Annotated in this window: 98 protein-coding genes and 1 tRNA gene (2 of these 99 only partly in view); 57 read left to right on the top strand and 42 right to left on the bottom strand. The window is 62.0% G+C overall.

The genetic code is table 11. The features are described from left to right. The 3 genes from ACQY7R_RS03455 to ACQY7R_RS03445 all read right to left on the bottom strand — a co-directional run. Positions 1-648 carry the 5' portion of a hypothetical protein gene (locus ACQY7R_RS03455; RefSeq protein ID WP_428304206.1) on the bottom strand. The gene continues 168 nt to the left of window position 1, outside the view, so only the first 648 of its 816 coding nucleotides appear in the window; its start codon is at positions 646-648; the stop codon falls past the left edge of the window. Positions 649-743: 95 nt separating this feature from the next. Beyond that, positions 744-1,571 (bottom strand): hypothetical protein, encoded by an 828-nt coding sequence (locus tag ACQY7R_RS03450; RefSeq protein ID WP_428304205.1) that lies wholly within the window; start codon positions 1,569-1,571, stop codon positions 744-746. A 207-nt stretch (positions 1,572-1,778) separates the two neighbouring features. Then, positions 1,779-2,123: a hypothetical protein gene (locus tag ACQY7R_RS03445; RefSeq protein WP_428304204.1), complete on the bottom strand. Its 345-nt coding sequence runs from the start codon at positions 2,121-2,123 to the stop codon at positions 1,779-1,781. Between the two features lie 392 nt (positions 2,124-2,515). Here ACQY7R_RS03445 and ACQY7R_RS03440 point away from each other — a divergent pair, with 392 nt between their 5' ends. From ACQY7R_RS03440 to ACQY7R_RS03425, 4 genes are all read left to right on the top strand, one after another. After that, the gene (locus ACQY7R_RS03440; RefSeq protein WP_428304203.1) at positions 2,516-3,628 is read left to right on the top strand and encodes a lipid-binding SYLF domain-containing protein; all 1,113 of its coding nucleotides are present in this window, start codon (positions 2,516-2,518) and stop codon (positions 3,626-3,628) included. A gap of 265 nt (positions 3,629-3,893) precedes the next feature. After that, a complete protein-coding gene (locus ACQY7R_RS03435; protein ID WP_428304202.1) occupies positions 3,894-4,616 on the top strand; it encodes an NAD(P)-dependent oxidoreductase in 723 nt (240 codons plus the stop codon). Positions 4,617-4,690: 74 nt separating this feature from the next. Continuing rightward, a complete protein-coding gene (locus ACQY7R_RS03430) occupies positions 4,691-5,197 on the top strand; it encodes a hypothetical protein (RefSeq protein ID WP_428304201.1) in 507 nt (168 codons plus the stop codon). A gap of 131 nt (positions 5,198-5,328) precedes the next feature. Next, positions 5,329-5,691 (top strand): hypothetical protein, encoded by a 363-nt coding sequence (locus tag ACQY7R_RS03425; protein WP_428304200.1) that lies wholly within the window; start codon positions 5,329-5,331, stop codon positions 5,689-5,691. Here ACQY7R_RS03425 and ACQY7R_RS03420 read toward each other — a convergent pair. The 5 genes from ACQY7R_RS03420 to ACQY7R_RS03400 all read right to left on the bottom strand — a co-directional run bounded on the left by ACQY7R_RS03420 (position 5,688) and on the right by ACQY7R_RS03400 (position 10,272). Further along, on the bottom strand, positions 5,688-6,218 hold the full coding sequence (locus tag ACQY7R_RS03420; protein WP_428304199.1) for an AAA family ATPase: 531 nt from the start codon (positions 6,216-6,218) through the stop codon (positions 5,688-5,690). The two genes, ACQY7R_RS03425 and ACQY7R_RS03420, sit on opposite strands and share 4 nt — an antisense overlap. Positions 6,219-6,687: 469 nt before the next feature. Further along, entirely contained in the window at positions 6,688-7,671 is a 984-nt protein-coding gene (locus tag ACQY7R_RS03415; RefSeq protein ID WP_428304198.1) for an ABC transporter substrate-binding protein, read from the bottom strand. 56 nt (positions 7,672-7,727) lie between these two features. Next, the gene (locus ACQY7R_RS03410) at positions 7,728-8,519 is read right to left on the bottom strand and encodes an ABC transporter permease (RefSeq protein WP_428304197.1); all 792 of its coding nucleotides are present in this window, start codon (positions 8,517-8,519) and stop codon (positions 7,728-7,730) included. Next, complete coding sequence (locus tag ACQY7R_RS03405) at positions 8,516-9,334, bottom strand: ABC transporter ATP-binding protein (RefSeq protein ID WP_428304196.1); 819 nt, start codon at positions 9,332-9,334, stop codon at positions 8,516-8,518. The genes ACQY7R_RS03410 and ACQY7R_RS03405 overlap by 4 nt, the downstream gene beginning before the upstream one ends. Positions 9,335-9,405: 71 nt before the next feature. After that, entirely contained in the window at positions 9,406-10,272 is an 867-nt protein-coding gene (locus tag ACQY7R_RS03400; RefSeq protein WP_428304195.1) for a GGDEF domain-containing protein, read from the bottom strand. Positions 10,273-10,818: 546 nt separating this feature from the next. On the opposite strand from ACQY7R_RS03400, the gene ACQY7R_RS03395 reads away from it, so the two are divergent. From ACQY7R_RS03395 to ACQY7R_RS03315, 17 genes are all read left to right on the top strand, one after another. Next, positions 10,819-11,931 (top strand): sugar transferase, encoded by a 1,113-nt coding sequence (locus tag ACQY7R_RS03395; RefSeq protein ID WP_428304194.1) that lies wholly within the window; start codon positions 10,819-10,821, stop codon positions 11,929-11,931. A 24-nt stretch (positions 11,932-11,955) separates the two neighbouring features. Then, the gene (locus tag ACQY7R_RS03390) at positions 11,956-13,290 is read left to right on the top strand and encodes a glycosyltransferase family 4 protein (protein WP_428304193.1); all 1,335 of its coding nucleotides are present in this window, start codon (positions 11,956-11,958) and stop codon (positions 13,288-13,290) included. Further along, positions 13,287-14,861: a GumC family protein gene (locus tag ACQY7R_RS03385; protein WP_428304192.1), complete on the top strand. Its 1,575-nt coding sequence runs from the start codon at positions 13,287-13,289 to the stop codon at positions 14,859-14,861. The genes ACQY7R_RS03390 and ACQY7R_RS03385 overlap by 4 nt, the downstream gene beginning before the upstream one ends. A gap of 54 nt (positions 14,862-14,915) precedes the next feature. After that, positions 14,916-16,343: an O-antigen ligase family protein gene (locus ACQY7R_RS03380; protein WP_428304191.1), complete on the top strand. Its 1,428-nt coding sequence runs from the start codon at positions 14,916-14,918 to the stop codon at positions 16,341-16,343. Positions 16,344-16,383: 40 nt separating this feature from the next. Further along, positions 16,384-17,274 carry a glycosyltransferase family 2 protein gene (locus tag ACQY7R_RS03375; RefSeq protein ID WP_428304190.1) on the top strand — a complete coding sequence of 297 codons (891 nt, stop codon included), beginning with the start codon at positions 16,384-16,386 and terminating at the stop codon, positions 17,272-17,274. An 87-nt stretch (positions 17,275-17,361) separates the two neighbouring features. Beyond that, on the top strand, positions 17,362-18,705 hold the full coding sequence (locus ACQY7R_RS03370; protein WP_428304189.1) for a lipopolysaccharide biosynthesis protein: 1,344 nt from the start codon (positions 17,362-17,364) through the stop codon (positions 18,703-18,705). Then, complete coding sequence (locus tag ACQY7R_RS03365; RefSeq protein WP_428304188.1) at positions 18,702-19,982, top strand: glycosyltransferase; 1,281 nt, start codon at positions 18,702-18,704, stop codon at positions 19,980-19,982. Before ACQY7R_RS03370 ends, ACQY7R_RS03365 begins: the two co-directional genes overlap by 4 nt. Positions 19,983-20,041: 59 nt before the next feature. Continuing rightward, complete coding sequence (locus tag ACQY7R_RS03360) at positions 20,042-21,121, top strand: NAD-dependent epimerase/dehydratase family protein (protein WP_428304187.1); 1,080 nt, start codon at positions 20,042-20,044, stop codon at positions 21,119-21,121. Further along, the gene (locus ACQY7R_RS03355) at positions 21,118-21,924 is read left to right on the top strand and encodes a WecB/TagA/CpsF family glycosyltransferase (RefSeq protein ID WP_428304186.1); all 807 of its coding nucleotides are present in this window, start codon (positions 21,118-21,120) and stop codon (positions 21,922-21,924) included. Before ACQY7R_RS03360 ends, ACQY7R_RS03355 begins: the two co-directional genes overlap by 4 nt. A 46-nt stretch (positions 21,925-21,970) precedes the next feature. Then, positions 21,971-22,840, top strand: a complete 870-nt coding sequence (locus tag ACQY7R_RS03350; protein ID WP_428304185.1) for a glycosyltransferase family 2 protein — start codon at positions 21,971-21,973, stop codon at positions 22,838-22,840. A gap of 59 nt (positions 22,841-22,899) precedes the next feature. Then, on the top strand, positions 22,900-24,135 hold the full coding sequence (locus tag ACQY7R_RS03345) for a DegT/DnrJ/EryC1/StrS family aminotransferase (RefSeq protein WP_428304184.1): 1,236 nt from the start codon (positions 22,900-22,902) through the stop codon (positions 24,133-24,135). A 5-nt stretch (positions 24,136-24,140) separates the two neighbouring features. Next, positions 24,141-25,154, top strand: a complete 1,014-nt coding sequence (locus ACQY7R_RS03340; RefSeq protein WP_428304183.1) for a Gfo/Idh/MocA family protein — start codon at positions 24,141-24,143, stop codon at positions 25,152-25,154. A 130-nt stretch (positions 25,155-25,284) separates the two neighbouring features. Further along, entirely contained in the window at positions 25,285-25,938 is a 654-nt protein-coding gene (locus ACQY7R_RS03335; protein ID WP_428304182.1) for an acyltransferase, read from the top strand. After that, a complete protein-coding gene (locus ACQY7R_RS03330; protein ID WP_428304181.1) occupies positions 25,935-27,365 on the top strand; it encodes an NAD(P)/FAD-dependent oxidoreductase in 1,431 nt (476 codons plus the stop codon). Before ACQY7R_RS03335 ends, ACQY7R_RS03330 begins: the two co-directional genes overlap by 4 nt. Then, a complete protein-coding gene (locus ACQY7R_RS03325; protein ID WP_428304180.1) occupies positions 27,328-28,314 on the top strand; it encodes a polysaccharide deacetylase family protein in 987 nt (328 codons plus the stop codon). The genes ACQY7R_RS03330 and ACQY7R_RS03325 overlap by 38 nt, the downstream gene beginning before the upstream one ends. 21 nt (positions 28,315-28,335) lie before the next feature. Beyond that, a complete protein-coding gene (locus tag ACQY7R_RS03320; RefSeq protein ID WP_428304179.1) occupies positions 28,336-29,352 on the top strand; it encodes a sulfotransferase in 1,017 nt (338 codons plus the stop codon). A 27-nt stretch (positions 29,353-29,379) separates the two neighbouring features. After that, positions 29,380-30,894, top strand: coding sequence for a glycosyltransferase family 39 protein (locus tag ACQY7R_RS03315; protein WP_428304178.1), 1,515 nt, complete (start codon positions 29,380-29,382; stop codon positions 30,892-30,894). Positions 30,895-30,896: 2 nt separating this feature from the next. Here the strand turns inward: ACQY7R_RS03315 and ACQY7R_RS03310 are convergent, their stop codons facing one another. Beyond that, on the bottom strand, positions 30,897-32,003 hold the full coding sequence (locus ACQY7R_RS03310) for an FAD:protein FMN transferase (RefSeq protein WP_428304177.1): 1,107 nt from the start codon (positions 32,001-32,003) through the stop codon (positions 30,897-30,899). A 120-nt stretch (positions 32,004-32,123) separates the two neighbouring features. Here ACQY7R_RS03310 and sucC point away from each other — a divergent pair, with 120 nt between their 5' ends. The 5 genes from sucC to ACQY7R_RS03285 all read left to right on the top strand — a co-directional run bounded on the left by sucC (position 32,124) and on the right by ACQY7R_RS03285 (position 38,489). Then, entirely contained in the window at positions 32,124-33,314 is a 1,191-nt protein-coding gene (gene sucC / locus ACQY7R_RS03305; protein ID WP_428304176.1) for an ADP-forming succinate--CoA ligase subunit beta, read from the top strand. Positions 33,315-33,461: 147 nt separating this feature from the next. Continuing rightward, the gene (gene sucD, locus ACQY7R_RS03300; RefSeq protein ID WP_428304175.1) at positions 33,462-34,349 is read left to right on the top strand and encodes a succinate--CoA ligase subunit alpha; all 888 of its coding nucleotides are present in this window, start codon (positions 33,462-33,464) and stop codon (positions 34,347-34,349) included. Positions 34,350-34,977: 628 nt separating this feature from the next. Beyond that, a complete protein-coding gene (locus ACQY7R_RS03295) occupies positions 34,978-35,766 on the top strand; it encodes a hypothetical protein (protein ID WP_428304174.1) in 789 nt (262 codons plus the stop codon). Positions 35,767-35,821: 55 nt separating this feature from the next. Then, positions 35,822-36,883 carry a DUF3592 domain-containing protein gene (locus ACQY7R_RS03290; protein WP_428304173.1) on the top strand — a complete coding sequence of 354 codons (1,062 nt, stop codon included), beginning with the start codon at positions 35,822-35,824 and terminating at the stop codon, positions 36,881-36,883. A gap of 22 nt (positions 36,884-36,905) precedes the next feature. Then, positions 36,906-38,489: an alpha/beta hydrolase gene (locus ACQY7R_RS03285; protein WP_428304172.1), complete on the top strand. Its 1,584-nt coding sequence runs from the start codon at positions 36,906-36,908 to the stop codon at positions 38,487-38,489. A 118-nt stretch (positions 38,490-38,607) separates the two neighbouring features. Here ACQY7R_RS03285 and ACQY7R_RS03280 read toward each other — a convergent pair whose 3' ends face one another. Continuing rightward, positions 38,608-38,973, bottom strand: a complete 366-nt coding sequence (locus ACQY7R_RS03280) for a rhodanese-like domain-containing protein (protein ID WP_428304171.1) — start codon at positions 38,971-38,973, stop codon at positions 38,608-38,610. 424 nt (positions 38,974-39,397) lie between these two features. On the opposite strand from ACQY7R_RS03280, the gene ACQY7R_RS03275 reads away from it, so the two are divergent. After that, on the top strand, positions 39,398-39,925 hold the full coding sequence (locus ACQY7R_RS03275; RefSeq protein ID WP_428304170.1) for a putative signal transducing protein: 528 nt from the start codon (positions 39,398-39,400) through the stop codon (positions 39,923-39,925). Between the two features lie 46 nt (positions 39,926-39,971). Next, entirely contained in the window at positions 39,972-40,502 is a 531-nt protein-coding gene (locus tag ACQY7R_RS03270; protein ID WP_428304169.1) for a putative signal transducing protein, read from the top strand. A 14-nt stretch (positions 40,503-40,516) separates the two neighbouring features. Here ACQY7R_RS03270 and ACQY7R_RS03265 read toward each other — a convergent pair whose 3' ends face one another. The 3 genes from ACQY7R_RS03265 to ACQY7R_RS03255 all read right to left on the bottom strand — a co-directional run bounded on the left by ACQY7R_RS03265 (position 40,517) and on the right by ACQY7R_RS03255 (position 44,455). Next, positions 40,517-41,770: a DUF6268 family outer membrane beta-barrel protein gene (locus ACQY7R_RS03265; RefSeq protein WP_428304168.1), complete on the bottom strand. Its 1,254-nt coding sequence runs from the start codon at positions 41,768-41,770 to the stop codon at positions 40,517-40,519. Continuing rightward, on the bottom strand, positions 41,767-42,987 hold the full coding sequence (locus tag ACQY7R_RS03260) for a hypothetical protein (RefSeq protein WP_428304167.1): 1,221 nt from the start codon (positions 42,985-42,987) through the stop codon (positions 41,767-41,769). The genes ACQY7R_RS03265 and ACQY7R_RS03260 overlap by 4 nt, the downstream gene beginning before the upstream one ends. Before the next feature lie 280 nt (positions 42,988-43,267). Continuing rightward, positions 43,268-44,455: an SAM-dependent methyltransferase gene (locus ACQY7R_RS03255; RefSeq protein WP_428304166.1), complete on the bottom strand. Its 1,188-nt coding sequence runs from the start codon at positions 44,453-44,455 to the stop codon at positions 43,268-43,270. 195 nt (positions 44,456-44,650) lie between these two features. On the opposite strand from ACQY7R_RS03255, the gene msrB reads away from it, so the two are divergent. Continuing rightward, positions 44,651-45,043, top strand: a complete 393-nt coding sequence (msrB, locus tag ACQY7R_RS03250; protein ID WP_428304165.1) for a peptide-methionine (R)-S-oxide reductase MsrB — start codon at positions 44,651-44,653, stop codon at positions 45,041-45,043. A gap of 130 nt (positions 45,044-45,173) precedes the next feature. Here the strand turns inward: msrB and ACQY7R_RS03245 are convergent, their stop codons facing one another. Then, a complete protein-coding gene (locus ACQY7R_RS03245) occupies positions 45,174-47,516 on the bottom strand; it encodes an ATP-dependent helicase (RefSeq protein ID WP_428304164.1) in 2,343 nt (780 codons plus the stop codon). A gap of 586 nt (positions 47,517-48,102) precedes the next feature. On the opposite strand from ACQY7R_RS03245, the gene ACQY7R_RS03240 reads away from it, so the two are divergent. Beyond that, entirely contained in the window at positions 48,103-48,372 is a 270-nt protein-coding gene (locus ACQY7R_RS03240; protein ID WP_152098897.1) for a DNA-directed RNA polymerase subunit alpha C-terminal domain-containing protein, read from the top strand. Between the two features lie 833 nt (positions 48,373-49,205). After that, a complete protein-coding gene (locus ACQY7R_RS03235) occupies positions 49,206-50,360 on the top strand; it encodes a hypothetical protein (RefSeq protein WP_428304163.1) in 1,155 nt (384 codons plus the stop codon). 421 nt (positions 50,361-50,781) lie between these two features. Here ACQY7R_RS03235 and ACQY7R_RS03230 read toward each other — a convergent pair whose 3' ends face one another. Beyond that, positions 50,782-51,105: a hypothetical protein gene (locus tag ACQY7R_RS03230; protein ID WP_428304162.1), complete on the bottom strand. Its 324-nt coding sequence runs from the start codon at positions 51,103-51,105 to the stop codon at positions 50,782-50,784. Positions 51,106-51,279: 174 nt separating this feature from the next. Here ACQY7R_RS03230 and polX point away from each other — a divergent pair, with 174 nt between their 5' ends. After that, complete coding sequence (polX, locus tag ACQY7R_RS03225; RefSeq protein ID WP_428304161.1) at positions 51,280-53,013, top strand: DNA polymerase/3'-5' exonuclease PolX; 1,734 nt, start codon at positions 51,280-51,282, stop codon at positions 53,011-53,013. On the opposite strand, the gene ACQY7R_RS03220 is transcribed toward polX, so the two are convergent. The 3 genes from ACQY7R_RS03220 to ACQY7R_RS03210 are packed head-to-tail and all read right to left on the bottom strand — an operon-like array spanning position 53,010 to position 55,925. Then, positions 53,010-53,318, bottom strand: coding sequence for a DUF167 domain-containing protein (locus ACQY7R_RS03220; protein ID WP_428304160.1), 309 nt, complete (start codon positions 53,316-53,318; stop codon positions 53,010-53,012). The genes polX and ACQY7R_RS03220 overlap by 4 nt on opposite strands. A 3-nt stretch (positions 53,319-53,321) precedes the next feature. Continuing rightward, entirely contained in the window at positions 53,322-54,026 is a 705-nt protein-coding gene (locus ACQY7R_RS03215; RefSeq protein ID WP_428304159.1) for a YggS family pyridoxal phosphate-dependent enzyme, read from the bottom strand. 15 nt (positions 54,027-54,041) lie between these two features. After that, positions 54,042-55,925, bottom strand: a complete 1,884-nt coding sequence (locus tag ACQY7R_RS03210; RefSeq protein ID WP_428304158.1) for a hypothetical protein — start codon at positions 55,923-55,925, stop codon at positions 54,042-54,044. A 282-nt stretch (positions 55,926-56,207) separates the two neighbouring features. Here ACQY7R_RS03210 and ACQY7R_RS03205 point away from each other — a divergent pair, with 282 nt between their 5' ends. Then, complete coding sequence (locus tag ACQY7R_RS03205) at positions 56,208-56,975, top strand: YdjY domain-containing protein (protein WP_428304157.1); 768 nt, start codon at positions 56,208-56,210, stop codon at positions 56,973-56,975. Between the two features lie 205 nt (positions 56,976-57,180). Here ACQY7R_RS03205 and ACQY7R_RS03200 read toward each other — a convergent pair whose 3' ends face one another. Further along, positions 57,181-58,470: a PQQ-binding-like beta-propeller repeat protein gene (locus ACQY7R_RS03200; RefSeq protein WP_428304156.1), complete on the bottom strand. Its 1,290-nt coding sequence runs from the start codon at positions 58,468-58,470 to the stop codon at positions 57,181-57,183. A gap of 255 nt (positions 58,471-58,725) precedes the next feature. Between ACQY7R_RS03200 and ACQY7R_RS03195 the strand changes: the two genes are divergently transcribed. Next, positions 58,726-59,013, top strand: a complete 288-nt coding sequence (locus tag ACQY7R_RS03195) for a DUF5076 domain-containing protein (RefSeq protein WP_428304155.1) — start codon at positions 58,726-58,728, stop codon at positions 59,011-59,013. A 149-nt stretch (positions 59,014-59,162) separates the two neighbouring features. Here ACQY7R_RS03195 and ACQY7R_RS03190 read toward each other — a convergent pair whose 3' ends face one another. From ACQY7R_RS03190 to ACQY7R_RS03170, 5 genes are all read right to left on the bottom strand, one after another. Then, positions 59,163-59,894, bottom strand: a complete 732-nt coding sequence (locus ACQY7R_RS03190) for a Bax inhibitor-1/YccA family protein (RefSeq protein ID WP_428304154.1) — start codon at positions 59,892-59,894, stop codon at positions 59,163-59,165. 190 nt (positions 59,895-60,084) lie between these two features. Next, on the bottom strand, positions 60,085-61,011 hold the full coding sequence (locus tag ACQY7R_RS03185) for a DUF1338 domain-containing protein (protein ID WP_428304153.1): 927 nt from the start codon (positions 61,009-61,011) through the stop codon (positions 60,085-60,087). 298 nt (positions 61,012-61,309) lie between these two features. Then, positions 61,310-62,788: a matrixin family metalloprotease gene (locus tag ACQY7R_RS03180; RefSeq protein ID WP_428304152.1), complete on the bottom strand. Its 1,479-nt coding sequence runs from the start codon at positions 62,786-62,788 to the stop codon at positions 61,310-61,312. A 195-nt stretch (positions 62,789-62,983) separates the two neighbouring features. Beyond that, positions 62,984-63,778 carry a hypothetical protein gene (locus ACQY7R_RS03175; protein WP_428304151.1) on the bottom strand — a complete coding sequence of 265 codons (795 nt, stop codon included), beginning with the start codon at positions 63,776-63,778 and terminating at the stop codon, positions 62,984-62,986. Between the two features lie 192 nt (positions 63,779-63,970). Continuing rightward, positions 63,971-64,906: a hypothetical protein gene (locus ACQY7R_RS03170; protein ID WP_428304150.1), complete on the bottom strand. Its 936-nt coding sequence runs from the start codon at positions 64,904-64,906 to the stop codon at positions 63,971-63,973. A gap of 27 nt (positions 64,907-64,933) precedes the next feature. Between ACQY7R_RS03170 and ACQY7R_RS03165 the strand changes: the two genes are divergently transcribed. From ACQY7R_RS03165 to ACQY7R_RS03150, 4 genes are all read left to right on the top strand, one after another. Next, positions 64,934-65,206, top strand: coding sequence for a hypothetical protein (locus tag ACQY7R_RS03165; protein ID WP_428304149.1), 273 nt, complete (start codon positions 64,934-64,936; stop codon positions 65,204-65,206). Positions 65,207-65,390: 184 nt separating this feature from the next. Further along, positions 65,391-66,083, top strand: coding sequence for a sigma-70 family RNA polymerase sigma factor (locus ACQY7R_RS03160; protein ID WP_428304148.1), 693 nt, complete (start codon positions 65,391-65,393; stop codon positions 66,081-66,083). After that, entirely contained in the window at positions 66,073-69,048 is a 2,976-nt protein-coding gene (locus ACQY7R_RS03155) for a protein kinase domain-containing protein (protein ID WP_428304147.1), read from the top strand. Before ACQY7R_RS03160 ends, ACQY7R_RS03155 begins: the two co-directional genes overlap by 11 nt. A 123-nt stretch (positions 69,049-69,171) precedes the next feature. Then, on the top strand, positions 69,172-70,500 hold the full coding sequence (locus tag ACQY7R_RS03150; protein ID WP_428304146.1) for a hypothetical protein: 1,329 nt from the start codon (positions 69,172-69,174) through the stop codon (positions 70,498-70,500). 15 nt (positions 70,501-70,515) lie between these two features. Here the strand turns inward: ACQY7R_RS03150 and ACQY7R_RS03145 are convergent, their stop codons facing one another. Next, positions 70,516-70,935: a hypothetical protein gene (locus ACQY7R_RS03145; protein ID WP_428304145.1), complete on the bottom strand. Its 420-nt coding sequence runs from the start codon at positions 70,933-70,935 to the stop codon at positions 70,516-70,518. A 2-nt stretch (positions 70,936-70,937) separates the two neighbouring features. Next, entirely contained in the window at positions 70,938-71,738 is an 801-nt protein-coding gene (locus ACQY7R_RS03140) for a hypothetical protein (RefSeq protein WP_428304144.1), read from the bottom strand. Between the two features lie 759 nt (positions 71,739-72,497). On the opposite strand from ACQY7R_RS03140, the gene ACQY7R_RS03135 reads away from it, so the two are divergent. Beyond that, positions 72,498-74,489, top strand: a complete 1,992-nt coding sequence (locus ACQY7R_RS03135; RefSeq protein WP_428304143.1) for a glycoside hydrolase family 97 protein — start codon at positions 72,498-72,500, stop codon at positions 74,487-74,489. Positions 74,490-74,508: 19 nt separating this feature from the next. On the opposite strand, the gene ACQY7R_RS03130 is transcribed toward ACQY7R_RS03135, so the two are convergent. Continuing rightward, positions 74,509-76,809: a DUF2961 domain-containing protein gene (locus ACQY7R_RS03130; protein WP_428304142.1), complete on the bottom strand. Its 2,301-nt coding sequence runs from the start codon at positions 76,807-76,809 to the stop codon at positions 74,509-74,511. Between the two features lie 425 nt (positions 76,810-77,234). On the opposite strand from ACQY7R_RS03130, the gene ACQY7R_RS03125 reads away from it, so the two are divergent. The 5 genes from ACQY7R_RS03125 (at position 77,235) to ACQY7R_RS03105 (ending at position 83,958) form a co-directional block, all read left to right on the top strand. Beyond that, positions 77,235-78,617, top strand: coding sequence for a hypothetical protein (locus ACQY7R_RS03125; protein WP_428304141.1), 1,383 nt, complete (start codon positions 77,235-77,237; stop codon positions 78,615-78,617). 124 nt (positions 78,618-78,741) lie between these two features. Next, entirely contained in the window at positions 78,742-80,700 is a 1,959-nt protein-coding gene (locus tag ACQY7R_RS03120; protein ID WP_428304140.1) for a beta strand repeat-containing protein, read from the top strand. A gap of 114 nt (positions 80,701-80,814) precedes the next feature. Continuing rightward, complete coding sequence (locus ACQY7R_RS03115) at positions 80,815-82,413, top strand: PQQ-dependent sugar dehydrogenase (protein WP_428304139.1); 1,599 nt, start codon at positions 80,815-80,817, stop codon at positions 82,411-82,413. Between the two features lie 39 nt (positions 82,414-82,452). Next, complete coding sequence (locus tag ACQY7R_RS03110) at positions 82,453-83,472, top strand: DUF1559 domain-containing protein (RefSeq protein ID WP_428304138.1); 1,020 nt, start codon at positions 82,453-82,455, stop codon at positions 83,470-83,472. 327 nt (positions 83,473-83,799) lie between these two features. After that, on the top strand, positions 83,800-83,958 hold the full coding sequence (locus ACQY7R_RS03105) for a hypothetical protein (protein ID WP_428304137.1): 159 nt from the start codon (positions 83,800-83,802) through the stop codon (positions 83,956-83,958). Between the two features lie 379 nt (positions 83,959-84,337). On the opposite strand, the gene ACQY7R_RS03100 is transcribed toward ACQY7R_RS03105, so the two are convergent. Next, complete coding sequence (locus tag ACQY7R_RS03100; protein WP_428304136.1) at positions 84,338-86,608, bottom strand: CotH kinase family protein; 2,271 nt, start codon at positions 86,606-86,608, stop codon at positions 84,338-84,340. A gap of 93 nt (positions 86,609-86,701) precedes the next feature. On the opposite strand from ACQY7R_RS03100, the gene ACQY7R_RS03095 reads away from it, so the two are divergent. Continuing rightward, on the top strand, positions 86,702-87,151 hold the full coding sequence (locus ACQY7R_RS03095; protein WP_428304135.1) for a hypothetical protein: 450 nt from the start codon (positions 86,702-86,704) through the stop codon (positions 87,149-87,151). 189 nt (positions 87,152-87,340) lie between these two features. On the opposite strand, the gene ACQY7R_RS03090 is transcribed toward ACQY7R_RS03095, so the two are convergent. Further along, entirely contained in the window at positions 87,341-87,982 is a 642-nt protein-coding gene (locus tag ACQY7R_RS03090; protein ID WP_428304134.1) for a DUF4145 domain-containing protein, read from the bottom strand. 122 nt (positions 87,983-88,104) lie between these two features. Between ACQY7R_RS03090 and ACQY7R_RS03085 the strand changes: the two genes are divergently transcribed. Together ACQY7R_RS03085 and ACQY7R_RS03080 are read left to right on the top strand one after the other, a co-directional pair. Then, entirely contained in the window at positions 88,105-88,449 is a 345-nt protein-coding gene (locus ACQY7R_RS03085) for a hypothetical protein (protein WP_428304133.1), read from the top strand. Positions 88,450-88,474: 25 nt separating this feature from the next. Further along, a complete protein-coding gene (locus ACQY7R_RS03080) occupies positions 88,475-88,936 on the top strand; it encodes a hypothetical protein (protein ID WP_428304132.1) in 462 nt (153 codons plus the stop codon). Positions 88,937-89,301: 365 nt separating this feature from the next. Here the strand turns inward: ACQY7R_RS03080 and ACQY7R_RS03075 are convergent, their stop codons facing one another. Continuing rightward, positions 89,302-89,496 carry a hypothetical protein gene (locus ACQY7R_RS03075; protein WP_428304131.1) on the bottom strand — a complete coding sequence of 65 codons (195 nt, stop codon included), beginning with the start codon at positions 89,494-89,496 and terminating at the stop codon, positions 89,302-89,304. Positions 89,497-89,671: 175 nt separating this feature from the next. Further along, on the bottom strand, positions 89,672-90,754 hold the full coding sequence (locus tag ACQY7R_RS03070) for a PEP-CTERM sorting domain-containing protein (protein ID WP_428304130.1): 1,083 nt from the start codon (positions 90,752-90,754) through the stop codon (positions 89,672-89,674). A gap of 283 nt (positions 90,755-91,037) precedes the next feature. Here ACQY7R_RS03070 and ACQY7R_RS03065 point away from each other — a divergent pair, with 283 nt between their 5' ends. From ACQY7R_RS03065 to ACQY7R_RS03050, 4 genes are all read left to right on the top strand, one after another. Beyond that, positions 91,038-91,334, top strand: a complete 297-nt coding sequence (locus ACQY7R_RS03065; protein ID WP_428304129.1) for a hypothetical protein — start codon at positions 91,038-91,040, stop codon at positions 91,332-91,334. Next, positions 91,301-91,510, top strand: a complete 210-nt coding sequence (locus ACQY7R_RS03060; protein ID WP_428304128.1) for a hypothetical protein — start codon at positions 91,301-91,303, stop codon at positions 91,508-91,510. The genes ACQY7R_RS03065 and ACQY7R_RS03060 overlap by 34 nt, the downstream gene beginning before the upstream one ends. A 16-nt stretch (positions 91,511-91,526) precedes the next feature. Then, positions 91,527-91,820: a hypothetical protein gene (locus ACQY7R_RS03055; RefSeq protein WP_428304127.1), complete on the top strand. Its 294-nt coding sequence runs from the start codon at positions 91,527-91,529 to the stop codon at positions 91,818-91,820. Between the two features lie 403 nt (positions 91,821-92,223). After that, entirely contained in the window at positions 92,224-93,384 is a 1,161-nt protein-coding gene (locus ACQY7R_RS03050) for a tyrosine-type recombinase/integrase (RefSeq protein ID WP_428304126.1), read from the top strand. Between the two features lie 72 nt (positions 93,385-93,456). Here the strand turns inward: ACQY7R_RS03050 and ACQY7R_RS03045 are convergent. Both ACQY7R_RS03045 and ACQY7R_RS03040 read right to left on the bottom strand, forming a co-directional pair. Then, positions 93,457-93,530, bottom strand: a tRNA-Arg gene (locus tag ACQY7R_RS03045). Between the two features lie 226 nt (positions 93,531-93,756). After that, positions 93,757-95,061, bottom strand: a complete 1,305-nt coding sequence (locus ACQY7R_RS03040) for an MFS transporter (RefSeq protein ID WP_428304125.1) — start codon at positions 95,059-95,061, stop codon at positions 93,757-93,759. Between the two features lie 342 nt (positions 95,062-95,403). Between ACQY7R_RS03040 and ACQY7R_RS03035 the strand changes: the two genes are divergently transcribed. Beyond that, the gene (locus ACQY7R_RS03035; protein ID WP_428304124.1) at positions 95,404-97,689 is read left to right on the top strand and encodes a DPP IV N-terminal domain-containing protein; all 2,286 of its coding nucleotides are present in this window, start codon (positions 95,404-95,406) and stop codon (positions 97,687-97,689) included. Positions 97,690-97,707: 18 nt separating this feature from the next. On the opposite strand, the gene ACQY7R_RS03030 is transcribed toward ACQY7R_RS03035, so the two are convergent. The 9 genes from ACQY7R_RS03030 to ACQY7R_RS02990 all read right to left on the bottom strand — a co-directional run bounded on the left by ACQY7R_RS03030 (position 97,708) and on the right by ACQY7R_RS02990 (position 108,479). Continuing rightward, entirely contained in the window at positions 97,708-99,825 is a 2,118-nt protein-coding gene (locus tag ACQY7R_RS03030; protein WP_428304123.1) for a hypothetical protein, read from the bottom strand. 154 nt (positions 99,826-99,979) lie between these two features. Continuing rightward, positions 99,980-101,677, bottom strand: a complete 1,698-nt coding sequence (locus ACQY7R_RS03025; protein ID WP_428304122.1) for a pilus assembly protein TadG-related protein — start codon at positions 101,675-101,677, stop codon at positions 99,980-99,982. Positions 101,678-101,695: 18 nt separating this feature from the next. Continuing rightward, on the bottom strand, positions 101,696-102,148 hold the full coding sequence (locus ACQY7R_RS03020) for a TadE family protein (RefSeq protein ID WP_428304121.1): 453 nt from the start codon (positions 102,146-102,148) through the stop codon (positions 101,696-101,698). A gap of 22 nt (positions 102,149-102,170) precedes the next feature. Further along, positions 102,171-102,593, bottom strand: coding sequence for a TadE family protein (locus ACQY7R_RS03015; RefSeq protein ID WP_428304120.1), 423 nt, complete (start codon positions 102,591-102,593; stop codon positions 102,171-102,173). After that, positions 102,590-103,519, bottom strand: coding sequence for a type II secretion system F family protein (locus tag ACQY7R_RS03010; protein WP_428304119.1), 930 nt, complete (start codon positions 103,517-103,519; stop codon positions 102,590-102,592). The genes ACQY7R_RS03015 and ACQY7R_RS03010 overlap by 4 nt, the downstream gene beginning before the upstream one ends. Positions 103,520-103,534: 15 nt before the next feature. Continuing rightward, positions 103,535-104,476 (bottom strand): type II secretion system F family protein, encoded by a 942-nt coding sequence (locus tag ACQY7R_RS03005; protein WP_428304118.1) that lies wholly within the window; start codon positions 104,474-104,476, stop codon positions 103,535-103,537. Then, positions 104,476-105,825, bottom strand: a complete 1,350-nt coding sequence (locus ACQY7R_RS03000; RefSeq protein ID WP_428304117.1) for a CpaF family protein — start codon at positions 105,823-105,825, stop codon at positions 104,476-104,478. Before ACQY7R_RS03000 ends, ACQY7R_RS03005 begins: the two co-directional genes overlap by 1 nt. 40 nt (positions 105,826-105,865) lie before the next feature. Next, positions 105,866-107,065 (bottom strand): AAA family ATPase, encoded by a 1,200-nt coding sequence (locus tag ACQY7R_RS02995; protein ID WP_428304116.1) that lies wholly within the window; start codon positions 107,063-107,065, stop codon positions 105,866-105,868. 358 nt (positions 107,066-107,423) lie between these two features. Further along, positions 107,424-108,479: a LacI family DNA-binding transcriptional regulator gene (locus ACQY7R_RS02990; RefSeq protein ID WP_428304115.1), complete on the bottom strand. Its 1,056-nt coding sequence runs from the start codon at positions 108,477-108,479 to the stop codon at positions 107,424-107,426. A 408-nt stretch (positions 108,480-108,887) separates the two neighbouring features. Here ACQY7R_RS02990 and ACQY7R_RS02985 point away from each other — a divergent pair, with 408 nt between their 5' ends. The 5 genes from ACQY7R_RS02985 to bglX form a co-directional block, all read left to right on the top strand. Continuing rightward, positions 108,888-110,117, top strand: coding sequence for a hypothetical protein (locus ACQY7R_RS02985; protein WP_428304114.1), 1,230 nt, complete (start codon positions 108,888-108,890; stop codon positions 110,115-110,117). 221 nt (positions 110,118-110,338) lie between these two features. Continuing rightward, positions 110,339-111,349, top strand: a complete 1,011-nt coding sequence (locus tag ACQY7R_RS02980) for a DUF1559 domain-containing protein (protein ID WP_428304113.1) — start codon at positions 110,339-110,341, stop codon at positions 111,347-111,349. 162 nt (positions 111,350-111,511) lie between these two features. After that, positions 111,512-111,907 carry a hypothetical protein gene (locus ACQY7R_RS02975; protein ID WP_428304112.1) on the top strand — a complete coding sequence of 132 codons (396 nt, stop codon included), beginning with the start codon at positions 111,512-111,514 and terminating at the stop codon, positions 111,905-111,907. A gap of 48 nt (positions 111,908-111,955) precedes the next feature. Beyond that, entirely contained in the window at positions 111,956-113,611 is a 1,656-nt protein-coding gene (locus tag ACQY7R_RS02970) for a family 16 glycosylhydrolase (RefSeq protein ID WP_428304111.1), read from the top strand. Next, on the top strand, positions 113,608-115,343 hold the 5' portion of the coding sequence (gene bglX, locus ACQY7R_RS02965) for a beta-glucosidase BglX (RefSeq protein ID WP_428304110.1). The gene runs 760 nt beyond the window's last position; the window shows 1,736 of its 2,496 coding nt (coding positions 1-1,736); the start codon lies at positions 113,608-113,610; its stop codon lies beyond the right edge, outside the window. The genes ACQY7R_RS02970 and bglX overlap by 4 nt, the downstream gene beginning before the upstream one ends.

Below are 115,343 nucleotides of genomic sequence, written 5' to 3'. Positions count from 1 at the left end.
TTCCGCCGGCACGCCCGCAGCGTCCGCGTCGGCCTTGGCGTTCGTGAGGAACGCCCGTAGTTCGTCGTCGGTCACCTGATTCTTCAATTGGAAGTTGCCGTTCTTGTCTTTCGTCGAGACCGGCTCCATCGCCTTGTCCATTTGCGCTTGAGTGATCTTTTTGTCGATCGATCCGCGCATGAACCGCTGAATCGTCACCCTCGCCTCAGCCTTTTCTTCGTCGCTGAGACCCGACGGCGTGATGTACTTCTTGTCGATCACCGACATCACCAGCGTCGTCAGCAGCGGCGATTCGACGAGCTCCGTGAAGAATGCCTCAATTTGATCGCCGGAGACTTTTCCGGCCTTCGCGGCCGTCGCCAAGCGATCGATCTGGAAATTAATGTCAGCCTTCTCCTCGGCCGGCAATTCAGTCTGATTGATCACTTCCTTGGCGAACGTCGAACCGAGCGAAGCGGCTACCGTTCCGATGTTTTTGTACAACCACCAGATGGCGATGACGCCGAGCACCAGCGAAACGACGAATACAATCAAGCAGCCCGTCAGGCAGGTCGCGAACGCGCTGCGCTTCTTCGGCGGCTCCGGCGCGTACGCCGCGCCTTCGAACCGATCATCCTGAACGCGAAACTGCTGCGGGTCGTTGGCCATCGTGCGAAACCTTCAACGTCGTGTTGCTTGGGAGATTCAAACGATCGGCTAAAGAGTAGCAGATCGCCAGAAAATCTGAAGATTGCCGGCGGCAATTATTTCGAATCCGGCGGGCTAACTAGCTTGTTCTTGCGGCTGACTCTCCACCCTGAAGGAAGGCCTGTATTTGAAACCGTCCCCCAACCAGTCGCCGGTTGTGGCGTCACATTGGTTGCCGAGTCATATTTGTCGGCGATTTCGCACTTCGGCATCGCCGAGCGCAGTCGCGCCAAGTCGGCGTCGCTAAGCCCTGTCTCTTGCAAGTAGAGCCGACGCAGCGACTGGCAGCCTGCCAAGTGCAGCACGTCGTTGACGTCGAGTTGATACCGTTTAATCCACAGCAATTCCAGGTTCGCCAAGGTCGCGATTTCTTGCAGTCGAACGCCGTCTAGGCGTACAGCGTTCAACCCAGGACTCCACAGGAACATGGTGCGCGCTTGCCCGAGCGACGACAAAAATGTCGGCGGCAGCGAGCAATGGAAATGAAAGTCGATCGCAGCGGGCCACTGGGGCAGGGCATCGCGAAATCGCAGCACTTGGTTTGGCGAGATCCGTTGGCCCCACAGGTCAATCACCTGTACCTGACGGAATCGATGCCCATGGTCGCAGAAGGCTTCCACTTGCTCATCGTTGTGAGTGTAGACCTCGAGCACGTCGGCATCGGGACGCAGCTTCGCTGTGTCGCCGGCGAGGTCGACCATCCATTCCGGCAACTCCGCGGCAGCCGTCGTCGCCAGCGGCTTGGCCGGCTCAACTGCGTAGTCTCGCTGGAGATAAATGGAATACTCCAGCTTGGCGCCTGATTGGAGTAACCGTTGGCTCCCGCGCCGCTCTTCAAAGAAGCGGTAAAGCGGATTGACGAGGAAGCACAAGATCAGCGCCATCGCCGTCGTGCTGAGCAGAATAGTTCGGATGCTGAACCGAGGCCGAGGAATGCGCATCGTCTCGCTGCAGCGGAGAAAGAGCGTTCATGCCACACAACGCGAAGAGTATAGCAGAGAGAGGAGGAGCAGTTGTCAGTTGCCGAAGAACATAGGTTCATGCCCCTGCGACAGCCGCCATTGACCACTGCCCACTGGCGCCTGGTATCGTCAGGCCGAATCTTCCCCCATCAGCAGCCCAATCACCTTCATCACCGCCAGCATCCGCAGTGGTTGCTGCACCGTCTGCCGCGAGAGGAACTGCCAGGTGCTGCGGGCGTAGCGGAGGTATTCAGAACGCGATTCGGCGACCACTTCGGGTCCCAATTCGGCCACCGCTTCGCGCCAGAGCGGCTCGGAAGCTTCGACGGCCGTCATGTCGCCGTCGATCGCCGGAAAAATAACGTCGTCCAGCGTTTCGAGTTTCGCCACAGCCGCCGGCGACAAGTTTACAACGTCGCCGACGCCAACGAGCCTTAACTCAGGCCCGCGGCCCGCACTTTCCGGTTCACCCATCGCGAAATCTCCCTGCTACGGATTTCCCCCAGAAATCGAGCCGTCCCCTCTGTACGGATGGGGGGCGCCAGTTGGTTCGGCGGTGACAAGAAATTAAGATTCGGCCGGAAAACGCTCTAAAAACCGCCAATCTCGCGCATCCCAAACCACCCAACTAGGCTAAATTTGCCGCTAGTCAGTGGTCCGTCGTCAGCTGTCAGTCGTTAGTGGCGGTCGGCAGTGAGCAGTTGCGGGAGCAGCGCCCGCCAGAACCGTCATTCCGAGCGGAGCGAGGAAATCGAGCCGCCAGATCCTTCGCTCCTCTCAGGATGACGGCACCGCCCACTGCCGACCGCCCACTGCCCACTACTAAACGACAACGGACGTCCCTCAGAAACGGAGTTCAACCCAACATGCCCCGCCTGCTCATCCTGATCGCGCTTGCATCAGCCTCGCTCGCCTCCTTCGCCCCCGTCCGGTTCGCGGTCGCCAACGATCCGAACGTCACGATCCGCGATGCCGAGCAAGTGCTCGCCGAGCAACTCGCCATCCCCGTCCGTCGCATCCCGCAAAAGATGCTCGCCGAAGCTCAAGCGATCGCAATCATCCCGCGCGTCATCAAGGTCGGCTTCATCGCCGGCGTCCGTCGCGGCCACGGCGTCGTCCTGATTCGCGACGCCGACGGCGAGTGGAGCCTGCCGCAGTTCATCACGCTCACCGGCGGCAGCATCGGTTGGCAAGCCGGCATCCAAGGAACCGACGTCGTCCTCGTCTTCCGCACCCGCACCAGCGTCGAGAACCTGATGCGCGGCAAGTTCACCATCGGCGCCGACGCCGCGGCCGCCGCCGGTCCGGTTGGCCGCAACGCTTCCGCCGCCACCGACGCGCAGCTCCGCGCCGAGATTCTTTCTTACTCACGCAGCCGCGGCTTGTTCGTCGGCGTCTCGCTCGACGGCACCGTGCTTGAACTCAACCAAACGGCCAATACCGCCTTCTACGGCGCGCCGAGCACGCAAATGCCGCTAATCGTTCCGCAGACGGCGTACGATCTCCGCGCGTACCTTAACGAACTCACCGGCGGCGCGACGGCCGTCGGCGCTCCGCCCGCCGCAGTGGCCGGCGGCCCGCCGACCCCTCCGCCCGGCACAGTTTCGGTCGCCCCGGGCGTAGCAGTGCCGACCACTCCGCCAACCGGCGTCGTGCAAACCTCGCTCGTTACGCCGACGCGACTCGAAGCGATCCAAAGTGCGCTCTACTCCGAAGGCGCACAGCTCCACGCGGTTCTCTCGCCCGAGTGGCAGAAGTTCCTCGCGCTCCCCGCCGAAGTCGAACCAGCCACCGCGATCGACCGCAACGCCCTCGCCTCGGTCTATGCCCGCTTCAACCGCGTGAACGCTTCGAACGAGTTCAAGGAACTCACCAGCCGGCCCGAGTTCCAAACAACGCTGCAACTCCTCACCGAGTACAGCGCCGCCCTCGACGCGAACCCCACGGTCCTCCGACTCCCGGCCCCGCCAACGGAGTAACGCGTCGTGCGTCGGTGCGCTCCCCTAGCCCCTGGCTCCGCCAGGGGGTCGGCCACCACACCGATCGGCATCACCCCGCGAGAACGGCTGGAATAAGGCTAAGTGAATAGCTCCTCCTGAAAAAGAATTTTCTGGCTCCCTACCCCTGGAGGGGAGGGCTGGGGGAGGGGGGCGAACCCTGGTACCCGCTGCACTCACCCCTCCCTAACCCACTTCAATTGGAGGGGACCTCACAGTCTATTATTCTGAGCGCCCAACTCCCCACATGATCATCGTCCTCGGAGCCACAGGCGCCACCGGCCGACTCGTCGTCGCCGAACTCCTCGACCGCGGCGAATCCGTCCGCGCCGTCGTTCGCCCCGGTTCAAAACTCCCCGACGCGCTCGCCCATCGCGAGCGGCTCAGCGTCACGCGCTGCGACCTCCTCAAGCTCAGCGAGTACGAATTCGAAACCCTCGTCGCCGGCGCCACGGCGATCGTCTCCTGCCTCGGCCACCATATGTCGCTCCACGGCATCTTCGGCCCGCCGCGCCGCTTGGTCGCCGACTCGCTCCGCCGCGTCTGCCGCGCGATTCAAGCGCAACCTCAATCGACTCCCGTGCGCATCGTTCTGATGAACACCGCCGGCGTCTCGAACCGCGACGTCGGCGAGCAAGTCTCGCTGCCGCAGCGCGTCGTAATCACGCTACTGCGACTCTTTCTCCCGCCCCACGCTGACAACGAACTCGCGGCCAACTACCTCCGCCTCATGTTCCCTTCCGGCGACGCCGCGCTCGAATGGGTCGTCGTCCGCCCCGACACGCTCCACAACGACGCCGAGAGCGCGGCATACGAGCTTCACGCCTCACCCACCCGCAGCGCGATCTTCAACGCCGGTAAGACGAGCCGCCCCAACGTTGCCCGCTGCATGGCCGACTTGCTAACGAACGCAGCGCTCTGGCACGAGTGGAAAACGAAGATGCCAGTCATCTACGACGCCGCCTCTTAGCCGGACCGCCACGCGGTCCGGTTGGCGCCACGAACGAAGTAACAACCTTCTCCACCATCTAGTCTTGAGGTTCTATGAAAGTGGAACTCCTGCCCGGATTGCCGAGTTCTGGCCCCGCTGCGATCCACTGCTTCATCGAGCATCCTACGCCATCGTCCGAAGGAGTTGTTGTGAAGGTGACTGAACTCACACGCCCCGATTGGATTGCGAATCTGCAAACGGGGTGGGGATATGCGTCGCAGATCGTCGAATGGCCCGCCGCATCTGCCGCGATCGTGATTGTTAAGGGCGCCGTCTACCTACTGCGAGGAGAGATGCCGGAGCAGTGGCATTGCTGCGACTCGCTTGGCATCGAATGCGTTCTTGCGCCTAATGGACGCAGCGCAGTGATCTCGACGTACGAAGATTTGCTGCAGCTTGACGTCAATGGCGAAGTCATGTGGCGTCGTACGCTCGCCGTCGACGGCATTGAAATCCAGCAAGTTAGCGATGAGGTGATTCGCGGTCGATATTGCGAGGATCCGCCCGATCTGTGGTTCGATTTCAAGGTCAGCGGCGCCGATGGCCGTGACGTTGAGTGAGTGAAGGCAGGGCGGATATCCCAGTTTTCGCTCAGGCGGCAATTGGGGCTACCCGGTTCATTGCATGTGGATATCATGCAGAGTGGGTCGGCCATGAGATTACAGTTGTCCCAGTCCGGAATACACGCTCGATGCATGGATTGTCCACCAGCGATTTAATTCACCTTCAGCAGCTCTGCGGACAAGTCGTTACGCAGGTCGGCGTTGGAGAATATCAGATTTACTTCGCAACCCATCCCGCAACCAATCTTGGTATTTGCGTTGAAGGGAGGTGCGAACTCATGGACGCGACCAATAGAATCGTCGACGTTTGGGATCGTGGGCAGCGATCGGCTGATTTTCGATTCTTTGATCTCCTCGGCGACACGATTGAAGTTGTAACAATTGATTCTGAAAAATCGTTCACTGCCAAGTTTGATTCGGGCGTTTGTTTGAGGGTTGTTGACGACAGCGATCAGTACGAGTCGTTTTCGGTCGGCGGACTCTGTGTTTAGGGAATAAACTCCCTCAACTCCCGCATCGAGCGAATGACGATCACGCGCAAATGCGCGTATTCCGGAGTTGAGAATAGCGCCGCGTACTCCCGTCGCCGTTCGCGATACGTCCGCAGTACCCACCACGGGATCCAGTACGAGTGCAGGAACCCTAGCAGCGGTTCGCGGTTGCCGTTGAAGAGTTGTTCGCGAGTGACAAGCCGCCAGAAGGTGCGGCGGACGGCCCGAGACCAGAGCGTGCGCAGCGGCAGGTCGAGCCAGATCGCCGCCGTCGCTCGCTGCAATACGAGCGCTCGCGTCGCGGCGTAGTTGCCGTCGACGATCCACCGCTCGCCAGAAGTCGCTCGGTCGACGCTGTCGGCAAACTCTTCCGCGGGCCGCGCCGTCCAGTTCGGGCCCCAGAACAACTCGTCGAGATTGACGTGCGGCGCGCCGGTCCGCTCGCTCAGTTCCCGCGCGAGCGTCGACTTCCCGGCGCAACTCGTGCCGACGATCGCGATCCGTTTGAGCGAGTCGTCCAATGTCACGTCCTTGTTTCACGCCTCGCGCCAGACAGCATGTCAAGCTGGCAGATTCGGCCAGCTCCACAAATCGGATGGACGCGAGGATAATGAACGACGCTCAGAGTTCCAACGCGACCGTTAGAAAGCTGGAGGCGTCGCGAGTTCATCAAAGCCACCGGCTCCGCCGGTGGACGAAGTGCGAGTTGGCCCTGTCCTAGCTGCGTCCACCGGCGGAGCCGGTGGCTTGGATTGTCATTCGGCATTGCCGCGGACCGGCTTAGTGTCGCCTAAAACACGACAACACGACACATGCGACACGACATCACACGACCCGATGCGACATCAAGCGACATGAACTTGCACCGCCGCCGTGCATCGCAACCATCAACCCAGCAGCAACTTACTCCACACGACCGCGACGCAACCGCAAATCAAAGACTTTAGATGTCGCCTAAAACAGCAAAAGCGACACAGACGACAGATGCGACACGACTCACTCGACGCCGACCCCTTTATTCACAAACTCCGTCGTCACGGCCCGCGCCGGATCGATTGTCGTTTTCTCATACATCCCCGCCGCCACCATCTTGGCGTAAAACGATTTCACTCGCTCCGCGTCGATCGCCCCAATCCCTTGCTTGCGGGCGTCGCCGCCGCGCAGCAGCTCCAGCTCGCCCATCTTCCGTCGCGAGAACTTGATGAGGTCGTCGCTCATCGACGGGTTGTCCTTCTTAATGAGCGCGTCCGCCGCGTCGGTATCTTCGGCGTCGAGATAGGTGTTCCAGCCGACGATCGAAGCGTCGACGAATCGCTGGACGAGGTCGGGGTTCTTCGCGATGAGATCGTCGCGCGTTTCGAGCACCGTCGAGTAGCTGTTCCAACCATGGTCGGCCAGCAAGAAGACCCGCGGCTCCTTACCGCCGGCCAGCCGAATTCTTTCAGGCTCGGCGGTCGCAAACCCTTGCATCGCCATCTGCTTGTCGTTCAAAAATGGCGCGAGGCTGTGGTTGTAGGGCCGCAAGTTCGCCCGCGGAAATCCATAGGCGTCGTGCATCCACAAGAAAAACGTCTGCCGGCCCGAGTTGCCCATCAGCAGCGGCGCTTGCTTCAGATCGTCCCACGTCTTCCACGGCCCGTCGGCGTGCGCGAGCATGCACTGCGGATCTTTCTGAAAGAACGCCGCGACCACCCGCGTCGGAATCTGCTGCTTCAGCGCGTCGAACGGCTGAATGAGATTCGTCCCAATGAGAAAGTCGACTTTCCCGAATGCGAGCAGCGGCCGGTTATTGATCAACGGCCCGCCCGGCTTGATTGTCACCTCGAGTCCATGCCGGGCGTACGTGCCGTCGGCGAGCGCTTGGTAGAACCCGCCCAGCTCCGGCTGCGCCAGCCAATTGGTGGCAAGCGTCACTTTGTCGGCAGCATGAGAGCAAGCTGCGACGTTCAGCAGAAAGATAAAGAGAAATGCACGCCGCATGTAAATGACTCCAGCTGTTTTCTCTTACCCACCGATCACGGATCACCGCTCCCCGATCACCCACCCCCCACCGCACTCGCATGCCACCGCCGCAGCAGCAACCAACTCACCCACTCCATCGCAAAGAAGGTGACAATTCCCGTGAGCGAAATGAGCGCGAGGGCCGCGAACATCAGCGGCGTGTTGGTATTGAGTTGACTCGTAAAGATCGTCGACGCCAACCCCGGATTCTCGACTTGCGATCCGATGACGAACTCCGCCACCACGGCGCCGACCAGGGCGAGGTTCGCCGAAACTTTGAGGCCCGCCAGGAAGTAAGGGAGAGCCGACGGCGCGAGCAACAACCGCAACCGTTGCCAAGGAGACGCGCCGTAGAGCGCGAACAAATCGCGCAAGCCGCTGTCGGCGCTTCGCAAGCCGACGGTCGTATTCGCCAAGATCGGAAAGAACGCGACGATCCACGCGCACACCAGTTGCGTCAACCAGATCCGCTCCCAACCGACCCAAATGACGATGAACGGCGCCACCGCGACGAGCGGCGTCACTTGCAAGATCACCGCGTAGGGGTAGAGGCTCGTTTCGATGAGACGCGACGAAGCAAACAGCGCGGCCGCCGTGACGCCGAGCACGACCGCCGCGGCGAGCGCGACGAGCATCGTCTTCAGCGTCACCCACCACGCCGGCGCGAGCTGCGACCACTCGGCGGCAATCGTTGAGGCCACGGCGCTCGGCGCCGGCAGCAGGTACGCCGGCACTTGCGCATACCGCACCCATGCCTCCCAAGCGCCAAGCAACAAGACGCCCAGCAGCACCGGCGCGCCGATGCGAAACGCGAGCCGATCGCTCATGCCGACCTCCCCGCGCTCGCGCCGCCGACCATCGCTCGCTCGAGCGCCTGCGATGCCTGCCGGCAGAGCTCGTTGTAGCGCACGCTCGTGCGCAGCTCGGCCGATCGTTCTTCCGGCAGGTCGACGACGATCTCTTCGACGATGCGGCCCGGCCGCGACGACATCACCAGCACGCGATTCGAGAGGTAAACCGATTCAAACACGCTATGGGTAATGAACAAGGCGCCCCACCGCCGTTGCCGCCAGAGGTGGTGAAGGTCGTCGTTGAGGCGAAAGCGAGTGATCTCGTCGAGCGCGGCAAACGGTTCGTCGAGCAAGAGGAGCTGCGGCTCGGTGACAAGCGCTCGCGCGACCGAGGCCCGCATCTTCATGCCCCCCGACAGTTCGCGAGGATACGCCTGTTCGAACCCTTGGAGCCCAACGAGCTTGATCGCTTCCTCCACCCGCGACTTCGCCGCCGCCCGGCCAACGCCGCGCAACCGCAGAGGTAAATAAATGTTGTTCCAGACTGAACTCCACGGTAGCAGCGTCGGCTCTTGGAAGACGCAACCGACGGGATGCGCCCAACTGACGCGGCAATCGCGCCCGGCGGTCAGCTGCGGCGCGGCGTCCCACGCGCGGGTCACGCGGCCGGTCGTCGGGGCAGTGAGGTCGGCAATCAACCGCAGCGCTGTGCTCTTGCCGCAACCAGATGGGCCGAGCAGGCTGACGAACTCACCTCGACGGATCGAGAGACTAGCTCCCGCGAGCGCGACGGCGCCGTTGGAAAACGTCTTCCCGACGTCGGCGAGTTCAACCAAAGGCGCGGCATCCATGGCGGGCAGTGGCGGAGTGACGGTAGAGATAGGTGCAGCAGGGCAGGGGAGCGATCGCCGCTTAACTTACCCTATTTCGGCCGAGGATGCTGCGGCGCTTCTGCCTTCTGCGCGTACATATCGGCATCGGCGGCGGCGATCAGCCCTGCCGGTTCGTTCCCATCGCGTTCACTCAGGGCCGCGCCGATGGTGACCGAGAGTTGCACCGCAACGCCTCCGACCTCGATCGGCGCGAGCGTCGCCTTGCGTAACCGCTCGACGATCGGCGCCGCTTCGCCACGGGTGCGAATGCCGCTGAGCAGCAGGACGAACTCATCGCCGCCGTATCGCGTGAGCAGGTCGCCTTCGCGGATCGCAGCGGACCAACGCTCGGCGAGCGTGCTGAGCACCTCGTCGCCTACCGCATGGCCATGCTGGTCGTTCACTTGCTTGAACTCGTCGAGATCGAGGAACAGCACCGCAAACGGCGCGACCGCGCCATTGCCGCCGCGCCGTCGCGCGGCGATCCAAGGTTCGACCGCGTCGCGATCAGCAAGCCCCGTGAGCGGATCGCAACGCCCGAGTTCGCCGGTTGCCGAAGGACGGACGATCGCTAGCAGCAGCGGCCCATCGGCGCCTTCCAAGCGGCGGAGTTCGACCTCAAAGGGCGGCTCTTCGTCCACCTTACCGGCGAGCGTTGCTACGATCCGATTGGCCGACTGTTGGGAGAGCAACTCCTCCAAAATCAGCTCTGCCCGCGGCTCTCCCACCAAGTCCCGCAGCGAAGCGACTCCTCGCGGGCCGTCTGGGCAAACCGTGGCCGCCCACGACGCCGCCGTGGGATCGGCCGCCACCAGCCGGCCCAAGCTGTCGAAAACGTAAGTCCCCCCGGCCGCCCCCACGCCGTCTGCCGGGGGCTGCTCTGGTGCATCGGCGATGTTTGCAACTCGTTTCAGCATGGGAGATTGCGGCTGGCGGAAGGAGCGGAGATAAAGCCCAGGTCCGATCGTAACGGCCCATCGCGGCTCCCCGCAGGCCCTGGATGCGGGAAAAGTCCCCGCTTTTCGTTCGACTCGTTAACTTCCCTCATTATAATCGACACCGTGCGTGTTGCCCCCGCGGCAGCACGTGGCGAGGTTCCGGAGCGATGCGCGTCCGGAGCAGAGTGAGTCGCCGACGCCGCACACGTCACATTGAGCATGGATACCCGCCCGCACGCGCACGCCCGCCCCATCGATGAACGCTTGGTTCGTAGTCGCGTCATGAACCTCGCGATAATGCATCGCTTTTTTGGTTAGTAATAGGCGATTTCGAGGAAAGTCTGCGCTCTGCTTGTTAGCGCCGCAGGCGATCGTCGAGGCCGCCGTCAGGATGGCAGCGTCTCCTCCAGGGTCGAGGGAGGAGCCGTTCAGTTTGGTTCCGCGCGCTCACGTCGCGTGGCGTCCGACTGTCAGGATGATTCTGCAACTTTGAATTAGCACCGCAGCAGGATAGTCGACACCAAGATGCCACAGGACACCGCTGTGCGCCGGCTCCATGCCCGCGTGCTTGCTCGGCGAAGCGCGCCCGCGCCGAGCTTCCTACTTAATGACGAAGAGTTCCGCTTCGCCGCGGATTGCGAGCGGATGCGCGTCGACCGGAATGGTTCGGTCTTGTCGTTGCTGCTTATTCGCCTGCCGCGCGGGCATGCGGCGACGACCGACGTGACGTTCATGGCCCGCTTGCTCGAGGGGCGGCTTCGCCTCACGGATACGCCGGGCGAACTGAGCGACGGCCGCATCGCGGTCCTATTGCCCGATACGCCGAGCGAAGGCGCCTGGAAAGTCGCCACCGACCTCAGCGAAGTCTACCCGCCCGGCCCCACGCGGCCCGAGTGCGACGTCCTCGTCTACCCGCCCCACCGCAAGCTTGGCGATGATGACTCCGAACTGGAGGAAGAAGCCAGCGAAGCGGCGACCGAGCTCGCCAGCGAAGGCGAAGCAGTCGAGCCGACCGACAGCGAATTCTTCTTCGCGAAGAGCACGCCCCCGTGGAAGCGGGCGATCGACGTCCTCGGCGCCATCGTCGGGCTGACGCTGGCCAGCCCGGTGATCCTCACCGCGGCGGCAGCGATCAAAGCGACCTCGCCGGGCCCCGCCTTCTTCGTGCAGAAGCGCGAAGGCCTTGGCGGACAGTCCTTCCAGATGTGGAAGCTGCGCACGATGCACCAGGGCGCCGACGATCTCAAGGAGCAACTTCTTGAGCTAAGCCAGCAAGATGGCCCGGCGTTCAAGATGCGCAAGGATCCCCGCACCACACGGCTTGGCCGGCTGCTGCGGTGGACCAGCATCGACGAACTGCCGCAATTCTGGAACGTCCTCCGCGGCGAGATGTCGCTCGTCGGGCCGCGGCCGCTCCCCGTGGCTGAATCGCAGGCCTGTGAGACATGGCATCGCCGCCGGTTGTCGGTGAACCCTGGCATGACCTGCACTTGGCAAGTCTCGGGTCGCGGCGCCGTGAGCTTCGACGAGTGGGTCCGGATGGATCTTCAGTACGCCCGCAATCGGAGCGTGTGGCAGGACGTCAAGTTGATTGTCACGACGCTCCCCGCGCTGTTGTTTCATCGCGGCATGCGGTAACGAATTGCTCTCTCCTCTTCACTCATGCGTATGACTCCTTCGACTCCAGAATTGGCGCCGCGGCGGAGGCTGTTGATCACGGCCTACCACTACGACCGCCTGTATTCGATGGAATCTCGCCTCTCGTGGCAGCGGGCCGAGCAGGCTGCGCTCGAGTACGACGTCACCATGTTGTGCGCCAGGGCGCCGATGGATTGGGATGGCCGCAAGTCGGAAGCTTCCGCCTCGTCGCGTGGCGTGCGATTGGAACTCCTACCGCTTAACTGGCTTGAACGGCGGTTGATGCGGACGCCGGGGATGTACTATATCGGCTACCGGATGTGGCATCGTCGCGCTCTGCGGCGCGCGCAAGGCCTCCACCGCGAGCAACGCTTCGCCTTGGTTCACCATGTGAGCTTCTGCGGATACCGCGAACCAAGCGAAATGTGGCGGCTCGATGCACCGTTCGTTTGGGGTCCGGTGGGCGGTACGCAACCGCTGCCTAGTGCGTTCCTCGGCGAACTCTCGACGCTCGACGCCCTTCGTGAGCGGATTCGCGCGGCGGTCGACGCCATTCAAATTCGCTTTGATCGCCGGGTGCGGCGGGCCGCTCAACATGCCAAGTGCTTGCTGGCCGCAAATCAAGCGGTTGCCGCAGACTTGGCGCGGGCGCTCCAAGTAAAACCGATCGTGCAGTTGGAAACCGGCGTGGAACCGATAGCGGGCGCCCAGCCGCGCAGCGCCGACGGCGCTCAGCCGTTACGCATTCTGTGGTCGGGCCGACTGCAGGCTTGGAAGGGATTGTCGCTGCTGCTGAAAGGTTTGGCGGCGCTTCCCGCCGATGTCCGCTACGAAGTCCGCATCATGGGGCAGGGTCCTTGCGAGGCGCGTTGGCGGCAGCTGGCGGAGCAACTCGGCGTCGCGGCGAACATCCAATGGATTGGCTGGCCCGACTACGACGGCCAGCTTCCCCACTACCAGTGGGCCGACGTCTTCGCCTTCACGAGCCTCCGCGATACCTCGGGCACGGGATTGCTCGAAGCGCTCGCGGCCGGCGCCGTGATTGTCGGGCTCGATCACCAAGGCGCCGCCGACGTGATGACCGGCAACTGTGCGATTCCGGTCGTCGCCGATTCGCCGACGACGGCGATCGAAGGCTTCCGCTGGGCGATTGCGCGGTTGGCGAACGATCGCCAACTGCTCGCCGAACTTAGTGCCCACGCCATCGAGCGGGCCCGCGAGTTTACGTGGGAACGCCAGTGGAACGTGACTCAAGAAATTTACACCCAGGCCCAGCGGCGAACCGCTGCGACGGCAACCGAGGCGGCCATTCCCGAACCGCTTGTTCGTGAACTTCAGTTAGTCGAGACCTTTTCATGATGAACCACTCTTCCGACCGCACCGCGACCAACTTCTTTGGCCCGATGGAACTGCTCCGCACGTTCTATCGCCACAAGAAGAAAGCGATTTTCTGTGTCGCCTCGATTTTAGCGTTGGCCACGCTCGTGCTGCTCTACGCGCCGCGGACCTACCGTTCGGAAGCGAGGCTCTTCCTGCAAGTGGGGCGCGAAAGCGTGCGGCTCGATCCGACGGCGACGACCGGCAAGACGATCGCCCTGCAGCAAAGTGGCCGCGACAACGAAATCGCCACGGCGATCGAAGTGATGAAGAGCCGGGCGATCGTCGAAAAGGCGGTCGACCAGCTGACGCCTGAAGTGGTTCTCGGCTGGGGCGGCGGCGGCGGCGACGGCAAAAGCGAGCCGAACCAGGTGGCCGACACCGTGATGGCCCCGTTGCACTATGTGATCGGCGCTATCAAGAGCATCGACCCGATCTCGCCGCGGGAGGAAGCGATCATCCAGATCATGCGGAATCTGGAAGTTGAAGCCGAGTTCGACTCGACGGTGATCGTGCTCACCTACGACGCCGAAACGCCTCAACTGGCCCAGCAGGTGATGACGTCGGTGGTCGATGCCTTCCGCACCGAGCATGTGCGGCTCCACCGCACGAGCGGCTCGAAGCCCTTCTTTGAAGAACAACGGGCGTCCCTGGAAACCTCGCTCAAGCAATCGGAAGAGAAGCTCCGCGACGCCAAGAATAAGATGGGGGTCGCGTCGATCGACGCCCGACGTTCGACGCTCGAACAGCATTTGAGCACGATCGAATTGCGGCGGAACTCGGCGATTCAGCAGATCGCGGCGGCTGAAGCTCGCATCAAGTCACTCCAAGCGCATACCGACTCGATGCCCGAGCGGCTTCACACGTCGACCCGTAAGATGCCGAACACCGGCACCGACGCTCTGCGGTCGCAACTCTATACGGTGCAGGTGAAGCTGCTCGACCTGGAATCGAAATACAGCGCCGATCACCCGCTCGTCACGTCGGCCCGCGCTCAGATGAAAGAGGCGGAAGAGATGCTCAAGGGCGAGGTCGCCGAACGCGAAGAGACGGTCGACAGCCTCAACGAGAACCATCGCACGCTGACGCTCGATCTGGCCCAAGCGGAGAGCCAACTCGCTGGCCTCGAGGCTGAGATGACCGAGCTCAATTCTCAGCGCGAGCAAGCCGTCGGCGATCTCAAGCAACTGAACGAGTTCGAGGTCGAACTCGATCAGCTGGAGCGCGATCGCACGCTCGCGAAGACCAACTTCTTCCTCTACGCCGAAGCGCTGGAGCAGACGCGGATGGATGAAGCGCTCGACGCCCAGTCGATTTCGAACGTCAACCAGGCCCAGGCGCCGACGCTGTCGGAGAAGCCGGTCAGCCCGTCGAAGCTGATGGTCGGGGCGCTGTCGCTGATGTTCGCCGCCACCGGAACGACCGCGCTGGTGTTGGGCTGCGAGAAGCTCCGGACCGACAAGGTGCAGCGGCAGCAGGGCGAATCGCCGGCGGCTCAGGTCAACGGGGTTCGCACCGAACGGCACGAGTACGTTCCCGCCAACCCTCGTTAGTCCGTAACATTTTCCCCCACAGAGACCTAAGGCTCGCAGGCCGATAGGCAGTTGATGACACCAGACTGGCACTACCCATCGTCGACGCGGCCTGCCGCGTGGAACGCCCGCTTAGCGGCGGCGGCGACGATCGTGCTGTCGTTTTGGGTCGTCGGCCACTCGTTGACGCAAAGCCGGACGCTCTTCCAAGAGAGCACGCTCGATGCGAATCGCGTCGAGAACCGCTTCGCGGCGCAACAGCGCGGGACGACGACCAGTTCCGCGGTCGGCTTCTTCCTGCTCGGCGGGATGGGGCTCGCGTGCTGGGCGACTTCGTCATCGGCGGGGATCAACTGGCGCCACCCACTGATGCTCTTCTGTGCAGCGTACGTCGGCTGGTGCGTCTTGAGCCTCGCGTGGTCAGTCGATTCGGCTCAAACCGTTCGCAAGCTTGCGATCCTGGCGTTGATGCTCATTGGCGCCTACGGCGCGGCGACGCGGTTCGATTTCGACGACCTGCTCGCAATCACCATGCTCGCGCTCGGCGGGCTAGTGGGCGTCGGCTTGCTGGCGGAGCTTGCCCTCGGCATGTTCCGGCCATGGCGAAGCGATTACCGCTTTTGCGGCACGTGCCATCCGAACGATCAAGCCGTGCAATGTGCGCTACTCGCGCTTGCCGCAGCCGGGGCGACGTGGCTGAAGCGAGATCACGTTTGGCTGCGCCGGCTGATCATCGCTGGCGGATTGGTCGGCCTCGCGCTGACGAAGTCGCGGACGACGCTGCTCGCGCTGATTGTGGCCGCGGCGATTGCCGCCGTGCTGAGCGCGAAGGGACTGCACCGCTGGCTGGTACTCTGCGGGGGTATCGCGCTCCTCTGCCTAGCGGGCATCGCCTCGAACTTCATTTCGGTGTCGGATATCGACCGCTCGATGGACGTTGCCTCGATGGGCCGACGCGAAAATGTGAGCTCGCTCACCGGACGGTTGCCGCTATGGAACGAACTTTGGAAGTCGGCGGTCAAGGAACCTGTCGTCGGCCATGGATACGGCGGGTTCTGGGGCGAGCGGAACGTGCTGAAGTACTCGGCGATTTTCGCGTGGCATATTCCGCACGCTCACAACGGCTATCTCGACTTGATGTTGGCCATCGGCGTCATCGGCGCCGTGCTGTACGTCGCGTGGGTGGTCGCGACGGCGGCGGTGGCGGCGTGGCGGTTTGAACGCTCCGGCTGGGCGGCGGAACTGGCGGTCGTCTGCTTACTGGCGTTCTCGCTGATCCACGCAGTGACGGAATCGAAGTTCCCCGGCGCCGGCATCGGCGCTTACTTCGTGCTGATGATGATGGCCGCGGTCGCGATTCGTCGGCCGGTGGTAAGCGGTGCACTCGGCGCCCTGCAATCGAGCCATTCATTCGGCAACGACGGAGCGCACCATGCGTGGCCGCTGGGGATGAACCCTGCGTCCATCATTAGCGCCCATCGCGGCGATCAACTTAGCAACTAGCAAAAGAGCTCGAAGCGTGTCAGAGATTTCCACTTTGCCGATGGCCGCTGTCGCAACGCAAGACGTTGCCGTGCTGCTCACGTGCTTCAACCGTCGCGAGACGACGCTCCGCTGCTTGCGAGCGCTCTACCAGCAAGAGTTGCCGCCCGGCGTGGCGTTGCGCGTCGTGCTCACCGATGACGGCAGCTCTGACGGCACTGGCGATGCGGTGCGCAGCGAGTTCCCGGCAGTGACGGTGCTGCGAGGCGACGGCAACCAATACTGGGTCGGCGGCACGATGATGGCCTGGGAAGCAGCGCGGCCCGCGGCGTTCTACCTCTGGTTGAACGACGACGTGAAGCTGCGTCCCGGCGCCATTCGCAAGTTGATCGAGGTGCAAGCCGCGTCTGGCGACCCGGCGACGATCGCCGTCGGCGCCACGTGCGACCCCGACGAAGGGAAGACCTGCACGGGCGGCATGGAGCGTCGCGGTTGGTACGACGTCCGCGTCATGGAACCGACCGACCAGCCGCAAATGTGCGACAGCATCAACGGCAACATCGTGCTCATTCCGCGCGTCGCCGAAGAGCGGATCGGCGCCCTCGACATGGCCTACACCCACTTCTTCGCCGACGGCGACTACGGCATCCGCGCTCGCCAGCATGGCATTCCGGTACTGCTCGCGCCGGGGCATCTCGGCGAGTGCAAGTTGAACCCGATCGCCAATTCGTCGTTCGACGCCAAGCTGCCGCTGCGGCAACGCTGGCGGCGGATGCTCGGCCCGAAGGGGTACCGTCCGCCACGGCAGTGGTGGGCGTTCGTGCGGACCCACGCGCCGCGGCCGAAGACGGCGTACTGGTTGGCGCCTTACGTGTTGTTTGGTTTGGAGAGCATTACCGGCGGCCGGATGCGGCTGCGGCGGAATGTTCGCCGGCCGATGAAGGTGACCTAGCCCGCGGCCTCGCATTGGCCGCGTCGTGGCGAGCCGCTGGCGTCAGCAACTTGCCTTTCCGCTTTGAAAGAACTTGTTACCGACTTGATGAGACTTCCTCGCTTCAATCTCGCAACCGCTTCGCTCGCCGGCACGGCGATCGTCGAGCGTGCGCTGTTGGGAGCGACGACGTTTGCGGTAACGATTCTGCTCGGGCGTTGCGGCGGGCCGGCTGAGTTGGGCCTGTTTAGCATTTTCTTCCCGCTGCTTTTCATCGCGATCGCGGTGCAGGAGTCGCTGATCACGGCGCCCTATACCGTCTATTCGGCGAACCATACCGACGCGCAAGCGCGCCGCGGTTATCTCGGCGGCGTGTTGACGCACACGTTGCTGCTGAGCTTCGTCACGACGGGGGCGTTTGCGGTCGGCGCCGCGGCGATGTTCGCGATTGGCAAGTCGCAATTTGCGTGGGTGTCGGCGGCGCTCGGCGTGGCGGCGCCCTTTATTTTGCTGCGGGAGTTCGCCCGTCGTGTCGTCTACGCGGAACTGAATCCCATGGCGGCGGTCGCGATCAGCGGCAGCGTGAGCTTGCTCCAACTCGCGATGATGGCCGCCCTTCACTGGAACGGCAATCTGAACGCGGCGTCGTGCTTCGCCGCGATGGGAGCCTCAAGCGCCATCGTCGGCGGGTTCTGGTTCGTGATGAACCGGCGGCTGATCCAGTTCCGCAACGCACCCGCCGCGGCTGCCTTTCGGCAGAACTGGAGCCTTGGCAGCTGGAGCGTTGCGACGCAAATCGGCGAAATTGTACGGACGCAGATGTTCCCGTGGTTGCTGGCGATCGTGGCAAACGATGCGACCGCGGGGCTGTTTGGCGCCTGTGCGATCGTCGCCGCGCTGCCAACGCCCCTGCATGTGGCGCTCAGCAACATTCTACTGCCGCAGTTTGCACGCGAGTTGAAGGAGCGTGGCCCCGCCGGAGCCGATGGGCTCATGTGGCAAGCGACCGGCTGGCTGAGCGGCGTGATGGCCGTTTACTTTGCGATCATCGTGGCGACGAGCGCGTGGATTGTGCCAGCGATCTACGGCGCCGATTACCAGGGGACGCAGCACGCCCTGATCGTGCTCACGCTGGCGCAAGTCTTCGCCGGGGCGTCGCTGCCGGCGGCGCGGGCGTTGTTCGTGCTCCATCGGCCCGAGCAGGTGTTTTACGCCCATCTCGTGGGGATTGTGATCAATCTCACGCTTGGCGTGGCGTTCGTCCACTCGTGGGGCATCACCGGCGCGGCGTATGCAACGCTGGCGGGCGCGGTCTTCAAGGCCTGTCTCGGCCTGTGGTGGTACCTCGTCGAGGCGCGGCGCCAGTTGAAAGAGCAAGGCATGGGCGAATTACGGCCGCATGCGTTCGGCGGCATCGGCGTCACGGAAGCCGCGTTGGAGGAGACCGCATGAGAGTCCTCCTCTGCCACAGTTACTACACGCAACGCGGCGGCGAAGATCGCTCGTTCGAGGAAGAACGCGAGTTGCTGCAGGCCAACGGCCACGAAGTGATCGAATATGTCCGCCGCAACGAGGAACTCGTTGGCCGTGGCAAGCTCGCCGCCGCGACGACGACGCTATGGAATCGGCAAGCGGGGCGTGAGGTTGCGGAACTGATTGAGCGCCATCGGCCCGACGTGCTGCACGCGACGAACACCTTTCCGCTGATCTCGCCTTCGGTCTGCGACGTCGCTCATCGCGCCGGCGTCGCCGTAGTGCAAGCGCTGCGGAACTATCGGCTGCTCTGTGCAAACTCGTACCTGATGCGCGACGGCCAGCCGTGCGAGGCATGCATCGGTAAGGCCGTTCCGTTGCCGGCGATTCAGCACCGCTGCTATCGCGATAGCGCCGCGGCAAGCACCGTCGTGGCAGCGATGCAGGTGTACCACCGCACGGTTGGCGTCTGGCGTAATCGGGTCGATGCGTTCTTTACGCTGACGCACTTCGCGCGGCAGAAGTTCGTCGACGCCGGACTGCCGGCCGATCGCGTCCATGTGAAGTACAACTCGGTGTCGCCCGACCCTGGCGTTGGCGAAGGCAGCGGCGGGTATGCCGTGTTCGTCGGCCGGCTGTCGCCGGAGAAGGGCGTCTCAACTGTTCTCGCCGCTTGGCAAGCGAATCGAGAGTTACCTCCGCTGGTGATTGTCGGCGACGGCCCGCTGCGTGCCGCCGTTGAAGCGGCCGCTAGCCGCGATGCTCGCATCACCGTTCGCGGCGAGCTCTCGAATGCCGAGGCCCAACGCGTCATCGGCGACGCGAGCCTGCTAGTGATGCCGTCGCTCTGGTACGAAACGTTCGGCCGCACGATCGCCGAGGCCTACGCCACCGGGACGCCAGTCGTGGCCTCGCGGCTCGGAGCGATGGCTGAACTCGTTGAAGAAGGAGTCGCTGGCTCGTTGTTCAAGCCAGGCGATGCGGCCGACCTTGCTCAGCGGGTTGCCGAAATCACGATGCGGCCTGCCGACGAACAGCAAGCGATGCGTGGCCGCGCGCGGCAGGCGTACGAAAAGCAGTTTACCCCCGCGCACAACTACCGCCGTTTGCTCGAAATCTACGAAATCGCCCTGACCAGTGCTCGTGCGCGTTGCGGGGCGCCGTCGCACGCCGCCAGAGCCCCGCAACCGACTGAGTTGAGTGAAATGAAGGCCCAGGCCGTCGAACCGCTGAAACATCCAATGGCCGTTGGATAACCGTACGAAGTAAGTCTCACTGACACCGCACCGTTTGAATTGCACCTGAAGACACCGCTATGAGCATCGCCATTGTTACCGGCTCGGCCGGCCTGATCGGCTCGGAAGCCGCCCGTTATTTTGCTGAGAAAGGCATGGAAGTCGTCGGCGTCGACAACGACATGCGACGCCGCTTCTTCGGCGACGAAGCCTCGACGCTCTGGAACCGCGATCGGCTGCAAGCTGACCTTGGCCAGCGCTACGAGCACGCGTCGCTCGACATCCGCGACGATGACGCGATTGAGGCCCTCTTCGCTCGCTATGGCAGCGCGATCGAGCTGGTGATCCACACCGCCGCGCAGCCGTCGCACGATTGGGCCGCCCGCGAACCGAAGACCGACTTCTCGGTGAACGCCAACGGCACGCTGAATCTGCTTGAAGCGGTGCGAAACAACTGCCCCGACGCGACGTTCATCTTCACCTCGACGAACAAAGTCTACGGCGACGCCCCGAATCGCTTGCCGCTCATCGAACAGGCGACCCGCTGGGAGATCGATCCGACGCACCAGTACGCCGACGGCATCGGCGAAGATTTTTCGATCGACCAGTCGATGCACAGCCTCTTCGGCGCTTCGAAAGTCGCGGCCGACATGCTCGTGCAAGAGTATGGCCGCTACTTCGGCATGAAGACGGTCTGCTTCCGCGGCGGCTGCCTCACCGGTCCGAGCCATTCCGGCACGCAGCTCCACGGCTTCCTTGCCTACCTGATGAAGTGCATTGTCACCAGCCGGCCCTACACGGTGTTCGGCTACGGCGGCAAGCAAGTGCGAGACAACATCCACAGCCTCGACCTCATCCGGGCGTTCGAAGCGTTCCACGCGAACCCCCGCAGCGGCGCCGTCTACAACATTGGCGGCGGCCGCGAGAGCAACTGCTCGATGCTCGAAGCAATCGGCCTCTGCGAACAAATCTCCGGCCGCGAAGCGCAGTGGACCTACGCCGAAGAAAACCGCGCCGGCGATCACCAGTGGTGGATCAGCGGGCTGCAGCGGTTCAAGGCCGACTACCCCGGCTGGCGGTTGGAGTACGACGTCGCCGAGATCTTGCAGGAAATCTACGACGCCAACGTCGAACGTTGGACGGAGGCGGCCGTCGCATGATCGATCGCGGGAAGCACAACTTACTTGGCGTGGGGATCGACGCCGTCGATTACGACGGCGCGGTGAACCGGATCATCACGGCGGCGCGCGAGCGGCGGCCGCTGGCGGTGTCGGCGCTCGCCGTGCATGGCGTGATGACCGGCGTCCTCGACGCGGAACATCGCTATCGCCTCAACAAGCTCGACCTCGTCTGTCCCGACGGCCAACCGGTGCGGTGGGGACTCAACCTGCTCCATCGCGCGGGGCTTAACGAGCGAGTCTATGGCCCGAGGTTGATGCTCGAAGTCTGCGGCGCCGCGGCCGAGGCAGAACTGCCGATCTTTCTGTTCGGCGGCGACGAGACGCTGCTCAACACGCTGTCGCAGAGTTTGCTAGAACGCCACCCGGCGCTACAGATTGCCGGCATGCGTTCGTCAAAATTCCGTAAGCTCGACGCCGCCGAGTGGGACGAATTGATGAGCGAAGTCCGCGACAGCGGCGCCCGCATCTTGTTCGTCGGTCTCGGCTGTCCGCGGCAGGAGGTGTTTGCGTTCGAGGCGCGCGAAGCGGTCTCAATGCCGACGCTCGCCGTCGGCGCGGCATTCAACTTTCACAGCGGCTTGTTGCCGCAGGCCCCGCCGCTCATGCAGCGGTGGGGGCTCGAGTGGCTCTTCCGCCTCGTGCAAGAACCGCGTCGTTTGTGGCGGCGCTACGTGCTGCTCAATCCAGCGTATGTCACGCTGCTCGTCGCCCAGAAGCTCGGGCTGCGGCGGTTCGATCGCGAGTCGCTCGAACCGCCCGAGAACAGCGTCCTTTACGGCTAACCGTTAACCCCGGCGACCGCACTCGCCCACGAAGTTTCTAGATGCAATGCAGTCACTACCCAACCAGCATGCGAGTTCGACGCCAACGCCTGTGAGCGTCGTCGTGCCGATGTTCAACGAGCGCGAGTGCGTGGCGAGCCTCATGGCGTCGCTCGCCGGCGTCGAAGCGCAGTTGGGTGATCGCTATACGTTCGAATTCGTCCTGGTCGACGACGGTAGCCGAGACGAGACAGTCGCGCTGTTAAACGCTACGATTGTCGGCCGATCGAATTACCGGCTCGTCGAGCATGGCGTCAATCGCGGCATCGGCGCCGCGATCGGCACCGGCATCGCTGCGGCGTCGCACGAGGTGGTCGTCTCGATGGATTGCGATGGTTCATACGATCCGCTCCTCATGGGCGAGTTGCTGCCGCTGCTCGCGGAGGGAGTCTCTCTCGTCACCGCCTCGCCATACCACCGGGCCGGCGGAGTCGAGAACGTGCCGCTGTGGCGGCTGCGGCTCTCGCGGCTGGCCTCGCAGCTATACGGCCTAGCCTGCCGCCACAAGCTTTCGTGCTACACGAGTTGCTTCCGCGTCTACCGCCGCTCGGCCGTCGTCGACCTGCAGCTGGAAAACCCTGGCTTCGTCGGCGTGGCCGAATTGCTCTGCCAAGTGCTGCAGCAAGGCGGCGTCGTCGTCGAGCATCCCGCCATGCTGCGGTCGCGCGTCGCCGGGCATTCGAAAATGCGGGTCGTCCGCGCGTCGCTCGGCCACCTCCGCCTGATTGGAAAGGTCGTCGCGGCCCGCTTAGGTTCGGTCGAGAACGCCGCGACGGACGCTGCAGAGAATGCAGAGCAAACGCTTCATCAACTCCGACCAGCCGAAACATCCGCAAATCACACCACTGAAGAAACTCCAGCCGTTCAGCTTGCCTGACGGCTTCCTGTTCCATTTGCATCTCTGATTCACCTCTTTTGACACCAGGAACCAGATTCGTGGCCACTGACCTGAAAGCTCCTCTCGAAAAGATCCAACTCCCCTCCGATCAAGACGCGACCGGTCGCGAGCTCGGCGACGACGAAATGGTCGCGCTGGCCGAAGCGATCGAAAGCGGCACGCTTACGAGCACCAAGGGCAAGTTCGTCAAGCGGCTCGAGGAAGAGTTCGCCGCCTACATGGGCGTCGAATCGGCGTACGCCTGCTCGCACGGCACCGCGGCGCTCCACACGGCGCTCGCCGCGATCGATCCCGAGCCGGGCGACGAAGTGATCACCACCGCGATTACCGACATGGGCGCACTCACGCCGATCCTCTACCAATCGGCGATCCCCGTCTTTGCCGACGTCGATCCGCTCACCTACAACCTCACCGCCGAAACGATCGAGAAGGCGATCAGCCCGAAGACGAAGGCGATCATGGTCACGCACCTCTTCGGCAACCCGGCGCGGATGGGCGAGATCATGGAACTCGCTCGCAGCCGCAACATTCCGGTGATCGAAGACTGTGCCCAAGCCTTTGGGGCCGAGCTCGACGGCGTCAAAGTCGGCGCTTGGGGCGACATCGGCTGCTTCAGCCTGCAACAAGGCAAGCACATCACCACTGGCGAGGGCGGCATCGTTACCTCGAACGATCCCGACCTGGCCCGGCGCATGTACCTGTTCATCAACAAGGCGTGGGGCTACGGCGATGCGAAGCCGGATCACTACTTCCTGGCCATGAACTACCGCATGAATGAGCTGACCGGCGCCGTCGCGGTCGCTCAGCTGCAAAAGCTCGGCGACTTCGTCGAGCGTCGCACGCGGATGGCGTCGATGCTTACCGCTGGTTTGTCGGATCTTCCCGGCATCAGCACGCCGGCGGTCGATTCGAATGCGAAGCACACCTATTGGAAGTACTGCCTCCGCATCGAAGGCGACAAGTTCGAAGGGGGTATCGACGGTCTGGCGAAGGGGCTCCGCGAGCGCGACATTCTTTGCGCGCCGCGGTATATCCAGAAGCCGGCGTTCGAATGCCAGGTGATCCGCGACCAGCGGACGTTTGGCAACAGCCGCTTTCCGTTCACGCTGGCTCGGCCCGAAGCGGTCGACTACAGCCGCGACAAGTTCCCGGGCACGTACGAGGCGCTCGCTTCGGTCCTGGTCTTGCCGCTGAACGAGAAGTACACCGATCAGCACGTCTCTTACGTCATCGACTCGATTCGCGACGCCGCGACTCAACTCTTCAAGGGCTAACATCCATGAGCAACTCCCAAGAACCAGTCCGTTTCGGCTTGGTCGGCGCCGGCGCGATCGCGCAAGCGTACGCCCAGGCGTTTACGCAAACCACCGCGGCCAAATTGGTCGCGGTGGCCGACTCGCGCCGCGAAGCGGCCGAGAAAATGGCCGATGCCGCCCAGTGTCAGGCGTTCACCGACGCCGAGTCGATGGCCGACGCCGTCGAACTCGACGCGGTCCTCGTCTGCACGCCGCCGTCGACGCATCGCGAAATCTGCTGTGCGCTGCTGGAACGCGGCATTCACGTACTGTGCGAAAAGCCGCTCGCCATTTCGAGCGCTGACGCGGAAGCGATGATCGCCGCCGCCGAGGCTCGCGGCCTGCACTTCACGATGGCGTCGAAGTTCCGCTACGTCGCCGACGTGCAAAAGGCGAAGGAACTCATTGCCAACGGCACGATTGGCGAGGTGGTGCTGTTCGAGAACGTCTTCACCGGCCGCGTCGACATGAGCACTCGCTGGAATTCGAACCCCGAGATCGCCGGCGGCGGCGTGCTGATCGACAACGGCACCCACTCGGTCGACGTCGCCCGCTTCTGCCTCGGCGAACTCGCCGAGGTGCAGGCGATGGAAGGGAATCGCATCCAACTGCTGCCGGTTGAAGACACGGCGAAGATGTTCATCCGCAGCCGCAAGGGTGTCCTCGGCAGCATCGACCTGTCGTGGAGCGTCAGCAAGGAGCTGCCCTACTTCATCGCCGTCTACGGCAGCGAAGGGACGATCCTCGTCGGCTGGCGGGAATCGAAATTCCGCCGCGCCGGCGACGCCGAGTGGACGATCTTCGGCGCCGGCTACGACAAGTTCGCGGCGTTCCGCGGCCAGATCGAAAACTTCGCCGGCGTCGTCCGCGGCGAGGAATCGCTCGTCGTCACGCCGGAGGACGCGCTGGCGTCGGTGCAGGTGATCGAAGCCGCGTATCGCTCGCTGGCGCGCGGCGCTTGGGAGCCGATCACGGAACCGACTGCTGAACTGGCGTAGCGCCTTCCCAGCCCCTGGCTCCGCCAGGGGGTAGTTGTCCACTCCGGAAAAGTTTGTCCTGCGTAGTGCAACCCCCCGGCGGAGCCGGGGGCTAGTTGGAAAGGAATGCCAGTCCCGAAGCGAGCCGACTATGGCAGCAAACGAAGAAGTTCGCATTCACCCCACCGCCATCATCGAGGCCGGCGTGACGTTCGGTCGCGGGACGAGCGTGTGGGACAACGTGCACATCCGCCGCGATACCCACCTCGGCGAAGAGTGCATCGTGGGCGAGAAGACCCACATCGCCTATGAGGTGCGCATCGGCCATCGGGTGAAGATCAACGCGATGGTCTACATTTGCTACGGCGTGACGATCGAAGACGGCGTGATGATTTCCGCCGGGACGATCTTCACCAACGACGTTTTCCCGCGGGCGACGACGCCCGACCTCTCGCAGCTGCGCTCCTCCGATCCTGACGAAGAGACGCGCGAGACGCTCGTCGGCGCCGGGGCGACGATCGGAGCCGGCTGCACGATTGGCAGCAACCTGCGGATCGGCCGGTTCGCGATGGTCGGCATGGGGAGCGTCGTCACTCGCAGCGTTCCCGATTTTCATTTGGTCGTCGGCAATCCGGCCCGCTCGGTCGGCGCCGTTTGCCGTTGCGGGCATCCGATCGCCCGGTGGCAATCCGGCGAGACGCCGCGCGACGCGGACGTGACGTGCCAGAAGTGCGAAGCGCTCTATCGCCTCGCGGCCGGGACGGTGAGCGAACTGGCTCCTCAACCTGAAGCGGTGAACGCATGACGGAGTCTAGCGAATCATCGAGCTTGCGCTGGGCGGTAGTCGGCGGCGGCATGCTAGGGCTGACGCTTGCGCATCGCTTGCGGCAAGCGGGCCAGCAGGTGACGCTCCTCGAAGCGGGCCCCGAAATTGGCGGCCTCGCCGGCGCTTGGCAGATCGGCGATGTCACGTGGGATCGCCACTACCACGTGACGCTCCTCTCCGATCTGCGGCTGCGGGGGCTGCTGAAAGAGCTCGACCTCGAAGCCGACATGCGGTGGGTCGAAACCCGCACCGGTTTTTATACCGACGGGCAGCTGTACTCGATGTCGAACACGGTCGAGTTCCTCCGCTTCCCGCCGCTCGGGCTGATCGACAAGCTGCGGCTCGGGGCGACCATCTTCATGGCCTCCCGCCGTAAAGATTGGCAAGCGCTCGAACGTATCCACGTCGCCGATTGGTTGCGGCGTTGGTCCGGCAAGCGGACATTCAACAAGATTTGGTTGCCGCTGCTCAAGGCAAAGCTCGGCGAATGCTATCGTTGCACGTCGGCGTCGTTCATCTGGGCGACGATCGCGCGGATGTACGCCGCCCGCCAGAGCGGCCTCAAAAAGGAAATGTTTGGCTACGTCTCCGGCGGCTACGCGACGATCTTGCGGCGGTTTGCTGAGTCTCTGTCGGCGGCCGGCGTGACCCTACAAACGAATGCCGCGGTCTCGCGCGTCGCCGCGGGAAAAGATGGTACGGTAACGGTTCATTCAAACGCCGGCGAGCAGCAGTTCGATCGCGTCGTCCTCACGGCCCCGTCGCCGATCATCGCGAAGCTTAGCCCGCACCTTGGCGCTGAGGAACAGCAGCGCCACGAAGCGATCGAGTACCTCGGCATCGTCTGCGCGTCGGTGCTGCTGAAGCGGCCGCTCGCCAGTTACTACGTGACGAACATCACCGACGAGGGCCTGCCGTTCACCGCGGTGATCGAGATGACGACGCTCGTCGACCCGGCGGAACTCGGCGGCCATTCGCTCGCCTACCTGCCGCGGTATGCGGCCGCGGATGACGAAATTTGGACGCTCAGCGACGCCGAGATCGAAAAGCGGTTCCTCGCGGGGCTAGAGCGGATGTACCCCGACTTCACCCGCGACGACGTGGCGGCGTTTCGCATCTCGCGGGCCCGTCATGTGATGGCGCTGCCGACGCTTGAGTACTCCACCAAACTTCCGCCGCTGCAAACGGCCATGCCGGGCGTGTTCGCGGTGAACTCGACGCACATCGTCAAGGGCACGCTCAACGTCAACGAAGTCGTCACGCTTGCCGAGACGGCGCTCAATGACGTGCTGCTGCCGTCGATTGCCGCTGCAGACGCCGCGAACGTCGGTGCCAATGTTTCTGCTCAACTTCCACCCTCCGACAACCATGAAAAAACCACTCGCGAGCTTGTCGCTCGATCTTGATAACCAGTGGTCTTACATGAAGACCCATGGCGACGCGGGGTGGGAGGCGTTTCCCAGCTACCTCGATATTGTCGTGCCGCGCGTGCTCGAACTGCTCGCCCGCCGCAACTTGAAGATCACCTTCTTCGTCGTCGGGCAGGACGCCGCGCTCCAGCAGAATCGCGCCGCGCTGCAATCGATCGCCGACGCTGGGCATGAAGTGGGGAACCACTCGTTCCACCACGAGCCGTGGCTCCACCTTTACTCGCCGGAGCAGATCGCCGAGGAACTCGCCGCCGCCGAAGAGGCGATCGCCGCGGCGACCGGCGCGCGGCCGACTGGTTTTCGCGGCCCCGGTTTTAGTTTCTCGCCCGACGTGCTCGCGGAACTTGCCCGCCGCGGCTACGACTACGACGCCTCGACCTTCCCGACGTTCCTCGGCCCCGTCGCGCGACTCTACTACTTCTTCACCAGCAGCCTCTCGCGCGAGGAGATGGCCGACCGCAAGCAACTGTTCGGCAAATTCTCTGAAGGGTTCCGCTCACTGAAACCGTACGTCTGGCGGGAGTTCTCGCGGCCGCTGATCGAGATTCCGGTGACGACGATGCCGATCTTCAAGCTGCCGATCCATGTGAGCTACCTGCTCTACCTCGGGCAGTACTCGCCGGCGCTCGCGGCATTTTACTTTCGGCTGGCGCTCACGCTTTGCCGGATCATGCGCGTCGAGCCGTCGATCTTGCTCCACCCGCTCGATTTCCTCGGCTGCGACGATGTGAGCGAGCTGTCGTTCTTCCCCGCGATGGGGCTGCCGGCGGCGCGGAAGCTGGCGATTGCCGAGCGGGCGATCGATCAGCTCGCTGCCAGTTACGAGATCGTCACGATGGAGCAGCATGCCGCGGCGATTCGCCGGCGGCTGGGAGTTCGCGAGGAACGCGAAGCGTCGTCGCCTCGAGTCCCCACCGCCGTCTAGACCTGAAAGCTACAGATAGTCGTGAGCCGCATCCTCCGACGTTATGTGCCCGGACACTTTCGCCAACCATGGCGATTGGCCGGCCGGCTGCTGCAAACGCGCGATCCGGCGGCGTTCGCGGCGATGTCGTTTGCGGCGCTCGGCGTGGCGTTCTCGCCGTTCGATTTGTTGCTGTCGCTACTCGAGTCGAGCGGGCAGGGTGCCGTCGCCGGAGAAACGGGGCCGCTATTGTTCATCTGCGGCGCCCCGCGCGTGGGAACGACGCTGGTTCATCAAACGCTTGTGAAGCATCTGCCGGTGAGCCATTTTACGAATCTCACGTCACTCTTCCCGAGCGCTCCGCTCGCAGCGACTCGGTTGTTCGGGCGCTTTCTGGGCGAGCCGGTGCGCGAGTATCGGAGCTTCTACGGCCGGACGACGCGGCTGTCGGGGCTCAACGATGCGCTCTACTTGTGGGACCGCTGGTTGGGGCATGATCGGCTCGATCCCGCGCCGCAGTTGAATGATGAGGCGACCCGCGAGATGCGAGAGTTCTTCATCGCCTGGCGCGGACTTACTGAGCGGCCGCTCGTCGCGAAGTGTAACCGGCTCAATGCGGCGGCCGCGACGGTGGCTAAGGCATTGCCGGAGGCGCGGTTCATTTGCATTGAGCGCGAGCCGGTGTGGCATGCCCAGTCGCTGCTGCAAGCGCGGGCGATGATCACGGGCGATCCGCGGGCGCCATACGGACTCACTGGCGGGGCCGGCGGGGAGGCGGACGACCCGATTGCGAGCGTGGTGGAGCAGGTGCGGTTTCATCGGGCGCTCGCGGAGAAGCAGGAGCAACTCGTGGGGGCGGAGCGGTTTTGGCGCGTGCCGTACGAGGAGTTCTGCCGCGATCCGCGGGTGCTGCTCGGGCATGCGGCGGAGACGCTGTGGCCATCGCATGAACGGCCGCAGCTTCCAGAAGAGGTTGAGCCGCATCGGGTGGCCAATCGGCGGACGGTCGATGCGGAGACGTTCGAGCGTATTGAGAAGTCACTGGCGGAAGCGGCCTAGTGCGGCGCATGAGGCGGAGCGGCGGTAATGGGTAGTGTGAACAGCGAGCAAGTCACCGAGATCGAACGCAGCGGCGATGCGCGCATCCCGTGGCTGCTCGTCATTGGTGTGATTGCCCTCGGCTTTTTGGTCCGCGGTTGGAACCTCCACGGCCGCGGCTACACGGCTGATGAAGTCGCCGAACTGATGCTCGCGCGCAAGCCGCTGGCGACGGTGGTGATGGACGAAGACGACGATCGCTTCCCGCCGCTTTACCGCACGATTCTCGTCATTTGGGACAATGCCTGGGGATCAGAGGAAGCGGCGCGGTGGTTGAGCGTCGTCGCAGGCGGGCTGACGGTGATCGTCGTCTGGCGCGCTGGCGCGGCGCTGCTCGACGAGCGCGACGCTGTATGGCCGGCGCTGCTGATGGCGTGCTGTCCGTTCAACATCCACTTCGCTCGCGAGGGACGGGCGTATGCCGTGTACGGGCTGTTCGCAGCGATGATGTTCTGGGCGGCGCTACGGCTGTTGCGGCGCGGCGAGCGGCGCGATTGGGCGCTGATGGTCGCCTCGACGATTGCGGCGGTGTATTGCCACTGGTATGCCGTGCCGCTCGGCTGCGTGCTGTGGCTGTTTGTGTTTTACGCGGGATGGCGTCGCGACGGGTGGCGGCGGCCAGTTGGCGCTGCGATCGCTACGGCGGTGCTGCTGATCCCGGCGCCAATCCTCTTAATTCGCGCATCAGCCGACTTGCCTGACGAAGAGTTGTACGCAGGGTTTGATCTCGAGGCGCTCGGCTACACCTTCGTCTCGCTGGCTGGCGGGTTCACGATCGGGCCGGCGATGAAGGAGCTCCGCTCGATGCCGGCGGCCGAGGGGATTCGCCAGTTTATGCCATGGCTCGCGGCGGTTGGGTTCGCTGGGCTGACGCTCGCTTGGCAAGCGGTTCGTCGGTTAGGCATTGGGCTGCCGCTCGCGATGCTTGTCGCCACCTCTACATTGCTGGTGCCGCTGCTCGGGTACCTCGGCAACGTGAGCGGTTCAGGCTTCGTGTACCGCTATGTCGTTTGGCTCGCCGTTCCTTATGCGTTGATTCTCGGAGCGGGCGCGGCGCGCTGCCGCGTGAGTTGGTTGGCACGCATCGCCGTCGTCGTGCTGCTCGCGGTGAATGCCGTCGCCCTCTACAACCGTGCGTATGATGCTCGCTACGACGAAGAGGACTTCCGCGCCGTGGCGGCGAAGCTCGAAGAACTTGGCGCCGCGGAGGCGCCGGTGCTTGTGGCGTCAAACTACATGGGCCACGCACTGCAGTACTATTGGCCGACGGAGCGCTCGCTGACGAGTTTCCCCATCTTCGCCCACCACGGCGAGCAGCGTGCGGAGCGGTTGGCTGAGTTTAAGGCGGCCCATCCGGCTGGTACGAAGTATTGGATCGTCTCGCAGTGGTTGCCGGAGGATGACGTGCGGCGTGAGACGCGCGATGCGGTGCTGGCGGAACTTGGCGCCAAGCCGGAAGCGGAACTGGTGCAGATGGAGATCTACTCGGCAGAGGTGCGTTAGCGCTAGGGTTGTGTGGGCGTTGGCGGTGAATTGGGGGAGAGTTCTTTCGTGGTTCGTCCACCGGCGGAGCCGGTGGCTTTTATGTTGGATGGCGCGAGGTCGTCGAACCACTGCGTTGACTTTGTGACGATCGCGCCGGCTGCGGCGCGCGTCTGAAACAATGCGGCAATCTTGTGTTCGACGCACCACTCGTAACCATCGTCGGGCCCCATGATGAGGAGCGGGGTGTCGAGCGCGTCGGCTTCGGTGCAAGTTTTCGCGACGACCGTGACCGAGGCGCCGACATACGGCAATGCCCGCCCCGTGCGCGGATCGATGATGTGCGTAAACCGCCCCCCGTCGGCGGTGCGGAAGTTGCGATAGTCGCCCGCCGTGCTGAGGGCCATGTCGTGTAGCGGCACAATGCGGGCGAGCGTGCCGTCGGTCGCGTCGACTTGCTCGACCCCAATCCGCCACGGCTTGCCGTCGGGACGCAGGCCGACGGCGCGCACTTCGCCGCCGATCTCGACCATCGCATTCGCGAAGCCCAAATCCTGCAGCTTCGCAATGATGAGATCGACCGCGTAGCCAGGAGCGATCGACGACAGGTCGACTTCGATGCCCGCCAAATCCTTGTGCAGCGCCGGCGGTTCGAGTCGCGCCTGCACATGTTGTGAGCCGGCCAGCCGCTGCGCTGCGGCAATCGCTTCGTCCGTCGGCGGAACGATCGGTTCGTCACGCTTCGCCCCAGCGCTAAAATTCCACAACCGCAGCAGCGGCGGCACCGTCACGTCGAGCACCCCATTCGTATCGCGATAGTACCGCAGCGATTCCTCAACGACGCGAGCCGTATCAGCTGACACGGGAAACCACTCGCCCGCCGCGGCGCGGTTGAACTGCGACAGCTCCGAGTCGTCGCGGTATGTCGACATCTGTCGATCGAACTCGGCCAGCAACTCGTCGATCGTCGCCTTCACCTTGGGCGGATCGTTAGGCTGGTCGCCCCAATACTTAATGTGGTAGGTCGTCCCCATCGTCGGGCCGGCGAGGGAGGCCAGCGGCGGCTGGGCGGCGGCCTTGCCGATGATGAGGGCGAACAGCAGAAACGCTGCGGCAAAGTGACTTTTCATTGCGCTCGGACGGCGGTTGGCCGGTTGTCTGCCGGGGCGGCGGGGGGCTATACTCGGTCGCTTCCCATGCATTCTTCTATGAGCGACCGCCGCTGCGGGGCTCGTTTCCTCGAGATTTCCATGAAAATTCACGAATTCCAAGGTAAGGACTTGCTGCGGAAGGCCGGGATCAACGTTCCGGCCGGTTTCGCCGCCAAATCGGGCGCTGAAGCGGCCGAAGCGTTCGACAAGCTCGGCGGCAAGCTTGCCGTGGTGAAGGCGCAAATTCACGCCGGCGGTCGCGGCAAGGGAACGATCAAGGGTAACGAGTCGCAACGCGGCGTTGAACTCGTCCGCACGCGCGAAGACGCGAAGAGGGTTGCCGACGCGCTCATCGGCAAAGAGTTGGTGACGATTCAGACAGGTCCCGAAGGGAAGAAGGTCCAGCAGGTCCTCGTTGAGGCGGGCTGCGACATCGATCGCGAACTCTACCTCGGCATCGTCGTCGATCGTGCCTGCAGCCTGCCGGTGCTGATGTGCTCGAACGAGGGGGGCATGAACATCGAAGAGGTCGCCGCGGAAACGCCGGAGAAGATCTTCCTCGAACCGTTCCACCCGACCGACGGCCTCCAGTCGTACCAAGTACGCAAGCTGTGCAACAAGCTCGGCATCGCGGGCGACAGCATTCGCTCGGCCGAGAAGTTGATGAAGGGTTTGTGCAAGCTGTTCGTCGATCTCGACTGCAGCATCCTGGAAGTCAATCCGCTGGTCGTCACGAAGCAAGGCGATCTGATCGCGCTCGATGCGAAGATCAACTTCGACGACAACGCGATGTTCCGCCACAAGGATCTCGTGGAACTCCGCGATCTTTCTGAAGAAGACCCCGCGGAAGTTCGCGCCGGCAACGCCGGGCTGAGCTACGTGCAGCTTGAAGGTAACATCGGCTGCCTGGTGAACGGCGCCGGCCTCGCGATGAGCACGATGGACCTTGTGAAGCTCCACGGCGGCCAGCCATCGAACTTCCTCGACGTCGGCGGCGGCGCCCAGGTCGATCAGGTCACCGAGGCGTTCCGCATTTTGCTTGCAGACAAGAACGTCAAGGCGGTGCTGGTCAACATTTTCGGCGGCATCATGCGGTGCACGACAATTGCCAACGCGATTCTCGAAGCCTACAAGCAAGTCGATTTCAACGTCCCGCTGGTCGTCCGGCTCGAAGGGACCGAAGTCGAAGAGGGCAAGAAGATCCTCGCCAACAGCGGCATCGCTGTCATTACCGCCGAAGGCCTCACCGACGCGGCGAAGAAAGTTGTTGCCGCTGCCGGGGCCGCTTAGTCGATCCTGCCGTCGTACTAACCACGAAGACACAAAGACGCCAAGGAGTTCACGAAGGGAAAAACCTGAACACGCCGACGCCTTTCGCTTGGTGAGTTCTCCGTGCCTTTGTGCCTTGGTGGTTAAATTTTTCATATCGGGACAAACATGAGTATCCTGGTCGATAAGAACACTCGCGTCATTTGTCAGGGCATCACCGGCAAGGCCGGCGAGTTCCACTCGAAGAACTGCCTCGAATACGGCACGAAGATGGTCGCTGGCGTCACGCCGGGTCGCGGCGGGCAGTCGGTGCTCGGCTTGCCGGTTTACGACACCGTCGCCGAATCGGTCGAGAAGAATGGCGCCGAGGCGACGATGATCTTCGTCCCCGCTCCGTTCACGGCCGACGCGATTCTCGAAGCGGCCGACGCCGGCATTCGTCTGATCATCGCGATCACCGAAGGCGTGCCAGTCCTCGACATGGCCCGTGTGTACGCCCGCCTGAAGGCCGACTACCCGAACTCGCGGCTCGTCGGCCCGAACTGCCCCGGCGTCATCACCGCCGGCGAGTGCAAGATCGGCATCATGCCCGGTTACATCCACAAGCGCGGCAAGGTGGGCGTCATGAGCCGCAGCGGCACGCTTACTTACGAAGCGGTGTGGCAGCTGACGGGCCTCGGCCTCGGCCAGACGACCTGCGTCGGCCTCGGCGGCGACCCGATCGTCGGCACCTCGTTCATCGACACGCTCGCGATGTTCCAGGAAGATCCTGAAACCGAAGCGATCATCATGATGGGCGAAATCGGCGGCACCGCCGAAGAAGAAGCCGCCGCATTCGTGAAGGCGAACGTCACGAAGCCGGTCGCCGCGTTCATCGCCGGCCGCACGGCGCCTCCCGGCAAGCGGATGGGCCACGCCGGCGCCATCATCAGCGGCGGCAAGGGAACCGCGGCCGAAAAGGTCGCCGCCCTGCAAGACGCCGGCATCGAAGTCGCCGAAAGCCCCGCCGACATGGGCCAGGCGGTCGTTCGAGCGATCAAGCGGGCTGGGAAGTAACTTCCCGCCGCTAACCGACATTTGTCGCATTGACCCTTTCTGTCGCCTTGATCGATTTTTGGCGACAGAAAGGGTCTTTTTCGTTGGCTTGCGGCGGTGCTTCGATTTGTAAGTGGCGGTGGCCATTAGAGTTGCCGTGTGCTCTCGCTGCGTATGTGTCGTGTCGTGTTGGTCGTATGGAGCACGTTTGGGCGACATTAAAGTCGAGCGTTGAATCGCTGGGCGCCACTATTCGCTTGCTCAGCAGTGTGGAGCGTATACCCGGCCCCACTGCTCGACGAGACAGCAGTGGCGCCCATTTGTTTTAAGCGCGCAGCGCAATCGACCCGTTAAGACATCCTCCGCGAGCGGAAGAGGCTAAATGGGCGTTGCTGAATGGAGTCCATAGCTCCACGCCTCAGCGTTATTGTCCGAAATTGGGTGGCCCAGTTTCAACAACAAAATCTGCAGAATGTGGCCTATCTGATCGCGATTGATTCGCGTGCGAAACCGTCGCCGCGGCCGATTTTTGGCAATTGACGCGATTGCCATTACAATCGACTTGCGTCTCTTCTCTTACAGTTTCACGGAGGGGCGGCCTGTTCTTGGTCGTCGCGTTCGGATGGGTCTCGGACGAATGATGGTGCGCTTGGTTCGGATTTCATGGCGAGAGATTGGCGGCACGTTGGTCGCGTTCGCGGTCTTGTTGCTGACATGTTCGCCGGCGTCGGCCCATTTGGGGCGGCGGCTGCGCTTGAACATTGAGAACGGCCAGATCGTGGCGTACGGCGCCAACACGGGCGAGCCTGATGGCTTGCCCAACGAACGCCCCTACGCCGGCGCCGTCCATGACCATTGGAAGAACTACACGATCCCAGCGTTGCCGCAGCCGACGTTTGCGCAGACTTTCTTGCCGGAGTTCGACGTGCCGGCGTCGGTGACCGGACTCGTAGGGCGGTCGCTGACGCTCGACTTGGTCGGCGCCTGGCAGTGGGCCAATCCCGTGATGGCTCACCACGGCCACACGACGCCGACGTTGACGCCGCTCGATCTGGGCGAAGTGATTCGCGTGGAAGGGGCGCTGAACACCTGGACCGATACGGCGCAGAAGGGCAGTTTTCTGCTGTCGGAACCGCTGCCTGCCGGCGGCGATCCCGACGTGCCGATCTTGTATTCAATCGCCGGGCATCCGGTGAACGAAATTCATGTGCTGAAGTTCATCATCTCGGCGTCGACTCCCGTCGGCGCCCAGCCGCTGCGGCCGAGCGCTCCGGTGTTCGTAATGATCTCGCCAGACGGAACGACGATGGAAGAGAAGTTGCATCACGAGTCGCTGCTACTGGAAGAGTTCATGTCGAACGTGCCGGAACCGAGCGGCGGCTGCCTGATGCTCTTGGCGGCGTTGGGGCTGGTGCAGCGTTCGCGTCGGCCGCGCTGAGATCTCTGGCGCATCCCAAGATCGACGGCCCTTAGATTTTTCAGGCTGATGCGACGTGCATGACGTGATCGCAACATCGAAGCCCTTAGCGCCCCTGTCGTCGTCGGACGCGAGCGAGTCGTTCTACCGCGTCGAGTTCTACGGCGTTTCTCCCTATCTCCGCATCCCCGTCTCGTTCATGCCGTTAGTGATCGTGGCCTCTGATTGGGAGGAACGCACGCTGGAGTGGCCATGGACTTGGCTTGTCTCCTTCGCGCTATGGAGTACCTTCGTCTACCTAGGCGTCGTCTGCTGGACAGAGCTCGACGGCGCGACTCGAACGGTAACATGGCGATGGAAGCTTTGGGGAGTGCTGCCATTTTGGCGGCTGACGCGAAGCTTTGGCGACGACAATTGCCTCGGCGTCGAAACGCTAAAGCAGCTAGATGGCTCTGGCAGGTACTCCTATCAGCATCAAGTCGTCGTGCGCGGTAAAACCGGCCAGACCACGCTGTGCCAGTTTTGTCCTCATCGCGATGCTCCAGCGCCGGCGGCGATCGCGTTTTTGAAAGCAGCAGAACGCCTCCTCGCGCTGCCGATTGACGCCTCAGGACGAGAGTATCTCCGTTGGCCCGAGAAGCAGGACCCGCCCCTCTCGCCGCGAGCGCGGCGCTGGATGATGGTCGGCGCGGTTGGATTCGGATTCGCAGGGCTCGTCATGGGCTACAACGGCGCGGCGGAGCTCGTGCGCGGCGTGCAGTCCTACGGCTGGACGGAAGTGACGGCTGCCGTCGTTGAACCTCCCGTGCAAGGCGGCCAGGATCGGCAGTTCAAGCTAAAGTACGCCTTCACGGTCGATGGCGTCCGCTTCACGAGCGACTGGCAGCTGCTGGGATCGCCTTGGACCGATGAAAGCCCCTGCGAGTGGTTCTTGAGAAAAAAACTTCCCGTGGGAGGGGACCTTCAGGTCTACTACGACGAGGGTGATCCGCGCCGGTCGGCGACGTGGCGGGGGCCGCGGTGGGACGGAGCCCTGATGGCGGCGATGGGGATCGTTTTGGGCGGCTTGGCTTGGTTTCTGTTCCAAAACGCGCGAGCCGAGCCGACCGCGCAAAAAACGTCGTCTTCCGCCGTCTGAGCCTGACGTTAATGGGTGCGTGATGAGAGCAGCGACGAGGAACTCAGTTCGGCTGCCGCTAGCCGCTTGGATGCTGGCCTGGGCGGCGCTCTGTGGCGCGACGGGCTCAGCGGAGGAATTCGAGTATGCCCGTAAGCTGACCGTGCAGAATCCGACCGAACTCGATTGGGTCTATCCGCTCGCCATGGAGAGTCCGGCGACGGCGCCCAAGCAGATCACGGAAGAATCTCTCCGCGGCGGCGATTTTACTTATGAGTTCTGCGGGCCGCGCGACGGCGGCGATCGCGCGTGGCCGCTGGTGATTTTCGTGTCGCCGGAGAATCGGCCGGTCGGTTGGCCGTTTTGGGAGGCGACCTGCCGCGACCATGGTGTATTGTTCGCCGGGATTCGCGATGCGGGGAACGGCGTCGTCAAAGCGCGGCGGGTGCGGGCAGTGGTCGAGGCGCTGGGCGACTTGCGGCAGCGGTATCGGATTGATCCCGATCGGACGTACTTGGCTGGATTTTCTGGCGGCGGGTACATCGCGTCGGAGGTGGCGATGGCGCTGCCTGAGTATGTTGGCGGGGTGGTGAGTTACGGGCATTCGCCGGGGCCGCCGCCGAGTCCGTGGGGACGGCAGCGAGCGAGCGAGCGGCTGAGCGTGGCGATCGTGTGCGGGGAGCGCGAGTCGGCGGCGGTATGGGCGAAGGAATTCCATGCGCCGCAGCTGCGAGGCTTGGGGTTTCGCACAGACTTGCAATTAATCGAAGGGATGGGGCACACGATGCCGGGGCCTGCCGCAACGGAGGAGGCGTTCGCGTGGCTAGAGCAAGGCTTGGCGCAACGGAGGGCTGCGCGGCGGAACGGGGCGGCGATTCTTGACGCTGCAACGTCCCGCGAGAAGTTGGCGGCGGCGTGGCTCGAAGACGCGAAGGCGCGGCTGGAGCAGCCGGAGACGATTGGGCAGGGGCTGTCGCAACTACAGGGCGTGGTTTCACGGTGGCATGATCTGCCCGCGGCGGACGAAGCGAGGAAACTGCTCGATGAGTACGAGCGGCGGAGCGAGCGGCCGTGGCTTGAAGCGCAGCGGCTGGCGGAACTAGCGATCGCACGAATCGAAGCGGAGGGATACGCGCGGTTGGCGACGTACCCGGCGAGCACGTTGGCCGTTGATCGCGGCAGCGTGCTCCGTTTAGCGCTGGCGGCTTGGCAGAAATTGGCGAAGCAAGCCGAGACGGCGGAGGATCGCGCGGCGGCTGAGGCGCAGATCGCGGAACTCGAACGGCTGACGGCGGAGGCGCCGAAACAAGAGTTGGAGTCGAAGCCGACGCCACTGGCGAAGGTTCGCTTCCGGATGGTGGCGGACGTGACGCTGGAGGAGGGAATCAACTACTACGGCAAGGTGCTCGCGCAGCTTGGGTATCGACTGGAGGTCGATGAGACTGCGAAATCGACCGTCGCCGCGGGCAGGGAGCGAATCATCAAACTCAACCTGCCCGCGGCAAGCTTTAGCGACGTCGACCGCCAGTTCTTGCGGCGGAATGGATTGAAGTCGGTGCGGAAGGGGAGGGAGGTGCGGTTATTGCCGTTGGCGGCGAAGGTAACAGCAAAGCCTGAGCGATATTAGTGAAACAAATTTCCTTTGCGTCTCTTTGCGCCTTCGCGGCTTGGCGTGAGACTAGCCGCGAAGATTCTCGCCAAGGCGCGAAGACGCAAAGACAACGCAAAGGGGATTACGGGAGACGCTACCGTTTCAGCGGGGCGTCTTCTTTGGCTTTGCGGCCGCCTTCTTTTTCTTTGTTGATTTGCTGCCAGCCTTCGTAGCCGTCGGCGAAGTCGAAGACGTTCGTGAAGCCAGCCCGTTCGAGTTTCTCGGCGCCCTTGGTCGATGAGTCGCAGCGGACGTTTGCGCAGTAAACGACCACCGTGCGGTTCTTGCCGCCAGCGCGCTGCTCGACTTGATTGAGGAAATCGCTAGCATTCTGCGGGATGCTGGCGGCGCCGGGGATCTTTGTTTTCTCGAAGTGTTCGGCGTCGAGGGTGTTCACCAGTAGAAACTCCTCTTCGGCGTCGCGCATCTTCCGAAGTTCACGGGCGGTAATGGTTTTCATCGCTCACTCCTTTGTTAACTGCCCTTCGAGAAACGTCGCGCCGGCGTCACACGGCCGGCACTTGTTGGGGCAGATGCTTCATCCCGGTTTGACGTGAAGAAGGCGTCGGTGATCGCGGGGATGGATCAGCGACCGATTGCGTGCGAATGGCGTACCTGAAGCGGTGCTGCCATCGACGCCAGGTTGAATCAAAGCCACCGGCTCCGACGGTGGACGTAGTTGGAGCGGCGCGAACTTGTGCATCGTCCACTGGCGGAGCCGGTGGCTCTTACCGACGCGGATTTAGCCTACGCCCGAGACTTGCGAGCCGCTCGCTCTCCTCATGTGAACTTCGATGGGAAGCGTGGCCATCGTTTGATACATTGTCGATCTCGTTGACCAAGAAATCCGTAAGACGCGGACGGCAACTGCAACAGGAACAGCGATGCGAGACGACCTCGTGACAGTGGCAAGCTTTGACAACGACCTTGATGCGAGCCTCGCTCGGGAGTGCCTGGCTAGCGCGGGGATTCGGTCTTTTCTGGCAGACCATTCGCTGGTTGGCACGGCGTGGCATCTTGCGGGAGCGCTCGGCGGCGTAAAGTTGCAGGTCTCCGCCAGCCAGCGGAACGAGGCGGCGGCAATTCTGGCCCGAGCCCAGGCGGGTGAACTCGAAATTGACGAGCAAGATTGGCCAGAGGGCGACGAAGAAGCAGACGACGAGACGGCAGCAGAAAGAAGCGAACGCGATCAAATCGTCGACCGAGCCGGCCGGTCGTTGGTGCTCGCGCTGCTGTTTTTGCCCGTTGCGTTCTACACGGGGTGGTTATTGCTCGATGTGATCACGAAAGAAGGGCCCATAAGTGCGAAGCACGGGCGCCGAGCGATTTGGATTGGCGCCGGGACGGCCGTAGCGCTCGCGATTGTTCTGATACTCTTGAGGGAGATGGTGCGTTCGCTCATTGCAGACTGATTGCGAACCATCTGCGCTGGGCAAACTAGCTGCAAGCGAGTCGTGCATGATTCACACTTCAGCCCCCAATCCCGTGACTGTAGCATCGTTTGGCGGCGTGACCGAAGCGGAGATCGCGCAGCAGTGCCTCGCGGCGGCGGGGATTGAGTCTTATCTCGTCGATGCCGCGATGGTCGGGACGATGTGGCACTTGGGGGTGGCGATGGGAGGCGTTAAGCTGCAGGTGGCTGACGTTGACGCTGTCGAGGCGACGGAATTGTTGACTGAAGCCCGCGCGGGGCGCTTGGAGTTCGAGTTTGACGAGTCCGGCGTCGCGGAAGAGTCTGAAGCAGAGCCAGAGCAAGAACTGGATGTCTCTTCGGAACGCGAGAAGCTTGCCAACCGGGCCTACAAGGTCGTGTTTCTCTCGATCTTGTTAGAACCGCTGCTGCTGTACGGGGCGTGGTTGCTGCTGCAAGTCGCCGTCTCAAGCGAGCCGCTGCGGCAGCCCTACCGGCGGAGGGCTTACATCGCCGCGTTCTTTACGGCGAGCATTCTGGGGACACTCGCTTTCTTCGTAGCCTACACGTTCAACTAGCCGGCGAATATCGGCTAGTAGGTAACGCCAACGCGGGCCATCATCGTGTCGTCGAGCGAGACATCGGGCGTGGCGCTCTGGTAGTCGAGTTCGCGAGCAAAGACATAGCCCGTCTCGAAGCGGGTGGCGAGGCCGTTGAGAATCTTGCGTTCGAAGCCGATGACGACGCGGATGTCGCTGTAGCTGATCGTGTCGATTTCTTGGTCGGAGGGGCGGGTGATGCTCCAGATGCCGCCGCCGAATTCGCCGCCGATGTAGAACCAGCGTTCGTCTTCGGGCGTACTCGCGGCGGTTTGCCAGGAGAACCGCGGCCGCGGGAAGATGAGGTCGAGGCGCGTCCGCGGCATTTCGGCGGGTTCGATAATGAGACCGGCAATCGGCAGCACGGTGGCGCCGGCGCGGTTCAGATAGGCGACGCCGAAAACCCATTTCTTGCCGGGCGTCGCTTCGTAAACCCCGATGCCGCGGCCAGTGACGCGGGTCGCGTTGCTGTAGCTTTGCTCGAAGTCGCTGTAGTAGCCGACGCCGACGCCGACGTCCATCGCCCAGGGGCCGTCGCCGAACTTGCGGAGGTGGCGGAAGTCGACCGAGGCGTCGTAGAGCGTGCTGGGGATGTCGAGCGCCGCGGCGTTCTCCAGCAAGTGCGTGCCGAAGTGGGGCGTCACGAGCAGCGGCGTGTCGCGGCGGAAGAAAGGAAAACCGAGGACGACGCCCGCTTCGAGGTCGCCCATGCCGAGGGTGTCGGGCTCGTCGCTCATCCGCGGGAGCCAAGTGCCGGTGAAGTAAATCTTCTGGAAGACGCCGGCGCGGGCGCCTGGAGGAAGTTCGCTCGCCGCTTCGGGAGCCATTTGGTTTTCGGGCGCGACGGTCTCCTCGGCGAGGTTGGCGACGCGAAGGTTTGGATCGACGCCCGGCGTGAGCGTGGCGGGAAGCTGGTCGATGTCGATTGGCGTGATCGGTTCCGGCGTCCAGGGAGTCGGCGTGATCACCGACGACGCGGGAGGCTGGTTGCGTTGCTCGCCCGGCGCGGTTTGCAGCGTGGCGTACGCCGGGTGCGGGACGTTGGCGAACGGCGAGTCGGAGGCCGTCGCTGCGTAGGGCGCCGCGGTTTGTGCGCTCGCCGCGAATGGCGCGAGTGCGAGCGCGGTGCCAGCAGCGGCTGCTAGCAAGCGGCGGGCGGCGTTAGATAACTTCGTGGCGCGTCGCCGCCCCGTGCGCGTGGCGAGCGCTGGGCCTGCTAGCAACTTGGAGTGTGGGGCGACGCTCAAAAATCAAATCCCAGTCGGAACATGATCGTATCGTCGAGCTTATATTCGGGCGGCAGGTTCGTTTGGGAGTAGACAATCTCGCGATCGAAGACGTAACCGACCTCGGCGTGGCCATGCAGGCGGGTTTGGGTTTCCCATTCGAGGCCGAGCATCACGCGGATGTCGTTGTAGTCGATGTCGTCCCGGGCGCCGTCGGCGGGGCCGTCCTCGGAGCGGGTGATCGTCCAAGCGCCGCCGCCGTACTCGCCGGCGACGTACCACCACCATTGGATTTGGCCGAGGTTTTGGAATCGCTTGCGGATTTTCGGATTCGGGAAGAGGAGCCACAGGTCCCACTCGGGATTGGGGCGCCAGTAGACGCCGCCGGCCGGCAAGATTTTGACTTTGTTGCGGTCGAGGTACCAGACGCCGGCGTGGACATCCATCTTCGGCGAGAGCGTGTACACGCCCATGCCGCGGCCCATAAAACGCATCGAGCGGCTGTCAAAGTAAGAAAAGTCGCTCCAGACGCCGGTGCGGAAGCCGAGGTCGGCGCTCAGGCGTTCGGTAAGCTTCGGACTCCAGGCGGTGTCGAGATAGGCGTCGTAGACGCGCGGCGGAAGGTCGGCGTTCGGGCCGCTGGGGCCTTCGAGCCAGTTGAAGGCGAAGCCCGGGGTGATCAGGAGCGGCGTGTCGGGATTGCGGAAGATGGGGACTCCGAACGTGGCGGCCATTTCGAGCCGATTCCACGCGAGCTGATCGGGATTGTGATTCCCCATCAGGTACGTCGACTCGGCGGTAAGCTGCTGCATGAATCGCTGCAGTCGCGAGGTGGAGCCGTCGGGGTTCGTGTAGTCGTAGGTGCCGCGGTTCCACTGCACCGTCGGCATGTTTTGCAGGATGTTGCTGTTTGGCGGCGGAGCGTACGGGATGCCCTGCATCGGCGGTGCGACGGTGGCGGGGTTCATGCCGTACGGCGTGACGGTTGGCGGCGCGGCGCCAAAGTTCGGCGTGAGCGCGGGCGCCGAGTAGGGAACGTCGATCGGCGGGGCGGCCATGCCGGGCGCGGCGTAGGGATCGAAGCTTTGGATGGCCGGCGCCAGCGAAGGCTGCGGCGTTGCGGGATAGAGGGGCGTCGGCGCGGAGGCGAACGGGCTGGCGGGTGCGACGCTCGATGGAAATTGGACGCGTTGCGCGTGAATTTTCGTTGCAGCGAGCGCGCACCAACAGCCGATCACTGTGATGATGATGGTTGATGCGCGCCGATGGGGGACGGATGCTGGCAACTCGGAGCGGCCTCGAACGGTCGGAACGAACCCAACGCGAAAATTTCGCGCGGGTTTAGTACCAATCCGTCGGGGGTGGCGTCAAGGTTGGCGGGCAGGCGATTGCACCTCGTCGCGCTGCTAGCGGCGTCGAATGTCGCTGGATCGATTGACCCGGAACTCCGCCCGGGGATCGCACAACGCGCGACGACGTCGACCGGTATGGTGGCCGACCCCCGGGCGGAGCCCGGGGCTAGGTGGGCGATTCGGGATGGTCGCTCGGTGCTGGCGCTGTGGGCGGGCGTTTTCCTGGAGTCTGCTTGCGGGCGCCGGCGGTGCGGAGGACGCGGCGTTGGCCGCGGCTGCGGAGCGCGGCCAGGCAGATCTCTTGGCGGTTGAATGCTAGCTGCCGGAGCCGCACGTCGCGGTAGCCCCAGCTGCGTACCCGTTCCACGAACGCGGGGAATTCATCGACAAGCGCCAGGTCGGGCAGCTTCAGCGTGAGTAGCATCCCGCGGATCGAGATGCCGGGGTGCTTCACCACGGCTTCGACGGCGTCGAGCGTGAACGACGGCGCTACGTTCATGTCGGCGGCAAGCCATTGGACGTGACGAAAGACCTTGCGCGAGGTTTCGACCGAGCGGCTGCGAACGTGCGTGAAGTTGGGGTCGGCGAGGACCGATTCGTCGACCTCGGCCGGATCGACGCCGATCACTTCGAGCCCCGCGTCTAGCAGCGCCTGCGAGGCGCCGCCGGGGGCGCAGCCAAGCTCGACGACCCGCTCGCCGCGCGACATCGGCAGCGAGGCCCAACTCATCGCTTCGGCCATCTTCAGGTAGGCCCGCGAGACGGCGTGTTCGGGGAGTTCCAAATCGGGGACGCCTCCCGGCCATGACGCGACGCGGCTGGTCGTGCGATGGCAGCCGACGAACCATTGGTTTGGTTCGATGAGCGACACGTCGAGCACCCAACGATTGCGGGGCGTCGACCGGCCGGCGGCGGAATCGGGGCGGAGCGACTCGATGGGCGAGAGTTCGCGGATGGCCTCTTCGGCTTCGTCGGCAAGAATGGTAGGGCCGGGTTCGAAGCCGCGCTCGCCGGGAGTCCGTTCGTCGCGTTGCCAGACGTGCAGGCCGGCGACTTCGTGCGATTCAAGGAACGCCAGCACGTCCGGAAGTTGCCAGAGCTGTGCGGCGAGGTCGTGGAGGCGTTCACCCTTAAGCGAGCCGAGCGAGAAGCCGCTCGTGCGGGCGAACACCGCGGGGAGGGTAAACTTCTCTGGATCGGTGCAGGGGGCGTCGAGCTTGAACGTGACGAAGCCAGGCCGCGAGAAGGCGGGGCGGAGTTGCGGCGCGCGCACGGCGAGTTCCCGCTTGAGAACGGCCTCGGCCCCATGTTGGCAGACGGCGTAAAGGAACTGAGGTTGCCAGGGGGTGGGCATGGGAGGCGGGGGCAGTGCTTGGGTGAGTCGGGCTTAGGTGCGAGCAGGCGCAGATGTTGCGGGGAACTCACTCGCTAAATCGCCAGAGGGCGTGGCTCTCGGGCGTGCTGGGTGTCTCCCAGCAACGTTGGATTTGGGGTAACCTCACATTGTAGCAGACGGTTGCCAGGCAGATAGTTACGGAGGTTTTGAGGCATGAGCGAGCAAACGAAGCCAAACGACGCCGAATTGCGGGCCCGGCTGACTCCCGAGCAGTACCACGTGACGCAGGAAAAAGGGACCGAGCGGGCCTTCACCGGGAAGTACTGGAACCACAAGGAAGATGGCAAATACCACTGCATCGTTTGCGGCGAGTTGCTGTTCGACTCGTCGACGAAGTTCGACTCAGGCTGCGGGTGGCCGAGCTTCAACCAGCAAGTGACGCCAGAGGCGATCGACGTCCATGCGGACCATAGCCACGGGATGGTGCGGGAGGAGATTGTGTGCCACAAGTGCGGGGCGCATTTGGGGCATGTGTTTCCTGACGGGCCGAAGCCGACGGGACTGCGGTACTGCGTGAACTCGGCTTCGATTCAGTTTTCGAAGTAGGGAATGCTTCACCACGAAGACGCGAAGGGACTAAGGGGGCACGAAGAGAGGAAAATTCTGTCACCGCTGACGGACGCTGCGGTGCTCTTCGTGCTTTCTTATGTGTCTTAGAGCCTTCGTGGTTAATCTCTCACCGCCCCGCCGGTCGCAGGGGGCTGTGGGCGAGGACGAAGCGGCGTTCGCCGGCGGTGGCGAATTTCACCGTCGCGCGGCGGTTGGCCCCGCTGCCGCTCAGGGCGACGATCTTGCCCGGGCCATGTTCAGGGTGCATCACCGTCATCCCTTGGGCGAACGCATCGGGCGAGATGCCTGAAGCCGCAAGTGGCTTCGCGCCGGCGAGTCGCGCGGCCGTCGTGACTTGCGACGCGGGGATCGACTTGGCCGGAGCGGGCGCGGCGTTGGCGCCGAATGCGAACGAGTCGTCGTCTTCCGTTTGCGCCTCTGCTTCGACGCCGTGGTCGTCGACGGCCGGATCGATCTCGAAGTGATGCGAGTCGTCGTGCAGGTCGTGAACGTCTTCCCATTCCGTGGGCACATCCCAGCCGCCGGGGGCGCCGATTGAGACGAGTTCCATTTCTTCGCGCGGCATTTCGAGCAGGAAGGGGCTCGGCACCGTGCGGCGGCGTTGGCCGCGGAAGTCGCGGTGGACGGCATAGCTGAGTTGCAACTGCTCTTTCGCGCGAGTGATGCCGACGAACGCTAGCCGGCGTTCTTCTTCCATTTGCTCGTCGTCGTTGAGGCTCCGCTCGTGCGGCAGCAACCCTTGCTCGAACGCGACGACGAACACGACCGGAAACTCCAGCCCCTTCGCGGCGTGAAGCGTCATCATCGTCACCTTATCGCTCTCGGTCTCCCAGCTATCTGTCTCATTGACGAGCCAGGCGTTTTCTAGATACTCCTCCAAGTGTCCGCCGCCGGGGTGCGCTTCGTCGAACTGCCGCGCATCGGTGAGGAGTTCTTCGATATTGGCGAGGCGGTTGAGATCGTCTTCCGATTCGCTGTCTTGCAGGCCTTCGCGGTACTTTGTTTCGGTGAGGATGGTGCCGAGGATTTCTTCGAGCGCGGCGCCGGCGAGGAGGCTGAGGCGGTCGATAAGAGCGGCGTACTGCATGACCGACTTGATCGCGCGGGCGTTGAGTCCTTCGACTTGCCCCGCTTCGCGGCAGGCGTCGAGGAGCGAGATGCCGTGCTGGTACGCGAACTCGCTGAGGCGGTCGATTGTCTTGCGGCCGATGCCGCGGACCGGCGTGTTGATCGTGCGAAGGGTCGCCTGATCGTCGCGCGGGTTGTTAATTAGTTGGCAGTAGGCCAGCACGTCCTTAATTTCTTTACGCTGGTAGAACTCCTGGCCGCGGATCATCTGGTAGGGGATGCCGTGCTCGCGGAGTCCGCGCTCCAGCACGCGCGACAACGCATTCACGCGGTAGAAGATGGCAAAGTCGCGTGGGCGACGGCCGGCGGCAATTCCCGCGGCAATCTGATCGGCGATGCCGCGGGCTTCGTCGTCCTGCGTTGAGTACTGGACGAGCTTCACCGGATCGCCTTCGGCGTTGTCGGTGAAGAGCGACTTCGCCTTGCGGCGCATGTTCGAGCGAATGAGCTGATCGGCGACGCGGAGCACCGCCTTCGTGCTGCGGTAGTTCTGCTCGAGCCGCACGACGCGGACCTGCGGGAAGTCGGTTTCAAACTGCAGGATGTTTTTGATGTCGGCGCCGCGCCAGCCGTAAATCGATTGGTCGGGGTCGCCCGTGGCGGCGAGGTTCGGGTAGTCGACCGACATCGCGCGAACCATCACGTATTGCGCGCGGTTCGTGTCTTGGTATTCATCGACGAGGATAAAGCGGTAGCGTTCGTCGAGTTCCGCACGGACGTCGTTGTTGACATAGAGCATGTTCGCGACGTGCAGGAGCAGGTCATCGAAGTCGACTGCCGACGAGGCGAGCAGGCGCGCCTGGTAGGCGGGGTAGACCTCGGCGACGATCTGGCTGAGCGGGCTGCCGATGCGCGGTTCGTAGCGATCGGCAGTGACGAGTTGGTTCTTCGCGGCGCTGATCGCGGCGGCGATGCGGTCGGGCGAATAGTGGGCGGTGCGGATCTTGCCCGCTTCGATGACGCGCTTGAGCGTTTGGCGTGAGTCGTCGGTGTCGTAGATCGTGAAGTTGGGCGTCAGGCCGACGAAGCCGGCGTACTCGCGCAGCAGCCGGGCGCCGAAGCGGTGGAAGGTGCTCACCCAGACACGCGAGCCGGGCGACATCGTCTCGACGCGTAGCTTCATCTCCTCGGAAGCTTTGTTCGTGAAGGTGAGGGCGAGAATCTCGCGCGGGCGGACCCCTTCGCGCAGCAAGTGAGCGATGCGATGGGTGACGACGCGGGTCTTGCCGCTGCCGGGGCCGGCGAGGACGAGCATCGGCCCTTCAACGTGGCGGACGGCTTCGCACTGGGCGGGGTTGAGATTGGCGAACAGCGGGTCCACGGGCGATCCTTCGAGGCGGCGGCGTTCAATGGCGATAGCTAGCAATAGGTATGGTACGCCTGTCCAGTTCGATGCGCCAATGCGGTGAGGCTGGCGTGGGCGATGATGCGGGGAGTTTTGGCCACGAAACACACGAAGTAACACGAAAGTGAACTGGGGAGTGCGATGCGAGCGGTGCAACGAATGGGACGCGGATTCACGTAGATGGGCGCGGAATTTCGCGGATCATTCAGAGCGAGCGTTCTGATGATCTACGGTTGCGAGTTCAGGCGGCTGCGTTCGCGTCGACGGTCTTCCGTCATTTCTTGTTTCGTGTTGCTTCGTGTGTTTCGTGGTTAGTTTCTCCGCACCTTCACACGAGTTGCCTTGCTAGCACCGCCGCGGCGCCGGTGAGGCAAGTTTGAAAAAATGATGCGGTTTGGGAGAGATTTACGCGCGCAAGGCGAGAGTCGTTTGATATATTGCCACGCAAGTTAGGGCTGTCGCATGGGAGGCGACTTCGCGATCCCGGTGCAGGATGACGGCCGCCGCTATCGTGCCGGCGCATGGGGCACTGGGTTTCTTAAGTTAGGGGAGGGATTCCCGCATGTCGCGCATACCGCTCAATCAAGTCGAACTAGCCAACCAAGGTCTTAAGGATCGGTTGGAGATGAGCACGGCCGAAATCGGCCTCGCAGTTCGCACCACCAATTGCCTCGAAGAGCGAGGCATCTTCACGGTGAACGATTTGCTGCATTGCACCCGCGATGACTTGCTCAGCATTTCGAACTTCGGCGAGAAGACCTTGGAAGAGGTTTACAAGTCGCTGGAGAAGATCGGCTTCTGCCGTCCGGTTCGCCCGGGCCGGCCTCGCTGATCGCGGACTGCTGATTGCAGGCCGCTAAGCAGGTTCTCTGAATGCGGGGAGGTTGGCCACGAAACACACGAAAGCGCACGAAAAAGAATTGATGAATTGCGAAGCACGATAGCTTCTCATTCTAGTCTGTTTTCTTTCGCGTCATTTCGTGTGTTTCGTGGTTAAAAATCTCCCCGCATTTTTTATTGGACCAAAGGCAACCGCCAAGGACGCCAAGAGCGCCAAGGGAATGCGGGAACAGTCGCGCCAGCACGATCACGAGCAGCACTCTGAGCGATCGAGCATCCTGAATTCATTGGCGTTTGTCTGCGTTCATCCGCGGTTCCTTTTTCTTTTCACGATTCGGTTCCGAGAGAACGAACACGCCAGGCGTGCGGTTCGTACGGTGCGGTGTGCGCGGGCGGCTGATTTGAGTGCTGTCTGAAGGCAACGCGCCCAGGGGGGCCGCGTTGCGTTTTGGCAACATCGCCGCCAATTGGGTCCCTTTTCGGGCCTCTTCTCGCCAGGATGGCGTCGCGGTGCGGCAGGGCAAGCTACGCTTTCACCAATGAGCGGCCGATCGGCTGCCGGCATGCGGGTTGCTCCGTTTGCGGGGGCGTTCACGAAAATTCAACGAATTCGCGATGGCGCCGCTGGCAGATGGAGATGAATTTCGCAGTTGGCGACGAGCGCCGTGCAAGCTTTTCCTAGAGCGCAGATTCTCCCCAGAATGTATTGGCGACCAAATGGCGCGGCGGGAACGAATAATCGTTGCCAACGGGCCGGTCGGCAGAGTAAAGATGAAGGTTGGGGGATCAACTCTCCTCGTACACTTTTGCGAGAAGGCAGAAATCATGACTCGTTTGTCTTTAGCCATGTGGAGCCTCGCCGCGACGCTTGTCGTCGGGACGGCCGCCGTGGAACCAGTGCGGGCTCAGTGCTCAACGTGCGGAACGCAAACCGTGTTCTCGCCCGTGATCGCGCAGCCGCAGCAGGTGATGGCGTTCTCTCCCGTAGTTTCGACGCCTGTGATGTCGACGCCGGTTGTTGTCGCTCAGCCGGCGCGGACCGGATGGTACCCAGGGCGGGCGCTCGACAACATGCGGATGAACCACTGGGCGCGGCACTCTGGCTGGGGAACCACGGCCATTCCGGTTGGAGTTCCGACGGTGCAGACTGTTAACTTCGCGCCGACGCCTGTCGTCCAAACCGTGGGCTTCGCTCCAACGGCAACCGTGCAGACGGTAAACTTCGCCCCAGCGCAACAATTTGTCACGCCGTTCGCGCCGATGCAGCGGACGGTCGTCGGTTTCGCCCCGATGGCGACCACCGTGTTTAGCCCTGCGGTAATCGAACCGGTGATGACCGCGAGCCCTTGCTCGTCGTGCGCTGCCGCGGCGCCTTGTTCGGCTTGTGCCGGCGGGACAACGGTAGTTGAGCAGGCATCGTACGCATCGCCAGTGACGACGGTTATTCCCGAGAGCGGCTGCTCGTCGTGTGCGGCTGCGACGACTAGTGTTCCTGCGGTCCAATATGTGACGCCGGGTTCCGTGCCGACGCCTGCTGGTCCGCCGCCGTCGGCGATCAGCGCTGGTCCGGAGACGCCGCAGCCGTCGTTGGCTCCGAACGAGGGGGCTCCGGCTCCCGGATCGCAAAACTACGGCGCTCAGTATCCCGGCACGAAGGTAGACGGAACCACCAACGGCACGCCCGCTGCGACGCCGGATGCGACGAAGACCGAAGCCGAGAAGACGATCCTGCAGCCGCAACCGCTGGACGACGCTGACCCGGCCGGCGATAAGGCGTCGTTCCAGGCGCCGCAACTGCTGAATCCGCAAAACAACCCAACCGCCAATCGGCCGACCGTCGACATCCACGACGCGGTTTATCGCCAACCTGCTCGTAAGGCGAACGTCAACACGACGACCGTCGCCAAGCCGGCGACCCCCGTGAGCACCGGCTCGGCTCCGCAAACGGACGCCTACGGTTGGTACCCGGTGGCTGAGTAATCGATGGTGAGAACCGTCACTTGATCGACCCGGACGCCCCCCTGGCAATTGCTAGGGGGGCGTTTTTATGCGCCGCAATGATGGGAACCGGCGGCGAACGGTTCGTATCAGGTGTCGCTTGCTAGCTCGGCGTCGGTTACGATACGACGATGCGCATCCACGGCGGGCGTCATCCGTCGACAACTCATTAAATTTGGAAAGGACCTTCCGATGGCAAACAAAGACCAGTCGAACAAGAAGGCGAAGACCAATCAGCCGAAGCTGACGACCAAGCAAAAGAAGGAAAAGAAGGCGGCGAAGGCTGCCAAGGGCGATCGCAGCTAACGACGCTCCGAGCCTGCTTGGTCTGGAGAATACTCAAGGGCCGTCGCACATGCGACGGCCCTTGGCGTTGGTGCGATGCTTGCTCTTTTCGACTGCGCTAGGTCGCTATGCCGGCGTTGTTGCTTGCCGCCGGCGGTTCGAAAACTTCGCCGCGAGCAGTCGCGGCAGCGGCCTTCATCACCTGCAGGGCTTCGCATTCGCCGATTTGGCGGGAGACCATCGAGGCGACTTCATCGAGTTCGCGAGCGACTTCTTCGCCTACCCGTTCGCCCTGAGCCACCGAATCGGCGATCAGTACGCCATTCGCAATGTAGCGGGCGTCCTGTTCCTTGCGGCATGTATGCCACTGGTCGCCGCTTAGTAAGACTTGCCACCCGACGGTGGCGACGTTGCGAATCGTGACGGCAGGTTCACTCGGCATGAAAACTCCGGAGGGGCAGCTCAACAGGTAGCCTCATCGTGACGTTGTCACGCGGGAATAGCAAGCGCGGCTGGTTCGCCGCTCGGTCTTGCTCTGCGCGAATCAGCGTGCTGATACAGGCAGGCTGGCAAGCGCCTCTGGCCCCGGGCTGCCGACCTCTTCTAAACTAGCGGCATGACGAACCAAGAAATCGCCGCCGTGTTTGAGCAGATCGCCGATTTGCTGGAGTACCAAAGCGCCAACCCGTTTCGGGTGCGGGCCTATCGCAACGGAGCGAAGAAGATTAGCGAATTGGCGGAGCCGCTGGCCGCGATCGTGGCAGATTCTGGGCGGTCGCTGACCGATCTCGACGGCATCGGCAAAGACTTGGCCGAGAAGATCGAGACGCTGCTCGCGACCGGCACGCTGCCGCTGCTGGAGGAACTGCAGGAAGCCATTCCAGCCGGCGTGCTGACGCTGGCTCGCATCCCCGGCGTGGGACCGAAGAAGGCAGCGGCGCTGCACAAAGAGCTGGGGATCAGCTCCCTGCAGGAACTGCGACTTGCGTGCGAACAGCAGCGCATTCGCGGGCTGAAGGGGTTTGGCGCTAAGACCGAGGAGACAATCCTAAAAGGGCTGTCGATCGCTGAAGAGGCGGCGGTGCGCGTGCGGTGGGCCGACGCCGAGCAGATCGTCGACGAGTTGCTCGACCACATGCGGAGCGAGCCGGCGATCAAGCAGATGGAAATCGCCGGTAGCTATCGCCGCGGACGCGACACGATCGGCGATCTCGATTTGCTCGTCGACGCCACCGACGTGCCGGCGGTGATGGATCGCTTCGGCGCGTTCGCTCAGGTGAGCGAGACGATCGCTCGCGGCGAGACGAAGATGGCCGTGCGGCTCAAGTCGGGGCTGCAGGTCGATCTGCGGGTGGTGCCGGCCGAGTCATTTGGCGCGGCGCTGCAATATTTCACCGGTTCGAAGGACCACAATGTCGTTATGCGCGGTCGCGCGAAGCAGCAGGGGCTGAAGGTAAGCGACTGGGGCGTTTTCCGCGTCGGCGACGACGGTAGTGAAACTTATATTGCCGGGAGGAATGAAGAAGAGGTCTACGCGGCGATCGGGTTGCCGTGGTTTCCGCCGGAGATGCGCGAGGCCCGCGAAGAATACAACTGGGCGGCGGCGGGCGAGTTGCCGACGCTGGTCACGCTCGAAGATATCCGCGGCGATCTCCACATGCACACGACCGCGAGCGACGGTCACGACTCGATTGAGGAGATGGTTGCGGCGGCGCTGGCGCGGGGCTTGAGCTACATTGCGATCACCGATCACTCGAAGCGGGTGTCGATGGCCCACGGCCTCGATGGCGAGCGGCTCCGCCGGCAGTGGCTGGAAGTCGACCAAGTGAATCGGCAGACCGAAGGAATTGAAGTCCTCAAGGGGATCGAGTGCGACATCCTCGAAAAGGGGGGCATGGATCTGCCCGACGACGTGTTGGCCGAGGCCGATTGGGTGATCGCGAGCGTTCACTACGGGCAGAACCAATCGCGGCAGCAAATTACCGAGCGGATTTTGGAAGCGCTCGAGAACCCGCACGTCGATATGCTGGCCCACCCGACGGGGCGGCTGATCAATCGCCGCGATCCGTACGAGGTTGATCTCGATCAAGTGATGGCGGCGGCGGTGAAGCACCGCAAGCTGCTAGAGCTCAACGCGAATCCGGCGCGGCTCGATTTGAACGATATCTACTGCGCGGCAGCGAAGCGGCTAGGGATTCCGATCGTCATCAACACTGACGCCCACACGACAGATGGGATGGAGGTGATGCGGTACGGGATCTTGCAGGGACGCCGTGGCGGGCTGACGGCGGCCGATGTGGCGAACACGCGGCCGTGGGCGGAGTTCAAGAAGCTGATCGGCGGGCGTTAGGACGATTGCTCAATCAGTGCGGCGAGGCATTGCTCGGCAGCGGCCATCGTTAGCCCGGCGAGCAAGAACCGCTTCTGCGCATTGGCGGGGCTGCTGATGAGCTCGATCTGCGACTTCGCGACGTGGAACGCTTCGGCCAGCAGCGCGATGATCACTTCGTTGGCTTTGCCTTTCTCTGGCGCGGCAGTGACGTCGATCCGCAGGGCGTCGGCGTGGATGCCGGCGAAGCCGTTGCGGCGGGCGCCGGGCCGTGCCTTCACGCGGATGACGACGCCCGACGGATGGGGTTCAAGCGGCGGGGCCATACGCTACAGTACGCCGTCGAAGAGTGACGAGCCGATGCGAACGATCGTGGCGCCCTCGGCGATCGCGGCGGGGAAATCGCCGCTCATGCCCATCGAGAGCTCGGTGAGCGTAACGTTTGGCGGGGCGTTTGGGGCGAGTTCATCGCGCAGCTGTCGCAGCGATGCGAAGTTCGCTTGCGCGGTCGCTTCGTCGCCGTCGAGTGCGGCCATCGTCATCATTCCGGCGATCGAGAGGCGGCTGTAGTTCGCGAGCGTTGGCAATAGCCGGCGGACTTCTTCGGGCGCGAAGCCCTGTTTCGCCGTGTCGCCGGAACAGTTCACTTCGAGCAGCAATTGCGGCGTGAGATTGGCGGCGGCCGCTTCTTCGTCGAGCGCGGCGAGGAGCCGTTTGCTGTCGACGCTGTGAATAAGCGAAACAAGCGGCAGCGTGCGGCGGATCTTGTTGCGCTGCAGTCGGCCAATGAGATGCCATTCGACGCCTGCCAGGCTGGAGGCTTCGGCCTTCTCCCACAACTGCTGGGGGCGGGCTTCGCCTAGCGAGCGGCAGCCGGCCTGCACCAGTAGCGCGGCGGTATCGGCGTCGACGTATTTCGAGACGGCGACGAGTTTGATCTCGCCTGGATCGCGACCAGCCGCGCGGGCCGCCGCACCGATTTCATCCCGCACGCGAGCGACGTTGTCGGCGATCAACTGTTGAGCGGTGGGCATGATTTCGCGGAGCGACTAGCCTTCGATCTCCATCAATTCCTCGACCTCGCCGTTAGGAGCGGCGAAGCGGGCGATGTAGCATTCCGACGAAGTGTTCTGCCCCATGAAGGTGCGATTCCCGCGCTGGCCTTGCGAGCGATAGAACACCCACTGATCGGGGCCCGACTGGACGCGGTAGCTGACGGCGACGTCGGTCGTTTGGATCGCGAGCGCCTGGGCGACCGTCAGTTGCCGCCAAGTCGAGGCTTCGGTCGAGCGCTTTGAGCGGAGGTCGATGAAGAGCGGGCAAGCGACGCTGCGGCCGACGACCTTCTGGGTGAGCCGCAACGAGTTCCCTTCGGCCGTAAGTTCGCCGATGCGCGGGTCGATCCGCCACTCGGGCAAGGCGAGCGGCATCACGCGGGCGAGCGGCTTGCCGTCGACCAGCAGCGCGTCGCGGGTTTCGCCTTCGCCGCAGAACAGAACGGCGTTGCCGAGCGGCAGCTGCCAGGTGTGCTCAAGCGTCGCCTCGCTGCCGCCGTAGAAGTTGTCGCAAAGATAGAGAAAACCATCCTGCCGGGCGAGCAGGATTTGGCGGTCGATGCGGGCGCCATCGGCGAGGAACCGCGTGAGCTCCATGTAATCGACGTCGACGTCGTTGAACCAGCACGTTTCTTCCCAGTCTCCGTCGGCGGCCACGGGGACGCCGTCGATCAGCGACTCAGTGGTCCAATCGCCGCCGAGGAGCCGACGGCCTTCGGCCCAAGCCTCCAGGCGAACATTGTCGCCCGAGTAATCGACGCCGACGACCTCGTTCTCCGACGACCAACCGGTACGCAGCAGCGCGAGGCGAGCCCAATCGCACTGGTAGGGCGCTTCGGGCGTCTTGCCAGACTCATCGAGATCCTTCGCGACAAACTTCTTGCCGAGCAACTCGCGAGCGGCGGCGACGTCCTTCTTCTTGCCAGTGAGTTGCAGCGCGGCGTGGAGGAAATCGGGCTGCCAGGCGTCGCTGGTCGGGCGGAGGATCTCGGCGCCGGTCGGCGCGGTCCAGCGGAGGGCGTTCCGCACGAGGTGGCGATACTGGCGCGTTCCTTCGGCAGTGAAGGGGCGCTGCTTGTCCGCGGCGGCGATCGTTGCGCATCGCGTCCAAGAGGCGAGCAGTGGCCGCAGCAGGCCGAGACGCTGGCCATGCAGCAGGCCTTCGCCATTGTGGAGTTCGACCAAACCTTCGCTCAACCGTTCGCGGGCCGCAGCGCGCAGAGCGTGGAGCGGCTTCATTTCGTCGAGGATGTACGACAGCGTCAGCGGCAACTCGCCGGCGAGCAGTTGTTGAGCCAGAACTTGCGCGTCGGCGGCCTCGGGATTCCAGGCTTGGGCGTGGCGAGCGAGGTCGGTCAGGAAGTCGACGAGCTTCCAGCCGAGTTCGGCCGGCAACGCTCCGCCTACGGCGCCGAGCAAGTGAGCGGCGGCCAGGGCGCCGAGCGCAAGTTGCGGATCGGCGGCGGCCCGCTTCGATTCCGCCAACCAGTCGCTGAGCGCGGCTTGGAGTTCTTTGTTCTTCTTGTTCTTCGCGAACTTGGCAGCGTCGGCCGGGGCGGTAGCGGCGGCGAGCAGGTCGAGCAGCCGTTGCGTCGTGCCGCTGGGGCTCGCGACGATGGGCGCCCACTGCAGTGGCTTGGCATCGCTGCTGAGCTTCGCGCCAAACGTCGAGCGGGCGGCGCGTTCGGCCCAATAGAGCTGCCACGCTTCGTGGACGGGGTGCTTGCTCTTCTTCAGGACGGCGGGCGCCGAGCTGCGCCAAAAGCCGCTGCGCGTGGCGGCTTGCGAAGGGGGCGTGTCGAGCTTGCCGTTGCTGCGAGCGGAGGCGTCGGGGTGGCGGAGACCGGCTTCGGCGGTGGGGTCGAACGTGGTGGACATACGGCGAGAGCGCTCCGCGACGGGGCTGGGTGTGCTTCCTGGCTCGAACGGCAGACTGGCCGGCATTGTACGGGGTTTAGGGAAGAGAATCACGGGGCGCCGGCGGGGAATTTCCGCAGGCGGCTTAGCGGGGTTCAACGGGATGATTGTGAAGGCGATGCGTGGCGAGATGCCGCTTGCCGCGGTCGCTAAGTTGGGCAGCGACTTCTAGAATGAGCGATGCTAATCGCCCGCGCTGCTGGCGAAGGAATTCAGCCCGCCAAACGTAGGAAACGACGGATCATGCGAACTGCTTGGAATCGAGTCGACTGCTCGCTGTGGTGCGTCGCGCTGGCGGCCTGTGTGTTGCTGGCGGCGCCGGCACGCGGGCAGTTTCCGGGTGGCGCGGGCCCGCAGGGGGCACCTGGCGAAGGGGCCAAGAAGGCCGATTTGCCGAAGCTGCCGGAGCCCGAGGGGGCGAAGCGGCTCACAAAGACCGACGAAGTCTGGGTCGACACAAAAAAGCATGAAGTGATCGTCGACGGATATATCGCCCTGCGGGAGGGGTACCTCGAAATGCTTTCATGCCTCACCGGGACGAAGGAGCATGAGGCGATCATCGGAGCGCAGACGAAGGCCCAAACGGTTCATGCCGCGCTGCTTGCCGTGGGGGCCAAGTCGGGGCATCCGGTGAAGTTCCGGCCGAAGTTCGAGCCGCCGACCGGCACGGAGATTGAGATCGAAGTCCGCTGGCTCGACGACAAAGGCGAGTGGCAGTCGGCCAAGGCGCAGGATTGGATCCGCGACTCGAAAACGAAGAAAGTGATGACGCAGCCGTGGGTCTTCGCCGGCAGTGGATTTTGGAAGGACGAAAAGGGGAAAGACTTTTACATGGCGGAGTCGGGCGACTTTATTTGCGTGTCGAACTTCACGACCGCGATGCTCGACATTCCGATCGAGAGCAGCCAATCAAACGAGGGGTTGCTGTTCGAGGCAAACACCGAGAAGATCCCAGCGCTCGCGACGCCGGTGCGAATGGTGCTGCGGCCGAAGCTGGAGGAGAACAAGTAGTCGCTAACGCCCCGTCGGAACAATTGACTTCCGTCGTCATTCAGTCGTCCCTACAGGACTTTCTGATATGCCGAATTCTTTTACCCAGCAATAAATTGCTGGGCTATTGTCCGTCGTCCCGCTGGGACGAGGCAGTCGCGTGTCGTAGTCGCGGAATCTAGATTGGTGCTGTTGTAGGCGCCACTCTTCAATTGCCGCCGCCGCTTCACTTCTCGCTGATGTCGTAGCAGTAGATGAGATTCTGGTCGCGGAGGTAGAGCTTGCCGTTGTTGATGACGGGGTGCGTCCAAATCTTGCCCGCTTCCTTGCGTTGATCCGTCTGGGGATCGAGCTTAAACCGCCCATGCTCCTTCCAGTCCTCAGGCGAAGCCTCGATGAGGACGACTTCGCCCTCGTCTTCGCTGATGCAGTAGAACCGACCGTCGGCGTAGGCGATGGCGCCTTTGCCGAGTTTGGAACGTTCCCGCCAAACTTCCTCGCCGGTTTTCAGATCCTGGCAGGCCCAGCCGCCCGGATCGGTGTGTCCGTAGACGTGGTCGCCGATAAGGATCACCCCGCCGTGGTGATTCTTCATCACCTTGTTGTCGTAGAGCTCGGTGACTTTGTCGTCCGCCCCGATTTCGATCGCTTTGCAGCCGACGCCGTAGCCGGAGGTGACGTAGACGTACTGATCCTTCACGATGGGGGTCGGAATTACCGCCACCTTACCGGGCCAAGGGCTTGACCAGAGGACTTTGCCGGTCTTTGGTTCGAGGCCGACGATTTGGTCGGGGAGCAATTGGACGAGTTCAGGGCCGCTGTTGCCGGGACGAACGACGAACGACGAATAGTGGGCGCCAGTGGTAATGTCGGACGTTTGCCAAATCACTTCGCCGGTGTTTTTGTCGAGCGCGGCAATCGCGCCTTTTTCACCACCCGGGGTGCAGAGGACCATGTTTTCGTAGATGAGCGGCGACTCGGTGAAGCCCCACGTGGGAACTGTGCCGCCGAGCTCGATCATCGACTGCCGCCATTTTTCTTTGCCGGTGGCGGCGTCGACGCAAATAAGATTTCCCTGGGCGCCGAGGGCGTAGATGATTCCATCTTCGACGGTGGGGGTGCCGCGCGGGCCGTCGCCCCAGTTGTTTTCGAGCACATCGCCGATCTCAATGGCGGCGAGTTCTTCGCCGGTATTGGCGTCGAGCGTGAGGAGGAGTTCCGCCTTACGCGGAGGGGCGTCCGGAGCCGCCGATGGATCCTTAACTTCGCGGGCGCCCATCGTGTAGAGCTTGTCGCCGACAATCGCGGGGCCGGAGTAGCCGACGCCGGCGTTCTCGAACATCCAGACTCGCTTCGGGCCTCCCTCGGGCCACTCCTGCAGAAGGTTTTCTTCCTTAGAAATGTCGTCGCGGTTGGCGCCGCGCCATTGCGGCCAATCGGCGTGGGAGGGAACGGCCGCTAGTAACATTGCGGCGACCGAAAGTAGCAGAACCACCGGAAACAGGCTGCGACGCATCGCGATTGCGCTCCATCGTGGCGGGCGGGGAGGGGACACGCCGAGCCCGCAAGCTAGAGGTTTAGGGCAGGGCGTTTTCCCCAGTAGTTGAGGCGCATGCTACCAGATTCGACGATTCGGAAGCAACCAGCGGGGAGTCTGGGGCGGGGGCATGCCGCAGGGCCGCAAAACTGTCGTTGCCGCAACTTGGCAACTCAGTACCATGGCGGTCCTTCGACATGCGTCTGATAGCTAATTGCCCGAGAAAGGATTCCCATGGCCAACGAAAATGCGCTCAAGGTTCCCGGTCCCGCGATGCGCGACCCGAAGTCGTTCGAAGTCGTGCGGGCGTGGATTGCCGAGAGCAGCCTGCAAGTGAGCCTCCGTACCGGCGTCTGGGACAACCCGGCCGACTACGGCGTGCTGCTGTTCGACATCATGCAGCAAGTCGGCATCGCCTACGAAGAAAACGAAGGCTACAACCAGTGGGAAATCCTGGAAAAGATCAAGGCGGGGCTCGATGAAGAGTTTGCCGCGGCGTTCAAGAAGCGTAAGAGCGCCTAACGCTGCTAGGTCGCAGCTAAACGTGCTCTGTTTCGGCACTGGCTAGCGCTCACTTGCTCGACAGGTTTGCATAAAAAACGAGGCCCGCGTTTTCACGCGGGCCTCGTTTCGTTTAGTAGAACTGCTTCTCGGCGAAGAACTAGTCTTCGTTAGCGCCGATTGAGCGACATCAGCAGCTGCAGCACGTACCAGAACATCAGCGCGACCGACGCGAACAGGGCGAGGGCGGCGGCGACGTGTTGGTTGACTTGGTAGTGATGCAACACGTTGCTCGTGTCGTACAGAATGTAGCCGGCGCAGAGTAGCAACATCGCGGCAATAAAGATGATGCCGAGATTGAAGCCGAACAGGGCGCTGCAAACGATGACGCCCATCGCCGCGAAGCCGCCGACGATTAGCGCAGAACGCATGAACGAGAAATCAGCGCCCGAGACGAACACCGCGCCGGTCAGGGCGATGAAAATGAAACCGGTCAGTAGGGCGGCGTTCATGATCACGCCGGGACCCTGTGTGGCCAGCGCCAGGTAAATGAGCGGCAGCATGATCACCGCTTGGGCGATCACGTACAGGCTCAGGCCAGCGTATTGCTTGCCGAGGCTCGTGGACGACATGGCCCACGAGTTCGCTAGCCAGCTGACGCCCATAAAGGCGCCCAGGATGATCAGCCAGCCGAAGCGGCCGTTGCCGGTCATGAACTGGAACATCAGGTCGGCGAGACCGGTCTGCATCAGCACCGCTTCGATCGCGCAGAAGGCGACGACGGCGCCGAGCAGGTGGAGGTAGGTCTTGCGAATAAAGCTCGCGCGCGACGTCGCGTCGGCTTGCGCGGCGCTGAGGCCCCAATTTTGGTACGGATTGTTGTTGTCGTCCGCGTAGTTCATCGCATTCTCTCCTGAATGGCTGGAATCGAATCTTGGCTGGCAGGGAAGGGGCGCGGCGTGCGCACCCTCTCCGCAGTTTCGTCCCGGAATTCTACCTCATTCTAGGGATGCGGGTCATGCCAGTCGCGCCGATTGGGGATAATTCCCAGGCTCGGACGCTGGATTGCGACGAATTGGCGCTCCGAATCGGCTATCGCCGACCGGTTTGGTCGCGGAAGGTGCTCTCGAAGATCTTATCCGCATTGGCGGTTTCGAAACCGTCGCGGCGATGTTCCCGGCGGATTTCGGCCGCCGGCAGCGTCGCGAACTGCGGCAGAACGCGGCGTTCCGCAAATTCGACGTACGAGCCGGCGATTTGCTGGGTCGTTTCGCCCCCCGCGGCGAGCGGGAACGTGGCGTCGACCATCTCGGCGACGGTCGAACTTTGCAGCAGCAGTTGGTCACCGCTGACTTTCACTTCGCCGCCGGCGTTGTTCAAGTGAATGCCGTGCGACTTCAGGAACTCGTTGAACTTGGCCACCGTGTCGTACTGCGCCGGCAGGTTGTGAACGCTGACGGTGAAGTGGTTGAGGTAGTAGCGGTTGTAGATCACCCACGAGGCGTATTCGCTCTCCTCGGCGAGGACCTGGTAGTCTTCCCACGTTGGCGTCCGCCAGAGGGGACTGTGCAGAAATTCGTCGACCGCAGCACCGTTGTCGAGATCGAGCGAGTCGGCCGGATCGCTCGTCACTTCGTCGGTGTACGAATGGATGATGCGCTGGACGTTGTCCGACAGCTCGTCGACGCACAATTCGCTGATAAAGATCCGCGGATACTTCGCCACCGGCGGGGCGTACCAGTAGGCGTCGAGCTTCTTGCCGTCGAAGCGGAGGAAGTCGCGCTTCTCGTAGCCGTAATGGAGGAAGATCTTCTCGAACGAGGCGATGCCAAGGTTCGGGACGCCCATCGTGCGAAACGCGATGTGATCGTTCTCGATGCCGCCGACCGAATCGACGAGGCCCGCTTTGACCATCGCTTTGACGACGCAGTCGACGTCGGGGACGCGTTCGCGGTAACGACGCATCAGGCCATCAAGCACGAAATCGAGGGGAGCAGCGGTGGAGGCGGTGTGGATCATCGGCGGGAGCCCTGGGGCGGGTGGGAAAACGCGATCGGCCACGCGACGCGCGGCTGGCGAACGCCCCGCAGCGGGGCGACTGGCTAGCGAGCCCAGCGGCGGATGGCGTTTCGTATCGCCGGGGGGCTTTGCGCGTTCGAGAGAACAATTCTCACTATAACTATTATTGCCGAAGAACGTGAGCCGGCGAGTGGGGATTTAAGCAACTTCCCCGAAGAGTTCCGCGAGGGCCGATTTCCCCGGGGTTTGCCGACGACTTTGAGTGCTGGCGACGTCGAGCGGCGCCGGGCCAGTTGATCTATTCGCGCACTAGCCGCTTCGCTTTGCGCGGAACGAACATGGTCGCGGCGAAGAACAGCAGCGTCGCAGCGGCAGGCTCGGGGACGGCCGCGGTCAACGCGATGACATTGCCGAGCGACTCGCCGAAGTGCTGCTTGAAAATGGCTAAGTCGAGGGCGTCGACTTGCCCGTCGTTGTTGCCGTCGGCGGCGAGTCCCGTCCCGCTAGTGCCGAAGGCGCGTTGCCAGACCAGAAAGTCGTCACCGTCAACGACGCCGTCGCCGTCGAAGTCGCCCGGCTGCGTAGCAATGGCGCTCGCGACGGAAAGCTGAAGCTGATAGAGCTGAACGTTCGCGGTCGAACCGGCGACGCGGACGTAATATTGGCCTGCGGCGGGGAGGCTGATGCTGGCGAGCGATTCGGCGAAACCGGCAGCCGTGTTGTTCGCCGTGCCAAGCAGCGTCGTGCCGTTCGTGCCGTAGATTGCCAGCGAGAGGTCGTTACGCGCGTTTGCGTCGAACGTCGATTGCGCACCTCCTTCGGCCCCTTGCGTGAAGACGCCGCCGAGCGGCGTCAGCGTCGCGGTAAGCAGCGACGCTGAGTTGACCGTGAAGCTGAAGAAATCAAAGTCGTTCGAGTTCGCGATGCTGACGAAGTCGGTCTCGTCGGGGCCAACCGCCTGGCCCGTGGCGGCCGCTGTACCGATCGACTTCGACCCGCCGGCGGCAATGGCCCCGAGGCTGGTAGCGAGGCTGTACGAATCGTTGCCGGCGCCGTTGTTGGTTTTCTCGAAGGCGTCGCCGTAAAGGCCATGCAGTCCCCGAATGTCGTCAAGTTGCGGGCCATCGAACGAGGTGTCGATGTAGGGCTCCATCAGCAGGTGGTCGCTGGACGACTCGATGTGGAGCAGGCCGAACGCATGGCCCAACTCGTGTGTGATCGTGTTGCGAAGCTGCAGATAGTTGTTCGCTGAATTGTTGTAGAAGTTGGTTTCGCCCGTATCGACGACCATGTCGCCGTTGTTCGGCAAATAGGTGTAGGCGAGCGTGCCGTTGGCGCCGTCGATGTTCGCTCCACCGATGCGAATGTCGCCGCGCACGCCCAACACGCCCGCCGTGTTGCCCCCCATCTGCACGCCATTATCATTTGGCTCGTAGACAAACTTGATGCCGCCGAGTTCGGTCCAACGATCAAACGAGTCCTGAAAGAGGCTAAACCAAGGGCGCGTCGTCAGATTGCTCCCGCCTGACGAGCCGAAGAGACCGTCCATGTAGGAGATCAGATTGCTGGGCCCTTCGCTGACGATGGACGTGCCGTCGGCGACCAGGCTCCAGGTGATCGTGGCAATGTCGCCGTTCGTCCCCGTCGAGCCGGAAGCGGTGGTGCTCCAGCGGTCGTCGGGGATGTAAGCGGAAGCGACGTTGGTGCAAACGAATATTCCCAACATTGCCGTGATGGCGGCGCTAGGCAGCGAATGGTGGCTTCGATGGTGAGGCATAGATTAATTCATTAATTGTAGCAGAGCCATGCTGAGTTCAGCGGCTGCTGGGAGCTTAGCGAGTCCGTCGGACGTATGCGGTTCTCTTACGGAATGCTCAGAAACGTAACGGCGAGCGGCGGGGCCTGCTCGGAAGGGCTGAGACGCTATCGGAATACGTCTGTGGGAACAGAACCCGCCGCCCGCGATGGAACGTTAGCCTTGGTTGTGCGGCCGTCGCATGGCCCGCCATCCTCCTAAAGTCAGCAAAATGGCAGTCAACGCTGCGGCCGAGGGTTCCGGGACCGCCGTCGCGACTGGCGTGACAGGCATTGGCGCTGCGCAGCCGTCTCCTGCGGTAGCGGCAAGCCTCAGCATCAGGGCGCTTCCTCCCTCTGATTCGTTACCAGTCGTCACGGAACCGCCTCCGGCCGTGACGATCTCGTCGAGGTAACTCGTCAGGCCAGACTGGAAGGTCGTGTACGTTGCAAGATTCTCTTCCAGCGTCGTTTGCTTGTAAGTAAGCGTGGCGATTTGCAGGGAGATCATGTCTTGCGCGGTCGTAATCCAGTCGACGATTCGCGCGAGCCGCGTTTCCGACAGGTCGTCACGAGCTTCGTAGTCGGCCAACAAATCGTCGTAGAAGGCGAGATCGTCGTTGGCGCTGGCGAGGTAGTCGTCGATGTGGCCGATAGTCCGCTCAACGCCTGCAACGAACCAGTCGTAGCGGTCGACGAGCCATTCGGTTTCGCCGACGAGATCAGCGTAGGCATCGGTGCTGTAGTAGTCTTCGCTGTCAGCGACTCCGTCGTCGTATGCCGACGTAATGTCGGCGAACTGATCTTCGAAATCGCTCTGGATCGCGTCGATGCTCGGCGCGCCGGGGCCTCGGCCGCCGTGGCGATGTCCGCCGCCCATGCCGTTGCCGGCGAAGCTCATCGTGCCGGCAAGCGCCGGGCCCGCGGCAGCGATGAAAGCGGTGGCGGCGGCATAGAGAGTGAAACGATTCATGATGCTGTTCCTCCGCGATAGCGGTGTTGAAAGACCCGAAGGGAGGGCGAGATTCTGCCTCGGGGCGAGGTGAGCTCGTGGGGGTTTCTAACGTCCGGGCTCCGCCGGGCGGTGACATGGCGTCGTCGCTGGAACATTCACTGAGACTGCGACCGCGACTGTGGCTTCAGCCGCCCAGGCAGAGGTCCTGAACTACCTCCGGAACCCGCGGAAGAAAAAGCCCATCGCGCGCCCGTCGACGCCGAAGACCCCGAAGCCGCCGCCGCCCTGTCCACACCCGCCGAGCAGGTCGGTCTGATCGCCGAGGCCGAGGTTCGTGGCGCCGCCGACTAAGGCTGTCTCTGCCACCGTCACGGAATCGTCTTCGTTGGCGCTGACGACATTCAGATCGCCGTCGATCTGGCCGTTATGTGTCAGCGAGTTGTTTCCGTCGCCGAGTCGGGCGAAAACGCTGTCGGCAATGACCGCCGTTTCCGCGATCGTCACGACGTCGTCGCCGTCGCGGCCGTCGTAAAGCACCGAGCCGTCGATCGTGCCCGCGACGGTCACCGTGTTGTCGCCGTCGCCGAGCGTGAGCTTGAGGTTGCGCTCAATTTCTGCGGCCGCGTCGATCGTCACTTGGTCGTCGCCATCGCCCCCTCTGATGGTGAGCCGACCAATGGCGCCGGTGATCTCGACGACGTTATCGCCGTCGCCTAGTTGCAGCGACGCCGAGCCGTCGATGGTGGCATTGAGCGTGACTTGGTCGTTGCCCTCGCCGCCGCGGTAGTTGACGTCGTCGATCGACGTGCCGATGACCTCGAATGTGTTGTCACCGTCGCCTAGGCGAGCGTAGACGGTGTCGACGACGTTGCTACCGAGATTGACCGTTACCGAATTATCGACGCCGGCGGTCTTATCGATGTTGATGCGAATGTCGTCGGTGACGCCCGTGAGCACGTCGGCGTCGGCGATGACGACGCCGTTGTCGATGACGCGGTAGGCGCCCTCGCTGACGGCGACGATCTCAACGGCCCCGTCGGCGTCCCCCGAGACAATCAGATCGCCCCCGGCCGAAACGGCGGCGGTGACGGCGAGAGCTCGCCGGTTTTCAAGGCTTTCGAAGGCGTTCAGTCGTCGGTAACTCATTGCCGTAGCCCCCATTGTTGGCGTGTATTGCACCCGTCGATTCCGGTGCGGCGGGTGAAGAAGGGGACGAAGCCGACGTACGACTTTGCTCGCCTGCAAGTCGGTGGTTGGCTGCTGCCAGCGCCCACGAGTCGCTCAAGCCTTCCTGGTCGACTTCGTCCCTGGGGGGAACTGACCGGTTATGCCGGCGCAGCGCAACGGGCTACCATTCGCCCAAAGCAGAAGCTCCGCGAAATTGCCGAAAAGTTCCCCGCTGCGGGGGGCCGCAATGACGCGACTTCGCCGCGGCCGTGGGGTTGAAAGTGCTAGGAACCAACGAAGAATTCCTGGCGACATCGGCAGTGCCGCCCAGAACGGCGAAAAATCGCGGAAAGAAGCACGAATTGTGGCTCAGTAGCGAGTTGCGCAGGTTGCCAAGAATCGGTCTTATAAGCAGGTTTCCGCTTGCGATAGTTGATCGCGCGCGTACTTAAGGGGATCTGTCATGGGACTCGCCGCCATAATGCCTGCCGATTCAGCTAACAACTCATTTGGGTCTGGGGAGGAGAATCCACGCGACAGCATCGCTGGATTGATCAGCAGCGCGCGACGCGGCGACGGCGATAGCCTCGGCCAGCTGCTGCAGATGTACCGCAACTACCTAACGGTGCTGGCGGGAACGCAGATCGAGCGGCGGCTGCAACCGCGGATGAGCCCCTCCGACGTCGTGCAGGAAACGATGCTGCGGGCTCACGCCAACTTTGCCCAGTTCCGCGGTGCTTCCGAACCGGAACTGGTCAGCTGGCTGCGGCAAATCTTGGTGAACAACTTGGCCCGGTTTGTCGAACAGCATGTCCTGGCGGCGCGCCGCGACGTGCGGCGCGAGGTGTCGATTGAGCGGCTTGGCAACGCGCTTGAGCAATCGACGATTCAACTCGCGGCCTTGCTCCCCGCGGGAAGTCGATCGCCGAGCGCTGCCGCGCAACAGCGTGAAGAGGCGGTCGTGCTGGCCGATCGATTAGCGCTGCTCGCGGCGGACTACCGCGAAGTGCTGATGCTGCGTAACTTGCAGGGGTTGCCGTTCGAGACCATCGCCGAGCAAATGGGGCGCTCGGTAAGTGCGACGCGGATGCTTTGGCTGCGGGCCATCGAGAAACTTCGCGGATTGTATTCTGGGGATCAACTGGATGAAGGCTGAAGCTTCCACCGAGAACTTCTCCGCTGCATCTCTCCCGCCCGAGGAGCAGGAACGGCTCGCCTGCATCCTCGATGAGTACCTTGCTGCGCTCGAACGCGGCAAACCGATCACCCCGGAACAATTGCTTGCCGCGCATCCCGGTGACGCGTCGCGGCTGCGGGCCTATCTCAGCGGGTTGCAGCTATTCCATGCGGCCGGACCGGCGGCAGTGGCGGGGCTTGCCGTCGATCGCCCGCGGGCTGGTCGTACGATCGGCGACTACGAGTTGCTGCGGGAGATCGGTCGTGGCGGGATGGGGGTCGTGTACGACGCGATGCAGCGCTCGCTGCGGCGGCGGGTCGCTCTCAAAATCCTGCCGATGACCTCTGCCCAAGATCCACGACACATTGCGCGTTTCAAGAACGAAGCGCAAGCGGCCGCTCAAGCGCAGCACCCGAACATCGTGCCCGTGTTCGGCGTCGGCGAGGCCGAGGGCGTCCACTACTACGCAATGCAGTTGATCGAAGGCGAGTCGCTGGCCTGTTTCGTGCGCCGGGGCTCGAACGCTCCTGATCAACCGGCGCCAAGTACGCTGCTCAACAACACGCAAACTGCCTGGGAAGCGGCGACGCAGCCGTTTCTGATTCCTTCAAGCGTTAGCGAAGCTCCCGTCGTCGACTCCTCGCGGCGTAACGTGAGCGGAATTCTTAAAACGGCGTCGCACGTTGAATGGGCGGCGCAGCTTGCCGTGCAGGCTGCGCGAGGCCTGCACGCCGCCCACGAGTTTGGCGTCATCCATCGAGACGTGAAGCCGTCGAATCTGCTTGTCGATCGCAACGGCAAGCTGTGGATTACCGACTTCGGCTTGGCCCGCATGCGCGAGGCTGAGGCGCTCACCCACACGGGCGATATCCTCGGCACGATGCGATACATGAGCCCCGAACAGGCGCTGGGGCGAACGACGCTCGTCGACCATCGGACCGACGTCTATTCGCTGGGCGTGACGCTCTACGAGTTGGCGACCTTCGTTCATCCCGCCGGGGACGCCGGCGACGTTCAGCTGTTCTTCGAGCGGACGCGGCAGAGCTACCGATCGTTGCGGCATTGGAACCCGCATGTTCCTGTCGATTTCGAGACGATCGTCTTGAAGGCGATGGGCGAGTTTCCGCAGGATCGTTATGCAACGGCGGCGGAGATGGCGGACGACCTCGAGCGATTTCTGCGGGGGGAACCGATTCAGGCGTGTCGCCCCAGCGTCGCCACCCGTGCGGCAAAGTGGGCTCGCCGGCATCGAGGGGCGGTGATGACCGCCGTGGGTTGCGCCTGCTTGGCCTTCGTTGGCCTATCGGTAAGCGTCGTGAAAATCGCCGCAGAAAAAGCCAACGTCGTTGCTGAGAGCGAGTTGCGTGAAAGTGCCCTGCGCGTCACGCGCGAGGCGCTCGATGAGTTTACGATGCTTTACGGCGAGCAACTTGCCGGCATCAATGGCGCTGAAGGCGTACGCCGACAAGCCTACGAACGCGGCATCAAGTACTACGAGCAAGTCGCCCAGCAATCCGCCGACGATCCACGATTGGCCGCGGACCATGGGATGGCTCTTGGCAAGCTGGGGTCGCTCAAAGCCAAACTCGGGGCCGACGAGGAAGCGCTGAAGCTTCTACAACAAGCGCAACGAAAGTACGAGCAGCTAGTCGCCGACGAACCGGCGAATGCTGAGTACGTCCGTCGGCTGGCGTTGATCTACAACAACGTCGGTCTGCATCTTGGGAAGATTGGGCGCAGCGCCGACGCGCTCGCGTTGCTTCGCCAAGCCGACGCGCTGCAGGCGCAACTGCTAACATCATCCGACGACGCAACGGAATTGTCGAGCGACGTCGCCGCGACGCAGAGCAACCTCGGAATACTCCTCGGAGGCGCCGGGGATCAGACAGAGGCCGCGCGGCACTTCGTCGAGTCAGTTCGGCTGCAGACGGAAGCACTGGAACGCTCGCCTCACGATCCGTCGGCGATGGCGGATCTTGCCGCCGGGTTGAGCAATCTCGGCGCACAGCAGCAGAAGCAAGGTGATCTCGCTGCGGCCGTTGCATCGTTCGAGCAAGCGATGATGCTGCGTGAACAACTGCTCGCGCTGGCACCGCTCAATCAGAACTACCAGGCTGAACTGGCTGGATCGCTCAACAACTTCGGATACGCGCTGTCGCTGCAAAAAGAGTGGGCGCTTGCCGAGCGACACTACGCGGACGCGATCGAATTTCAAAAACAGCTTGTCGCCACCTCTCCGCTGACGCTGCAGCATCAGCGCAATTTGGCAGTGACGTACAACAATCTCGGCCAAGTCCAGCTGCAGCGAGATCGCAACTCGGCGGAACGCCAAGCTGCCGCTGAAAAGTCATTCAAGACGGCGCTGGAGTGGCAACTGAAGGTTCTCGATGCCGAGCCAACCGACATCGCCACGCTGAGTCATCTCGGCGGCGTTTACAACAACCTTGCCATGCTGCAGGAAGCGGCAGGCCGGCCCGGTGATGCCGAGGGCAACTTCAAGCTGGCAATTAAACGCCAGCGCCAGGCGCTCGAACGGGCGGGAAATCATCAACTGATCCGTCAGATGCTCGGCAAGCACTACTACAACTACGCCGAGTTTCTGGCGAAAGAGGGCCGCCACGCCGCGGCGCGGCAAGTCGCACTGCGTCGCCGCGATCTGTGGGCGAGCAACCCGGCTTTGCTATTCTCCGCCGCTGAACAACTCGCCGCCCTCAGCACTCGTGCCGCAAAGGGGGAAGGGGATGAGGCGGTTCGATTGCAGGACACTGAGGCTGCTGCGGTCGCCGCCGTCGACACGCTTCGCAGCGCCGTCGCAGCTGGGTTGGATGCGTCCTGGCTTAAGTCGGCGGCACTGGCGCCGTTAGCGCCACGCGATGATTTTGAGCGATTGGTAAGAACTGCGCCGGTGGCGACGCAAGCTTCTGAAAATCTCGCCAGAGAATAAGAAATCAAGATGTGGCAACGCATTGAACAACTGATGAGATCTCTGCGGCGGGGAACTCCCGAACGCGGTGCCGCGAGTGTGCGTCATGCGCGGCTAGAAATTGAGACGCTGGAGCAGCGCACTGTGCTCTCCGCGAACTTCTTCGGCGACGAGGAAGTTCTGGAGCGTCTGGCGACGCGCGAGCCGCCGCGAATGGATCTATTTCACGACGCAACGGATACGCCCTTCGCCCTGTTCGCGGAGGGAGCGCCGAAGCCGTTCGCCGGCGAACGAGAAATGCCGCGCGACGCAGGCGGGATGCCGTTCCTTGGCGGTTTCGCAGGATACGGTTCTGCAGATAACTACAAAGAACAGCGTTCTTCGAGCATGCCGCGGCAGGACTATCAGCCGCCGCTTGGGTTGAAGAGCGGCGCCGCGATTGGCGGAAACATCGGTGGTGGAACCTTCGAAGACGTTAAAACCGGGGCCGCCGACGCCGACGAAGATCCGCCGCCGCCACTGATGATGAGATCGCCGGTCAGCCTGAACGACGACCGCGATCAGAGAGGCGTCGACGACAATTTCGTTGCCAGCACATTCAGTTCGGTGCAACCTCCGCCGATTGGGGCGCTGGTGGAACGCATCGCCGACGCACGGCACGCGGCGCTGCTGCCGATGGTGGTGACGTCCGGCAGCGATGCGCTTGAAGGTGGTTCAGAATCCTCCGATGACGCATCGTTGCTAGCTTCTTCCGTGACGCTGGCAAACTCGACGGGCGAAAGTCGCTTGGGCGCTGCGGAACGCGACTCAGCGTTCGCGGGCTACTCGTCGTTGAGCGGCAATGAGACTGAGTATGATGCCTACCTACAACAGGTAGCCGAAGATCAGATGCGCGATGCGTCGGCTGGCGATGCGAGCGGTCTCGCCGATGCCATCGATGACGATGTTTTTGATTCGGAAAATCGCGCCAATATCGCCGCAGATCAACAAGTTGCGGCGATCGAGGAAGCGCTCCGGTCGCTGGCGGCGCGACGCGGCGATACGTGTTCGGCTTCCCTTGCTTCGCAGTCGGAGTACTCGTGGCAGCCTCGCGCGGCCACCGGAAACGGAGAGGCGAAAGGCAAGCCAGATGTGGAAGATCCAGGAGGGATGATCTTGCTGCAGACGCTGGCCGCTGGCGACGAATTGCTCGCGGGAGGCACGGCGAGTCAGATTGCCGAGACGCCTATCGAAATGGAGGCGACGATCGGCGTCTACCAAGCTTTCGATGTGTCTGTCGATGCGGCGCCGCCCGCTGCTATCGAGACGATTCCCGCAGCAGATCCGAGCCAAGCCCACGGAGGCGACGCCCAGCAGTCGAGCGGAGCGGCTGGTCGGCAAGCGTCGACTGGGCTGGGGGGGATGGCCGTTGGGGCGGTGATCTTGGCTGCCAATCGGCAGCGGAACTCGAAGCGCCGCCGGACCAAGGCGTAACATCGAGCAAGCCCTCTACGCTTTGCCGCGAATGACGCGAGTCCCGATCCAAATCATCGCTCCCGAGTAAGCCAGCACGGTCAAGCGGCCTTTCCAACTGAAGTGCATTGGCCAATCCTTTGGCGACGCAACCCAGTCGAACGCCATCGCTGCGAGGAGAATGCCGGCAATCGCGTATGCTACGAACCCTGCCCAACGCGGCGGCGGAACGCTGCAGAGACGCAAGCACTCCACGCACTGGCGGCGTGGCGACGCGACAATTTCATTCTCCTGACCAGCCGCCACTCGGTATCGTAGCGATCCGCAATCCGGGCACCCCTGAGCCGTGCTCGCGCGACGCTCGCAGCGCTCTCGATAGCGAAACCAGGCGAACGAGATCAGCGCGAAAATGCTGACCACCGCGACTGCAGCGAGGCCTAGAAGGTTCTCGTCCATGGTTAGCGCCGTAGCGAGCCTAATGTATACGTGCGCCGCCGGTGAGCGACGAGACCAGCAATCGCGATTCCCACAAGCGCGACGGCCGTCGGCTCAGGCAGATCGCGAAAACAGATTTCGTCGACTACGACGCCATCACTTAGCGAACCTCGGTAAAAAGTAATGGATGTGAACGACGAGCTCAGAACGCCAAAAAACTGTTCACTGTCGATGGCGTCTATCGCCACCGCGGCGACGCCGCTGTCGCCAGCTTTCGTCGAAAACGTCATGGACGTTGAGTGCGCCGGGTAACCGTAGTCGACGATATTCACCCCGAAGGCAACCAATGGCGCTGGAAACGTGAACGTCAGCGACGCGGACGTCGTCTGACCATACCAAACTAAGTATTTGTCGCCGTGCGTGGCGTGCCCCGCTGACACAGGCTGATCCCAAATATCCAAATCGCCCGTTGCGGTTGAATTGGTGATGGTGACTTGCCCGGATGCGATCGACGCAACGCCAGGAAACGGACTCGTTGCCGGCAGCGTCTCAAAGCTTTCGAGCGTAACCAGGCCGGCGCTGTCCAAAAAACTCGCCTCGTTGTTGAACGTCGTCGCTCCCTCCGCTGTTATGGCTGGGAATGTCACGAGGCAGAAAATCACGATTAAACGCATTGGCGGATCTCCGGAGATACAGAACTTGTCGCCGTTCAAATGCGAAGGGTAGGGCAGATCGAGTTTCACCAAGGAAGTGAACCAGAACAGCCAGTTTATCAGAAGATAAATCCGAAAAAAGAGCGAGCGAGCTCTTCCGTTGCGCCACAAGCGGCTATCGACTTAGATGGTAGGGAAGATGCTCCACAGGAGGCGGCAACGCTATAAGGAGTTGAAAGCGACGAGGAGACGGCCACCGGATGCCAACTCCGGTCTGCGTAAGTATCTGGGGTGAATCATGTCGCAAGGTAGGCCACGGGCTTCGTCACCTTCAGTTCAAGATTGTGATTGGATCGAGCGACCAACTTGCGCGAGTGTATCCTGAGGACGCAGATGAGGACTCCAGCTTGAAGGGCATCGTCACACGACGATGGATAGTGTTTTCGGCTGCGCAGCTGACTCTGACTTGACGTTACGATTCGGTGAAAAGTCTGCCTTGCTTGCGTTTTGCTTAGCAGCATTGCGAAAGAGAACAGCAGAGATTGTTGACGGCTCAGGCCAGAACGGTTGCCGCACGGCGTGACACCCAATAGCACGATTGCCGACAAGCGAGGTGTTAATTATTGCCGTTCGATTGCACAATTACATGCGATATTTCACATCAAGAAGAACAAAAAATTACCGGCGACAACCTTCCTGTAACCTAGTCAACGGAGAGGCGGTTGGCCATGCTGAGAGCAAGATGCAATAGGCAGTCTTGTCATCGCAGCGACTCCTTTCAAATATCGCTTCGTTAAGGCGCTGGCACTCATCGTGTGGTTGCCTCTTTCGCTTCAAACTCGCGGTAACCGCCCTGTGCGGTTGCGGCGGACGGAGCGGCGTTCGTTGCATGAGTCTAACTGTTCTTCGAGGTTATTGAGAAAGACGGCAATGAAATTCTTCCCTCATACGTGGTCGCTCCTCCTACTCAGCTGTTTTGCCATGCCGGCTGCAGTGCACGGGATTGACTTGGAAAGGGTTGAGTCGCCAAGCGGTGACGTTGCAATTGCGTTCAGCTTGAATGAACAGAGCGCCCCGCAGTTCGAAGCGAGCTACCGCGACGAAGTCGTCGCTAAGGGTAGGCTCGGTCTTAATTTTGCAGGAGCAAAGCCGCTGAAGGATGGCTTGAAAGTTCTAGGGGTGCAAAAAACTGAGCGCGACGAAACCTACGAAATTCCCGTGGGAAAGACGTCTTCATCGCGTGATCAGAGCCGGCGAATGGTCGTGAAGTTGCAGGAAGCGGCAAGCCCGCAACGGCGGGTCGACGTCGAGTTTCACGTTGCCGATGATGGGATTGCGTTCCGTTACCAGCTTCCCGAGCAAACCGGCTTGCAGGACATCACTCTGCTCGATGAGCTAACGGAGGTGACGTTCGCCGGCGATCCAGAGGCTCGAATCTTGCCGCTGAATGGCTATACGACGCCTTACGAAAAGCTCTATCTCAAGAAGCGCGTGAGTGAGATCACGCCGCAAGAACTAGTCGGCCTGCCGATGTTATTGGCGATACCAGCGCCGAAGGGCGTGGTATGGGGCGCGTTTACCGAAGCGAATCTACATGACTATGCTGGCATGTATCTCGCCGGCGCCGCGGGCAAGCCCGGCACGCTGGCGTCGAAGCTTTCTCCGCACCCTAAGCGGAAAGATGGCGCGAAGGTCATCGCGAAAAAATCGCTGACGACTCCGTGGCGAGTACTGCTGCTGGCTGACGATCCTGGCCGGTTGATCGAGTCGAACCTGATTTTCAATCTGAACGAACCGTCAAAAATTGCAGACGCTTCGTGGATTAAACCGGGGCGAACGACGTTCCCCTGGTGGAATGGGTACGTGCTGGAAGACGTTGACTTTGAGCCGGGTCTCAACACGGCGACGCACAAGCACTACATCGATTTTTGCGCCGAACATGGCATCGAATACCACTCGATCGATGGAACAAACGACCAAGCTTGGTACGGCGGGCCGATCGCTCCGAATGGCCCCACGGATGTGACGAAATCGATCCCCGAAATCGATATGCCCGAGTTGCTCCGCTACGCGAAGGAGAAAGGCGTGCGGCTGCGGCTGTGGATGCATTGGAAAGCGCTGCAGCCGCAACTCGACGAGGCGCTTCAGGTCTATGAGGATTGGGGCATCGAAGGGATCATGATCGACTTCATGGATCGCGACGACCAGGAGATGGTCGCGTTCTATCACGAGGTCTCTGAGAAAGCGGCGAAGCACCATCTCACCGTTAATTGGCACGGCGCCTACAAGCCGACGGGGATGGAACGGACTTGGCCGAACGTCCTCAACTACGAGGCGGCGCTGAATCAGGAATATAACAAATGGGACAAGGTCGGCACGCCGCCGGAGCACAACCTCAACATTGCATTCATTCGCACGATCGCCGGACCTGTCGATTATCACCAAGGGGGCATGCGCAACGTCATGCCGGAAGACTTGAAGGTGCAGAACGATGCTCCTTTGGTGCAAGGAACGCGCGGACATCAACTCGCGATGTTCGTGATCTACGAGAATCACCTGCCGATGCTGGCCGACTGTCCAGCCGCGTATCGCGGGCAGGATGGGCTGGACTTCATGACGACGGTTCCAGCGAATTGGGACGAAACTCGAGTTCTCAAAGCCGAACTCGATCGCGTGCTGGTGATTGCACGCCGTCGGGGAGACGTCTGGTACGTCGGCGGCATGACGGGACGCGAGGCCGCTGCCGGGGCGTTGGATCTGTCATTCCTCGGCGAGGGGGAGTTCGACGCAACGGTCCTCGAGGACGTCGATGGGGAGACGACGAAGCTTGTGAAACGCACCGAGCAAGTCGATGCCAACGGCGAACTTAAGTTTGAAATGCCGCGCGGCGGCGGGTTCGTAGCGACGATTCGAAAGAAGTAGCGTGGCCGAACCTTGTTTGCTACCGCGAGGGAGAGTTAGCCTTTATCTCGGGTAAGCGGTAGCAAAACGCCAAATATCGAGACTCGCTCCACGCATTCGCCACCGGAAACGGATGGCCTGGATAGAGGGCGCGATTGTCAGGCACATGCTCGACGCGAACTTCCAGCCGGTCGACGCCATGCGTCAAACGTCGCGGGATGAGGAACTCATCGTCGCGCCAACGGCGGTTGCTGGTGATGACGTTGTGCTCTGTGGGAGCGAGTTCCGCCTCGGTAAAATTGCCGCCTTGCGGCCGACTGTGAACAGACCTGTTGCTGCCGGCCGTGTACCACTGGCCGACTGGTTGCCAGCCGGCATCCGATCCGGCCGCTCTTACGGAGACGTTCGCGCGCTGGTTCGGGAACTGGTAGTCCAGCTTCCGCCGCAGTAAGACACCGAGATTTTGCGGATCGAGGCGCAGTGTAAATTCGCTCACGCCGGTCATCGAGCGTGCTTCGTCACGTTCGGCGGGGTAGTACTCAACGGCGCCGGTGGCTGAGGCGCTTTGCTCGTGCCACCAGCCGGGGGCGTCGGAATCGGGGCCCCACTCATAACGCGAAATTAACTCGTATGGTTTGGTTGCCGTCGGCGAGCGGTAGGCATGGGTCTTCGCATCGGCCTCGTTGCAGACGTTGAGTGCGTCGGTCTGCACGAGCGTCGCCGACGGGGCGCCGTACCAATAGGCAACGCCGCTGTAGTGCTCTGCGGAAGTGTTCCCGCCGCCATGTTCCAGGCCGATGACGGCGCGGCTGCCGAACGGAAAAATGTCGGCGATGAGGAAGCGATACGCGGAGTTCACGAGATCGCGCTCATTGCTGTGTTTGCCATGTTCGCGGCCGACCGGATGGCCGGCGAGCGGCGTCGTCATATTGCGGCCGCCCCAGTAATCGCCGCCACCGCCCCATTCCTCTGTCCCAGTTCCTTGGGCCTGTGGCGTACGCGAGCCGTCGAAAAAGAAACGAGGATCGCCTTCTAACGTGCGAAGATTCCCGCGGTCGGTAAACGTCCAACTCATGCCAACAAAGTGGCCGCTCCACTCGCCGCCGCCTTCGGCAGAGGATGTGTCGAGAAAGAGAACATCCTGCCCGGCAGTCGGTTTCGAATGATCGCTGTAAGTGGCGTGGAAGTAGGCGACATGATTCACGGGATCACGGTACGGAACTGCGCGGATTTCGTAGGCGACGTCGTCAATCGCGTTCTCGCCGGAGTTAACGAGTTCGATCCGCGCATTATTGAAGTAGGGCATTGACCAGTAGCAATCGAGATAGACGCGTTCAGCGTCGAAGCGAACGACCATCGGCAGTCCCTTCACAAGGAACTCGCGGTCGTCATCGTTGTGGAGTTGGCCCGCGCCGAAGAAGAGATCGAGCGGCGCGTCGATCGACGGATGCCAACGATCGTCCCACGTAATTCTGAGCCGGCACTTGCCTAATTCGAACGCCCGCTCGCGCGGCGCCGAGAACTTGACCGCGCGTACCATCGCCGGAGAGCCTGCCGGAGCTTCCAGACGTTGCCACTCATGCGAGGGCAGCGAGATGTTTCCACTGCTGATCGCCACGCCATCGCCCGTTGGCGCGATATCGGTCCCCGCTCGCTCGAACAATTCGACGACGCCCGGATCGGGCGCTGCGGGCGTCCAACTCTCGATGGGCCGCGAAAGCCCGTCCTTCGCGTCGGCGAACTGGTGGTAGATGTAGTAGCCTGTGCCGTAGAAGGTGCGGGAGTACGCCAGTCTGAGCGAATCGCGAAATGGGATCGGCCGCCACATAAGATCGGCGCCCTTCGTGTCCGGCCAAGTCCAGACGAGCGGGTGCGGGAACGGTTCGGACGGCGTGAAGAGACTTTGCGTCAGTCGCTCGTTGGCGCCAACTGGATTGTCGGTGGCAGATTCTTTGACGATGTGGTCGACGCCATCAGTCTCGTAGTGCCACGGGCTGCCGTGGTGATGATTCGTGCGGACAAAATAGAGCATCCCAGGGCCGCGGGCATCGAGCGCGACGTTGAAGTCGTCGGCTTGTTGATAGAGAAAGTGACTCGCATCGGCGTCGCGGTTGCCGCCCGTGCGGTCGAACGTACTCTGCATCCGACCGCGAACGCCGAGGCGTTGATATGGAAGCCGCTCCCACTGCAGGTAGGCGTCGTCGCCAACCGGAACAATTGGCGTCACTTTAGTCATATTTTCTTCGGCGGCGCCTCGCATCGTCATGAGAAGTCCCACGCTAGCGGACAGCAGGGCGCCCCGCAGCGATGCAGCCACCAGAAAATTGGCGAGGAGACGCATTATTTTTCTCTCCGCAGCGAAGCAGTTAACGATGGTGAAAATTGACGGGTAGACGACCGTGTGCAACTACTTGAGCAGCCTGTTTAGGCAAAAACCATTGACGAAACTACGGTTTTCTAAGCGTCGGGCCCTCTAAGGCGAGACTTCCGCCGTCATGTAAAAACGCACAGGAACTCTAACGCAATTAAACATAGGCAAAGTTGCGCAGAAGACTACTATCGGATAGATCGATGCACTCGGCGGCGGCCGTCCACAACATGACAGGCAAGTCACGGGCGGCGACTCATTCACTCATTCTTTTTCAAGCAACCTATTCAGAGTATCGGCTCGTAATTGGAATCTATCGCGATCGCGACTTCAACCGCTCGCGCCATTCTGGTTACGATTCTGTCGCCGAACGCTCTGAGAGGCGGCGGCGATATCCCATGAAGCACGGCGCCTTACTGGCGATGGTTGCGATTTTCTGCTGGAGTGCTGTGCGCCCAGCCGAGGCGGCCGTCATAAATATCGCCAGCCATGCGACGCCGATCATGGGAACTGCCGTCGACGCCGTCGGGACGCATGACGTGCTGATTGCCAACGCCGGGCCCATCGGCGAGGTCGTCGACGGCGTCACTAACGCGAACCTTACTGCGAACGCCTACATCATCGGCGGCAACGGCTCGACAGGAGCGAATGGCAATGGCGCCGATACGTACGCCGCCGGATGGCCGACGTATCAATTCGATTACATCGGCGCCCTGTTCGCCGAACCGCAGTTCGGCGTTTCCAGCGTCCGCATCCAAAATTATCTTGCCAACGACGGCGGGTGGTGGGGGCCGACGTCGATCATCGCCGGCGGCGCGCCCCTGACTGCCGCCGATCTGCTGGCGCCGATGGTGCAAGTGACAAGTAACGGCGGCGCCACGTGGACCAATCTTGCCGCCACCAGCAATTACGTGCAGCAATACACCGGCGTCGTACGCGGGACCGGCTTCCCGAACGCCACGTCGGGGCCGCTCGCGACCTTCGAGTTCGCTCCGCAAAACGGCATTAACGGCATCCGCCTCATTGGCGAAGGAGCCGGGCCTGCCGATGGTTCCGGTTTCATTGGCGTCAACGAATTCGAAGTGCTCGGCGCGCCGCAGGAACTTACGCTTGAGGTCAATCGCGCCACTGGTCGCGTGCGGTTGGTGAATCAAGCGGATAGCCCCGTCGCGCTCGATCTTTACCGCATCAACAGCCCCAGCGGCGCGCTCGACCTTTCATCGAATGGGTGGAATAGCTTGCAGCAACCGAGCCGTAATCCCGCCAACTTTCCAGCTGGCAGCGGCAGCGGCAATGGTTGGGAGACGCTGGGAACCCCGAGCTCCACGACCGTCGCCGAAGCTTTTTTGCTCGGGAATTCAACGCTGCTGCCCGGCTCCTCGGCGAGTCTCGGCCGGCTATTCTCTGGCGCGACGGAAGATCTAACGCTCCGCTACCGCACAGCGGCTGGAACGTTCATCAGCGTCGCCGCAACATATGTGACGCGGCCGGCGCTGGCCGCGGATTTCAACGATGACGATCAAGTCGACGCCGCTGATCTCGCGATCTGGCGGAGCGGCTTCGGCGGAACGGGCGATGGCGACGCGAACGGCGACGGCCGCGTCAACGGCGCCGACTTCTTAGTATGGCAGCGCGAGTTGACGGCAGGCTCGTCGGCTATCGCGACGATTCACGCCGTTCCCGAACCGACGAGCGTCGTGCTCGCTGGCCTGGCCCTCGGGCTGTTGCCGGCGCTGGGGCAGCCCGGCACGGCCGCGAGAGGCCCGCGCGTCGCGGGGTAGATCAATGAGTACGCGGCAGTGAGCTGACGCAGCAAGTGAATAAGAACGGGAACGACCGAGCGAACGGGGCACACGACTTTTCACGATCGAGACGTAGATACCACACACGTAGAGGGAGTAGGCGATGAACAAGATACTCTGGCGAATGAGCTGCTTCGCGGCGGCATTGAGCGCGATGGCGGCGGGGCAAGAGACTCACGGGCAGACCAACGCCGCCGCAACGGGCAATTGGTCGACTCCCGGAACTTGGGACAACGGACTTCCTGACGTCGCCAAGGCCGCGTTCGTCAACGGCGGTCGCACGGTCACTGTTTCAAATTCAGGCAATGTCACAAATCAATTGGACATTGGAACTATCGCCGGACAGACCGGCGGCGTTTCAGTAACGGGCGGCGATTTGACGATCTTCGACGCAGATGGAGTGACGGAGCCCAATCTCCCCTCCATTCGCTTGGGAGTCGTAGCAGGTTCAACCGGCAATTTCACGCTGTCTGATGGTTTGGTCTACATTGACGGCGCGAACCCTAGCGGTTTCGCTGTCGGCGATCTCTTGGTTGGAGATAACGGCGACGGCAATTTCACAATGACAGGCGGCGAACTGAACGCCCTGGATGAAATCGTCATTGGCACGCAAACGACGAGCACCGGCGTCGCCACGATCAGCGGCGGCAATTTTCATACGAGCGGTCGCAGCATTCTCGTAGGCTTCAATGGCAACGGTACGCTCAATGTCAGCGGAACGGCGACTGTAACTGCCAACTTTGACATGCTGCTCGGATTTGGCCAGGGCAGCGTGGCCCACTACAACCAAAGCGGCGGCACCGTTACGGCCGGCTTGCTTTTCACCAACTTCCGCCCGAGCGGCGATCCTTCCGCCGATACCGTCGTGATGACGCAAACTGGCGGCGTCTTCAACACCCGCATCGCCTACGTGCTAGGCCAAGGCGAGGGGACGACGACGATGAATCACAGTGGCGGAACAATTAACGCGATGCAGGGGAACGGCGATTTCGTCGTGAGCGACGGCGGCGGCAACACGACGACCTACAACCTCAGCGGCTCCGCGCAAGTCAACGCATCGGGCAACGTCATCATCGGCACTTTCGAAGGCGCCAACGGTACCATTAACCAAACTGGCGGCACGCTCACCGCTGTGAACAATCTGCGGATCGGCGCCGATGGCGTCGGCGCTTGGAACCTGAGCGCCGGCACGGTTAATACGAAGAACATCTTCCTCGGCGACTTCGATAGCAGCTTTGGGACGATGAAGGTATCAGGCGGCGTCTTGAACCTCTCCGGCGACCTTAATGTCGGCGGAGCGCTGGCAAGCAATGCGCCGCCCGTGCCAGGACGGCTCGAACCGAGCGAAGCCAACGGGCCCCAGGGGCAAGCGCTTGACGCCAACGGCACCTTCATTGTGCAAGGGACGGCTGGCGACATTAACGTTAGCGGTAACCTGCTCGCCAACCCTGCGGACAAGGCGGCTTTCCGCAATGGCCCGGGCCAACAGAACGACTCGATCTTGCGGTTCACGCTCGGTACGACCGGCATCAGCACCATCACCGTCGGCGGAATCGCTGATCTCGATGGCGCCGTGATCGACATCGACGATGCGGCCAATTACTTTGCCGCCAATCCCTCGGCCTCATTGACGCTGATCGACGCTGCTGGCGGGTTCGGGAATGTCTTCACGGCGACGACGGCTGAAGCGGCCGGCAACGGTCGCGGTTTCTCGTTCGCTGCGGGCGATGCCGCGCTCTACAGCCTTGCCATTCAACCGAGCGGCGGCGGCGAAAAGCTTGTGCTTACCAAGTTGGCTGGCGGCGGACTCGCGGCCGACTTCAACCACGATGGCGCCGTGAACTCCCTAGATCTCACCATCTGGAAAGGCGCCTACGGCTCAACGGTCGCGGGCGACGCAAACAACGACGGTCGCACCGATGGGGCCGATTTCCTGATTTGGCAACGTCAGTTCGGCACGACTCCAGCAGCGCCTGCCGCAGCGGCTGTGCCAGAACCGGCGAGCGGCGCGCTTATCGCCATCGGATTGGCCGGTTTAGCTGGGCTCCGTCGCCGTAAGTAGGCGACCGCCCTCGGCGTTTTGATTTGGGCGCTTGGTTGGGGATGAGCTGAGTCCGGGAGGCGTGAATCGTGTTCGCGCCGCTCGGACGCCCCACTGTAACTGGTGATTACGTTGATGAAGCAAACCGCTCGACTGCTCGTCGCCGCAACCGCCGTCTTGCTGACGGCTGGGGCGGCGTGCGCTCAGCAACTCACGAGCGCTCCGCTCGTGCAAGCGAACTTCACCGGCATCACACAAGTCGGCTCGGGCATCGGCAACCCGACGCAGATGGCGTTTGGTCCCGACGGCAAACTTTACGTCGCGACATTCACCAGCGGCATCAAGCGTTACGACTACAGTCCGACTGGTGGCCTGACGAACGGCGTCACCGTTTGGTCCCGGCCGAACGACAATGCGGCTGGACAACTCAACGGTTCACTCGGAATCGCGTTTCATCAAGATGCGAAGCTCGGAACCGTGATGTATTTCTCGCCGGCAGTAAGCAGTAATTTCAATCCGACGCTCAACCGCATCCAATCGATCGTCCGGCTCACTGACAGCAATGGCAACGGTTCCTGGGGAGAGACGGGCGCTGGCGAGGTCAATCAGGCAATCGTCAACAATCTTCGCGTCACCGACCTCCATCAAACGAATCAACTGCTGATTGCCGGCGACACGCTTTACGTCGGCATTGGCTCGCGGACGCGCACCGGCGGGCAAGTGAGCGAGTACGGCGGATCGCCCAACGTCGACGATGGTGAGTTCGCTTACACCGGTTCGATCAACTGGATTCGCGATCTCAAAACGCTGAGCGGCAACACGACGACGCCCAACGTTGCGGGCTTCACGATCAACCAGCCCCACACAAACACGCAGCCGTTCACATCGACGGATCCGGGCAAGCTGACCGTTTATTCAACCGGCTTCCGTAACGTCTTCGGGCTCGGCATGGACGAAGACGGTCAGCTGTGGGCGACGATGAACCAGAACGAGAATCCGCTCAAGCCGGACGAGATTCACCGTAGCAACTATCACGACGACCACGGCTTTCCGAAGATCAACGAAGTTAGCGGCGACTGGAAGCAGAACCAAGCGGCAATCAACGCCGGGTTCTTCCAGGCTTTCAAGGAACCGGTAGCCACGTTGGGGGACAATGCGTCGGCCAACGGGCTCGACTTCACTGATCGCAACGGCGCTTACGACGGCTATGCATTCACGGTGCGGTTTTCGCTTGGTAGCGATCTGCTGGCGGTGAACCCGCGCACCGGAGCGGTTCAGACGATCGCCACGAGCTTCGCCGCGCCGATTGACGTGCTTCGCGACCCGGCGGGAAACTTGTTGGTGGCAACGCATGGCGGCGGCGGGCAAGTCTTCCGCGTCGGTCTCACAGCCGGCAACGGCGTCGCGCTCGGCGATCTCAACTTGGATGGCGTCATCAACGCCGCCGACTGGGGGCTGCAGCGATCAAACTTCGGGGCCGACTTGTCGATGAGGACGCCGCTGCAAGCATTGAGCTCCGGCGACCTGAACGGCGATCTGAAGAACGACGAACTCGACTTTTCGCTCTTCAAGGCGGTGTACGAAGAACATCACGGCGCGGGCTCGTTCGCCGCGATGCTGCAGGTCCCCGAGCCGAGCGGAATCGCCTTGATGGCAGCGGCCGCCGGCAGCGTCGCACTATGCCGCAGCGGCTCGTCAACGCGTCGCGCGTACCATTCCTCATTCAGAATCTAATCAGCACAACGCAGCGTTGGTTGTTATGGAGAGACAAAAATGCGTCATGTGAAGAATTCGCGGACCGCAGGTTTTACGCTCGTGGAACTGTTGGTGGTGATCGCAATCATCGGCGTTCTAGTCGCGTTGCTGTTGCCAGCAGTGCAAGCCGCACGTGAGGCAGCAAGACGCTCTCAGTGTACGAACAACGTCAAGCAAATGAGCCTCGCTCTGTTGAACCTCGAGAGCACTCACAAATATATGCCCCAGGCGGCCGGTTACTTTCCCGGCGAAGATAAAGCGAGAATCTCCGAAACTCCCGGTGCGGTGTTCGACTCGCAGTTGAGAAAATCAGGGCCCGCAAATCTCGGCAGTCTCCTGTACTTCCTGCTGCCGCAGATGGAGCAGCAGCAATTGTACATGTCGATGACTGGCTGGACTCAGCGAAACTTCATGACTGGCGTTGTGATACCGCCGCCAGCCGCCTACATCTGTCCCTCAGAAATGAGTGCTGGCGCTGAAAGCATCGTGCGTCCCGAAGATGGCGGAAATGGCTGGGGCGGCGGCAACTACGTCGTCAACGTTCAAGCGATGAATCACTGGTGGAAAAGTTCGAGCCAACCATCCGATGGAACTGGCGGCGGCGTCTCGCCAAGCCAGCCAAATCCATTCACCCACCCAGAACTTCGGCACATGAGCGACGGAACGAGTAACACTGCCGTCTTCGCTGAGCGCTATGCAATTTGTCCTGGCCCCCCGCGTGGCGATTTCGGACGAACGCATTGGCTTGGCACTCCCGCCACGAAATACGATTCGCTTTTTGCTTGGAACACGAAGTACGTTGCGGAAAATGCTCCTGCGGTCGTCCGAAATCAGGATATATTCGCGGGAGTTGGAGAAGTCCCGGAAATTGCCCCGACTTACGAAGGTTGCACTCCAACTCGTGTGCAGACCGCGCACGCGACAATGAACGTCGGCATGCTCGATGGAAGCGTTCAAAGCATTAGCGGCGATATCGACTACGTCGCTTGGCGCGCCTACATACTGCCACGCGACGAAGGATCGCTACCGCCGAACTGATCATTCGACGCACAACGCGGGCGGCTGTTGTTGCCTGTATGGCAGCAAAGTTATCAATAGATGTTGAATGGAGAAATCTGAGCCATGATGCAGACGGCAAGCTTAAGCAATCGGCTTTGGATCGCGTCGCTAGCTATTTGCATCAGTGGATGCGGCGGCGGCCCCGCCCCAGATCCCAATCGATCCATCGTGTCAGGAGTAGTGAGTCTTAACGGCAAGCCGCTGCCAGCGGGCAATCTAACATTCAAGTCAAAAGATAGCCCGCTGGCTACGCAAATATCCATCCAGTCAGAAGGACGGTACTCAACAGACCGAGCTCCGCTGGGAATGAATCTCGTCAGCGTAGAAACGGAATCGCTAAAGTACGGAAGTCCTGCACTGTTCACCGCGATTCCAGCGAAGTACACCGAATACGCCACGTCGGGACTGCAAGTGGAAGTTAAACCTGGCGCCAACGAGAACGTCAACTTCGACCTAAAACCGTAAGCAGGCTGCTCACACGCCGCCATCTCTCCAAGCGGCGCCTCGTCCCCGCGACTAACGCCTCTGGATAGCTTCGGCGTCTGCATTGGCGGCCGCGGGCGTCGAGGATTCCTAGGCTCGGCGAACTTCAGCTCGGTCCTCTGCGAGCTGGTGAAGTTTCGTCGCTCTTCTGGTTCATTTCTCTACCTGTCTGCGAACTTGATCGCAGAATCGGGAGCCAAGCTCCCTTCGCTGGGGTCTGTTTGTGCGGATCGTTGCTGCGCAATAAATGCGCCTACGGATTGAGGAGGCGGTGTAAATGAGCGACAGCATCAAATTTCCGCAGCACGCTAACTGCTGAGTAGCGCGGCAAGCAAGGTACGCAGAGTTTAAGGCAGTCGGTTTATCTGCTGTCGGAACTATGGATTTCGGCGCCTTCGGGATAGCCCAAGAGATAGCGTCTCCGTTCAAGCGCGAAATCCCTCAAGCTTTGCTTATGAGGCTTGCCGTCTGCACTGTCCGCTGATGGCAGGCCAACGCTTGCGGCGAATTCTTCCCAGGAGCTAAGCTTGCGGGTGTCGGCTTTCACGTCGTCGGCGATGCGGGACGACAGGACGGCGACGTCGGGACCGAGTTCCGTCCAGTCGAGCGAGTTTTCGGCGATCGTGCGTACGTTGCGTAGATATCGCTCACGCAGTTTCGGCACGGCGAGCAGTTTGCTTCGCAGGGGTTTCGTCGAATCGTCCATGCCGATCAGCGGATCGAGGTCATAGCCGTTGCCCTGGTTGGCTTGGCCCTCGCCGCGCGGCGGCCCGTCGGGGCGGCGTTCGCCTGGACCGCCGGGGCCACCCGGGCCGCCGAATCCCGGTCCGCCCATGCCGCGTCTTCCGCCGCCGGGTCCGCCCATGCCGGGACCGCCGCCCATGCCTGGGCCCATCGGCCGCTGGAACGCCTCGTTCATGTCGTGCGGAATGAGATGAAACTTGCCGCCGGCATCGCGAAGGATGCTGTAGTCGCTGGCGCGAATCCAGTAGCCGTCGGAGTTGATCAGGGCGTTGTCGAGCGCTAGGAACCAGAGCGTGCCGTCGATATCAAGAATCGGCTCGAGGGCCGCTTCCAATTGGTCAGGCGGCGTTTGGTTGAGCGTGCGACAGAGGTCGATGAGCGCCTGCCAATCCTCGTCTTTGTCGCCCGACTTGATCTGGTAGGTTCGCTTGTAGTCTTCCACTTTATCGCCGACGTACTCCAGACCCGCGCGGGCGCCGGGGTTGCCGCGCACCTTCCACCGCGCGCCGTCTTGGCCGAAGTTTTCTTTCGCGAACAGTTTGTCGAACTGCTGGGCGTTGACGTACAGGCCCCAGCTTTCACCGTTGATCACCACCTTCACAAAATTTGCTTTCGGCGCGGGAATGTGTTCGCGGGCCATCTTCGAGTAGAGGGCCGTGTGGAGAAACGTCGGATCTTCGTGTGAGTTCAGTAGGTTAAGGGTTTTCGATCCGAGCAGGCGCTGTTCGGCGTTAGCCAGGTCGATGGATACATTGAGCGAGCGCTTTGAACCCTTGGGGATCATCATGAACGACGACATGCCGCGGAAGCTGACGCCGACGTTGGGGTACTCGACGCCGTCGACGGTGAGCTTGGCCGGCACCTCGACGTCGGTCCCGTGGAAGGCTTCGAGTTCATCCTCCCAGTCGTCGTTGTCGAAATCGAGGAATAGCGTCCGCACGACGGCGAGATCGTACAGCGAGGCGTTGGAGATCGGTGCGACGTCTTCCTTCGCCACATGCGGGCCGGGCGTGCCGGGTTCCTGTGAGTGGCCAAAGCCGAATCCGCGCGGCGGTCCGCCGGGACCTGCTCGTGGGCCTCGGCGGTTGGATTGGTGCGACTTACGCGCCTCTTTCCGCTCGGTTTGATTGAGCCAGCCGTCCTTATTGGCGTCGAACTTGTCGACGAGTTTCACTTCCTCTCCGCCAGGCCCGAAGCCAGGAGGGCCGCCGAAGCCCATCGAACGAGGAAACTCAAAGGGCGTGCCGACGAGCGTTTTCCACTGCGTTTGTTGATCGTCGCTAAGAGCAGCGGTCACTTGCGGCGAGAAGGGCTCGACGGGGGCTGGCCCAAAAGTCCCTCCCAAGACGCCGCGCAACTTGCCGAGTTGATCCTCAGTGAGTTCGAGAGACTTGGCGATCTCGCGCCACCTGGGGGAGCGCATCCCTTCGCGCTGCAGTTGTAGTTGCTCGAGGCGTTCTCGCTGTGGTTGCTTCAACAGGCTTTGAAGGTGTTCGCTGGCTTGGTCGTGCAGCGAGTCCATCCTCTCGCGCATCGCTTCAAATCCTGCCTCTGGCGGCGCAGGTTGCTCTGAGTTGCTATCCGCGAAAGCCTGCTCGAAGGTCTTCGCCATTTCGCCGCGCGTCTTTTCGGTTAGCTCGTCAACTGCGACTTGCTGCTCCTCCGATAGGGAAAGCTCGGCCTGGACCTCTCGCATGCCAATGAGGTCGATCAAGCTCCCTCCCATGCCGGGCGGCGGCCCGAAGCCTCCGAACGGCGGGGGCCCGCCAAAACCGCCAGGGCCGCCTGGTCCGCCGAATGGAGGTTGCGGCGGCTGAGCGTTCAACGTCGCCGCCGCTTTCGCGAGTAACAGTGCCAGAATGACGTGCGTCAGGTGAATCGCTCTCATATTTATCCCGTCGACTGGGTTTGAATCTCTACGCCTTGAACACCTTGAACTTGATAGAGTTTTGCTACGAGGGCGAACAAATCCGCTTCGGGCTTGATTCGCGCGATCATTCCGGGCGAAGCCGCGGAAACGTCCCACGTTCCGGCTGGGGCCGTACCCAACGCCCATCCGTCCGCCCCATTCGTTGCCACGCCGTCGTTGCCGCAAGCAGCGACCGTCCCGCACGTCGCCACGCCGAGCATCGACTCGATGCAACAGCAGCTGGCTAACTTGGGGCTGAACCAACATCAGCTTGGCGGCGGAGTGCCCAGCGGCACATTCTTCCAAGACGTGTTCGAAGTGGCCCGCGACGCGATGATGGAAAAGGTGCGAGCCGCTCCGCGTCAGTTTGACGATCAGTTCGGACCGACGACCGACGATCGACGAAGCGACGAAGCGACGAAGCGACGAAGCGACGAAGCGACGAAGCGAGGGAGCGAGGGAGCGAGTCAATGCGGCCATCGAAGGCGTGCAAGAGTTCATCGGTCAGGACAAGGTCGGTAGCTCTATGGCGACTTTAGACGCTTCGTACGCGGCTCAACAGTTCGGAGGCCGAAGCCGTGAAGTCGATTTGCTGGGACAAATTGCCCGTGCGAGCGAGAGCACCGAAAGGCTTATCCGCAACGGTGAGTGGGGGATTCTGATCGTCTAATCCCGGGAGCCAGTCACGCCGCATGGATGTGGCGTGGATGGCTACTTATCACGATTCGCAATTCCGGCGAGCTTATTAGGCGGCAACGTACCATACATCTCACGAATAACTTTCGGGTCGGTGATCATCTTCTCGACGATGAAATTCACCAGTTTGAAAAGAATTAGAGCGGTTTGCTGGTCGTCGCGAATATCGAGTTCACCAGGATGAACGCATTCATTCCCTATTACGCGAACCGTGTCTAGGGCTTCCTGAACGCCCGGCGGGAGACCTCTAGCGACCATCGCCTTGATGTCTTCATTAATTTTGTCGCCGGATTCGCCGAGGTGGATGCAAAGCTTCTGAATCGATAAGCGCAGAAGCGCGGCTGCACCACGCGGTGAACGCCCCACGATGTCGCGGGCTTCCAAGTAGTCAATGGCGATGTCCGCAGGCATGTCGGGGCTGGGAAGTGGCGCGGTTGAAAGGTTCGGGAAGATCAATGAGCCGTTGTGCCAAATACCGACCTTGTTGCAATTTGCGCACCGCGATCCGTCAAACTTACCCGCGGCATTTGGAAACTGCGCCGCATGGCCGCCTTGATTTCGCATCAACACACCGTTGAACATTTGGTGTGCGAACGCACCGCAATGAGGGCAGTTGAACGCCGACGCGCCGAATGTCGGCGGTTGATAGTTTGTCATAACGATCCTTTGGCCGGGTCTCAAACCATCCCCCAATCTACCGCCCGCCTGCCTCCAATCCAACAACCAGATCCGCTATAATGGCTTCCCGCCAAACCCTCTCTTCCTCCCTAGGCAGAGCCATGACCGTTGAAAGTTCTACGCAATCCGGCACTGGCGACAGCAAGGAAAGTTCGCCGACCGTCTCGCCTTCATTGGCTGCATACAACATCGTTACGGACGTATACACCGGCGTTAACTTCCGCCGGAGAGACAACATACTGCAAGCCAAGATCGTATTCGCCACCGTTGTTGCGGCGTCGGTCGGCGGAGCTATTCTCGCCGCAATGAACCCGCGGTGGGACCTGCCGTGGTACGGCGGCGCGTTGATAGGCTCATTCTTGGGTTTAGTCGTGGGAATATTCGCCAGCGGAATTTTCCTGATGATTTACCGGGCCGTTCGCCACCTCAAGGGAAAACACGACTAACCCCGAATCCCAGATGCTCAAAGCTATGCGATATACCTTGGCGGCGATTTGCCTTGCGGCGAGCGTGAGCTGCTTGGCGTTGTGGTGGCGTAGCTACTACCACCGCGACGTTTTGGTCGGTCCCGGTCCGATGCCGCACAAGTTCGTAATAGGGGCCGAATCTTGCGAGGGCTACAGTACGGTGCGATTCATTACACCGCAAACTGCTCCCTCTGGAACGAAGGTCGCGTGGCTATACGAGAGTCGCGAGCCGTCGACTACAGAACGCGATCGATTCCTTCAATTCGTAGGGAATAGCGGCCGCTTCATTTGGCATGACGATACCGAATATGGCAAAGGCATGCTCTTCCCCCTCTGGTATCCCGCCCTAGTCTTCGCACTCGCCGCCGTCGCGGCGATTCGCATCGGCCGCCAATTCACGTTGCGGTCAGCGTTGGCGGGCATGAGCGTCGTCGCCGCGTTGCTGGGGATGGTAGTGGCGTTGTAGGGCTTACAGGTAAGCGTCAGCTTCGGAGATTGCAACCATTCTTATCTGGCCGTCGCAAGTCGACGAGAGCGAATAGTATTGCTCGCATGAATTGCAGTAGCCGGTCGATCGCCCCAGTTCCGGCGATCCAAGTGACTCAATCGTCGATTCACACTCTGGGCAGCAGTAAACGCTGTCAGGCATTGCGAACGCTCCAGCCTATCGAAAAGATGGATTCTCAGACGAGAATAACCAGTCTAGCACGTTCGACTGCGGACTGCATTAAGAACCCGTCATTGAACCAACTGTGGGCGAGCGCAATCGACCGCGAGTGACGGCAGCCTCGTGTTGTCACGTCAGCACCGCCTATAAGCGTCCGTAAACTGCTACCAGAAGATCGGGTGGCTATCGAGCCACTTAATGCCGGCCTGCGAAATGACGGCCGCTGAGTTTTCGAGAACCAGCAGCGATTTACCTAGGAGGCTGCGGACCGTTTCGTCTTCGACGGCCGCGAAGCTGTTGAACTCGCGCAGCCAATTCAGCATTGCGAATTCGTCATCGCTGAGTTCGATTCGTGACACCTTACATCGTTCCATACGTCCCTTGCGGGCGTCTAAGGGGGACGATGATTGTATGGGGCGGGACAGAGGTGGCAATCGCCACTTACGCTAGCTTGCGGAATCGCAATAAAAAAGACCGTCGCCAGTCCCCCTAGAAACTGGCGACGGTTTGGTTAGCAGTGTTACGCCGCGGACGTTAGCTCACTCGCTTGCGAGCAGCGAAGCCGAGCAGCAAAGCCGCGCTGCCAAGGGCCAACGACGTGGGCTCAGGTACAGCACCGACGAATACGACTTGGCCGGCCGACGTGCGGAATGCCAGCCCATTGTCACCGAAACGTGTGAGACTTGAAGCGGTTCCGCTGACCGGCGAAACCGTATCAGTTTGAAGCAGCGTGAGAGTGCTGAGCGAATAGGCGCGAAGCGTCTGCGTCGTTCCTGACGATGCGACCGTGAAAAACTTATTCCCCGCAACATCAATGACGAAGCTCTGACCCGCTTGAAATGACGCAAGCTGGATGCCGAGCGATCGGCTGTAGATTTGACCGCGGTCATTGAACAGCCGGTCGCCCACAATTGCAATTCGACCGATATTGCTGCCGTTCATAATCCCCGAGAGCGATGACGGCCCAGAAGTGACGATTCCGTTGGGGCCAATCGTCATGGGGACATGGTCGTAGCTGGAAATGGTATTTTGATAGCCGTACGCCTTTGTGCCATCTGTTGGATCAACGGCGATGATATCGGGGCCGCCGACGCCTACCCCGTGGCCAACTTGATTGGGAAGCAAGACACCGTTTTCATACACCACGGTTGCGACCGCTGGCGGACTAGTGCCGGGGTCGTACTCGTGGAACAGCACCGCGTTCGGTCGCCCTGGCACTCCATAGATTTCACTAATCCTAGGCCCGCCGGAGACAGCGAAGAATTGGTCGGTTGACGCACTCGGCACGTTGTACCGCTGCACTGCCACGTCACCGCCGATGACGGTAAACAAATTCGCGCCGTTACTAGAAACCGCGATTTTTCCCGGATTGAAGCCGATGGGGATGCCTGTACCCAACGTCGCCGTATTCGGATTGATCGGCATCAGAGTGTTGGGGAAAGTTGCCGAGGTATCAGGCAACGACGCATACACCATTCCGCTTACCGACGAGTATGCCAAGTCACGGGCAGGCAGATTGACGGTCTTGAAACTCACGGCTGCCGCTGACGCGAAACTGCAGATCGCAAGCGTGAGACTTACACCGGCGGCGCAACGGCGGATCATGTTCAACTTCATTAGACTGGTCCTGTGAGGAGATAGGAGATTGACGCCACGGATGGCATGTATGCTCCGTTATCGTAGGGCGATTCTCACGGGCCCGTCAATTTGCCAGTTCTTGGCAGGTGAACGATCGACCTAAACTGCCCATCGGGCGCCCGTTACCTATGGGCGCCCGCCGCCCCAATGGGCGCCGTCTCCCCGCCTAACCATCTACCAGTTCTGGTATTCCACTCTATTCCGACGCGCGTATATTGGGCGCCCGTTCTCGCGACCCAATAATCACACCAGCGAGTCGGAAATGGAAATCTGCAAGCTCCGCGGCTTCTCGCCGCAGACCCAGTGGCGTGAAGCTCGCCAGCAATTCGAGCAACGCCACTCCCCGCCAACGCTCATCGCCCGGATGGAGGCGTTGGCGCTCGACGACTTCGAACGCCTCTGCGGCGAGCCTTCGCTGCCAGACGTGCCGAGCATGGTCGACGGCTTCATTGAAGCCCTACGCCTTGAAGGCGTCGACCGCGTGTCTCTGGCAATCTACCGCGAAGCCGTCGAAGGGGTGGTGCAATGGGCGACTCAACGCCTCAAAGCGGCGGCGTGAACTTCACGTCGCTCGGTTGGTTCACGCTCGCCACCGCTCGGAAGCTACTCGGCGACGAAGAATACCACCAGCTGCGCGAAGCGATTCAGTTCAAGGAAATTCGCATCACGCGATTCGGCAACGAGTATTTGCTCGACCACGACGACTGGTTGGCGTGGGTGGCCCGGGCCGCGTAGCTGCTACAATGCGGCTATGGGATTGAAGATTCAATTCAACCTGCGATTCATGCTGTTGGCGGTTGTGCCGTACTTCGCCGTCTTAGGGCTAGTACCTGCGATCGTTGAACTGCTCATCACGGATGAGTCGATGCAGCGAGGCACGCCCTCATTTGAAGACGTTAGTTGGCGGGTGTACCTGAAACGTTTAGCACTCGTGACTTACACCCTCAGCCTGTGTTATTGGCTGACGGTTCTCTACGCCTGCGTTTACATTCGTCCGCTTCGCAGGTGGATCACTAACGAATCCGACGCCGACCGACCGGAGTAGGTTTCAGGGGGACCACCCCTAAAGGTTCGATTCCTGTCGTCGCTACAGTTCGAGTCCTCCGGGCGCACGGGTTGTACACCGACCAGGAGTCGAACCTCCAATCGTAACGGCCAATCTGGTCACACCGCTGCCGGCGGCAGGATTTCGCCAGAGACCTTCCCCTTTGGCCCCTGCCGCCGGTTTCTCCTGGCCGATGAGAGGGAATACCGGCGGGGCTATTGGCGCCGATTTATCCGAAAACGACAATGCCAGCCTCGAAGCCTCCGTGGCAAGTCACCTTCACCCCGTCTAAGCGAGTCAGCCCGAAACCCATCGACCGGCGTGCGTTCGCCGTAAGGCCCGCAAGGCGGCTGACTCCGCCTGACAACGCCGGTCGATGGGTTTCGGGATGGAGTGTTTCCCGATGAAACGTGCATGGGTTTTCCAGAACACGAAGCAGAAAGCCAAGCTTGGCGATAAGTGCCCGTGGTCCGTTGGCTGGTACGACCCGGCCGGGAAGCGGCGCGAAAAGGTAATCGGCGCTAAGACCAACGCCGATCGCTACTGCCGCAAGATTGAAGGCGAGATGGCGGCGGGCGTCTACGGCGATAAGAAACGGGTGAAGTGGGAAGAGTTTCGGAAGCAGTTCGCCGCGGACGGTCTGACGGGCCGCGCGGAGGGAACCGTTCGTGAGTATCTGAACGCGCTCGATTCATTCGAGCGAATCATCAAGCCCGTTTACATGGATGCAGTGACGACCGCCGCAATTGACGCCTTTGTTTCCGCTCGCGCGAAGGAACCCGGTCGCCGTCGCATTCCCAAGTCGCAAGCGGCCGGCGCGCCGCCGAAGCACAAACGCCGGAAAGCCCTGAAGGACACGCCGACCACTTCACCGGCGACGATCAACAAAGAGCTTCGGCATTTGAAAGCGGCATTCAAGAAATCCGTTGAGTGGGACCAACTCAGCCAAACGCCAAAGATCAAACAGCAGAAGCTTGAACAGAACGACCCCTACTTCATCGACGATGCCACCCTTGAGTTGCTGTACGATGCCTGTGGCACTAGGGAACGTCCGGCGGAACGTCATTACGCGGCGGCGGATTGGTGGCGGGCGCTCCTGTGCTTCGCCTATATGACGGGTTGGCGGATCGGTGAAATTCTCGACCTGAAGCGAGCCGACTTGGACCTGGAAGCCGGCGTCGCGGTGGTTGCGGCCGGCAGCACCAAAGGTGGTCGCACGGCCCGTATCGAGCTACACCCGGCATTGATTTACCAGTTGAAGACTATTGCGGGCATGCATGAGAACGTCTTTGATTGGCCGCACCACAAGCGAACGCTTTGGGACGAATTTGCAGCCCTGAAGAAAGCTGCCGGCGTCGAGTTCCGGGGGGCTTTCCATCGCTTCCGATTCGGCTTCGCGAATGCCAACGTCGACAAGCTAGACGCCGATCTCTTGCAACGTCTTATGCGGCACCAAGACCCGAAGACGACGCAGATTTACATCAACGCTGCCCAGCGTATGAAAAGGGCAGGGGTAGCTGAGAAGCTCCACGCGCCAGACTTCCTACCGAGAGAGGCAGGTTGAAGGTGGAGGGTTTTTGGAGGGTCAAGATTTTGAACTCACTCCGAAATCGACGTAAGTCCTTACGTCGTAAAGTACACCCCACAGGAGTCGAACCTGTAACCTTCGGATTCGTAGTCCGATGCTCTATCCAATTGAGCTAGGGGTGCAACCTACGGCACTAACACAACTGCCGGGAGGCAGTCGCGTTTCGCGCCATCGCTGCAAGAAATACCCAGGCCTTGATCAGCCTCTAGCGTCTCTCGCAGATGAGTTAGTCTATCAACTTTCGGAGGCCCTTCTAGGGGGGCGAGGCTGCTCAATTCGCTAGTTTTCTCGGCCCGAAAGGCCCGTATGCCGTGGTTGAAGCGGTGGTAACGCAAAAACCTGCGGAGTTCAGGCGCCGATCATCGGTTCGCCAGCGTCTACCGCGGCTTCGGCGGCGGCTGGGAGGCTGATCTCCTCGGCGGAAACTGGGGTTCCGTCGGCGACGCGCAGGCGGCCTGCCAGCCAGAGGCTCACGAGCGTCGCGGCGGCGGCGATCCAGCCGACAGTGCCGAAGTGCTGGAGTGGCTCGCCCGGACTCTGCGCAACGATCTTTCCGCCAAGAGACGCGCCGATGCCGCTGGCAATGTGCTGGACTGATGAATTGGCGCTGAGGAAGCCGCCGCGGCGGCGCGGCTCGACGCTGCTGGTGACCATGGCCATGGCGGGAATCATGCGGCCGACGTTGCACATCATCAGGCCGCCGAACACCGCGAGCGCCACGATCATGGGAACGCGGGGCAGGTGCGTGATCACCACCAGCAGCACCATTGAGAACGGCGCGATCACCCGATAAACGGCCAGCTTGCCGAACCGATCGGCGAGCCTACCGACGACCGGCGCTGTCACGAGGGTGAGCGCGCCGCCGGCGAGGTAAGCCAGCGAAAGCTCTTTTTCGCTGAGGCCGACATTCGAGACCAAGTAGGGACTTAGGTACGGAAAGACGGTGAAGCTGCCGATCATCAGCGTGACGATCAGCGTGAACGCGCGTATGTGGTTGCTGTGGGTGAACGTTTCGGCCAGCGATCGCAGCGGATGATCGTGCGACTTACCGACGTGAGCATCGAGCGGCGGCAACGCTGCCGGAGTCAGCAAGAGTGCAGGAACACCGGCGGCTGCGAGCACGAAGAAGGGGATGTGCCAGCCGTACTCAGTGCCGAGGTATTGGCCAAGGGGCACGCCGGCGACCGATGCGATCGCAAAGCCGGTCATCAACGAGCCGGTGGCGCGGCCGCGGCGTTCTTCAGGGAAGACGTCGCCGATGATGGCCATCGACATCCCGCCGATGATGCCGCCGAAGGCGCCGGTGACGATCCGCGCCAGCACTAGCCAGAAGTAGCTCGGCGCCAGTCCGCAACAGAGCGTCCCGATGAGAAACCCCGCGTTGAGCACCATGAACGTCGTACGGCGCGCGAAGCGATCGACGATTGACGACGCGACCAGCCCGGCGGCGCCAGCAGCGAAGGTGTATGAAGAAACGATCGTACCAAACTGGCTGGGGTTGATTCCCAGCGTCCGCATCAGCTGCGGCCCGAGCGGCATCACGATCATAAAGTCGACGATTGTCGTGAACTGCACGGCGGCCAGGATTAGCACGACCAAGCGTTCACGGCGCAAATTGCTTGGCGAATTCAACTCCGCCCCGGCGACTTCCATTGCTTGCCTCGTTCCCACTGCTGCGAATCCGCGCCAGTATGCTGGCCCTCTGATGCGGAGAGCCCATTGTAGGCGCTGGTGGAATTCTGGTTGAGGACTTGACCTGAGCGATAGAGGTTCGCGGTCCTTCTTTGCGGCGATTGTCCGCAGGTTGCGGCAGGCCGAACCCATTTTTAAGTCTGAGCGCGAGGGCTCGATACGAGGCGACCGCTTGCGCAGAAGCGGATCAAAACCGTCTGAAAAACACCGACTGTCGGCGTTGCGGGTGGCTAGAATGCCGGCTTGAGCCGTTATGGCCGCGGGGGCTGGTAGTTTAAACGTCTGGGCTGGTTGATGATCACGATGATGCGATTACAAGTGCGTAACATTTTTGGGAGCCGTCGCTTGGCAGCGGCGATGGCGGCAATCGCCGCGATTTTCTGGGGAGGTTCCGTGTCACTTCATGCTGAACCAGCCGACTGGACCGCCGATTTTCTGCAGCGTTACGCCGAGACGTACCGCTTCACGCACGGGCGGCCCGCAGCGATTGCATTGACGCCGCAACAAGATGCCATTCTCTACTTGCGTTCGGGGCCGCGAAGCTTCGTTCGCGACTTGTACTCATTCGATCCGACGACCGGCAAGGAAACGGTTCTTGCCACAGCGGACAAGCTGCTGGGCGGCGGCGAGGAATCGCTCACGCCGGAGGAAGCCGCGCGTCGCGAGCGGATGCGCGTCGCGGCTCGTGGGATCGCGTCGTTTCAGCTGTCGAAGGATGGCGATCAGGTGCTGCTGCCGATTTCAGGGCGGCTGTTCGTGCTCAATCGCAAGAATGGGAAGGTGGAGGAACTAAAGAGCGATGCCGGCGATCCGCTCGATCCGCAGTTCTCGCCAGATGGCAAATCGATCGCCTGCGTCCGCGATGGCGACCTCTATGTCATGAATGTGGAGACCGGCGCCGAGCGTCGGCTGACGACGGGAGGCGGCGGGTTAATCTCCCACGGGCTGGCAGAGTTTGTCGCCCAAGAAGAAATGAACCGGATGCACGGTTTTTGGTGGTCGCCCGATAGCAAGGAGATCGCCTACCAAGAAACCGATGAGACCGGGGTCGAGGAACTATTCATTTCAGATCCGGCGAACCCAAGCAAACCGCCGCAGAGTTGGCGCTACCCGCGGCCGGGGCGTGCGAATGCCGCCGTGCGGTTGGCAATCGTCTCAGTTGCGGGTGGTAAGCCGCGACAGGTCGAGTGGGACCGCGAGCAGTACCCTTACCTCGCGGCAGCCGACTGGGCGAAGGGGGCACCGTTGACGATCGTCGTGCAGAATCGCAGGCAGACCGAAGAACTGATTCTTGCGGTCGATGATCACACGGGAGCGACGCGCGAGCTACATCGCGAGCGCGATGACGCCTGGTTGAATCTCGTTGATGAGATGCCGCGTTGGATCGATGACGGGAAGGCGTTTCTATGGATGACCGAGAGGGAAGGGGCCTGGCAACTCGAGCTGCGCGAGCGGACCGGCGATTTACTGGGAACGCTCACGACTCCTGAGTTCGGCCTGCGCGGCATCGTCGCGGTGCACGAAGATCGGAACGAAGCGATTGTCGCCGCAGGTGAGAACCCGACGGAAGTGCAACTCTATCGAGTTTCGCTTGATCCAAAGAAACCCCATGCTGAGCGCATCACGACGGAGCCAGGAATCCACGGCGGCGTCTGGGCTGCGAACGGCGGCGACCTCTATGTGCACTCGTTTGGCAATTTGCTGGGCGAGAGCCGTCTGGATGTTCGCAGTCGCGACGGGGAGAAAATCGGTGCGCTGCCGAGCGTGGCCGAAGCTCCCGGATTCGTTCCGAACGTGACGATCGAACGCGTCAGCGCCGATCCTGAACTCTACGCGGCCATCACGCGGCCGCTCGACTTCGAAAAGGGTAAGCAGTATCCGGTCATCGTCAGCGTTTACGGCGGGCCGCACGCGCAGACAGTAGTCAGCAATTCAGCGAAGTATTTGTTCGACCAATGGCTCGCGGAACATGGCTTCGTCGTGGTATCGATCGATGGCCGCGGCACGCCGTCGCGCGGGCGCGAATTCGAGCGGGCGATTCACGGCGACTTCATCACGCTGCCGTTAAAGGATCAGATCGCGGGGCTAAAGGCCCTGGCGAAGCAGCATCCTGAAATGGATCTTGATCGCGTGGGCATCCACGGCTGGTCGTTCGGCGGCTACTTTACCGCGATGGCGTTGTTGCAACAGCCCGACCTCTTCCGTGTCGGCGTCGCGGGCGCCCCCGTGGTCGATTGGGCCGATTACGATACCCACTACACGGAACGTTACCTTGGCCTCCCCGACGAGAACGTCGAAGGTTACCGCCACAGCAATGTGTTGACGCACGCAGATCGCTTAAACGCGAAGCTGTTGTTGGTCCACGGCACGGCCGACGATAACGTTTACTTCCAGCACAGCGTCAAGCTCGCCGATGCCCTGTTCCGAGCAGGGCAGCCATTCGAGTTCTTGCCCTTGCGAGGGCTCACTCACATGACGCCCGAACCGCTGGTGAACGAACGGCTTCATGAGCGGATGATCGACCACTTCCAACGCCATCTACAGCCCCAGGAAGCTGCGGCAAAGGATACGTCTTCGAGCGAGAAGTGATTCCGCGACGCAAACGCGTTAAGGAGCGGTCGGCGAAGGCGCGCTCGGCTTGATTTCGTAAGTCCCATCCGCGCGACCGGTGACATCAACAATCTGGTCGTGCAGATACACTCTCGTCACGGTGAGTTCGGGCCAGCCTTGCGGCAATTGCGGTCGGACGTTGCAGCCATCCACCGTTGGTTCGAAGCCCAAAAAGCCGTAGAGCATCACTTGCGGTACGAGGATGCTTTCGAAGAACTCGTGATCGAGTCCCAACCCGCCGGCGACGTTGCCCCCCTGTTGGGTACCGCGGGCGGGATCTTTGGCGTAGTAGCGGCGATATCCCCCTTCCGCTTCGACTTCTTCAAACCACTTGGCGATCTCCGCCAACCGCGCCGCAGCTGCATCGGGGCCACCGGTTCGCAGTCGCGCCATCAAGTCGTGGTACGAAAAGCCCAGCACGGCGCCGCCGTCCTGTACTTGGTTTCCCCACGGGACGTCTTCAGGATTCGACCAGACCCAAGAGTAGTAATCGAGATTTCGCCGCGTCGTCGAGCGCGGCCCGAATCGCCAGTGGTAAACGTCTGGCCCAGTCGACGTGTCGTCTGCGACGATCCGCTGGCCGCTGATCCAGCCGTTGATCGACTCAGCTTGTTCGGGCGTTGCGAAACCATGATAAATCGCTTCATTGTTGAGGAACGTGAATCCATAGTCGTGCAGGACGCCGTCAAGGTCGCGCGTGCCGAACCGACCAGCCGCCGCGTTCCAGAATCGTTCGCCGCCGTACGCCTTCACCTCTTCCGCGTGGCGGCGGAGGTCGTCGGGATCGTAGGCTGCCAGTTGTGCGTCGCTGGGGATTTGCCACTCTGGATGCTTAAGGATCGCTTCCTCTAGCGCCGCCAGATCGCGAAGCGTGTCGTAGTAGTAAACGGTTGCGAGGGCGTCTTCGCCGCCGAACGGTAGCAAATCCCAGTAGTTGCTGCCGACGCCCTCGCCCGGCACGACAGTCTTCGTCCCACCGGCGACACGGACGCCGCTGCGGCCTTCATGGCCGGGCCAGGTGGTGTAAATGCACTTTCGCTCGCGGGTCTGGAACTCGCGCTCCACGAACTTCATCGCGGTGCGAATCCGTTCAATTTGGCTTTTCAGAAATTCAACATCGCGCGTCCAGACGAAGTAGTCGTGGCAGCCACGAATGAAGTTGAGGTTGTTGATGTTGTGCCGGGTGTCGACGGCGGTGTGAATCGATTTGAAAAGCACCGCCGCCGGTCCTTGATTGCCAAAATTGATCCGCAGTCGCGTGACCGTTCCTTTCCACTCGGCGTGGCGGTAGAGCGCCGCCATCGTCCGTGTTTCGCGTCCCTTCGCGTCGACGTTTCCTCCGTCACCGAACGTTCCCTCGGCAGCGGTGAACGCCAATTGCCGCTCGCTCGACCACTCGGGCGCCGCTTCAGTGGTCCATTCCACGTACGGCTTGGCGCCATTGAGGCCGGCTGCCCACCAGTTGATTCGCAGCCAAGGAGACAACGCCGCGTTGATGGCGAAGGGGGGCGTCGTCACCGTCGCGTCTGGTTGCTCCAGCATCACTGGCCAACCTTGGGGCGTGATGGCTCCGCCAGTTCCGCGTTCGATCCGCCAACCCTCGGCAGTCGCAGCCGGTCCCTCGTAGCCGCCGCCGACGCCGATCGGAGCAAAGTGCCATCCGACCCCGCCCGCGTGCATCCAAAATGGAAACGGCCACCCCTCGGCATGCGCCGGACCATCATGCTGCAGCGTGTGGACATACCCGTCGTCGTTGAACGAACGACTCGACAGGGCGTCACGCCAGCGTCGACGCATCAAATTGAGTGCGTCGTTCGTCTCGGCCACGGCAGTCGTCGGCGTCCCGACGCCGACCGCTGGCCACAGCGTCGACTTCACCATCCACTCGTCCCACAACGGAATCAGCGGAACCGCCGGAGCATAGTGCAGCCAGAACAACCGGCGGACCGTTTCCATCTCGTGCTCGGCGCCCGGCACCACGAACCGAGGAAAGTCCGCGGGCGGCTCAGCGTGAGCACGCAGCGGCGACGCGAGCAGCGCGCCGAAGGCGCACAGCGAGCCAACGACGCCTAGAAGACTCCCAGCACCGAATATTCGTAGTCCCAACGTCTGCATGCAACGCTCCATCGAGGTGAGGTCTGCCAACTATTGTGGCAGACCAGTCCCGATGCGGCGAGCCGCAGCTGAACGCGTCGCGAGTTACGGATCGACGTAAATGATTGCAGATCTATCTGTTCAGGCTGCGATGAGGTTCACGGGAGAGCCCACATCACTCGACGAGAAATACATCGCGCGCCGCGGGAAGTTTTTTCGTTGGCGCCAGCGTCGTGTCGCCGACCGTCAACACGCGCATCGTTCCGCAGACGAAGCGCATGTCGTACGTGCCGAGGCCACTCAGAAAAATGACGTGCCCCCACTTCGAGTAAATCGAGCCCGAGATCGCGCCCCCGCCGAGCAACTTTAAGCCGCTGACGATAATGGGACGCCGATCGATGCGACGCTGATAGATCAGCATGCCGTCGAACGGGCTGCTGGCGTTTTTCAACCCTGCGATCGTCGAACCTGGCAGTAAGGGCGCGAGCAGCACGCTGGGCAACACGCTGCCTAGCAAGTTTGCCGGCGTCGCAGTCTGGCTATCCGAGGCGTCGGGCGAGCCAGTCGCTGCGTTGTAGGTGGGCGATTCGGTGATGTAAAACATCACGCCGTCTGCCTTCACCCAGCCGCCCACGACGCACAGCGACATTTGCGTGATGGGGCTACGACTCCGAATGATGTAGACGCCGGGATTGAACTTCACTTCGCCGAGCGAGACGATCGTGAGCGAATCGTAAACGCCCGGGTTGAGCGTCCCTGGATTGAGCAAAACGGGATCGAGCAAGGGCTGCAGAATGCCTTGCAACAGCGCTGAGAGCGATCCCAGCACCGGTCCCAGAGAAACGAGCTTGATCAGCACTTTGTGCCCGTTTTGCGTCGCGCCCGCGATCGTCGGCTGCGGGAGGTCTTTGTAGGGGTCGGCAACGGCCAGCCGGTTGGCCTGCAACGGATGCGAGCCGCCGTTTGCGAACGCGCCGTAATTGTTTTTTGCATCGACGCCGCCGACGACGCGCAGATCGCGCGCGAGTACCTTTGTCGTCGCGATCACCGGCATGCAGGCGACGCCATAAGGCAGCGGCGAGTTAATGCCTGTCGTCTTGCCATGCTCGTCTTTGCCGCCCCATTTGGTGTTCACCAAGATCGCGCCGTCGACCTTGAGGCGGCCGAGCCCTTCAACTTCGAAGCCCGCAGTAAGCGTGGGCAGCGCTGGCAGCGTCAGATCGCCGAGGAGGCTTGGAAGGACGCCGTTTAACGCGGTGACGATGTTGTTGCGTAGCGTATTCAGCAATCCACCCAACCCGAGGGGCGTCAGCAACGAATTTAGCGGCAGTTGGTTCACTAGTGATGCGAGATTGATGTTCGCGACAATCGTCGCGGCGCTCGCCACAGAGATTCCGGAGGGATTCGGATCGAGAATCACGATCGCCGCTTCCGCCGTCGCGTCGCGGACTCCGGCCACCGAGCGGACGTGCAGCTTTCGATTGACGACGCCCCCCAGCACGGGCATCAACCGCGTTTGGTACTGCGACTCGGAGACGACTTCGACGTAGTTCGAGTTGCCCGCGAACGGCCCCTTCGTTGGCGGAATATTGACGGTAACGTTCGCACTGGCCTTTTCGTGCGCGACGCGGACGGCGTCGGTTGCCGCGGAGCGGGCGGAAGTCGTCCCGTGATTCAGCCGCAGTTCCGTGGCCGCGGTCGTCGCGCCGGCGTCGCTAGCGTGTTGCAAGTCGCGGTACTGGTCCATCATCATCCCGCCGTCGATGACGAGACCCACGATCCCGATCAGCACCGGCAGCAGCACGGCCAGCAGGACGAGCACGTTGCCGTTACGACAGGAAGTCTGTTTTACGCGAGCGGTCACGGCGTTCATGGTATTCGCCTCTGCAAGCTAATTAACGATTCGCATCTGCGAACTCGATTCCAGATTGATCGGCCCCCACGGCGTCAATCCTGGAACGAGCGGCTGATGTTGGTATTTCAGTTCGACTCGTACGCGGCTGCGAGAATTGTTGGTCGTGTCAGGCCACGTCATGCGGATGGAAACGTCTTTCGGATTCATCGTCGGCAGCAGCGGATGGATCGTCAGCGCGGGGTCGATCGAATCGGCTGCCGTGGCGACAATCTCCTCAGGCCCCCAATCGCCGCCAATTTCGCTAGGGGTGTCGTCGCCGCGCGTCACTGCGGCTCGCGCCAAGCGGCGCGCCGCTTCAGCGAGCGCGTTGTAGCGGAGAGACGCCAGTCCCAAGTCCAGGATGACGAACAGCGACAACAGCGCGATCGGCAGCACGATGGCCGTTTCGGCTGCACTGGCGCCGGTCAATCGTCGTCTGGCATCTTTCACGCTTGCTTCCCTCAACGGTCTCTTACCGAAACTGCCTGACTCGCGAAATCGCCTTCAAGTCGATTTGGTGCGGCAGGCCGGGCCATGAGACGGCAGATTTAAACGGGTACGAAATCTTGACGTCGACGGTCGCCAAGTCATTCGCATCAGTCGTCGTTTTGAGCTCATACTTCAACTTGCTCTCGTTGAAGCCCGGCAGCCCTGCCAGTTCCTCGACGACCGCAGCGCGAACGTCTGCCTCCCAATCGCTTTGAGAGAGCGTCGTGAATTGGTGCATCGCCCCCGCCTCCGCGCCGGTGCGGGCGGCATTGGAAACAATCTGATAGTGATGCATCACCCTACCGAAATCCGCGCAAGAGAGAGCCAGCAGCATCAAGATCGGCAGCGCAACCGCCAATTCAGTCGCGGCGACTCCGCCTCGCACGTGTTTTCCGAGGTGGCTCATTTCCCAAACGCCTCTTGGATTTGAATCACCGCCGGGCCGACCAGCACGACGAACACCGCCGGGAAAATCAGCAGCAGCGTCGGCAGCAGAATCGTCACCGCGGCCTTTTGCGCCATCTCCTCGGCCGCTTCCTCGCGCTGCAGCCGCAGCATTTCCGCGTGCAGCCGCAGCGCCTCGGTCAGTTGCGTGCCGAACCGCTGCGATTCGCGGACGAACGTGCTTAACGTGCGAACCCCTTCGTAGTCGCTCCGCGCGGCAAAGCGGCGAAACGCTTGTTCCACCGTGGCGCCTAGTTCGACGTCGCGCTGCACGATCGACAACTCGCCCGCCAGTATCGGATGAGCGATGCGAAGTTCGTCGCCGACGCGGCGAATTGTTTCTTGAATGCTTAAGCCGCCCTGCAGGCAGACGATCATCAGGTCGAGAAAATCTGGAAGCGAACGCCGCAGGAGCGTGTGGCGATCTTTCACGACGCGATCGAGCCACAGCCCGGGCGCCAGCCAGCCAGCAGCGGCAGCCAAGCAGCCGGCGGCCAGGGAGAATGTGGTCGACCAATGCAGGAACAACGCGCCCCCGATGGCGACGGTCGGCGGCGTGATTGTCAGCAGCGCCCGCACGCCGAGGAACGTCGACGACGCCGTCGGGTTGTAGATGCCAGCTTTAGCGAGCCGAGCTTGCAAACTCCCTGCGCCCGACTCGGTCGAGGGAAGCAGCGACGCCAGTCGGCCGACGAATGACGGTGCGGCCCCGGTTCGTTGTCCCCGCCCGCTGCGACGCCGTTTACGCTGGCCATAGCGTTCCTCAAACTCCGCCACGCGCGAGTCGATTTTGTGCGCCGCCGGGTCGAGCCACGCCGCCGCCACGGCAATGGTGACGGCGATCAGCCCAAAGGCAATCCACAGAAAGAGGTATTCTCGTTCGAACATCAGCGTTCCCCGGAACTAAACCTCGAAGTTCACAATACGGCGGATCCACAACGCACCAAGCGTTTGGGCGCCCGCGGCACACCCCAACAGCCAAGGTCGATCGAGCAAGCTCTGGGCGTAGTCTGGCGACAGCGTCAGCATTGCCGCCAGCGCCGCAATGGGCAGGACGATCAGCACGATGGCCTGCATGCGTCCTTCGCCCGTGAGTGCGCGAATCCGATTCTGCAGCTTGAGTCGCTTGCGAATCATCGACGCGAGGTTGTCAAGCAAGCCCACCAAGTCGCCGCCGGAACGTTCTTGCACCAGTAGCGCAACGACGAAGAGCTGCAACTCCATGATGCCGGTGCGCTGCGCTAGCTTGCGAAGGGCCGTTTCGCGGCTCATGCCAAGGTTCTGCTGCTCGTAGCAGAGAGCGAACTCTTCCGAAATCGGTTCTTCAAAGTCGTCGGCAATGATTCGTAACGCTGCCGGAACCGTTTGTCCGGCGCTCACTGAGCGGCTGATCATCTGAAAAGCTTCAGGAAGTTGCTGGCTCAACTGCTTTTGTCGAGCGAAGCGTTTGAAGTAGAGCCCGGCGGGGACGATCGCGAATCCCACGCACGCTGCCAGGGGAATCGTCATCGGGGCGAACCAGGCCGCCGGCAGGCTAACCCCCGCCGCGAGCGCTGCCGCGAGCGCGAGCGCTTGCTTCAACGTCAGCGTCGTCGCCGATTGTTCGAATAGTTGGTCGATCGTCTCACGAAAGGTCCGCCGCTGGATGCTTTGGTCGGCCAGTCGTTTGAGGTCTTTGAACAACGAGGCCGAACGCGTGGAATCGCCGATCCCCGACAGCTCTTTCACGCGCTCCTGAACTGCGAACCGGTTGCGCAGGTAGTTGTCGTACGCCAACGAACCAGCCGCGGCAACGGCGGCGGCGACGGCGGTAAATACCAGAATGACAATCCACAGCGATGACATCAGCGTACCCTCAGCGATTGGAGTCGATCGGCCGCGTCGAGCGGCCGTTGCTGAGCCATGGGCGATTGCAGGCCGTAACGAGCGAGGCGTTCCGCACATTGCGGCGGAATGCCGGTCGTGTGGAACTGCCCTACGACTTGCCCTTGCGCGTCGACGCCCGTCTGCTTGAAGACGAACAAGTCGTGCATGTTGATAGTGTTGCCGTTCATGCCGGTGATCTCGGAGATCTGCGTGATCTTGCGCGATCCGTCGGCCATGCGCGCCACCTGCACGATGATGTGAATCGCGGAAGCGATTTGCCGATGGATAAACCACATCGGCAGCTCGGGCGCCGCCATGCCGACGAGCATTTCCAGCCGGCTCAACGCGTCGCGCGTTTCGTTGGCATGAATCGTCGTCATGCCCCCTTCATGGCCCGTGTTCATCGCTTGCAGCATGTCGAACGCCTCGGAGCCGCGACATTCGCCGACGATAATCCGGTCGGGCCGCATCCGCAGTGCGTTCCGCAGCAAATCTCGCGCGGTGACGGAGCCGCTGCCTTCTAGATTGGCCGGACGTGTTTCCATGCGTGCGACATGCGGCTGCTGCAATTGCAGTTCTGCGGCGTCTTCAATCGTCGCGATCCGCTCATCAGGCGAGATGAAGCTCGACAGCACGTTGAGCAGCGTCGTCTTGCCGCTGCCGGTGCCGCCGGAGATCATGATGTTCAGCCGAGCGCGAGCGCATGCCGCCAGCAGATCGAGCATCTCAGGCGCGGCTGCGCGTCGCTGCAACAACTCGCCAGTCGTCATTGGCTTCGAAGGAAATCGCCGAATCGAGACCAGCGCTCCGTCGAGCGCCAGCGGCTTAATCACCGCATTCAAACGGCTGCCGTCGGACAGCCGTGCGTCGACCATCGGGCTCGATTCGTCGATCCGCCGCCCCACCCGCCCTGCAATTCGTTGGACGATGCCGATGAGGTGGTCGAGATCGCGGAACTGGACCTGCACTCGTTCCAGCTTCCCGCGGCGTTCGACGTACACGCACTTCGGGCCGTTGATGAGAATGTCAGAAACCGTCGGGTCGTGCATCAACGTTTCGAGCGGGCCGAGGCCGAGCGTCTCGTCGACAAGCTCTTCGATCAATTGGTTTCGTTCGGCCCGCGTCAGCAAGTCCGCGTGCAGACTGCACAACTCTTCGGCGCCGCGGCGGATTTCTGCGCGCAGTCGCTCGGGGTCGACCGAGCGGAGAACGTCGAAATCCATCCCGCTGATCAGCTGTTCGTGCAACTCAACCTTCAGTTGATGCCATGGCTGCTGCTGATCGTTGGTCGGCGTCGGCGTCGGTAAGTCGCATTTAGCTCCGAGCATCTCAGTCACGCTTTCGAAATGTTAGAACTCTCGGGGCGGATTACTTGGCGGGAGCGGGCGAGGTTTGCATTCCGAACAACGCGGCGGCCGAGAACGGCAGGATGCCGCGGCGCACTGCTGGTTTGGACGCTGCGACGGCGGGCGTGAGGAACGCTGCCAGTTTCGCGATGGCTCGCGATGCTTTCGACTGCGGACACTCGCGCACCGCTGGATTCCCGATATTCATGGATACCGTCGCCGCGGCCGGGTCGTCAGGAATCTGATGCACTACCGGAACCTGCAAGATCCGACACGCTGCACGCGGCGGCACTTCCCCCGCGTAGCCCGTGCCCGAGGCGACGACAATCGTCCGTTCGATGGCGTTCGTATTCTTGCGGATGTAGTCGAGGTGACGCTGCGTACGGTAGAGCGACACCAGGTCGAGCCGCGTGGAGATCAGGACGCGGTCGCTTTCCGACAAAATTCCGATCTGTTCCGCGTGCTGCAGGTCTTCGATGCTGACGATGCAAAAGGCCTGGGCGGCTTGCGAATGAGCTACCACCTGGCGGCAGAGAGCGGGATCGATGTCGTGCGTGTCTGCGAACAAGTCGGGGCCTGCGAGTAACTCGATGCCCGATTCGTGCTTCGCCACTGCCTGCTCGAACATCATCTGATCGACCGACTGCCGGCGTCGGACAAGGTCGAGGAGCGTATGTCGCGGCGCGAGCTTCAACATCAACGCCGCGTCGCCGCCGCGGAGGTTGAAGTCGAGCAGCCCGCACTTGCCATGGAGCGCTGCAATCGCCGCCGCTAGGTTCACCGCCAGGAAAGCGCCGTCGCCCACATCCCGCGAGGGGATCACGGTCAGCAACTGCCCGCCGGTCTTCTTGTCGACCGCGGCCGAAAGCCGCTGAAACGCGCTCTCCAATTCGCCGGCAAACTGTTCGTCCAACTTGACGAAATCGTCGGCGCCGGCGCGGACCGCTTGAATGACCGCTGAATGATCGGCGGCGACGGCGGCCACAATCAACTTCGCCGCACTGCCGGCGCGTAGCTGGCGAACAATCTGCAGCGTGACGTCGTCAACGCGCATCGACGCGATGACCATCAAATGGGGCGCCGCGTCGACGCTCATCACTTCCGTGAGCGCCGAGGTCGTCGACAATACGCGGGCTGGCGACGAGCGCAGTTTCAGCGCATCGACCTGCGATTTGACGCTGCCGCCCAGTTCTGCATTGTCGCTGATGATCCAAACGCCCATCGTCGTACTACGTTCGCGCTGATTGTTCTCTGGCCCGCCGCTTCGCACATTGGGGAGCGAACGCGTAGGTAAATCTGGCGCAAACGTAGGTTTGCTAATCGCGCAGTCAATTAGCGCGACAGCGGGAAACGCGGGCGGGGATTCCGCCGTAGAGGGAAACCTCTAGCGATACGTGCGGCACTCGCGAAATGCCGTAGAAACTTGGGTAAATGGCTTGCCGCTGCAGGACGGAAGTGACCGTTAATCTGAGCGCAGTCCGGTACCACTGCTGGCTCGTCCAGCAGTGCGAAGCGTGTACCCGGCACCCACTGCTGGACAAGCCAGCAGTGGCACGCGTGCTCCCAGCGCAACGCGCGCGTTAGCCCACGCGCGGCGGCGCAGCGAGCCGCGTCCGATTGGGGAGAACGTGGTAAGCAATCTCCGGCGGCGGAGCGGTCGTCTCGTTGATCTCCAGCCAAGCCGTCTGCCCGCGTCCCGCTGAGGGTTCGGCGTCGTTGCCGGCGATTCGCGCGAGCAATCGCTCGAACGCTACTTGCCCCAGCATACGCGAATCCTGGCAAATCGCGGTCATCTTAGGGTAGATGAGCGTCCGCATGTCGGTATCGTCAAAGCCGATAATCGACAGATCTTCTGGAATCTTCACGCCCATCTTATGGGCTTCGTTGATGGCGCCGACCGCTACGAGCGGGTCGGCGATAAACACCGCCGTCGGCCGATCGGGCATGCCCATGAGGTTCCGAATCAGTTTCTCGCCATCGAGTCGATGAGGCGGAATGCGGCCGATCAGGTCGGGAAACAACAAGCCCCGCGAATCAAGCGTCGAGCGGTAAGCCTCAAAGCGGTCGCGGTGATCGCCATCTTCCCGTTCGCACGCAGCGAATGCGATCCGCGTATGGCCCAGCGAAAGCAAGTGCTCGATCGCCTGCCGGCTCGCCGACGCCGATTCCGAATAAATGAACGGCAGCCCCGGCCGCTGAAAATGGTCGCCGAGCACCACAATCGGCAGTCCCTCGTCCGCCATTTGTTGGACGACGTCGCGCTCTGCAGCCGTGGAACGGAGAACCGCTCCGCAGAGGCCCTTACGGGCGAAAAACTGCCGGAATGACTCGCCGCGGGTTTTATCGCGGCGGATGTCGACAATCGTCAAGTCATGCTGGCTGCCCCGCATCGCCTCTACCAAACCGTCGATGCATGCCGAATCGTATGGCGACCCTGGCGTGAAGGGACCGGTATAGATCAGAGCGACGGCATGTTGCGTCCGCACCCCAACCGCAGGGGCGTATTCGCAGCGATTGACAGCCTCCATCACCTGCTGGCGGAGGTGGGCAGCGACTGTCTCTCGGCCGTTAATCACGCGAGAAACAGTAGCGATGGAGACGCCCGCTTCTTTAGCAACGTCGCGAATGGAGGCCATGGATGGTCCGGGAGTTACTAGCTACGAAACTGTTTCACTCGGTGTATCGTACGAACGATTGCTGGGCAAATCAATCAAAATCAGGCAACTAAAGTGCTTGTTTTCTCGATTGTAATGCTGCGGCGGCGAAAGTAGCGATTCTGCGGAAAAATCGTTGACAGGCATCCTGGTTCAGGGTACAAGAGAAAACGTTACGGAGTTGTTACTCGATGTTGCTCGGCGCCATTTTGGGCTCTGATGACACTGGAGCGAGCGACTCCTGGCGGCCTCATCAGCAATCTATTCAGCAAGTCAGTTCGAAGCGGACGTTTGGCGTCCGGCCTCCTCGCGATTGACCATGCGTGGCGCATGACCTAGCGGCGGTCCATTCGCCCAGCTTCTCCCCTCATTCAGCTATTGGAGTACCCCATGCGATTCTCGGCGGGAACCAGCGCAATCATTCCATTGGCGTGCAGCGCGATTGCCGGATTGTGCATCAGCGCGTCGACGCTTTTCGGCGCCAACGCCACGGTCCTCGACACCGACCCGAACGCCGACGGCCTAGGCTTTGGCAAGACGGACGCCTTTGCGTACGGAGGGGTTTACAGCCTCAACGACACCGCGGTCTACAATGGCAACCAAATTTTGGTGCAGACTCAGGCTGGCGCTGCCGGCGGCACGGGCGCCGGTATTTCGGTCCCGGTTTCCAACGGCGAAAACGGACGCAATCAATCGCTCGACGGCGGTTCCAATCAAGATGTGAACCTCGATGTTCCCAACGCGACCGCGCCGAACTCTGTCTTCGCGACGATTGGCAACGCGACTTCGACCGACCCGCTTCATGGCCAAGTTGCCAAGCTCCAAAATGGCAACGTCCTGCGGTATTCGATGTGGGTCCGCGAAGATCCCAATAACCCAATCACCGCTGCCCCGCAAATTGAACCCGTCATCAAGTTCGAATTCTGGAAAGAGGCGCTGAGCACGTTCGCCGATACCAACGGCGGCCAGCTTCAGCCAACCTACGGCGATAAGATCGTCGACACTGACCAGCATCTCGGCCAGGGCATCTGGCTCGACCTCAACAAGAATGGCTCAGTCATCGACGGCGCTGCGGCCGGTCAAGGGCGTATCCGCACGGTGAACACGACGAGCTGGACCCTCATTGAAGCAACGTACACCGTCAACGACGCCGATTGGTTCGGCATCGCCGACGACGTCTACACGGTGGCTGACGTCGAAGAAATCCGTGCCGTCATGTTTTGGGGCGATTTCGCGAACACGAACCTTGGCGGTAGCTTGTGGTTCGACAATCTACAGTTCGAAGTCTTCAAGAACGCAGCTGCCGTGACGCCGAACGCCAATCCGAATCCCACGCTCAGCGAAGGCGTGAGCAGCGCCGATTTCAACAAAAACGGCATCGTCGACGGCGCCGACTTCCTGGCGTGGCAACGGGGCTACGGCCTGACGACCGGCGCGCTGGCGGCCAACGGCGACGCTGACGGAGATGGAGACGTCGACGCTAACGACCTCACCGTCTGGAAGAACCAATTCGGCACGCCTGGCGCTTCGCCGACGGTCGCCAGCGTTCCCGAGCCGACGGCCTTCGCGCTAGCGATGGTCACGAATCTGTGCGTCGGCGCCATGCGTCGTCGCCGTTAGTCTGTGCCGAACTGGAATCCAGGCGCCGGGGGCTGCGCTAGGTTTCCATGGCGTGGCGTCGGCGGGGGGCAGCCGCCGACGTCTCTCCAATTCGTTCTTAAGCAGATCGTTCGAGCATTTGTCGCACCGCGACCGTTCAGGCAATTTGTAGGATTCTCAAGATCATGAACGTCGACTCCCCCGCTCGTAGAAACGATTTCGCTCGTCGCGGGTTTACGCTCGTGGAGTTGCTGGTTGTCATTGCAATCATTGGAGTACTCGTCGCGCTGCTTTTGCCCGCGGTACAAGCTGCACGCGAGGCGGCGCGGCGGATGTCGTGTAGCAATAATGTCAAGAATATCGCCTTGGCAATTCACAACTTCCACGATGCGAAGAAAAAAGTTCCTTCCTCAATCAATTACAACGTGATCGAAGGGCGCGAGGAGTACCGACTGCCTGGCGGTGGAACCGAAAAAGCAGCGCCGACGAAGTATGGCGTTGCATCCGGTGCGAATGGCAAAGGATGGATCGTCGACATTCTGCCGCAGCTTGAACAGCAGGCGATGTATAACGGGATCAAGCCTGGTTTCGACGATCCTGCTGCATCGACCATGCAGTTCATCGCAACTCCCTCCAACGGTCGAGGGATGGGGCGGATGGAGATTAGGCAGTACCTTGACGATCAGCTTCCCGTGTTAACTTGCCCTTCGGATAGCACTGCGGTTCCGCGCTTGGGAAATTGGCATTGGACCAGCGTTGTGACCGCAGTAACGAGTTACAAGGGAGTGATCGGGGACACTGCAGTCGGCGAAGTTTTCAATGCCGGCGGACTATGGAGCAACAATCAATGGGGTTCTGTTCCCGATTGCTTTGAAACGCTCGGTTGCAATGGCTTCTTCTGGAAGATGAGTTACTACGAGCCGGTCAATTTTAAGCGTGTGGCGGATGGGCTCAGTAATACGCTTCTGGTCGGGGAGGCGGTTGCAGATCAAGATTTTCACGCGATGGCCTACTTCTCCGACGGCGATTGGGCTTCGACGAACATGCAGCTTAACTACTATCAGCCAGGCGGCGAGCAAATGGTGATCGACCGCTGGTACGATGTGCGTGGTTTTCGCAGTCTGCATGCAGGCGGCGTCCAGTTTGCGATGGCCGACGCCTCGGTTCAATTCATTGCTGAAGGCATCGACCACGCGCTCTACCGCGCGCTGTCAACGCGCGACGGCGGCGAAGCGGCCTCGCTTCCGAGATAACTTCCAAAAACATCGCTCTCGGCGACATCGTGAAGCCTTGAGCGGTCTGGTTAAAACTGCATCGCCACAATGTCGACTCCTCTCGAATTGAGTGCCGAACTAGAACATGCTGCAGCGCCAGCGCGTCGCGCTGTTTTCATTCGCTGCATAGCGGTCGCTTCGATGGCGCTAGTGTTGTCCGGGTGCGGCGGTAAGTCATCGCAAGTTTCAGGCAAGGTGACGCTCGACGGTAAACCGTTGGAGCGAGGAACCGTCGGTTTTACCCCCATCAACCGCGGAATGCGGGCTTCCGGAGTTATCGAAAGCGATGGTAGTTACACGCTGAGCACGAACCGGGATGCAGGCTTGGAATCGGGCGAGTACACCGTGACGGTCGTTTCCCGCGAGCCGGCGCCGCCAGGATCTCAAGGACCGCCGATCCCGGGACCGTACATTACGCCGCAACACTACGCTTCCGAGGCGACTTCGGGGCTGAAATTTATCGTCGAGAGCGGCAGCAATACGATTGATCTGGAACTCACTTCAGCGGGCGCTCCTGCGACGGCCGGGCGGAAGTAGCAACTGACCAACAGGGGCGAGCAGAGCATGACCGCAGTGAGCGTATCTATGACCCGAATTTCAAAACACCGTGTCGCTTGCTCGCTTGCGCTCGCTCTCGGCTCCTGGCTCGCCACGACGTCGCTGGCCATCGCCGCCCCGCCCGGCTACACGCAAATCTGGAACGACGAGTTCGACGGCACGACGCTCGATCAATCAAAGTGGACGCCTGAGACGGTTCAAAATCCCCACAACAACGAGCGCCAGGCTTACCTTCCCGAGATGATCACCGTCGCCGACGGCAACATGGTCATCACCTCGACCAATCAGCCCTCCGGCAACAAGCAGTACCGCTCGGGCCGCGTTCACAGCGACTGGACTCATCAGTATGGCCGCTGGGAAATTCGCGCCGACCTGCCGACCTCGAAAGGGATGTGGCCCGCGATTTGGCTCCTCCCCGATACGACGCAGTACACCTGGCCGAATCAGGGCGAGATTGACATCATGGAGAACCGCGGCAGCCAGCCGCAACTCACCAGCAGTGCGTATCACTACGGCACCTTCTCGCCCTACAATCATCAGTATAAATACAGCGAGCAGACGACGGCCCGCTTCGGCCAGCCGGTGAACTTTCACCAAGGCTACCACACGTTCGCCGTCGATTGGGATAAAACGAAGCTCCGCTTCTACGTCGACGACGTCAACTACTACACGCTCTACAATTCCGAAATTGGCGGCTTCATCGGCAATCAAACGGCGCCGATGCAGACGATTCTCAATACGGCCGTCGGCGGCGATTTTCTCGGCGATCAACAACCCGACGCCTCGACCGTTTGGCCGCAGAAGTTTCTTATCGATTACGTCCGCGTCTTTGAGCGTAACGACAATCCGCTCCGCCTGCAGAATGGCCGGTTTGAAGCGAACGACGGCAGCCTCGCCGGGTGGACAGTTTTCGGCAATCGACTCAACACGAACAACGTCTCGGTTCACAACGAAGCGGTCGCCGACGGCGTCGCGTCGCTGAAACTCTTCGGCCAATCAACCGGTGGCACGAACTACAGCGGCGTCAGCCAGGGGATTTCGGTTTCGGGCGGCGACCAGGTCACTGCTGCCGTCGAGTCGTTCGTCCGCTCGCAAGATTCGATTTCCGGCACGAACAACTCGGTGCAACTGAAGATCGAGTTCTACAATGACTTCGGCGGAAAGTATGGCACGCCGGCAATGCTCGGCGAGTTCGTCGAAACGATCGTCAATGGCTCGACAGCCAACAATGTTTGGCAGCCCCACGATCTCACGGCCACTGCTCCCGCGGGCGCCGTCGAGGCCCGTGTCGCGCTCGTCTTCACGCAAACCGGCAATGCCGCTGGTGCGGTTCACTTCGACAACCTCTCGTTCAAGAACCTCAGTCTGCCCGACGTCGCCGATGCCGACGGTAACGGCACGATCGACGGCGCCGACTTCCTCATCTGGCAGCGCAACATGGGAAAGGAATCGCCGGTCGGCCCCGCCGAGGGAGACTTCAACTTTGATGGCGTCGTCGATGCGGCCGACCTCGACCTTTGGAAGGCGCAGAACGGAACCGCCGTGCCGCCGGCCGACCAAGGCGCGTCGCTGCAAATCCCCGAGCCCTCTTCGGCGGTACTCACGATCACGACCCTCGTCGGCCTGATGCACTGGCGCTGTGGACGCCTACCGGTAGTCGCTGCCGAATCGAGCCACGCATGATCGGGGGCATCGGCTTAGTTTCGCAGCGAATGCTCGCACTCTGCGTTATCGCTGTAGTTGCGTTATTCAACGGCAATTCATCGCTGCAGGGCCAAGAACCGGCGGCCACTCCCACGGCAGCTGCGACTAAGTCGTCGGAAGCCACGACGACCCAGCGCGAAGAACTCGCGAAATTCAACCCCGCGGCAGCTGATCGCGCCGCGGAAGTCGATCGCTTGATCGCAGCGATGACGCTGGAGGAAAAGATTGGCCAAATGTGCCAGGTCTGGCCTGAGCAGGGCGAGCTAACGCCGGAGCTCATCGAATCGCTCCGTGGAGGCGAGATTGGCTCGCTCATTAATTGTCCAAGTCCCGCTTTCATTGAAGAAACTCAGAGAATCTCGCAAACGGAAAGCCGACTCGGTATTCCGCTGCTGATCGGTCGCGACGTCGTCCACGGTTACCGCACGATCTTCCCCATCCCGCTCGGCCAAGCCGCCAGTTGGAACCCGGAACTCGTCGAGCAGGCCGCGCGTGTTGCCGCCGACGAGGCGAGCAGCGAGGGAATTAACTGGACGTTCGCGCCGATGGTCGACGTCGGCCGCGATCCTCGCTGGGGGCGCATCGCTGAAACGTTCGGCGAAGACCCACGTCTCGCCAGCACACTTTCATCAGCGATGGTCCGCGGCTTTCAACAAGAAGACGACGCTGGCCTGCATGGTCTCGTCGCCTGCGCCAAGCACTTCGCCGCGTACGGCCTGTCGGAAGGGGGCCGCGACTACAACCGGGCTTCGCTCTCGATCGCCGATCTCCACAACATTCATATGCCGGCGTTCGAAGCATCGCTCGACGCCGGTTGCCGCACGTTTATGACGACCTTTAGCGAGGTGAACGGCATCCCCGGCACCGCGCATGCCTACTTGCTGCAGGATGTCCTGTGCGACAGTTGGAAATTCTCCGGCGTCGTGGTGAGCGATTGGAATTCGGTGATCGAAATGGTTGCCCACGGATTCAGCGCTGACGAAGCGGAAGCCGCCCAGCAGGCGGTGAACTCTGGCGTGCACATGGAAATGGTGAGCCCCACGTTCCACGATAATCTCTCTCGATTGGTGGAGCAGGGTAGGGTCGACGAAGCCGCCCTCGACAACGCCGTCCGCCGGATCCTGCGTTTGAAGTTGGAACTAGCTCAGGACGATTCCACGAATCAGGCCGCAGAGAAATTGGGCATTGCAGGGACGGCCGCGCCGCGCCCAGGCGCCAAGCTTTTGCATCCGCGCTCGCTTGAGTTGGCTCGTCGCGCTGCCCGCGAAAGCATCGTGCTGCTGAAGAACGCTGAGCAGACGCTGCCGTTGCATCGAGAAGAACTCCGCCGCGTCGCCGTCATCGGGCCGCTGGCCGATGCGCCGCTGAGCCAACTTGGCTGCTGGTCGGTCGATGGTTCCCCGGCTGATGCGATCACTCCCCTCGCCGCGATTCGCAATGCGTTGGGCGATACCGCGGAAGTCGCTTACATCGCTGGCATGTCGTCGAGCTATGCGAACAATCCCACTGATCTCGCGAAGGCGAAGGCAGCAGCAGCGGCCGCCGACGTCGTGCTGCTGTTCGTCGGCGAAGACGCCGTCCTCAGTGGCGAGGGCCGTAGTCGGATGACGCTCGATCTGCCGGGAGCCCAATCAAAGCTCGTCCAAGCCGTCGCTGCATCAGGCACGCCCGTGGCGATGGTCGTCCTCGCCGGTCGTCCGCTCGCGATCGG

The sequence above is a fragment of the Lacipirellula sp. genome, from assembly GCF_965279485.1.
GTDB lineage: Bacteria > Planctomycetota > Planctomycetia > Pirellulales > Lacipirellulaceae > Lacipirellula.
The sequence above is the reverse complement of the archived record's forward strand: the minus strand, read 5'-3'. Positions and strand labels throughout refer to the sequence as shown.

What these genes read in the sequence shown, in the direction of transcription:
- ACQY7R_RS03405 (WP_428304196.1), bottom strand. Translation starts at nt 9,334, where the DNA reads ATGGATGCCGCGCCTTTGGTTGAACTCGCCGACGTCGGGAAGACGTTT.
- ACQY7R_RS03325 (WP_428304180.1), top strand. Translation starts at nt 27,328, where the DNA reads ATGAAAAAACCACTCGCGAGCTTGTCGCTCGATCTTGATAACCAGTGG.
- ACQY7R_RS03125 (WP_428304141.1), top strand. Translation starts at nt 77,235, where the DNA reads ATGAAGCACGGCGCCTTACTGGCGATGGTTGCGATTTTCTGCTGGAGT.
- ACQY7R_RS03200 (WP_428304156.1), bottom strand. Translation starts at nt 58,470, where the DNA reads ATGCGTCGCAGCCTGTTTCCGGTGGTTCTGCTACTTTCGGTCGCCGCA.
- ACQY7R_RS03310 (WP_428304177.1), bottom strand. Translation starts at nt 32,003, where the DNA reads ATGAAAAGTCACTTTGCCGCAGCGTTTCTGCTGTTCGCCCTCATCATC.
- ACQY7R_RS03440 (WP_428304203.1), top strand. Translation starts at nt 2,516, where the DNA reads ATGCCCCGCCTGCTCATCCTGATCGCGCTTGCATCAGCCTCGCTCGCC.
- ACQY7R_RS03235 (WP_428304163.1), top strand. Translation starts at nt 49,206, where the DNA reads ATGACTCGTTTGTCTTTAGCCATGTGGAGCCTCGCCGCGACGCTTGTC.
- ACQY7R_RS03365 (WP_428304188.1), top strand. Translation starts at nt 18,702, where the DNA reads ATGAGAGTCCTCCTCTGCCACAGTTACTACACGCAACGCGGCGGCGAA.
- ACQY7R_RS03145 (WP_428304145.1), bottom strand. Translation starts at nt 70,935, where the DNA reads ATGGACGAGAACCTTCTAGGCCTCGCTGCAGTCGCGGTGGTCAGCATT.
- ACQY7R_RS03130 (WP_428304142.1), bottom strand. Translation starts at nt 76,809, where the DNA reads ATGCGTCTCCTCGCCAATTTTCTGGTGGCTGCATCGCTGCGGGGCGCC.
- ACQY7R_RS03370 (WP_428304189.1), top strand. Translation starts at nt 17,362, where the DNA reads ATGAGACTTCCTCGCTTCAATCTCGCAACCGCTTCGCTCGCCGGCACG.
- ACQY7R_RS03450 (WP_428304205.1), bottom strand. Translation starts at nt 1,571, where the DNA reads ATGGCGCTGATCTTGTGCTTCCTCGTCAATCCGCTTTACCGCTTCTTT.
- ACQY7R_RS03210 (WP_428304158.1), bottom strand. Translation starts at nt 55,925, where the DNA reads ATGTCCACCACGTTCGACCCCACCGCCGAAGCCGGTCTCCGCCACCCC.
- ACQY7R_RS03340 (WP_428304183.1), top strand. Translation starts at nt 24,141, where the DNA reads ATGAGCAACTCCCAAGAACCAGTCCGTTTCGGCTTGGTCGGCGCCGGC.
- ACQY7R_RS03035 (WP_428304124.1), top strand. Translation starts at nt 95,404, where the DNA reads ATGATGCGATTACAAGTGCGTAACATTTTTGGGAGCCGTCGCTTGGCA.
- ACQY7R_RS03155 (WP_428304147.1), top strand. Translation starts at nt 66,073, where the DNA reads ATGAAGGCTGAAGCTTCCACCGAGAACTTCTCCGCTGCATCTCTCCCG.
- ACQY7R_RS03080 (WP_428304132.1), top strand. Translation starts at nt 88,475, where the DNA reads ATGCGATATACCTTGGCGGCGATTTGCCTTGCGGCGAGCGTGAGCTGC.
- ACQY7R_RS03390 (WP_428304193.1), top strand. Translation starts at nt 11,956, where the DNA reads ATGCGTATGACTCCTTCGACTCCAGAATTGGCGCCGCGGCGGAGGCTG.
- ACQY7R_RS03025 (WP_428304122.1), bottom strand. Translation starts at nt 101,677, where the DNA reads ATGAACGCCGTGACCGCTCGCGTAAAACAGACTTCCTGTCGTAACGGC.
- ACQY7R_RS03280 (WP_428304171.1), bottom strand. Translation starts at nt 38,973, where the DNA reads ATGAAAACCATTACCGCCCGTGAACTTCGGAAGATGCGCGACGCCGAA.
- ACQY7R_RS03050 (WP_428304126.1), top strand. Translation starts at nt 92,224, where the DNA reads ATGAAACGTGCATGGGTTTTCCAGAACACGAAGCAGAAAGCCAAGCTT.
- ACQY7R_RS03220 (WP_428304160.1), bottom strand. Translation starts at nt 53,318, where the DNA reads ATGGCCCCGCCGCTTGAACCCCATCCGTCGGGCGTCGTCATCCGCGTG.
- ACQY7R_RS03070 (WP_428304130.1), bottom strand. Translation starts at nt 90,754, where the DNA reads ATGAAGTTGAACATGATCCGCCGTTGCGCCGCCGGTGTAAGTCTCACG.
- ACQY7R_RS03435 (WP_428304202.1), top strand. Translation starts at nt 3,894, where the DNA reads ATGATCATCGTCCTCGGAGCCACAGGCGCCACCGGCCGACTCGTCGTC.
- ACQY7R_RS02995 (WP_428304116.1), bottom strand. Translation starts at nt 107,065, where the DNA reads ATGGGCGTTTGGATCATCAGCGACAATGCAGAACTGGGCGGCAGCGTC.
- ACQY7R_RS03005 (WP_428304118.1), bottom strand. Translation starts at nt 104,476, where the DNA reads ATGTCATCGCTGTGGATTGTCATTCTGGTATTTACCGCCGTCGCCGCC.
- ACQY7R_RS03040 (WP_428304125.1), bottom strand. Translation starts at nt 95,061, where the DNA reads ATGGAAGTCGCCGGGGCGGAGTTGAATTCGCCAAGCAATTTGCGCCGT.
- ACQY7R_RS03285 (WP_428304172.1), top strand. Translation starts at nt 36,906, where the DNA reads ATGAGAGCAGCGACGAGGAACTCAGTTCGGCTGCCGCTAGCCGCTTGG.
- ACQY7R_RS02975 (WP_428304112.1), top strand. Translation starts at nt 111,512, where the DNA reads ATGGCGCTAGTGTTGTCCGGGTGCGGCGGTAAGTCATCGCAAGTTTCA.
- ACQY7R_RS03240 (WP_152098897.1), top strand. Translation starts at nt 48,103, where the DNA reads ATGTCGCGCATACCGCTCAATCAAGTCGAACTAGCCAACCAAGGTCTT.
- ACQY7R_RS03185 (WP_428304153.1), bottom strand. Translation starts at nt 61,011, where the DNA reads ATGATCCACACCGCCTCCACCGCTGCTCCCCTCGATTTCGTGCTTGAT.
- ACQY7R_RS03400 (WP_428304195.1), bottom strand. Translation starts at nt 10,272, where the DNA reads ATGCTGAAACGAGTTGCAAACATCGCCGATGCACCAGAGCAGCCCCCG.
- ACQY7R_RS03175 (WP_428304151.1), bottom strand. Translation starts at nt 63,778, where the DNA reads ATGAATCGTTTCACTCTCTATGCCGCCGCCACCGCTTTCATCGCTGCC.
- polX (WP_428304161.1), top strand. Translation starts at nt 51,280, where the DNA reads ATGACGAACCAAGAAATCGCCGCCGTGTTTGAGCAGATCGCCGATTTG.
- ACQY7R_RS03120 (WP_428304140.1), top strand. Translation starts at nt 78,742, where the DNA reads ATGAACAAGATACTCTGGCGAATGAGCTGCTTCGCGGCGGCATTGAGC.
- sucC (WP_428304176.1), top strand. Translation starts at nt 32,124, where the DNA reads ATGAAAATTCACGAATTCCAAGGTAAGGACTTGCTGCGGAAGGCCGGG.
- ACQY7R_RS03000 (WP_428304117.1), bottom strand. Translation starts at nt 105,825, where the DNA reads ATGCTCGGAGCTAAATGCGACTTACCGACGCCGACGCCGACCAACGAT.
- ACQY7R_RS03085 (WP_428304133.1), top strand. Translation starts at nt 88,105, where the DNA reads ATGACCGTTGAAAGTTCTACGCAATCCGGCACTGGCGACAGCAAGGAA.
- ACQY7R_RS03105 (WP_428304137.1), top strand. Translation starts at nt 83,800, where the DNA reads ATGAATCTCGTCAGCGTAGAAACGGAATCGCTAAAGTACGGAAGTCCT.
- ACQY7R_RS03115 (WP_428304139.1), top strand. Translation starts at nt 80,815, where the DNA reads ATGAAGCAAACCGCTCGACTGCTCGTCGCCGCAACCGCCGTCTTGCTG.
- ACQY7R_RS03030 (WP_428304123.1), bottom strand. Translation starts at nt 99,825, where the DNA reads ATGCAGACGTTGGGACTACGAATATTCGGTGCTGGGAGTCTTCTAGGC.
- ACQY7R_RS03445 (WP_428304204.1), bottom strand. Translation starts at nt 2,123, where the DNA reads ATGGGTGAACCGGAAAGTGCGGGCCGCGGGCCTGAGTTAAGGCTCGTT.
- ACQY7R_RS03055 (WP_428304127.1), top strand. Translation starts at nt 91,527, where the DNA reads ATGGGATTGAAGATTCAATTCAACCTGCGATTCATGCTGTTGGCGGTT.
- ACQY7R_RS03425 (WP_428304200.1), top strand. Translation starts at nt 5,329, where the DNA reads ATGCATGGATTGTCCACCAGCGATTTAATTCACCTTCAGCAGCTCTGC.
- ACQY7R_RS03205 (WP_428304157.1), top strand. Translation starts at nt 56,208, where the DNA reads ATGCGAACTGCTTGGAATCGAGTCGACTGCTCGCTGTGGTGCGTCGCG.
- ACQY7R_RS03015 (WP_428304120.1), bottom strand. Translation starts at nt 102,593, where the DNA reads ATGAGCCACCTCGGAAAACACGTGCGAGGCGGAGTCGCCGCGACTGAA.
- ACQY7R_RS03415 (WP_428304198.1), bottom strand. Translation starts at nt 7,671, where the DNA reads ATGCGGCGTGCATTTCTCTTTATCTTTCTGCTGAACGTCGCAGCTTGC.
- ACQY7R_RS03160 (WP_428304148.1), top strand. Translation starts at nt 65,391, where the DNA reads ATGGGACTCGCCGCCATAATGCCTGCCGATTCAGCTAACAACTCATTT.
- ACQY7R_RS03395 (WP_428304194.1), top strand. Translation starts at nt 10,819, where the DNA reads ATGCCACAGGACACCGCTGTGCGCCGGCTCCATGCCCGCGTGCTTGCT.
- ACQY7R_RS03170 (WP_428304150.1), bottom strand. Translation starts at nt 64,906, where the DNA reads ATGAGTTACCGACGACTGAACGCCTTCGAAAGCCTTGAAAACCGGCGA.
- ACQY7R_RS03410 (WP_428304197.1), bottom strand. Translation starts at nt 8,519, where the DNA reads ATGAGCGATCGGCTCGCGTTTCGCATCGGCGCGCCGGTGCTGCTGGGC.
- ACQY7R_RS03180 (WP_428304152.1), bottom strand. Translation starts at nt 62,788, where the DNA reads ATGCCTCACCATCGAAGCCACCATTCGCTGCCTAGCGCCGCCATCACG.
- ACQY7R_RS03100 (WP_428304136.1), bottom strand. Translation starts at nt 86,608, where the DNA reads ATGAGAGCGATTCACCTGACGCACGTCATTCTGGCACTGTTACTCGCG.
- ACQY7R_RS03315 (WP_428304178.1), top strand. Translation starts at nt 29,380, where the DNA reads ATGGGTAGTGTGAACAGCGAGCAAGTCACCGAGATCGAACGCAGCGGC.
- ACQY7R_RS02970 (WP_428304111.1), top strand. Translation starts at nt 111,956, where the DNA reads ATGACCCGAATTTCAAAACACCGTGTCGCTTGCTCGCTTGCGCTCGCT.
- ACQY7R_RS03255 (WP_428304166.1), bottom strand. Translation starts at nt 44,455, where the DNA reads ATGCCCACCCCCTGGCAACCTCAGTTCCTTTACGCCGTCTGCCAACAT.
- ACQY7R_RS02985 (WP_428304114.1), top strand. Translation starts at nt 108,888, where the DNA reads ATGCGATTCTCGGCGGGAACCAGCGCAATCATTCCATTGGCGTGCAGC.
- ACQY7R_RS03230 (WP_428304162.1), bottom strand. Translation starts at nt 51,105, where the DNA reads ATGCCGAGTGAACCTGCCGTCACGATTCGCAACGTCGCCACCGTCGGG.
- ACQY7R_RS03350 (WP_428304185.1), top strand. Translation starts at nt 21,971, where the DNA reads ATGCAGTCACTACCCAACCAGCATGCGAGTTCGACGCCAACGCCTGTG.
- ACQY7R_RS03375 (WP_428304190.1), top strand. Translation starts at nt 16,384, where the DNA reads ATGGCCGCTGTCGCAACGCAAGACGTTGCCGTGCTGCTCACGTGCTTC.
- ACQY7R_RS03215 (WP_428304159.1), bottom strand. Translation starts at nt 54,026, where the DNA reads ATGCCCACCGCTCAACAGTTGATCGCCGACAACGTCGCTCGCGTGCGG.
- ACQY7R_RS03270 (WP_428304169.1), top strand. Translation starts at nt 39,972, where the DNA reads ATGATTCACACTTCAGCCCCCAATCCCGTGACTGTAGCATCGTTTGGC.
- ACQY7R_RS03385 (WP_428304192.1), top strand. Translation starts at nt 13,287, where the DNA reads ATGATGAACCACTCTTCCGACCGCACCGCGACCAACTTCTTTGGCCCG.
- ACQY7R_RS02990 (WP_428304115.1), bottom strand. Translation starts at nt 108,479, where the DNA reads ATGGCCTCCATTCGCGACGTTGCTAAAGAAGCGGGCGTCTCCATCGCT.
- ACQY7R_RS03330 (WP_428304181.1), top strand. Translation starts at nt 25,935, where the DNA reads ATGACGGAGTCTAGCGAATCATCGAGCTTGCGCTGGGCGGTAGTCGGC.
- ACQY7R_RS03135 (WP_428304143.1), top strand. Translation starts at nt 72,498, where the DNA reads ATGAAATTCTTCCCTCATACGTGGTCGCTCCTCCTACTCAGCTGTTTT.
- msrB (WP_428304165.1), top strand. Translation starts at nt 44,651, where the DNA reads ATGAGCGAGCAAACGAAGCCAAACGACGCCGAATTGCGGGCCCGGCTG.
- ACQY7R_RS03430 (WP_428304201.1), top strand. Translation starts at nt 4,691, where the DNA reads ATGAAAGTGGAACTCCTGCCCGGATTGCCGAGTTCTGGCCCCGCTGCG.
- sucD (WP_428304175.1), top strand. Translation starts at nt 33,462, where the DNA reads ATGAGTATCCTGGTCGATAAGAACACTCGCGTCATTTGTCAGGGCATC.
- ACQY7R_RS03355 (WP_428304186.1), top strand. Translation starts at nt 21,118, where the DNA reads ATGATCGATCGCGGGAAGCACAACTTACTTGGCGTGGGGATCGACGCC.
- ACQY7R_RS03110 (WP_428304138.1), top strand. Translation starts at nt 82,453, where the DNA reads ATGCGTCATGTGAAGAATTCGCGGACCGCAGGTTTTACGCTCGTGGAA.
- ACQY7R_RS03275 (WP_428304170.1), top strand. Translation starts at nt 39,398, where the DNA reads ATGCGAGACGACCTCGTGACAGTGGCAAGCTTTGACAACGACCTTGAT.
- ACQY7R_RS03065 (WP_428304129.1), top strand. Translation starts at nt 91,038, where the DNA reads ATGGAAATCTGCAAGCTCCGCGGCTTCTCGCCGCAGACCCAGTGGCGT.
- ACQY7R_RS03360 (WP_428304187.1), top strand. Translation starts at nt 20,042, where the DNA reads ATGAGCATCGCCATTGTTACCGGCTCGGCCGGCCTGATCGGCTCGGAA.
- ACQY7R_RS03090 (WP_428304134.1), bottom strand. Translation starts at nt 87,982, where the DNA reads ATGACAAACTATCAACCGCCGACATTCGGCGCGTCGGCGTTCAACTGC.
- ACQY7R_RS03335 (WP_428304182.1), top strand. Translation starts at nt 25,285, where the DNA reads ATGGCAGCAAACGAAGAAGTTCGCATTCACCCCACCGCCATCATCGAG.
- ACQY7R_RS03195 (WP_428304155.1), top strand. Translation starts at nt 58,726, where the DNA reads ATGGCCAACGAAAATGCGCTCAAGGTTCCCGGTCCCGCGATGCGCGAC.
- ACQY7R_RS03010 (WP_428304119.1), bottom strand. Translation starts at nt 103,519, where the DNA reads ATGTTCGAACGAGAATACCTCTTTCTGTGGATTGCCTTTGGGCTGATC.
- ACQY7R_RS03190 (WP_428304154.1), bottom strand. Translation starts at nt 59,894, where the DNA reads ATGAACTACGCGGACGACAACAACAATCCGTACCAAAATTGGGGCCTC.
- ACQY7R_RS03060 (WP_428304128.1), top strand. Translation starts at nt 91,301, where the DNA reads ATGGGCGACTCAACGCCTCAAAGCGGCGGCGTGAACTTCACGTCGCTC.
- ACQY7R_RS03380 (WP_428304191.1), top strand. Translation starts at nt 14,916, where the DNA reads ATGACACCAGACTGGCACTACCCATCGTCGACGCGGCCTGCCGCGTGG.